The sequence below is a fragment of the Streptomyces violaceusniger Tu 4113 genome (assembly GCF_000147815.2).
GTDB lineage: Bacteria > Actinomycetota > Actinomycetes > Streptomycetales > Streptomycetaceae > Streptomyces > Streptomyces violaceusniger_A.
Genome location: NC_015957.1, coordinates 9569919 through 9685261, shown reverse-complemented (window position 1 = coordinate 9685261; position 115343 = coordinate 9569919). Strand labels below are relative to the sequence as shown.

The window sequence follows — 115343 nt, the reverse complement described above, 5'->3', positions numbered from 1 at the left end:
CCAGGGTTGAAAACCTGGGGGATGACCTGTGGTTAGGGGTGAAAGGCCAATCAAACTCCGTGATAGCTGGTTCTCCCCGAAATGCATTTAGGTGCAGCGTCGTGTGTTTCTTGCCGGAGGTAGAGCACTGGATAGGCGATGGGCCCTACCGGGTTACTGACCTTAGCCAAACTCCGAATGCCGGTAAGTGAGAGCGCGGCAGTGAGACTGTGGGGGATAAGCTCCATGGTCGAGAGGGAAACAGCCCAGAGCATCGACTAAGGCCCCTAAGCGTACGCTAAGTGGGAAAGGATGTGGAGTCGCAGAGACAACCAGGAGGTTGGCTTAGAAGCAGCCATCCTTGAAAGAGTGCGTAATAGCTCACTGGTCAAGTGATTCCGCGCCGACAATGTAGCGGGGCTCAAGCGTACCGCCGAAGTCGTGTCATTGCAGCATTACCCCCAACGGGGGCTGTGATGGGTAGGGGAGCGTCGTGTGCCGGGTGAAGCAGCCGTGTAAGCGAGTTGTGGATGGTTCACGAGTGAGAATGCAGGCATGAGTAGCGATACACACGTGAGAAACGTGTGCGCCGATTGACTAAGGGTTCCTGGGTCAAGCTGATCTGCCCAGGGTAAGTCGGGACCTAAGGCGAGGCCGACAGGCGTAGTCGATGGACAACCGGTTGATATTCCGGTACCCGCTTTGAAGCGTCAACGCCGAACCAGGCGATGCTAAGTCCGTGAAGCCGCCCCGGAGCCTTCGGGCAAAGGGGAGTGGCGGAGCCGACGAACCAGACCTGTACTAGGTGAGCGATGGGGTGACGCAGGAAGGTAGTCCAGCCCGGGCGGTGGTTGTCCCGGGGTAAGGGTGTAGCCCGAGGGGTAGGTAAATCCGTCCCTCACGTGGGTGAGACCCGATGCCGAGCCGATTGAGGCGAAGTGGATGATCCTATGCTGCCGAGAAAAGCCTCTAGCGAGTTTCATGGCGGCCCGTACCCTAAACCGACTCAGGTGGTCAGGTAGAGAATACCGAGGCGTTCGGGTGAACTATGGTTAAGGAACTCGGCAAAATGCCCCCGTAACTTCGGGAGAAGGGGGGCCATTGCTGGTGATCACCCTTGCGGTGTGAGCCGGTGGTGGCCGCAGAGACCAGCGAGAAGCGACTGTTTACTAAAAACACAGGTCCGTGCGAAGCCGTAAGGCGATGTATACGGACTGACGCCTGCCCGGTGCTGGAACGTTAAGGGGACCGGTTAGTCACATTTCGGTGTGGCGAAGCTGAGAACTTAAGCGCCAGTAAACGGCGGTGGTAACTATAACCATCCTAAGGTAGCGAAATTCCTTGTCGGGTAAGTTCCGACCTGCACGAATGGCGTAACGACTTCTCGACTGTCTCAACCATAGGCCCGGTGAAATTGCACTACGAGTAAAGATGCTCGTTTCGCGCAGCAGGACGGAAAGACCCCGGGACCTTTACTATAGCTTGATATTGGTGTTCGGTTCGGCTTGTGTAGGATAGGTGGGAGACTGTGAACCCTGGACGCCAGTTCAGGGGGAGTCATTGTTGAAATACCACTCTGGTCGTGCTGGATGTCTAACCTGGGTCCGTGATCCGGATCAGGGACAGTGTCTGGTGGGTAGTTTAACTGGGGCGGTTGCCTCCTAAAGGGTAACGGAGGCGCCCAAAGGTTCCCTCAGCCTGGTTGGCAATCAGGTGTTGAGTGTAAGTGCACAAGGGAGCTTGACTGTGAGACCGACGGGTCGAGCAGGGACGAAAGTCGGGACTAGTGATCCGGCGGTGGCTTGTGGAAGCGCCGTCGCTCAACGGATAAAAGGTACCCCGGGGATAACAGGCTGATCTTCCCCAAGAGTCCATATCGACGGGATGGTTTGGCACCTCGATGTCGGCTCGTCGCATCCTGGGGCTGGAGTCGGTCCCAAGGGTTGGGCTGTTCGCCCATTAAAGCGGTACGCGAGCTGGGTTTAGAACGTCGTGAGACAGTTCGGTCCCTATCCGCTGTGCGCGTAGGAGTCTTGAGAAGGGCTGTCCCTAGTACGAGAGGACCGGGACGGACGAACCTCTGGTGTGCCAGTTGTCCTGCCAAGGGCATGGCTGGTTGGCTACGTTCGGGAGGGATAACCGCTGAAAGCATCTAAGCGGGAAGCCTGCTTCGAGATGAGGACTCCCACCCACTTGATGGGTTAAGGCTCCCAGTAGACGACTGGGTTGATAGGCCAGATATGGAAGCCGGGTAACCGGTGGAGTTGACTGGTACTAATAGGCCGAGGGCTTGTCCTCAGGTGCTCGCGTCCACTGTGTTGGTTCTGAAGCAACGAACCGTATTGAACCCCCCTCTTGTTTGGGGTGTGGTTCCGGTTCAGCTTTATAGTGTTTCGGTGGTCATAGCGTTAGGGAAACGCCCGGTTACATTTCGAACCCGGAAGCTAAGCCTTTCAGCGCCGATGGTACTGCAGGGGGGACCCTGTGGGAGAGTAGGACGCCGCCGAACAATCTTTAGCCTCGGTCCCGAGCACTTAGTGCTCGGGACCGAGGCTTTTTTGCGTTCCCATTCGATCGGATGTTCCACCGGATCGAGTGAAAAGCCCTCAGGGTCCTGGCGTGGCGCGGTTGCCGGCACGCAGAGTTGTCAGTGAGCCGGGGTCCGACGGGTCCGTTGACGACCGGTCAGCAGGCCGCAGGCACGACGCCGAGCGGGCGGACGGGGGAGGGTGAGGGCCTGTGCGAGTGACGATCTGTGCGGTGAAGGGGCGTCGGGTGACGCCCCGTTCGTGCCCGCCTGTGAGGCCGTCAGTTCCCGGACGTCGAGGCGACGGTCGGCTGGTCCTTGCCATGGCCTTCCGCGGGGTCGCCCGGCATTCCCGCGGCGCGGGCGAGCTCGAGGTCGAGCGCCTCGCGCCGGATGCGCTGGTCCATGTAGAGAAGGGCCGTCACACCCGCGCTGATCGGAAAGGTGATGGTCGAGCTGATCACTCCGCCGACGCCGACCACGACCAGGAAGGTCCAGCCGGCGGAGACGGATTCACCGGACAGCCAGTCCATGGCGTTGTCCCCGCCGATGACCATGGCGATCAGGCTGGTGGGGATCTCGACGATGGCGCCGACGATGAAGACCAGGACGACGGCCAGCAGTTGGATGCCGAAGACGCGCCCCCACGCACCGCGCACCAGCTTGAAGGAGCGTCGCAGGGCCTTGATGATCCCCTGCTTCTCCAGCATCAGCGCGGGAGGGGCGAGGCTGAAGCGGACCCAGAGCCAGACGGCGACGCCGGCCGCGGCGAACCCGCCGAGAGAGGCGAGTGCGGCGCCCTCGCTGGGCACGCCCGCGAAGGCCAGCAGCAGACCCGGCGTCATACCGGCGGCGATGACGGCCACGGCGATGGTGGGGATCAGAAGGAGCAGCCCGCACAGCTGAAGGAGGTGCGGGCGGGCACCGCCCCATGCTTCCTTGGTGGACACGGACCGGCCCAGCACCGCCCGTGCGGTGACCACGGTCAGCAGGGCGGTGGTGACGATCGTTCCGAGGACGCCGAGCAGCAGGGTGACTCCGCTGTCCCCGAGCGAGGCGCCGACGGCGCGCATCGCCTGGCTGACGGTGGCGTCCGGATCGTCGAGGACGTTGCTCTCGTTGCCGCGGGCGTGGTTGAACCAGAGTCCCGTGGCGGCCGTGATCAGACCCTGGATGACGATCGAGACGATCAGCGAGATGCCGAGGACCGTGCGCCAGTGGGCGCGCACGATGGCCACCGCGCCGTTCAGGATCTCGCTGACGGCCAGCGGTCGCAGCGGAATGACACCGGGGCGGGGAGCGGGTGGCTGACGCGGGCCGGTGCCCCATCCGCTGCCCGGCGCGGGGGCGGGCGGCACCTGCGGTGGCGTGGGGCCTCGTCCCGGTGCGGTCCAGCGGCCGGGCGGCGGCTGGCGCCGGGCCCACTGGCCGCCCCAGGTGGGCTGCTCCGGGGCGGGCTGGTCGGCGGGCTCGTGCTGCTGCTGAGCGCCGCGGTCCGGTTCGTCGGAAGGGGACGATCCGGGCGGGGCCCAGCCCGGAGTGTCATTCATCGTCGCTCCGTAGGTTGTTCGTTGACCGGCCGCGGCGTCCGCGGCGGGCGTATGCCAGCCATCGTGCCACGGTGGGTTGCGCCTCGTGCCGGTCACTGGGGGCGGTCCGGCACTTCAATAGTCGGTGGCGCACAGGGCAGACTGGGCGGATGGCTGATCAGCATCCGGTGTCCCCGGAAGGCCCCATACCTCCCACCGCCTTGGCGCTGCGCTGGGAGGAGCCCCCGGAGGGGCCCGTACTGGTACTTCTCGACCAGACCCGGCTGCCCGCCGAAGAGGTCGAGCTGGTGTGCACCGATGTGCCGGCGCTGGTGGAGGCGATCCGCTCTCTCGCCGTGCGCGGCGCCCCGCTGCTCGGCCTCGCCGGGGCATACGGGATCGCGCTTGCCGCGGCCCGGGGTTTCGATGTGGACGAGGCCGCGGAATCGCTCGCCCATGCCCGTCCCACGGCCGTCAACCTCGGCTATGGCGTTCGCCGGTCCGTCGCCGCGTATCACGGCGCGATCCGGGACGACGCGGACGACGCTCAGGCCGCCGCGGCCGCCCTCGCCGAGGCCCGGGCCCTGCATCGGGAGGATGCCGAGGCCAGCGACCGCATGGCGGCCCATGGTCAAGCGCTCCTCGACGAGCTGCTGCCTGCCGGCGGTCATCGGATCCTCACTCACTGCAACACCGGCGCCCTGGTCTCCGGGGGTGAGGGGACCGCCCTCGCCGTGGTCAAGGCGGTGCACCGGGCGGGGCAGCTGCGGCGGCTCTGGGTGGACGAGACCCGGCCCCTGCTCCAGGGGGCGCGGTTGACCGGGTACGAGGCGGCGCGCGCCGGTATGGCGTACACGCTGCTCGCGGACAACGCGGCGGGCTCGCTGTTCGCGGCCGGTGAGGTCGACGCGGTGCTGATCGGGGCGGACCGAATCGCCGCGGACGGCTCGGTGGCCAACAAGGTGGGCAGCTATCCGCTCGCGGTGCTGGCCCGCTACCACCATGTGCCGTTCGTGGTGGTCGCCCCGACCACCACGGTGGACCCGGCCACTCCCGACGGCGCCTCGATCGAGGTCGAGCAGCGCCCTGGACATGAGGTGACAGACATCACAATTCCTTACGCCCCCATCACCGGGCACGAAGCGGGCACCGGAGTGCCGGTCGCTCCGCTGGGGACACAGGCCCACAATCCGGCTTTCGACGTCACCCCACCGGAGTTGGTGACGGCGATCGTGACCGAAGACGGTGTGATCTCTCCGGTCACAGCGGACGGTATCGCCGAGCTGTGGGCCAGGTCACGATCGGGTAATGGGATGATGTCGATATGAAGGGACGCGTCCTTGTCGTCGACGACGACACCGCACTGGCAGAGATGCTTGGCATCGTGCTGCGCGGCGAAGGCTTTGAACCGTCGTTTGTGTCGGACGGCGACAAGGCTCTTGCCGCCTTCCGCGAGACCAAGCCCGATCTGGTGCTGCTCGATCTGATGCTGCCCGGCCGGGACGGCATCGAGGTCTGCCGGCTGATCCGGGCCGAGTCGGGGGTGCCGATCGTCATGCTCACGGCCAAGAGCGACACGGTCGATGTGGTGGTCGGGCTCGAGTCCGGGGCGGATGACTACATCGTCAAGCCGTTCAAGCCGAAGGAGCTGGTGGCCCGGATACGGGCCCGGCTGAGGCGTTCCGAGGAGCCGGCGCCGGAGCAGCTGGCCATAGGCGATCTGGTGATCGACGTGGCGGGGCATTCGGTGAAGCGGGACGGCCAGTCGATAGCGCTGACCCCGCTGGAGTTCGATCTTCTGGTGGCGCTGGCCCGTAAGCCGTGGCAGGTGTTCACCCGTGAGGTGCTGCTGGAGCAGGTCTGGGGCTATCGGCATGCCGCCGACACCCGGCTGGTGAATGTGCATGTGCAGCGGCTGCGGTCGAAGGTCGAGAAGGACCCGGAGCGGCCGGAGATCGTGGTGACCGTCCGCGGTGTCGGCTACAAGGCCGGGCCAAGCTGAGATGACGGGTGGTACGGCGCCGCAGCCCGGAGGACCGGGAGGCGGGGCTCCGGAGGGTGCCCGGATGGGGCGGCCCGACCCGGCGGGTGAGATACCGCTGCTGCGCAGGTTGTGGAGCGGTGGGCATCTGCTGCCCGACGGGGCGTCCGGAGGGCCGGCCCATCCGGTGATCCGGCTGTTCGGACGGTGGGTGCGCCGTCCGCTGCTGCCCGCTGCCCGGCTGTGGCGGCGGAACATCCAGCTGCGGGTGGTCGCCACCACGCTGCTGATGTCGCTCGGTGTGGTGCTGCTGCTGGGCCTGGTGGTCATCGGGCAGGTGCGCAATGGTCTGCTGGACGCCAAGCGCCATGCGGCGCAGGGGCAGGCCGTCGGCGGGTTCGAGGTGGCCGAGCAGATGGCCGACCGTAAGAGCGATTCCCGTGGCCAGGACGGGCCGGGGGCCGGTGTCGAGGACTCCGGCGCCTGGCTGAACGCGCTGGTGGAGCAGCTCTCCAGCGGGGGCAAGGGCGCGTATTCGGTGGTGGCGCTCAGCTCCGACTCCGGTGAGACGCCGTATGTGGCCAGCCGGGGGCCGCGGGCCTCCGGCGATGTCCAGCCGGACAGCGTGCCCGCCGATCTGCGCCGGAGGGTGGACGAGGGCCGGACGGCGCCGTATGAGCGATACGGAAAGATCGCGCACGCGGGCTCCGGAGACGCCGAGCCCGCGCTGATCATCGGCAAGCGGCTGGACGACAACAACGGCGACGCCTACCAGCTCTACTACCTCTTCCCGTTCACCCAGGAGGAGAAGTCGCTGAGCCTGGTCAAGGGCACCCTGGCCACGGCCGGGGTGTTCGTGGTGGTGCTGCTCGGGGCCATCGCCTGGGTGGTGGTCCGGCAGGTCGTGACGCCCGTAAGGATGGCGGCGGGGATCTCCGAGCGGCTGGCGGCCGGTCTGCTCCAGGAGCGGATGAAGGTCACCGGTGAGGACGACATCGCCCGCCTGGGAGAGTCGTTCAACAAGATGGCGCAGAACCTCCAGCTCAAGATCCAGCAACTGGAGGAGCTCTCCCGGATGCAGCGCCGCTTCGTCTCCGATGTCTCCCATGAGCTGCGCACCCCGCTGACGACCGTGAGGATGGCGGCGGACGTCATTCACGAGGCGCGTGAGGACTTCGACCCGATCACCGCGCGCTCCGCCGAGCTGCTGTGGGGCCAGGTCGACCGCTTCGAGTCGCTGCTCAGCGATCTGCTGGAGATCAGCCGGTTCGACGCGGGCGCGGCCGCGCTGGAGGCCGAGCCGATCGATCTGCGCGATGTGGTGCACCGGGTGGTGGACGGGGCCGAGCCGCTCGCCGAGGCCAAGGGCACCCGGATCCTGGTGCGGGGCGCCGAGGCGCCGGTGATCGTGGAGGCGGACACCCGCCGTGTCGAGCGGGTGCTGCGCAATCTGGTGGTCAACGCCGTGGAGCACGGTGAGGGCCGCGATGTGGTCGTGCGGCTCGCGACGGCGGGCGGTGCGGTGGCCGTCGCAGTGCGGGACTACGGCGTCGGGCTCAAGCCCGGCGAGGCGACGCGGGTGTTCAACCGCTTCTGGCGGGCCGATCCGGCCCGTGCGCGCACCACCGGCGGTACCGGTCTCGGCCTGTCGATCGCGGTGGAGGACGCGCGGCTGCACGATGGCTGGCTGCAGGCGTGGGGTGAGCCCGGCGGGGGTTCGCAGTTCCGGCTGACGCTGCCGCGTACCGCGGGCGATGTGCTGCGCGGCTCGCCGCTCCCGCTGGAGCCCGAGGACTCCCGGCGCAACCGCCGTACGGATGACGCCGGGGCTCCGTTGCCCCCGGCGGAGCGGCTGGCGGCGGTGCCCGCGCAGCCGCGGTCCGCGCTGCCCGCCGAAGCCGCGGCGCCGTCGGCCGATCCCACGGCCCTGCCCGGCAATGGGTCGCGGGTGGTGCGTGGCGCCCCGGAGACGCCGTCCGACGGGTCGCGGGGCGGCAGGGCGCCGGCCGCCCGGCCGACGACATCGAACGAAGGGGAGGGCCGCCCTCGTGGGCGCTGACCATGCCGACCGTCGCCGCTTCCGCCGCCGTGGGCGCCGCCCGGACGGCCGGGCCCTGAGCACGCCGGCGCTGCTGGCCTGTGGCGCCCTGCTGCTGTCCGGCTGTGCCTCGATGCCCGACAGCGGCGATGTGCGGCGGGTGGACTCCTCACCGCGCTCCGACGTCGATTCGCAGGTCCGGGTGTACGGGGTGAGCCCGGGCAAGGGCGAGCAGCCCGCGGAGTTGGTCTCCGGCTTCCTGGAGGCCACGACGAGCGACGAGGAGAACTTCGGCACCGCGAAGGAGTATCTGACCAAGAGCGCGGTCAGGCGGTGGCAGCCGTTCGCGGCCACCACCGTGCTGGAGCAGGCTCCGGATGTGCGGGTGGAGACGGACCCGGGCGACCGGGACGGCAGCGGTAAGACGGTCGTGCTGTCGGGCAAGCGGATCGCCGTCGTGGACGAAACGCACGCCTACAAGCCCGATGCGCAGCCGTACGAGGAGCGCATCCATCTCACGCTGAGCGGTTCGGAGTGGCGGATCGACGGGCCGCCGCGGGGGCTGATCCTCGGTGAGTCCGACTTCCAGCGCATCTACCGCTCGGTCAACAAGTACTACTTCGCCGATCTGGGCCCGGATGCCGAGGAGTCGACGGCCGGGGACAACGTGCTGGTGGCCGATCCGGTCTATGTGCGGCGCCGTATCGATCCGGTGACCGCGACCGTCAAGGCGCTGCTGGGCGGTCCCACGGAGTGGCTGCAGCCGGTGGTCAGCAGCTCCTTCCCGCGCGGTTCGGCGCTCGGGCGGAGGGACGAGCGGCTGTCGCTGGACGACTCGAACACGCTGAAGGTCCGGCTGAGCGACCGGGCGGCGCAGGTCAGCGGGGCGCGGTGTGCCCGGATGGCGGCGCAGACGCTGTTCACGGTCCAGGATCTTGGTGAGGGATCGTCCGAGGCCAGCGGTGTGCGGCTGGAGCGGCAGAACGGTTCGGAGCTGTGTGCCCTCTCCAGTGACGCGGCGCGTGCCTACGCCCCGGACGGGGTCGAGGGCCATCCGCGCCACCAGTACTTCGTGAACTCCGATCATCGGATGGTCCGGCTGTCCGACGACGAGGACCGGCCGCAGCCGGTTCCGGGGCCGTTCGGCTCCGAGGACGCGGGTCTGGGCACGGTGGCGGTCTCCCGCGACGAGCGGGACGCGGCGGGGGTCACCGCCGACGGCCAGGCGCTGTACGTCACCCAGATGGCCCCAGGCGCCGAGCGCGGCAAGGTGCGGCTGCGCAGCCAGGGCGGCAGCGTGGAGCACGGTCTGACGGCGCCGAGCTGGGATGGGCTGGGCGGTCTGTGGGTGGCCGACCGCAATCCGCAGCGGCCGAGGCTGCTGCGGCTGCGGGGCGGCACCGGAGCGGCGGACGAGGTGGCGCTGCCGCGGCTGGACGGCGGCCGGATCACGGCGCTGCGGGTCTCCGCGGACGGTTCCAGGATCGCGATGCTGGTCAAGCGGTCCGGCCACACCACGCTGCGGCTCGGCCGGATCGAGCGGCGGGGCACCGAGGCCGCCCCGAAGCTGTCGGTGGGGGCGCTGCAGGCGGTCGCGCCGAAGCTGGAGGACGTGGACACCTTCTCCTGGGCGGGCGACAGCCGGCTGGTGGTCGCGGGCCGGGAGTCGGACGGGGTGCAGCAACTGCAGTATGTGGAGACGGACGGCTCCCCGGCGAACATTCCTGAGGTGCCGGGTCCGAACGGTGTGCAGTCGATCGGCGCCTCGGAGGACCAGACCCGGCCGCTGATCGCCGAGACCAGGGAGAACGGCATCGTGCGGCTGCTGCCGAACACCGACTGGAAGACCGTGGACCAGGACGGTTCGGCTCCGGTCTACCCCGGCTAGGCGGGGCCGTAGCGGCAGCTTCTAGGCCAGGACACCGGTCGGGGGTGGCTGGTTGTCCACATGTGCGCGGTTGTCCACAGGGGGTGGCGTGTGGGCTTGGCCCCCGGGACAGTGGTGTTCATGCGGGGCTGGTGGCAGGAGATCGCCGATCTGGCGCTGCCGGCCGACTGTGCCGGATGCGGTCGGCCGGGCGGTGCGTTGTGTGAGCGTTGTCGTGGAGCGCTGCGCGGGTCCGGGGCGCGCCGGGTGGAGCCGAGCCCGGTGCCGCCGGGGCTGCCGGTGGTCCATGCGGCGGTGGATTACGTGGACGAGGCGCGGGCGGTGCTGCTCGCACACAAGGAGCGCGGAGCGCTCCGGCTGGCGCGGCCCCTGGGCGAGGCGCTGGCGGGGGCGGTGCGGGCGGCCTGTCCCGGCCCGGGGTCCGGCGCAGGGCCTGGCCCAGAGCCCGGCTCAGGGCCCGGTGCGGGGTCCCGAAGAGGGTCGGGCGCGGGATTGGACCGGGTATCCGGGCCGAGACCGGGTACTGGATCGGGAACGCGTGCCGGGGCAAGACCCGGGTACGGATCCGGGGCGAGACCCCGCGGGGGTCCGCTGCTGCTGGTGCCGGTCCCATCGGCCCGGCGTGCGGTGGGCGCCCGGGGGCATGACCCGGCCCGGCGGATCGCGCTCGCCGCGGCGGGCGTGCTGCGCGGTGGCGGGCGCCCGGCGCGGGTCCCGGCGGTGCTGCGCCAGCGGCGCCGGGTGAGCGACCAGTCGGGGCTCGACGCACGGCAGCGGCGGGCGAATGTGACGGGGGCGCTGGGGGCGGTCCCCGGCAGCGGCCGGCTGCTGGCGGCAGGCCCGGTCGTCCTAGTGGACGATCTGATGACGACGGGGGCCTCGCTCGCGGAGGCGGCGCGGGCGGTGACGGCGGCCGGTGGGCTGGTCATCGGCGCGGCCGTGGTGGCGGCCGCACCCCTGACGCGTACCAACCGGAACTGAATACGAAGCCGCATCGTTGCAGGTGGTAACCGCGGCAAAGCACCTGATCGGAGGTACGCGCCGGTAGGGGGTGCCGACTTCTGACCGGTCGAGCTATGTTCGGTTGTGAGGAAAGGCGAGTGCTATGACTCGCTCATCCGCTTGGCGTGTTTTGCCTGCATTCTGGTGAGGCTTGGAACAAACGGGATTGAGATCCTCTCCGTGGGAAGGAGGACTGAAAGCGCCAAGCCGATGGCTCCGGAGGACGCCGGAGCCAAGTGCACAAGGGATGACGCTCCGATACTGACTGGAGCCACCCGGGAACGGAGTTCTGCGTGGACATCGTCGTCAAGGGCCGTAAAACTGAGGTGCCTGAGCGGTTCCGGAAGCACGTGGCCGAGAAGCTGAAGCTGGATAAGATCCAGAAGCTCGACGGCAAGGTGATCAGCCTCGACGTCGAGGTGTCCAAGGAGCACAACCCGCGGCAGTCCGACCGCGCCGACCGAGTGGAGATCACGCTCCGCTCGCGCGGCCCGGTGATCCGGGCGGAGGCCGCCGCGGCCGATCCGTACGCGGCGCTGGACCTGGCGGCCAGCAAGCTGGAAGCACGGATGCGCAAGCAGCACGACAAGCGCCATACGCGCCGTGGAAACGGTCGCATTCCGGCCAGCGACGTGGCTGTCACCGTGCCCAACGCGGCCCGTATCAACGGGCATGGGGACATCGCCCCCCAGCGCACGACGGAGACCGTCCCCACCACCCGGATGGGCCCCCTGGAAGTCCAGGGCGAGGGCCCCCTGGTGGTACGGGAGAAGACCCACGCCGCGGCTCCGATGAGCCTCGACCAGGCTCTCTACGAGATGGAGCTGGTCGGGCACGACTTCTATTTGTTCGTCGACTCCGACACCAACCAGCCCAGCGTCGTCTACCGGCGGCATGGTTATGACTACGGGGTGATTCATCTCCAGCCGGAGGCGTTCGTCGGAGAGGCACCCGGCGGCGCCGGTGGCGCACTCGGCGGCTGACCGAGAAATTCAGCCGAATCCAGCCTGACAAGTAAGTGGTGCCCCGGAGCGCCTGTGCGCCCCCCGGGGCACCGCCGTGCGACCAAGGTAGGAACATTCCGCCGTCCGGGCATGAAATCATGGCCGGGCGGCCAACCGGTGTATCGAATGCACCGGTTGACGCCAGACCGAGTGCACCCAGGGTGCGGACCGCAAGGGCCATGGCCTTCAGGGGGAGGAACGATGGCGGACAGCTTCGGGCCCGTGTCCGACGCCGGTGAAGACCATGGCGTCGGTCCGGACGGGGGCGAGCCGCGCGGCGAACCGCGCAAGGAGCCGATTCGGGTCCTCGTCGTGGACGACCACGCGCTCTTCCGGCGTGGATTGGAGATCGTCCTGGCCCAGGAGGAGGACATCCAGGTCGTCGGCGAGGCGGGGGACGGGGCCGAGGCCGTGGACAAGGCGGCGGATCTGCTGCCGGACATCGTCCTGATGGATGTGCGGATGCCCAAGCGCGGGGGGATCGAGGCCTGCACCGCCATCAAGGAGGTGGCACCCAGCGCCAAGATCATCATGCTGACGATCAGCGATGAGGAAGCCGATCTCTACGACGCGATCAAGGCGGGTGCCACGGGCTATCTGCTGAAGGAGATCTCGACCGACGAGGTCTCGACCGCCATCCGGGCGGTGGCGGACGGCCAGTCGCAGATCAGCCCGTCGATGGCGGCCAAGCTGCTGACCGAGTTCAAGTCGATGATCCAGCGCACCGATGAGCGGCGGCTGGTGCCCGCGCCCCGGCTCACCGACCGGGAGCTGGAGGTGCTCAAGCTGGTGGCGACCGGAATGAACAACCGGGATATCGCCAAGGAGCTGTTCATCAGCGAGAACACCGTGAAGAACCACGTTCGCAACATTCTGGAGAAATTGCAGCTGCACTCCAGGATGGAGGCCGTGGTCTATGCGATGCGGGAGAAGATCCTCGAGATCAGGTGAGGGATGAGCCGGAAGCTGGGGTGAGCCGGAGCCCTGGATGAGCCGGAGCCCCGGCCGAGCGTCCGCCGGGGCGGTTCAGGCGACGGCCGCCGCGAGCGGGGCGGCGAGCTCCGGGCGGTCGACGCGCTCGACCCGTACGGAGTCACAGCCCACCCATTCGGCCGCCTCCCGCAGCGCCTGCGCCATCGGGGCCACGGCCTTCGGCGACTCCAGGGACACCTGCCGGGCGACCAGGGTCTTCCCCTCCCGGGCCGGATCGACCCGGCCCAGCAGCCGCCCGCCCGACAGCAGCGGCATGGCGAAGTAGCCGTAGATCCGCTTGGGCCTGGGCACATACGCCTCCAGCCGATGGGTGAAGCCGAAGATCCGCTCGGTGCGCGCCCGGTCCCATATGAGCGAGTCGAAGGGCGAGAGCAGCGTGGTGCGGTGCCGGCCGCGCGGCAGGGCGGCCAGCGCCTCGGGGTCCGCCCAGGCCGGCTTGTCCCAGCCCTCGACCGTCACCGGCACCAGCCCGGAGTCCGCGATCACCTCGGCCACCTGCTCGCCCTTGAGCCGGTGGTAGTCGGCGATGTCCGCCCGGGTGCCCACGCCCAGGGACTGCCCGGCCAGCCGGACCAGCCGGCGCAGACACTCCCGGTCGTCCAGGTCGTCATGGAGCAGTGCGTCCGGCACGGCGCGCTCCGCCAGGTCGTACACCCGCTTCCAGCCGCGCCGCTCGACGCACACCACCTCGCCGAACATCAGCGCCCGCTCGACCGCGATCTTCGCCGCCGACCAGTCCCACCACGGCCCGCCGTTCTTGGCCCCGCCCAGCTCCGTCGCGGTCAGCGGGCCCTCCGCGCGCAACTGCTTGACCACCGTCTCGTACACCCCGTCCGGCAGCTCGTGGTGCCAGTGCGGACGCAGGCGGTAGGCGCGGCGCCGGAAGGCGAAGTGCGGCCATTCCTCGATCGGCAGCACACAGGCGGCATGCGACCAGTACTCGAAGGCGTGGGTGCCGCTCCAATAGGCCGACTCGACGGTCTTACGGCCGACCGCGCCCAGCCGTGCGTACGGAATCAGCTCATGCGAGCGGGCCAGCACCGAGATCGTGTCGAGCTGCACCGCGCCCAGATGGCGCAGCACGCCCCGCACCCCGCCACGCCGGTCGGGGGCGCCCAGCAGCCCCTGGGCGCGCAGCGCGATCCGGCGCGCCTCGTCGGCGGAGAGCGTGGCCTCGGGTGTGCGGTCCACGGCGGACCCGGTGGCGGCGTTCGTCATGCGCGCCACCGTAGTAGCACCCGGTGACAACGCCGCCCATGCCGCCGATCACCGTCCGCATCCGCCCGACGCCCCTGCTCCGCCGCCCCGGGCCGACGGCCCCTCACGGCCTCTCTCAGACCGCTGACGGCGCCGTGGACGCCCGGCCGGACGCCTCGGGAGCCTCCGGTGCGTTGGATGCCTCCGAGGCCCTGGCGGGCAGATACGGCGTCGTAGACGGCAGCCCCCAGTCGGAGGGCAGCAGCGCGCCCCGCCAGGCGTCCCGCCGGGTCCCCTGGTGGACGATCCGGGCGCGGTCCGTCCCCTCCATCCGGAAGCCCACTCCGAGGGCGACCGCCCGCGAGCCCTCGTTCCCGGCCTCGCTGCACCATTCCAGGCGCTCCACCCCGAGCCGGGTGAACGCCCACTCGATCACGGCCCGCGCCGCCTCGTCCGTATAGCCGCGCCGACGGTGCTCCCGTACCGTCCAGTAGCCCAGCTCGGCCTGGTGCTCGGGGGTGCGCAGATGGGTCAGCCGCACCAGGCCCATGGCGCCGACGAGGGTGCCGTCACTCTTGGTGACCACCGCGAAGTCGTAGGTCACGTCGTCGCGCCAGCTCTCCGGGCAGATCCGGCCGGTGAAGTCCTCCGCGTGCGCACGCTCGTACGGGGAGGGCACCGTGGTCCATCGCTGGATGTCCGGGTCCTGACAAGCTGCGAAGACCGCGTCCGTGTCGATGGGCCGGAAGGGGCGCAGGACCAGGCGCTCGGTGGTGAGGGTGACAGGCTCCATGCGTCCCGAGTCTGCGCCGCCGTCGTCACTCACCGCGAGCGGTTTCGGCGAATTGGAGGGCACCTGGGGGACCTCTCGAGCGTTCACACAGTGAGGTGACATCCGGTCCTCGTGGTGACGGACCTCCCGGCGTGCCGGGGTCTGTCTTACGATGGCCGTTGCGGCGGGGCCTGCGCCCCTTGACAATGCCGCGCCAGCGCACCCCGACCGTGCCAGGCCCGACCGGCAAGGAGCCAGCCTACGTGTCCGTCCTCAACAAGCTCATGCGTGCAGGCGAAGGAAAGATCCTGCGCAAACTGCACCGCATCGCGGACCAGGTCAATTCCATCGAAGAGGACTTCCTGTCCCTCTCCGACGCCGAGCTGCGCGCCCTCACCGACGAGTACAAGCAGCGATACGCCGACGGTGAGAGCCTCGACGACCTGATGCCCGAAGCGTTCGCCACGGTGCGCGAGGCGGCCAAGCGGGTGCTCGGCCAGCGTCACTACGACGTCCAGCTCATGGGCGGCGCGGCGCTGCACCTCGGGTATGTCGCCGAGATGAAGACCGGTGAGGGCAAGACCCTGGTCGGCACCCTCCCGGCGTATCTGAACGCGCTGTCGGGCAAGGGCGTCCACCTCATCACGGTCAACGACTACCTGGCCGAGCGCGACTCCGAGTGGATGGGCCGGGTGCACCAGTTCCTCGGCCTGGAGGTCGGCTGCATCCTCGCCAACATGACCCCGGCGCAGCGCCGCGAGCAGTACGCGTGCGACATCACCTACGGCACCAACAACGAATTCGGCTTCGACTATCTGCGCGACAACATGGCGTGGTCGCAGGACGAGCTGGTGCAGCGCGGCCACAACTACGCGATCGTCGACGAGGTCGACTCGATCCTGGTGGACGAGGCCCGTACGCCGCTGATCATCTCCGGCCCGGCCGACCAGGCCACCAAGTGGTACGGCGACTTCGCCAAGCTGGTCACCCGGCTCAGCAGGGGCCAGGCGGCCGAGCCGCAGAAGGGCGTGGAGGAGACCGGGGACTACGAGGTCGACGAGAAGAAGCGCACCGTCGGCATCCACGAGTCCGGTGTCACCAAGGTCGAGGACTGGCTGGGGATCGACAACCTCTACGAGTCGGTCAACACCCCGCTGGTCGGCTACCTCAACAACGCGATCAAGGCCAAGGAGCTCTTCAAGAAGGACAAGGACTACGTCGTCATGGACGGCGAAGTCATGATCGTCGACGAGCACACCGGCCGTATCCTCGCGGGCCGCCGCTACAACGAGGGCATGCACCAGGCCATCGAGGCGAAGGAAGCGGTGGAGATCAAGGACGAGAACCAGACGCTCGCCACGATCACCCTGCAGAACTTCTTCCGCCTCTACGACAAGCTCTCCGGCATGACCGGTACGGCGATGACCGAGGCCGCCGAGTTCCACCAGATCTACAAGCTCGGCGTGGTCCCGATCCCGACCCACCGCCCCCTCTCCCGCATCGACCAGTCCGACCTGATCTACCGCACCGAGGTCGCGAAGTTCGACGCGGTGGTCGACGACATCGCCGAGAAGCACACCAAGGGCCAGCCGGTCCTGGTCGGCACCACCTCCGTGGAGAAGTCCGAGTACCTCTCCCAGCAGCTCGCCAAGCGCGGGGTGCCGCATGAGGTGCTCAACGCCAAGCAGCACGACCGGGAGGCGACGATCGTCGCCCAGGCCGGCCGTAAGGGCGCCGTGACCGTGGCGACCAACATGGCGGGCCGCGGTACCGACATCAAGCTCGGTGGCAACCCCGACGACCTCGCCGAGGCCGAGCTGCGCCAGCGCGGTCTGGACCCGGTGGAGCACTCCGAGGAGTGGGCCGCCGCGCTGCCCGCCGCCCTGGAGAAGGCCGAGGCCGCGGTCAAGGCCGAGTTCGAAGAGGTCAAGGAGCTCGGCGGGCTGTATGTGCTGGGCACCGAGCGCCATGAGTCGCGCCGGATCGACAACCAGCTCCGCGGCCGCTCCGGCCGTCAGGGCGACCCCGGCGAGTCCCGCTTCTACCTCTCGCTCGGCGACGATCTGATGCGGCTGTTCAAGGCGCAGATGGTCGAGCGCGTCATGGCGATGGCGAACGTCCCGGACGACGTCCCGATCGAGAACAAGATGGTCACGCGGGCCATCGCCTCCGCCCAGTCGCAGGTCGAGCAGCAGAACTTCGAGACCCGTAAGAACGTCCTGAAGTACGACGAGGTCCTGAACCGGCAGCGTGAGGTCATCTACGGCGAGCGCCGCCGCGTCCTGGAGGGCGAGAACCTGCAGGACCAGGTCGGCCACTTCATGGACGACACCATCGAAGCCTATGTGCGGGCGGAGACGGTCGAGGGCTTCGCCGAGGAATGGGACATGGACCGGCTGTGGAGCGCCTTCAAGCAGCTCTACCCGGTCAGCGCGACCATCGAGGAGCTGGAGGAGGCGGCCGGCGACCGCGCCGGGATCACCGCCGAGTTCATCGAAGAGTCCATCAGGGACGACATCCACCAGCAGTACGAAGCGCGTGAGGAGCAGCTCGGCTCCGAGATCATGCGTGAGCTGGAGCGGCGGGTCGTGCTCTCCGTCCTGGACCGCAAGTGGCGCGAGCACCTCTACGAGATGGACTACCTCCAGGAGGGCATCGGGCTGCGCGCGATGGCCCAGAAGGACCCGCTGGTCGAGTACCAGCGCGAGGGCTTCGACATGTTCCAGGCCATGATGGAGGGCATCAAGGAGGAGTCCGTCGGCTATCTGTTCAACCTGGAGGTCCAGGTCGAGCAGCAGGTCGAGGAGGTTCCGGTCGAGGCGGCGGAGGAGAAGGTCGCCCTCGCGAAGGATGTGGAGGACGTGGTGCCGGCGGGCGCGCCCGCCGCGCCGGCCGCGGGCTCCTCGGGCCGCCCCGAGATCCGCGCCAAGGGCCTGGAGGCCCCGCAGCGGCCGGACCGGCTGCATTTCTCCGCCCCGACGGTGGACGGTGAGGGCGGCGTCGTCGAGGGCGACTTCCCCAACGGTGAGACGCCGCCGGCGCCTCGGTCGGAGGCGGATGGGATGACGCGGGCGGAGCGGCGTAAGGCGCAGAAGGGGCGGCGCCGCAAGAAGTAGTCCGGCGGGGCTTTGGTTTGACGGGCCGGGGTGCCGCGCGAGAGCGCGGCGCCCCGGCCCTTCGCGTTGTGGTTGTGGTTGTGGCCTATGGGGTGTCCGGCGGGTCTTTCCCCTACCCGCCCCTTCCCGCAACCGGGGCCCGGCCCCGGCCCCCGCCGGGGCTCCGCCCCAGGACCCCGGCCGGGGCTTCGCCCCAGACCCCGCTCCTCAAGCGCCGGAGGGGCTGGATTAGCCCCCCGCACCTTCCCGCAACCAGGGCTTGGTCCCGGCTCCGGGTCGGGGCTTCGCCCCTGGGCGCCGTTTCTCAAGCGCGGGAGGGGCTGGGGTTGGCTCCCCGCTCCTCCCTGAAACCGGGGCCTGGTCCCGGCTCCGGGTCGGGGCTCCGCCCCTGGGCGCCGTTCCTCAAGCGGCGGAGGGGCTGGATTGGCTCGCCGCCCCTGGACCACGGGGCCTGGGGCGAAGCCCCGGTTTCGGGAAGGCGCCCTGGGCACCGGGGTCTGGGACGGAGCCCCGCCATGCGGCCCAGCCGCATCGATGCTGCGGGAGGGGCGGGGAGGGGCGGGGCGGGGAGCAGCCTGCCGCAGGTGTCACGATCCGTCGGATACCGCCTGGGCGAGTGGGCCGAGGTCGATGGCGGCGCAGCGCCAGCGGGCGTCGGCGCCGAGCTCCAGCCGGAACGCGAGCGCGCTGAGCCGGTCTCCGGAGGCGATCCGGGCGAATGCCTCGATGACCCCGTGCCGGGGCTGGTACTCGCCACAGCGCCGTACGACGGGCGCTGTGGCACGTCCTGCGACGGGGCGCAGCGGGGCGCGCGGGGCGAGTTCGATCAGGCGGTCGTAGGCGGCCGGGAGGGCGTGCCCGAGGAGGGTGTGTACGGGGCGCTGACCGCTGAGGGTGAGTACCAGCCGGTTGGCGAACCAGTAGCGCGGCAACCGGTCCCGCTGCCGACACGCCGCTGCGGCTGCCGCACTGCGCGATACGGCCGCGGCGCGGGATGCGGTGGGGGTGTGGGGCGGGGTCGTGGCGGGCGGCGATACGGCCGCAGTGCGCGATACGGCGGCGGCACGGGTGACGGTGAGGGGCGTGGGCGTTGTGGGGGGTGTGGTGGTGGGCCGTGCGGCCAGGTCGTGCGATGCGGGGGTGCCGCTGGTCGCAGTTGTGGCGGTTGTGGCGGTTGTGGCGTGCGGGGTGGGTGGTGTGGGTGCGTCGTGCGGTGTGGGGGTGTCGTTGGTGGTGGTCGGGGTGGGGGGTGTGGCTGTCGTGGTGGGGGGTGCCGACGTTGTGGGGGTGGTGCGGGGACGGCGGGGGTCTTTGCGGCCTGGGGGGCCGCTTCGGCTCGGTCCGCTGCCGCCGCGTCGTCGTACGCCCTCCCCGGTCGCCGTGGCCCGATCCGTTGCCCGGACGCCCTCGCGCATGCTTCTCGCCCCGTTCTCTCCGGCCCGGCCGAATACCGGGCAGTAGCTTTCGTCGAAGAGTCTTCTACCGGGGGGGTTTCGGCCTCCGCAATGACGGCGGCCACTGGTCGCAGTCGACGCCGCGGTTCACCTATTCGGGGCATACGGGCCCTCATCGCCCCTGGTCGCCGGGTCGGGCCGGGCTTGTTCCGGGCTTTGTGCGGCGCCGTCGCACGCCGTCCCCCGAAAGGGGACCACCGGGCCTGTGAAGGAGGCTCGGGACCGGGGACGGGCGATCGTATGCTTGGGGGTTGGGGGGGCCTATTGGTCTCTGTTGACTTCCTCCTCCTCGTGAACGAGGGGGATTCCTACGGCTCGCGCCGTGGGGTTTTCTGCTTCACAGCCGACTGCCCGCCCGGAGTGCTCCGTTGAGGTCTTACACCGGCTCCACAGACTGTCACCGCCAGCCCGGCGGCCAGAAGGTTGCGTGCCGCGTTCACGTCCCGGTCATGGGTCGCGCCGCAGCCCTCGCACGTCCAGATGCGGACGTTCAACGGCATCCTCTGGGCGAGGGTGCCGCAGTTCGAACACAGCCGGGTCGAGGGGAAGAAGCGGTCCACGACCACCACATCCCGCCCGTACCAGGCTGCCTTGTACTCCAGCAGGGAACGGAACTCGCTCCAGCTCGCGTCCGAGATGGCTCGGGCGAGCGTGTGGTTCCTGACCATGTTGCGCACGGTCAGGTCCTCGACCACGAGCGTTTGGTTTTCACGCACGAGTCGGGTGGTCAGCTTGTGCAGCAGGTCACGGCGCCGGTCAGCGATCCGGGCGTGGATTCGGGCCGCCTTGCGGCGGGCCTTGGCCCGGTTGGCGCCCTCACCCCTGGCCTTACGGGAAAGCTCCCGCTGGGCCTTGGCCAACCGGGCACGGTCGGCCCGTTCGTGTCTCGGGTTGGTGATCTTCTCTCCGGTGGAGAGGGTCAGCAGATGGTCCAGGCCGACATCGATCCCGACCACCGCACCTGTGGGAGCGAGCGGCCGCACACCGGGGTCGTCACACAGCAAGGACACGAACCAGCGGCCCGCCGCATCCTGGGACACGGTCACCGTGGACGGCCTCGCCCCCTCGGGCAGGGGACGGGACCACACGATGTGAAGCGGCTGGTCCATCTTCGCCAGTGTCAGCTTCCCGTCGCGGAAGCGGAACCCACTGGTGGTGTACTCGGCGGACTTCCGCGACGTCTTGCGGGACTTGAACCGCGGATACTTGGCCCGTTTGGCGAAGAAGTTCGTGAACGCGCCCTGCAGGTGTCGCAGCGTCTGCTGCAACGGAACCGAGGACACCTCGTTCAGGTAGGCCAGTTCCCCGGTCTTCTTCCACGCGGTCAGCATCGCCGAGGTGGCGTTGTAGTTCACCCGCTCCTGCCTGGCCCATGCCTCAGTGCGGGCGGCGAGCGCGAGGTTGTAGACCTTGCGTACGCATCCGAACGTGCGCGACAGCTCGGCTGCCTGCACGTCGGTCGGGTGGAAGCGGTACTTGAACGCCCGCTTCACGCACGTCGTGGTCACGCTCACAAACTAACTGGCAGTGTGTGAATATCAAACCTGCGGATCAGAGCGCGGTCTTTCGCCCTGCCGGCGAAACCCCGCTCCTTGCCCTGCTCCGCAGGAGTCCGTTTCCTCCCCGGCCTGAAGGCCGGGGTTCCCACGGAGGAATCCCGATGAAAGCGGCAGACATGCGCGTCTACGTCCCCCTGACCCTCTCCGCTCTCGCCGAGGCGCACAAGGAGGGCCAACTGGGGCCGACGCCGTTGACGGCCTACGCGGTCACCCCCGCGCTCCGCGAGTGGTACGTGTCCGACGACATCGAGGAGCTGGAGTACGCGGCGCTGAGCCGGGCCGCTCAGGCGTCGCTGCGGCTGCTCGCCGTCGACCCCCGCGCGCCCCGCCGTCGGGTCGTGGTGGCCGTGGACGTGCCCGACGGGCAGGCGGTCGCCGATCCGGACCGGGGGCTGGACCAGTCCGCGCTGGGCGAGGTGCGGATCAGGACCGCCGTACCGCTGGCGAAGGCAGCCGCGGTGCATCTGGACGCGGATGACGCCGAGCAGGACATCGCCGCGGCCGCCGACGCGCTGGGCGCGGCGGACCTCGGTGACGACGACGCGCAGTTCACCGTGGACGGCGCCGAGGATCATGAGCTGCTCTGGTACGCCACCCAGGAGATCCCCAATCTCATCGAGTGATGCCCGCTGTCGGACCCGGCAGGTACGGTCGTGGAATGGGGAAGAACCACGTGACGCACCTCGTCTGGGACTGGAACGGCACGCTGCTCCACGACATCGACGCCGTGATCTCGGCGACGAACGCGTCGTTCGGGGAGGTCGGCCTGCCGCCGATCACCCTCGAGCGCTATCGCGACCTGTACTGCGTCCCCGTCCCGCGCTTCTATGAGCGGCTGATGGGGCGGCTGCCCACCGACGAGGAGTGGGCGGTCATGGACGAGGCGTTCCACCGGCACTATTGGGCGCTGGCCGAGAGCGCCGGGCTGGCGATCGGCGCCCGTCAACTGCTCGTCGAGTGGCAGGAGGCGGGGCTCACCCAGTCGCTGTGCTCACTGGCCCCGCATGAGCATCTGGTCCCGCTGGTGCGGACGCATGGCATCGAGCGCCATTTCATCCGGGTGGACGGCCGCGTCGGTGAGAGCAACACCGGCAAGGCCGAGCAGATGATGCGCCATATCACCGAGCTCGAAGGGGTGCCCCCGCAGCGGATGGTGGTGATCGGGGACGCCGCGGACGACGCGTTGGCGGCACGCCATGTGGGGGCGCGGGCCGTGCTCTACACGGGCGGTTCGCACAGCCGGGCCAGTCTGGAGGCGGCCGGGGTGCCGGTCGTGGACACGCTCGAGGATGCCGTACGGGAGGCCGAGCGCATGGCCGACGAGTAGGAGGCCGAGTAGGCCGGAGCGGCCCGTCCTGGGCTCCTCGGGACCCGTCCTGGGCTCCTCGGGGCCCGTCCTGGGCTCCTCGGGGCCCGTCCTGGGCTCCTCGGGGCCCGTCCTGGGCTCCTCGGGGCCCGTCCTGGGCTTCTCGGGGCCCGTCCTGGGCTTGCTCGGCGTCCGTCTCGGGCTCTTCACCACCTTGCGCGCCCCCTCTTGCCTCCATACGCCCCCCGCGTGGCCACGCCCCCACCACCCCCTCACACCACCGGCGCCTTCGTCCGCAGCACCGCCAGGAACTCCCGCATCCACGCCGGATGGTCCGGCCAGGCCCGTGAGGAGACCAGCGAGCCGTCGACCACGACCTCCGCGTCCTGGTACTCCGCACCCGCCGCCTGCATGTCCGGCTCCAGTGCCGGATACGCGGTGACCCGCCGCCCGCTCAGGCCGCCCACGGCCGCCGTCAGCAGGGGGCCGTGGCAGATCTGCGCCACCGGCTTGTCCGCGTCGAAGAACGCCTTGCAGATCTTGCGCAGCTCGGGGTCGTTGCGCAGATACTCCGGGGCCCGGCCGCCCGGGATCACGAGGGCTCCGTACTGACCTGGGTCGACCTCGGAGAATGCGAGGTCGGCGGGGAGTGTGTAGCCCGGCTTCTCGGTGTAGGTGTCGAAGCCCTCCTCGAAGTCATGGACCACGAGGCGCAGCGTCTTGCGGGTCGGGGCCGCGATATGGACCTCGTACCCCTCCTCGCGCAGCCGCTGGTAGGGGTAGAGCACCTCCAGCGATTCGGCCGCGTCGCCGGTCACCAGAAGGATCTTCGCAGTCATGCCATCCGTGCCACCCATGCCGCCCACCTCCACCTTCGCGTCCACGATTATCACCGTCTACCACCGTCCCGATCACGGTGCATCCGCGACGGCGCGTTGCCAAGAGGGCACGGCAGGGCACAGGAGGGCGCCGGAGGCCGCCAGAGAACATGGGCGGCACATCATCGGTTCGCGCGGGCCCGTGGTCGCTGTCCATTTCGTCAAACTTCAGGGCTCGGTTTTGTACACGAACGGCTCATGACGACCCCCTGGGGTGGAGCGATAGCCTTACTGCGTGATCAGCGCGATAGTCCGTGAGGGCAACGAGGCCCTCGCTCCGCGCCCGGAGCCCCACCGGCCCCGGGCCCGAGCCGCCGCTGACCCGTGGCGCGTGGGTTCTTGGTCACTTACGGCCCAGTACACCCCGGCCATTCCCCGATCCGGCATACCGTCGTCAACGACCGGATTTTTCGCGTCGCGGCGTCATGCCACCGCCATCGATGTCACGCAACGGCGCGCGACAGGAGCCAGAGGACATGCAGACCAAGCTGGACGAAGCCAAGGCCGAGTTGCTCGAACGGGCCGCCCGGGTCGCTGAGAACAGCCCTGCCGGGGGAAAACCGGTTCAGGGCCCAGGACCGGAGACCCTGACCGCATACCTCCAGCACTACTACCTGCACACGCCTCCGGAGGACCTCGCCGACCGCGACCCGGTCGACGTCTTCGGGGCGGCGCTCTCCCACTACCGGCTCGCCGAGGTGCGTCCGCAGGGCACGGCGAACGTCCGGGTGCACACCCCGACCGTCGAGGAGCACGGCTGGACCTGCAGCCACTCCGTGGTCGAGGTGGTCACCGACGACATGCCGTTCCTGGTCGACTCGGTCACCAATGAGCTCACCCGCCAGGGGCGCGGCATCCATGTCGTGATCCACCCGCAGGTGATCGTGCGCCGTGACATCACCGGCAAGCTGATCGAGCTGCTCGATGTCTCCCCGGACGGCCCGGCCAGGAAGAAGCTCCCGCATGACGCGGTCGTGGAGTCCTGGATCCATGTCGAGACCGACCGCGAGACCGACCGCGGCGATCTGAAGCAGATCACCGCCGATCTCCTGCGCGTCCTGTCCGATGTCCGCGAGGCGGTCGAGGACTGGGAGAAGATGCGCGAGTTCGCGCTGCGCCTCGCCGAGGGCCTGCCGGATGAGCCCAAGGCCGCCGAGGTCCGCGAGGAGGAGGTCGAGGAGGCCCGTGAGCTGCTGCGCTGGCTCGCCGACGACCACTTCACCTTCATCGGCTTCCGCGAGTACGAGCTGACGCAGGTCCCCACCGAGGCCGGTGGCGAGGAGGACGTGCTGACCGCGGTGCCCGGCACGGGCCTGGGCATCCTCCGCTCCGATCCGCAGCACAAGGACTCCGACGAGAGCACCCCCGTGGGCCCCGGGGGCCCGGGGTCGCCGTCCTTCAACCGGCTTCCGGCCGACGCCCGCGCCAAGGCGCGCGAGCGCAAGCTGCTGGTGCTGACCAAGGCCAACAGCCGCGCCACCGTCCACCGCCCCTCGTACCTTGACTACATCGGCGTGAAGAAGTTCGACGCCGAGGGCAATGTGATCGGCGAGCGCCGCTTCCTGGGGCTGTTCTCCTCCGCCGCGTACACCGAGTCGGTGCGCCGGGTCCCGGTCATCCGCCGCAAGGTCGTCGAGGTGCTCGCGGGCGCGGGCTTCGCGCCCAACAGCCACGACGGCCGGGATCTACTGCAGATCCTGGAGACGTACCCGCGCGATGAGCTGTTCCAGACCCCGGTCGACCAGCTCCGCTCGATCGTCACCAGCGTGCTCTACCTCCAGGAGCGCCGCCGGCTGCGGCTGTTCCTCCGCCAGGACGAGTACGGGCGCTACTACTCCGCGCTGGTCTATCTGCCGCGTGATCGTTTCACCACCGATGTGCGGCTGCGGCTGACCGACATCCTGCTGGAGGAGCTGAGCGGCCGCCCGCCGGTCGACTTCACCGCCCTGCACACCGAATCGGTGCTCTCGCGGCTGCACTTCGTGGTCCGCCTCCAGCCCGGCACCGAGCTGCCCGACCTCACCGACGCCGATGTGGAGCGGATCGAGAGCCGGCTGATCGAGGCCGCCCGCTCCTGGGCCGACGGCTTCGCCGAGGCGCTGGTCTCCGAGGCCGGCGAGGAGCGCGCGGCCGAGCTGCTGCGCCGCTATCAGCACGCCTTCCCCGAGGGGTACAAGGCGGACCACACCCCGCGCGGCGCCGTGGCCGACCTCCAGCACCTGGAGCGGCTGAAAGAGCGGGGCAAGGAATTCGGGCTCAGCCTCTACGAGCCGGTGGGCGCGGCCCATGCCGAGCGCCGCTTCAAGATCTACCGGGCCGGGGCCCAGATCTCGCTGTCCGCGGTGCTCCCGGTGCTCAACACCCTCGGCGTCGAGGTGGTCGACGAGCGCCCGTACGAGCTGCGCTGCTCGGACAAGACCACCGCCTGGGTCTACGACTTCGGGCTGCGGCTGCCCCTGCGCGAGGGCGAGGCGCTGGCCGACGACGCCCGTGAGCGCTTCCAGAACGCGTTCGCCGCGGTGTGGACCGGCCAGGCCGAGAGCGACAACTTCAACCAGCTCGTGCTGGGCGCGGGGCTGGACTGGCGGCAGGCGATGGTGCTGCGGGCCTACGCCAAGTATCTGCGGCAGGCCGGCTCCACCTTCAGCCAGTCGTACATGGAGGACACCCTCCGCAACAATGTGCACACCACCCGGCTGCTGGTCTCCCTCTTCGAGGCGCGGATGTCGCCGGAGCGGCAGCGGGCGGGCTTGGAGCTGACCGACGCCCTGCTGGAGGAGCTGGACGCGGCGCTGGACCAGGTGGCCTCGCTGGACGAGGACCGCATCCTGCGCTCGTTCCTCACCCTGATCAAGGCCACTCTGCGGACCAATCACTTCCAGAGCAACGGGGACGGTCGGCCGCACGACTATCTGTCGATCAAGCTGGACCCGCAGGCCGTGCCCGATCTGCCCGCGCCCCGCCCGGCGTATGAGATCTGGGTGTATTCGCCGCGGGTCGAGGGTGTGCATCTGCGGTTCGGCAAGGTCGCGCGCGGTGGCCTGCGCTGGTCCGACCGGCGTGAGGACTTCCGTACCGAGATCCTCGGCCTGGTCAAGGCGCAGATGGTGAAGAACACCGTCATCGTGCCGGTGGGCGCCAAGGGCGGCTTCGTCGGCAAGCGGCTGCCGGATCCGTCCGTCGACCGCGACGCCTGGATGGCCGAGGGCATCGCCTGCTACAAGACCTTCATCTCCGGTCTGCTCGACATCACCGACAACCTGGTCGCGGGCCAGGTCGAGCCGCCCAAGGACGTGGTCCGCCACGACGGGGACGACACTTATCTCGTCGTCGCCGCCGACAAGGGCACCGCGACCTTCTCCGACATCGCCAACGACGTGGCCCAGTCGTACGGCTTCTGGCTCGGGGACGCCTTCGCCTCCGGCGGCTCCGCCGGATACGACCACAAGGGCATGGGCATCACCGCCCGCGGCGCCTGGGAGTCGGTCAAGCGCCACTTCCGCGAGCTGGGCCATGACACCCAGACCCAGGACTTCACGGTCGTGGGCGTCGGCGACATGTCGGGTGACGTGTTCGGCAACGGGATGCTGCTGAGCGAGAACATCCGGCTGATCGCCGCGTTCGACCACCGGCACATCTTCCTGGACCCCAACCCGGACGCGGCCACCTCCTACGCCGAGCGCCGCCGCCTGTTCGAGCTGCCGCGCTCCTCGTGGGAGGACTACGACACCGAGCTGCTGTCGGCGGGCGGCGGCATCCACCCCCGTACGGCCAAGGCCATCCCGATCACCCCGCAGGTGCGGGCCGCGCTCGGCATCGAGAAGCGGGTCGCCAAGATGACCCCGGCCGATCTGATGAGGACGATCCTCAAGGCCCCGGTCGACCTGCTGTGGAACGGCGGCATCGGCACCTACGTCAAGGCGTCCACCGAATCCCACGGCGATGTCGGCGACAAGGCCAATGACGCCATCCGGGTGGACGGCCAGGATCTGCGGGTCAAGGTCGTCGGCGAGGGCGGCAACCTGGGCCTGACCCAGCTCGGCCGGATCGAGTTCGCCGCCAACGGCGGCCGGATCAACACCGACGCGATCGACAACAGCGCCGGTGTGGACACCTCCGACCACGAGGTGAACATCAAGATCCTGCTCAACGCCCTGGTCACCGAGGGCGACCTCACCCTCAAGCAGCGCAACAAGCTGCTCGCCGAGATGACCGACGAGGTCGGCGCGCTGGTGCTGCGCAACAACTACGCGCAGAACGTGGCCCTGGCCAACTCCGTCGTCCAGGCCCCCAGCCTGCTCCACGCCCACCAGCGGCTGATGCGCCGCCTGGGCCGGGAGGGACGGCTGGACCGGGCGCTGGAGTTCCTGCCCACCGACCGCCAGATCCGCGAGCGGCTCTCGGCCGGGCGCGGTCTGAGCCAGCCCGAGCTGGCCGTGCTGCTCGCCTACGTCAAGATCACGGTGGCCGACGAGCTGATCACCACCGGGCTGCCCGACGATCCGTATCTGCAGCGGCTGCTGCACGCCTACTTCCCGCAGGCGCTGCGGGAGCGGTTCCCCGAGTACATCGACGGCCATGCCCTGCGCCGCGAGATCATCACCACGGTGCTGGTCAACGACACGCTCAACACGGGCGGGACGACCTTCCTGCACCGGATGCGGGAGGAGAGCGGGGCCTCCACCGAGGAGGTCGTGCGCGCCCAGACCGCGGCCCGCGTGATCTTCGAGCTGAACCAGGTGTGGGACGAGGTCGAGGCGCTGGACACGGTCGTCGACGCCGACATCCAGACCAGGATGCGGCTGCACTCGCGGCGGCTGGTCGAGCGCGGCACCCGCTGGCTGCTCAACAACCGGCCGCAGCCGCTGGAGCTCGCCGAGACCATCGACTTCTTCGGCGAGCGGGTCGCCGCGGTCCGGGCGCAGATGCCCAAGCTGCTGCGCGGCTCCGACATCGAGTGGTACCAGCGGATCTACGACGAGATCACCGCGGCGGGCGTCCCGGAGGACCTGGCCACCCGGGTGGCGGGCTTCTCCTCGGCCTTCCCGACGCTGGACATCGTCGCCATCGCGGACCGCACCGGCAAGGAGCCGCTGGCGGTCGCCGAGGTCTACTACGACCTGGCCGACCGGCTGCGGATCAGCCAGCTCATGGACCGGATCATCGAGCTGCCGCGCGCCGACCGGTGGCAGTCCATGGCCCGGGTCTCCATCCGCGAGGACCTGTACGCGGCCCAGGCCGCCCTGACCTCCGATGTGCTGTCGGTGGGCAACGGCGGCTCCACGCCCGAGCAGCGCTTCAAGGCGTGGGAGGAGAAGAACGCCGCGATCCTGCAGCGTGCGCGCACCACGCTCGATGAGATCCAGTCGTCGGAGACCTTCGACCTGGCCAATCTGTCGGTCGCGATGCGGACGATGCGGACGCTGCTGCGCACGCATAGCTGACGCGGTCGAGGCGAACCGAGCCCTCAAAAAAGCATGACCGGCGCCCCTGGCGGACTTCATGTCCGCCGGGGGCGTTTGTCACCCGCTTGGGCGCTCGTCCAACGACCGAGCGGGCATACCGGGACGAACCCACCTAGCGTGGGTGGTCAGTGAGTGCTTCGCACCTCGATCCGCCGTCGCGTCCCGAGGAGCCTTATGCCCCGCTTCACCATCGTCATCGCCGCCTATCGCGTCCAGGGCTATCTGAGCGCCTGCCTGGATTCCGTGCTGACGCAGTCGTGTCAGGACGTGGAGGTGGTCGCCGTCGACGACTGCTCACCGGACCACTGCGGCGCGATCATCGACGCGTACGCGGCGTGCGACAGCCGGGTCGTGCCCGTGCACCAGCGGGTCAACTCCGGGCCGGGCCGGGCCCGTAACGCCGGTGTCGAGCGGGCCCGCGGGGACTATCTGCTCTTCCTGGACGGGGACGACACCCTCGCCCCGGGCACCCTCCAGGGCCTCGCCGACCGGCTCGCCCTCACCCATGACCCGGAGATCCTCTACTTCAACCATGTGCGCACCTACTGGTCGGAGCGCCGGGCCCCCAGCCTGTTCGGGGATCTGCTGGCCTCGGCGGGCACCGATGTCTTCTCCGTGGTCGAACGCCCGGAATTCCTGCGGCTGTTCGCGATGTCCTCCAATCGCGTCTACCACCGGGATTTCTACACCCGCCATGGCTTCGCGTTCAGCGAGGGCATTTACGAGGACGCCCTGCTCTCGTACAAGACGATGCTCACCGCGCGGCGAATAGCCTGTGTCGATCTGGTGGGCCTGGAATACCGGCAGCGGCGGGTCGGGGCCAGTACGGGAAGCCCCGGGGAGAAGCACTTCGTCATCTTCCAGCAGTACGCCCGGCTCTTCGACTTCCTCGACGACCACCCGAATCTGGACCCTTTGCGCCCGCTGCTCTTCGAACGGGCCGTCTCGCATTTCCTGTTCTGCCTGGACCGGACGTCCCGGGTGGCGACGGCGGACCGGCCGCGCTTCTTCGGACGGGCCGCCGCGTGGTACCGCCGCCGGCTGCCCGCCGGGTTCACCCCGCCGGTCGAGGGCCGGTGGCGCTTCGAGGCGCTGGCGTCCGGCTCCTTCCTCCGCTACCGGGAGCGGGAGCTGGCGGTACGGGCGGCGGCCGGGGCCCGCAAGCTGCGCCGGACCGTCCGGCCGCCGCTGGCCGCACGCGCCAAGCGGGGCCTGTACCGGCTGCACCGGCAGCGGCCGGTGGACCCCCAGTTGGCCGTCTACTCCGCGTACTGGGGCCGTGGGGTGCTGTGCAATCCGGGGGCGATCTACTACAAGGCGCGGGAGCTGGCACCGGAGATCCACGGGGTGTGGGCGGTCAAGCAGTCGGAGATCGAGTCCCTCCCGGAAGGCGTCGACTACGTCGTCACCGGCACCCGCGACTTCTACCGCGCCGTGGCCCGTGCGAAATACCTCATCAACAACGTCAACTTCCCCAACGAGGTGGTGAAACGGCCGGGCACGGTGCATCTGCAGACCTTCCACGGCACCCCGCTCAAATGCATGGGGCTGGATCAGCAGCGCTATCCGGCCGCCGCGGGGGGCATGAGTTTCGGCAATCTGCTCAAGCGCATCGACCGCTGGGACGTCGCCCTCTCCTCCAATCCGCACTCCAGCCAGATCTGGGAGCGGGTCTACCCCGCCGCGTACCGGCTGCTGGAATACGGATATCCGCGCAACGACGTCTTCTTCGCCGCGTCCGAGGACGACATCCGGCGGATCCGCGGGGAGCTGGGCATCCCGGCCGGGAACACCGCCCTCCTCTACGCGCCCACCCTCCGCGACTACCAGAAGGGGTTCACCCCCCGGCTGGACCTGGAGCGGCTCAGCCGCGAACTCGGCCCGCAGACCACGCTGCTGGTGCGGGCCCACTACTCCTACCGGCCGCAGCACCAACTGTCCCGGCTCCAGGAGGCCGGGCTGGTGATCGACGTCTCCGACCACCCGTCGGCCGAGCAGTTGTGCCTGGCGGCCGACGCGCTGATCACCGACTACTCGTCGATGATGTTCGACTACGCCCTGCTGGACCGCCCCATCGTGATCTACGCCGACGACTGGGACATCTACCGGTCCTCCCGCGGGGTCTACTTCGACCTCCTCTCGGAATCCCCCGGCGAGACCCCGGGAGCCGTCGCCCGCACCGAACGGGAACTGGCCGAGGTCTTCCGCGAGGGCCGCTGGTGCGATGCGGACGCGACCGCGCTGCGCACCGCCTTCCGGGCCCGCTTCTGCCGGTTCGACGACGGCCACGCGGCCGAACGGGTCGTACGGACCCTGATGCTGGGCCAGGACGACACGGCACTCCCCATCGCGCCCGCGCCGCGGACGCGGCCCCTGCCGGCCGGCGGCGACAGCGCCCCGGCGGGGCCGCGCGGCGGCGTCCTCACCGCCGACGTGACCCCGTCCCCCGCCCCCACGACCCCCGACCCCGACCCCGCCCCAGACCCCCGACCCCGACCCCGTCCCCCGACCCCGACCCCGACCCCGTCCCCCGACCCGTCGAGAGCCCGGAGTCAGGAGGCCGTCATGCCCGCTGTATCCCGACCTCGTGTCAGTGTGATCATCCCCGCCTACAACGCCCTGCCGGAGCTGACCCGCGCCGTCACCTCCGCGATGGACCAGACCCTGGGCCCGGACCGGGTCGAGATCATCGCGGTGGACGACGGTTCGACCGACGGCACCGGCGAGGAGCTGGAGCGGCTGGCCCGCATCTGCTCCGCGCTGCGCGTCATCCACCAGGAGAACTCCGGCTGTGCGGGCATACCCCGCAACACCGGACTGGACCACGCCCGGGGCGACTTCGTCTTCTTCCTCGACTCCGACGACTATCTGGGGCCGGACGCGCTGCGCCGCATGGTCGCCATGGCCGACGCCCACGGCACCGACATCGTGCTGGGCAAGATCGCCTCCGTGGGGGGGCGGGCCGTGCCCCGGGCCGTCTTCCAGCACAATCAGCCCCGTACCGACGTCTTCTCCTCCCACGCCTATCTGACCCTGGGCCCGTGGAAGCTGTTCCGCCGCTCCCTCATCGAGCGGCTGCACCTGCGCTTCCCGCCCTACCGCAACTGCGAGGACAAGCCGTTCACCGCCGCCGCCTACCTCAACGCCTCCGGCATCTCGGTGGTGGCCGACTACGACTGCTACTACGTCCGCTACCGCGAGAACCGCAACAACCTCACCCTCACCGCCGCCGATCTCGCCCACCGCATGGACGGCACCCGGCTGTGCTTCGAGACCGTGGCCCGCTATCTGGAACCGGGCCCGCGCCGGGACCAGATCATGCGCCGCCATGTGGAGTGGGAGCTGTGCGGTCCGCTGCGCGCCCTGCTGCCCCGCGAGAGCGAACAGGACGCGCGGGAGCGGTTCCTCCCGGAGTTCCGGCACTGGGCGAGGACGTGGGTGAGCGACGCCCTCTTCCAGCGGCTCGACGCCCCCGACCGGCTGCTGATCCAGCTGCTGCGCGCCGACCGCTTCGACGAGGTGCTGACCGTGGCCCGGAACGCGGGGCGGGACGGGCGGCGCGGCCATCTCGTCGACAAGGGCCGGGTCTACTGGCTCCATCCGTTCTTCCGGGACCATGCCGCCGCCGTCCCCGACGTCTGCTTCGACGTCACCGACCGGCTGCCGGTCCAGCACCACCTGGAGGCGGCGAGCTGGCACGGCGGGGCGCTGCGGCTGGCCGGCCACGCCTATATCGAGGACGTCGACGCCCTGGACCCGGCCACCGAGATCGTGCTGCGCAAGTACCGGGCCGACCGCCCCGAGGTGCGGGTGCCCACCACGCCGTGCCTGTCCGCCAACCCGCTGCCCGGGGAGGGGAGGCGGTACGAGATGGCGGGCTTCACCGCCGAGATCGACCCGGCCACCGCCGACGGCGGGGCCCCGCTGGAACGGGGCCTGTGGAACATCTACCTGGACGTCCGCGCCCAGGGCGTCAGCCGTACCGTGCGGTTCGGCAACCGCCGCGAGGGCGGTGAGGTCACCCATCCCTCCCGGCGCCGCGTCACCTCGTCCCAGGGGACGGAGGTGGTGGTGCCGTACTACACCCCGTACGGCAATCTCTCGCTCGACGTCGGCGAGATCGCCCATCCCCTCGACCCGCCCTGCCAGGTGCTCCGGACCCTCTGGCGCACCCGGAGCACCCTGCTGGTCGGCGGACGGCTGACCGAGGAGGCCGCGCGGGACGGCGCGACGCTGCTGCTGCGCGCCGAGGGGGGTACGGGCACGGTGCACGAGGTACCGGTGCGCTGTGAGCCCGGCGGGTCCACGTCCGTCTTCACCGCGCGGCTGCCGGTCGGCAGGCTGGGCACGGGCCGCTGGACGCTGACGCTGATCATGGACGGCCCCGGGGAGGACGCGCCGCGCCGCTCCGCGGTCGTGCCGTACTTCGACCGGCTGGACGCGACTCGCTGGCTGCGCTTCGGCTGCCGTCCGTACTACGCCAAGCCGGTGGCTCTGGGCCCGGCCCGGGCCCTCGGCCTGGAGGTGGCTCCGATCAAGGTCGCCACGGGGGTGCGGCGGCGGCTGCGGGGGTGAGCGTCGTCATGGTTCGTCACCACCGCAGCCGGGAGTTCATGGTGCGTCACCGCCGCAGCCGGTTGCGTACGGCGGCGAGCAGCCGGACCGGCGCCACCCGCAGCTCCAGCGTCACCTCGCCGCGCCCCATCAGCGGCTTGGCGTAGTACGGACGGCCGCGGCGCACCCAGCGGGCGCCGGGCAGCCGGGCGGGCGGCGGCACGGGCGCGGCGGGCGCGGGGTGCCCCGGGGCCTGGTCGCCCGGGCCGATGACGGCAAGCGTCACCGTCCACCGGCCGCGGCCCAGGTCCCGCACCGGCAGCCGGGCGGTGAAGGCGCCCGCCGGATGCCCCGCGGCGAACCGCACCGGATGGTCGAAGACCCGTCCGTCGGCGTGCTCGGCGCGCAGCCGCAGCAGCCGCCCGCGCGCCGGGGTGCCGGGCGGCAGCAGCCGTCCGGCGACGACCAGGGTGCCCTTGTCCGACGGATGCCATACGGCCTCGGTCACCTCGCAGGGCGCGCCGCGCGGGGCCGGGCCGATGTCGAGGGAGAGATTGCGGTACGGGCTGGTGAAGTACGGCGTGACCCGGGCGCGCAGCCCGGGCCCGGCGGCCACCACCCGGCGCGCGGTGCCGATGTCGAGGGTGTCGTCATGGCGGTTGCCGAACCGTACGGTGCGGCTGATGCCCTGGGCGCGGACGTCGAGGAAGACGTCCCAGACGCCGGGGCGCAGCGGTGCGCCGCCGTCGGCGGCGGCGATGTTCACATCGGCCGCGAACTCCGCGGGGTCGTCCTCCGCCGTGGCCACCGCCGGGATCCGCACCTCGTCACATGCCTCGCGGCGGCGCAGCACCAGCTCGGCGCGGTCCTCCTCGGGGTCGGTCTCCAGCCCGTCGATGGCCGCCCGGCCGCGCACCCGCAGGGTGCTGCGGCCGTGCCAGGCGGCGCCCGCGAGGTGGTGGCGGACCGGCAGCCGGTCGGTGACGTCGAAGCAGGCGTCGGGGATCTCGGCGTCGGGGTCGCGGAAGAACGGATGGAGCCAGTAGACGCTGCCCTTCTCGACGAGATGGCCGCACCGGGCGTCGCGTTTGGTGTTGCGCACGACGGACAGCAGATCCTCGAAGCGGCCGGTGCGCAGCAGATGGACCATCAGCCGCTCGGGGGCGGTGAGGGTGGGGAAGAGCGTGTCGGAGCAGTGGGCCTGCGCCCATCGGCGCAGTTCGGGCAGGAACCGCTCGCGGGCCTCGGTCTCGTCCTCGCGCGGCAGGGCGCGCAACGCCGGGCACAGCTCCCGCCGGATGTGGTGGAGCATGACGGTGTCGCGGGGGGTGCCGGGCCGGGTGTGCCGGGCGGCGGTCTCGAACAGCGGCCGCATGGCGTCGACGCGGTCGGCGAGACCGGCGGCGGTACGGCCCGGGCCCAGGTGGTAGCAGTCGTAGTCGGCGACGACGGAGATCCCGGAGGCGTTGAGATAGGCGGCCGCGGTGAAGGGCTTGCCCTCGCCGTGGTGGAGGTGGGCGGGGAAGCGCAGCCGGAGCCGTTCGATCAGGGAGCGGCGGAAGAGCTTGCAGGGCTCCAGGGTGGCGTAGGCGTGGGAGCTGTGGGCGTCGGTGCGCAGTTGGTTGTGGCGGAAGACCGCCTTGGGGACGCCGCGTCCGTCGGGGGAGACCATCTTGCCCAGGACCACGTCGGTGCCGTTCTGGTCGGCCATCGCGACCATGCGGCGCAGCGCGTCGGGTGCCAGCCGGGCGTCGGCGTCCAGGAAGAAGACGAAGTCGCCGCGGGCGCGGGCCAGTCCGGTGTTGCGGGGGCCGCCGGCGCCGCCGCGGCAGGGGTGGGGGTTGCGGACGACATGGAGCGAGGGGCAGTTGGCGGCGAGCCGGTCCAGCTCCTCCGCGGTGCCGTCGGCCGATCCGTCGTCGACGGCGATGATGTCGAGTCGGCTGAGCCCGAGGGTCTGCTCCATGGCGGAGGTGACGGCCCGGGTGATCCCGGGCATGGCGTCACGGGCGGGGACGATCACGCTGACACGGGGAGGCGGACCGGGGCGGTGATTGCGCGGCATGCTGGCTCCGGAGGGGGTGCGGGGGGCTCAGGAGGCGTGTGCGGGGGGCTCCTGGGGGCGGGGCCTGGGGTGGAAGCTCATGGTGAGGGCCTGGGGTGAGGTCCGGGTGTGGGATGTGCTGCTACCGGGTGACGTACATGTGGTGCGACGTACATGTGGGGTGGGGTACACGTGCGGTGACGTACACGTGCGGTGAGGTACATGTGGGGTGCTGTCGGATGACGGACCTGTGGGATGCCTTGTTATCGGATGGCGGACCAGCGTCCGGCGCCGGGGGTCGGGGCCGTGTGGAGGTCACGCAGCCGGACGACCGTCTCGCCCTTCTCGGCGAGCGCGTCGACGGCGTCGGTGAAGCGCTGGATGGAGGGTGGGGTGGTGGGGCCGAGCAGAAACTCCTTCACCTCGTGGCGGGCGGTGCGCAGCTCGTCGAGGCACGGGTCGAAGAGCGGGCGCAGGAGGTCCTGCATGGCTGATGCCCCGGGACCGAGCAGATAGGCCGCCCGGGCCACGACGTTCTGCCGCCGGAATTCCTCCTCGCCGAGCCCCGTCGGAACGGTGAGCGCGTACGGCTTGAGGGTGGCGAGGAAGTCGCCGACCATGTCGGAGAGATCGCCGATCAGCAGATCGGCCTGGTCGAAGCAGGAGTGGAGGGTGGGCAGGTCCCCCTCGATCACCTGGTGGAGCCAGGGCGGTGAGGCCGCCCAGTGGGCCTGGTGCCACTGCCGGCGCAGCCCCTCGGCCTCGGTGAGCAGGGCCGGATCGGGTGCGGCACGGTCCCGCGTCAGCATGGCCTCGTCGGCGTCCGCCCGGCGCAGCCGCGCGTCCAGCGCGGCGATGCGCTTGGTCAGTTCGGCGCGGCGGCGGGCGTCCTCGGTGCGCTGCGCCTCGGCGTCCTCGGGCGCCTCGCCGAGGGCGTCCGCGGTGCGCCGCTCGTTCGCGGCGTGGATCAGGGCGACGATGCGGCGGTGGGCGGCGCGGGCCTCGGGGGAGCGGTGGCCGGTGGGGGGATGCGGCCGGTAGAGCACCCGGAGGGGCCGTTCGCTGTCCAGCAGGGCTCGTACGATCGACTCGCCTGCCGCGCCCGGCTCGCCCGCAGTGCCCGGCTCGCCCGCCGCGCCGTCCCGGGTGGGCGCGTACAGCACGGTGGGCAGGGGTGCGGCGGGGTGGCCGGTTCGGTCCACGCGCAGTCCGTCGAGCTGGGGGCGGCCGATCTCCACGATGTCGGCGTCCTCGACGCCGACCGCGGCCTGGACATGGCGCCTGCGCCCCGCCTCGCCCGCGACCCACACCTGGTCGTAGACCTTGCTGTACGGATCGACGGCGGTGGCCTCGTCGCCGTCGCCGCCGGGGGCCAGGAAGACGTGCTGCATGGTGGGGATGCGCAGGAGGTGGATGTTCCGGCCGGTGTTGGCGGGGTAGAGCGCGACCCGCACCCCGCCCAGATCCAACTGCGACAGATGCGCGGCGCTCGGCACGCACAGCACCGGCAGCGGGGTCGGCTCCAGGGCCTCCAGCAGCTCCCGTTCGCGCACGATGACCAGGGACGGGGTGGGCAGCGCGGCCACCGGCCCCAGCCATCGGGTGAGCTGGTCGGCGCGGTCGCGCGGACCGGAGAAGTACAGCACCGTACGGGGGCGGCGATGGATCAGCCAGGCGTCGACCTCGGCCAGCACCTGGGCGGCGCCGGGCAGCCGGCGGATGGCCCGGACCAGGTACGGAACGAGCGCCACGACCGTGATCAGGCAGGCTCCGGCGGCCAGGGTGAGCGCCGCCACCACCCAGCGGGCGTCGCCGGTCATCAGCGACGCGGTCAGCCCGAGCAGGGCCGACAGCTCGTAGACCAGCATCCGTTGACCGGGCCATTCGGTGAGCCTGCGGGGCGGCCGGTCGCTGATGTCCAGCCGGCGCAGATCGATGTTGCGGGCCGCGACCGCGAGGGCGCGGCGCCGCCGGATCAGCGTGATGAGCGCGGCGTGCAGGGCCTGCCCGGCCAGCAGACACAGCACCAGCGTCATGGCCGCCGCCAGCCCGATGGGGCCGGTGACATGGAGTCGGCCGAGCAGCAGGAGCAGCAGGACGCAGCGGATCTCGAAGCGGGACGTGGCGCCCATGTGCAGCCGCCCCAGACGGGCCATCAGCCCCGGTTCGCTGCGATGCAGCAGCAGCTCACAGCCGCAGCCCGCCAGCCCCGCCGCGGCGAAGACGCCTTCGGCCCCGGTGAGCGCCGCCGCCGCCAGGGTCACCAGACACCCGGTCAGCGCGGCGAAGGCCACGAGACCGCGGGGGTTTTCGATACCGAGGCGGTTCATGACGCGTGCCCTTCGCGGCGGATGTGTCGTCCTGACTGCACACTGTAGGCGAATAGTCGTATTTATGCCTTTTGTTGTCATGCGGGGTGGATGAGGGTGAGAACGAGGGCGAGGGTAAGGGTGCGGAAGCGCGAGGGGATCTCCGCGCCGACGGCGATCGTGCTCCCGATGGCCGTCATGCTCGGGCTGGGGCTGTGGGGCCTGGACCGGGGCACGATGTGGCGCGATGAGTCCGCGACGTACCAGATGGCACGGCGGACCCTCCCTCAGATCCGCGACGCACTGGGCACCGTGGACGCCGTCCACGGGCTCTACTACCTCCTGATGCACCCGCTGCTGGCGCTGCACCCCTCCGAGGTGACCATGCGGCTGCCCTCGGTCCTGGCCGCCGTGGCCGCCACCGCCCTCGTGGCCGCCCTCGGCTGCCGCCTGGCCCGCCCCCGAGTGGGCCTGTGGGCCGGACTGCTCTACGCGGCCACACCCGTGGTCACCCACTACGCGCAGGAGGGCCGCTCCTACGCACTGGTCGCGGCGGGCGCGGCGTGGGCGACGTACCTGCTGGTGGGCGCGGCCGGACTCGCGGTGGGGGCGGCGACGGGGGGCGCCCGGGGGGCCGCGACGGGGGCGACACCGGGGGGCCCGACGGGGGCCACCACGGGGGGCGCCACGGCGGGCCGGTCCGCGCCGGGTCGGGGCGCGAGCCGGTCCGCGCCAGGTCGGGGGGCCGCCCGGGCGGGCTGGCCCGCGGCGGGGCCTGCCGGAGCACCCGGGCCCGCGGGCGGGGCTACCCGAGCGGCTGGGCCTGCGGGCGAGGCGGCGTCGGGCCCGGGGACCACCCCGGCAGACCGGCCCGCGCCGGGTCAGGCGCCCACGTCCGGGCCCGGGGCGGTGTCCCGAGCGGCCGGGCCTGCCGGAGCGCCCCACTGCTCGGGCGGGGCTGCCCGAACGACCGAGGACGCGGCCGGGCCTGACCGCTCGGCTGCCCCCGCCCGAGCGGTCGGGGAGGCGGGCGCGGCGGCGCCGGGTTCACGGGTCCGTTCGGCCGTACTGGTCCGTGGCGGCGTACCTCGTGTCGCGCTGGTCGCCTCGGCACCGGGCCCGGAGCGGGCGTCCCCTGGAGCGGGGTGGCGGTGGGCGGCGTACGGGGGTGTGGTGGCCGTGACCGCGCTGCTGCACGTCTTCGCTGTGCTCATGCTCGCCGCGCACGCCCTGACACTGCTTCTCTCGCGCGCCCCGCGCCGCGTGTGGTGGGGCTGGGGGAGCGCGGCGGCCGGGGCGGTGGCCGCGGTGGTGCCGCTGGCGGCGCTGGCGCGGCGGCAGAGCGCGCAGATCGCCTGGATCCGCCATCCGACGCCGGGTCGGCTGGGGGCGGTGGTCGAGGAGTTCGCGGGCCCCAGCGCGCTCGTCCTGGCCCTCAACCTCCTGCTGATCACGATCGCCCTGGTCCGCCCCCGGTGGCGGTCGCTGACCGCGGTGGCCCTGCCCCTCTTCTGCGTCCCGCCCGTCCTCCTCTTCGCGCTAGCCCTCCACCGCCCCTGCTTCCACGAGCGCTACCTCCTCTTCGCCCTCGCGGGCATCCCCCTGCTGGCGGCGTCGGGGGTGGACCGGCTGGTGGGGGTGAGGGTGGGCCGGTTGGCGCGGATGGTGGCCGCTCGGCGGGCCGGGGTGGGCGTGGACCGGTCAGCCGGGGCGATGGCGGACGGGCTGCCTGGGTCGGTGGCGGGCCGGTTGGCCCGGGCGGTGGCCGTTCGGCTGGCCAGGGCGATGGTGGGCAGGCGCCGCGCCGTGGTCACGGCGGCCGGGGTCCTCGCGGTCGTCGGCGTCTTCGTCTGGCAGCTCCCGCTGCACCAGCGGGAGCGGGAGCCGTTGAGCCGTCAGGACGACCTGGCGGCGCTGGCCGCCGCGGTGGGCAGGCTCACCCGGCCGGGCGAGCCGGTGCTGTACGACCCGCCAAAGGAACGGCGGATCGCGATCGCCTATCCACGCCCCCTCGCCGGGCTGCGCGACATCGCGCTGGGAACCCCCGGCCCCGCCTCCGGCACGCTCTACGGAGTCGACGTCGGCCCCGCCGAGCTGCTGCGGCGGCTCGGCGGGGCGCGGTCGGCATGGCTGATCGCGGCCGATGAGCCGGAGACACGCCGGGCGAAGGCGACTGTGCTGACCGGGCGCTTCCAACTGGCGTACTCGCTGTGCCTGCCCGGCATCCGGCTGGAGCACTATGTGCGGGCGGGGCCCGCGCGCTGAACCGAGCCCCCGGAGCGCCCCGAGGGCCCCGGGCGGCGGCGCATGTCACCGCTTACCGAGGACCTTCGGAGTTACGCATAGCGGCAGGTCAGCGGGCATGGACGTGCCCCGCCCCCGGTCGTGACCGGTCGGGTACGGGGCTGATCGGTGACGCTCTCTCACCGCGTGGTGCGCGGCACTCCAGTGAAGGGGCGGACCGGGGCGGGAGCCTCAAGCGCGTCCGCTCGGCGTGGGCACGTCTGCCCATCGGGGTCGGGGCCTGTCCGGTCGGGAGCGTCACCGTTCCCGCGCGGCTGGAGGCTACGGGGAAGCGTCGCCGGTCGCGCGGGCGTCATCAGCGGGTCAGCCGGTGTCCTGGCCGGTCCCGATGAGGTAGCCGCCGAGTCCGGCGGCCACGATGAACGTGGTCAGGACCAGCGGCCCGGCGAATCGCCCCAGCCACGCCACGATGCGCCGCCAGCAGGCGCCCCAGCATCCGGGGGCGCGGTGCGTGGCGGGCGCCTGGCTGGTGCTGTGGGCCGGGGACGACACAGCCGTGCCGTGTCCGTCCTGGGACCGTATGGGGTCTACGCGCCAGTGACGCTCAACGGTCACGAGGAACTGCCCATGATTCAGCCCGTGTTGCTGGGTGTGGAGGATGGACCAGCGCGCGACGGGACCGGGATCGCTGTCCACCCGCCCCGACGTGGCGGGGCACGTCATGCATTCGGCGAGATAGATCCCGTCCGGCGCTCCCTGGGCGCGTTCGGCGCTGAGCACCAGGTCCGAGCCTTTAAGGATGGTTCGCGTCACTGCCACGCTCCCGGCTCGAACCGACAGGGGCGCGTGGTGATCTCCCGGTAGGTGAAGTGCTCCGGGTTCGCCTTCAGGTGGCCGGATGCCCACGCGTGCGCGGCGGCCTGGTCCTCCTTGGGCTCTCCGGTCTCCTCGCACACCGCGCATTGCATGGCGAACGTGAGCGGTTCGGCGTCAGGCTCGGTGTCGGGGATGAGCTGGAACCCACGGAAGCGGTAGATGGCCCGGGTCATGCCCTCCCCTTTCCGGCGAGAGCACGCCCCTTGCTGTGGTGGGGGTGTCGCCTCAATAACACATCACAGTCGGTGACCTTGCTCAGGTCTCCGGACTTGCGCGCCGCTTCCTTCTCGCGATCCAGGCGGGCGCACTCTGCACAGTCCGCGCTCATGACACCCCTGCCGCACGTCGTGCCTCTTCCAGCCGACACGCTATGTCGCACGACTGGTCGGGCGTGCACGTCTGGCACTCGGCCCGGTGCATGAGGTACGCGGCTTGAAGTTGCTCAAGGTCAGCGGCGCGGGGGTGTTCGGAGACTTCGCGCTCAGGCACGGCTCACCTCTGCCGGGCGTGCCTGCCATTCCTTGCCACCGTGCTGGGCCCTGAGCATGAAGCATGGTCCGCCCCGGCCCATGTAGCTAGCCAGACGGTCGGTGGCCGTATCTCGTACCAGGGTCCCCACGTTCGGGTGATCGTGGCTACTCTTGCGCACGGCTTCCTGTCCTTTCTCTCATGTGTGCAGGTGGCCCGCGCCCCCGGACGTTCGCCCGTCGCGGGGGCACCCTTTTGGGCGCGCTGCATGTGTCCCACGAGCTTCGAGGCAGCCGACCCCTGAAAGAACCGCGAACGGGGAACCCCGCAAGCGACTTTGGGGAACCCCGCTGCGAGGAACCGGGGACTACCCTGGGGAGATCACCTCCGTCCCTGCTAGGTGGGCCGTGGACGAACGCGAGACGCAACGCGCTGGCTACCCGCTGACGATTCCTGACGCGCTCCTCGGGAGCGAGGCCATGCAGCGGGCATGCGCTACCCGCAATTTCCGGGAGATCTTCCGCCTCGTCAACAGGCGTACAGGCTCCAGCCATGCGGAAATTGCCGCCGCCATCGGCAAAATGACGAGTTCCCGCGTGAGCGACATCATCCGGGGTGTCCGTGGCGTACGCGGCCAACAAGTGATCGAACGTATTTCCGACGGCTTCGGCATTCCCGGCGAAATGCTCGGACTACCGAAACGGTCATGGGAGGGTTCCCCAAATGGCATGGATGGAACCACCAACATCGGCACTACCGTCGAGGCTGTGACTGATTCCCAGGCCAATGCGCGTACTCAGTACGTGCGGGAGAATCCCGGAAGCCTCGACCTATTGGCGGTGGCTGAACTCCGGCAACAAGTGCAAACCCTGGACGTGCGCTATGTCACTGAGCCGTCTACGGCTCTAATTGCCGAAATCGGGCAGCATTTAGGGCAACTCGCGTACTGGCATACTCACACGACCACGTATGCCGTGCGCCGAGATCTCTATGCCGTGCAGGCGGAAGCCTCCACGTTAATGGGGCAATTGGTCTGGGATGCTTCGGGGAGGACCGACCACGACACCCCTCGCGCCTACTTCGCTCAAGCTGCCGAGGCGGCACGCGAATTACGCGACCCCGTTGCCGAGGGCCTGGCCTTACTACGCACTTCTTTTGTTGCCCTATATGGCGAGAAGAGCCCGCGTACCGGTCTGGAAATTGCACAACGCTCCGCCGACACGGTTGAGAATACCAGCCATGTTCTTGCGGGACTGGCTGCGCTACACGCGGCCGAGGCTTACGCGATGTTGCAGCAACGCCGGGACTGCGAAAAAGCATTGAGAAACGCCGAATGGCATTTCAGTCAAGTGAGCGCCAACGATGCTGGCGTGTCGATGTTCTCTCCTGGACAGTTCGGGCGATTGACTGGGTCTTGCTTTCTTTTTCTAAACGAAACTACTCGCGCGCAGACAGTCCTAGAGGACACGACTAAAGAGTTGCGTGAGGGGTCGAAATCTCATGCTATCGCTCTGGGGAATCTGACTCTTGCGTATATTCGGCAAAGGAAGGTAGACGAAGCTGCGGGTACGCTAGGCCAAGCGATTGACGTTGTAGCACGCAACCGTGGTGGCGGCGGGCTGAACCTCATCTTTCAGGCAGGTCGTGAACTGCAACCTTGGCGAGCCGTACCGGTAGTGCATGAACTCAATGACCGGCTTCTGAATCTCATTGCATCCGCATAAGTAGAAAGAGGCATCGATGAATAGGGCGCAAGTTCAGCGTGCCAAACAAGCGGTCCGCGAAAGTGTCTGGGCTCTACTGGAGCCCACGCACGGGGACGTGACGGGCCGTATCCCTTCTTTCATCGGTGCGGACTCTGCCGCTGCCCGTCTCGCTGAACATCTTGCCTGGCAGGCTGCAAGCGTCATCAAGGCGGTTCCAGACAAAGCCCAGTTGCCTGTACGTGCTCGGGCGCTCCAAGAGGGCAAACGGATTTATATGGCATCGCCGAAGCTGGCGACGGAGAATCCTTTCTACCTCTTGGACCCTGAAAATCTCAGTATTCCGCCGATCGAAGCCGCCGAACGGCGAACAGCAGCAAAAGTCGCGCAGCCGGTAGGCATGCATGAGATGCCGGTCGTTGATTTGATTGTGTGTGGAAGTGTTGCCGTTAACTCAGAGGGTGTACGGCTGGGGAAAGGCGCCGGATACTCTGATATTGAAGTAGCCCTATTGCAGGAAGCTGGCCTCATCGGCCCGAACACGCTTATCGCGACTACGGTTCACCCTCTCCAAGTGGTGGAAGAAGTGCTACCCGAGTCCGAACACGATTTTCGGGTGGACATTATTGTCACTCCAGATGAAACTATCGATTGTCCACCCCACCCACGTCCGCCCGGAATCTTCTGGGAGCACCTTGCCCCTGACTCCATCGCCGCAATTCCCGCGCTGGCAAATCGCAAGCCAAGTAACCGGTGAGAGGCTGAAGCCCCCCGTACCTGCCATGGTGGGCGGGAACGGGGGGTTTCGATTGAAATGCGCGTCGGTGCTCACGTGCACCTTGACGTCACGTCGAAGGACAATGAATACAGTGCAAGGGGTGCGAGACTGCTTTGACCTGCTGCGTTACCGCCACTGTCGATCACTCCAGAACTACCCGTCTGGAGCATCGGGAAGGGGCGGGGTGGGGAAAGCTACGGCTCGCGACCAGCGAACCGCCACCGCGAGCCCTCACCCTCACCCCCGCAGCGAACCGCTCCCCGTGGCCTGCGCGCCAGGCGCCCGCCGCGCCGGAACGACCGCCCGCCGGGCAAGCGCGGCCGCGCCCGCCAGCCGCAGCAGCCCCGTACGGGGCACCCGCGTCGCACCGCGCGGCGAGCGGTAGGGCGCGTTCCAGCCGTAGGGGAACGACGCCTTGTCAGTGGTGATGATGTTGGTCGTCTCGTCGCACGCCAGAATCGCGATCAGCCACCGCCGCACCGCCCGGTGGAAGGCGGGGGTCAGCGGCCGCGGCGCCAGCAGCCAGTCGCGGCACTGGCCGCTCACCGCGGACCGGTAGGTCGTCTCGTCGTAGCGGTGCCAGGGCGACTCCGGGGTGATCGGGTGGAGCCCGTAGTCCATGGCGGTCAGCGGCGCGAGGGCGGTGCGCAGCGCGTTGTGGTCGGCGCCGGGGAGGAGTTCGCAGACGATCCAGGGCCGGTGGCGGCGGATCGTGTCGTACGACCCGCGCAACACGGCCGCTTCGAACGTCTCCACGTCGATCTTGATCAGATGCGGGGTGATGCCGCGTTCCCCGGTGAACGCGTCGACCGTCGTGACCGGCACCGTCACCGACTCGGTGTGCCGGCGGTGGGCCGGGTTGAGCGAGTTGGAGGATTCCGACTTGTGGGAGAAGTACAGCTCGGCGGTGCCCGGTTCGGCGGCCAGCGCGGTCTGCTGCACTTCGAAGCCGAGGCGGTTGCAGTCCCGGATCCGGCGGCACAGCGCGGCCGTCTCCGGGGTCGGCTCGAAGGCGATGGCCCGCGGCCCGCGCCCGCCGTTCCCGTACACCGCACCGATCAGCGCCGAGTACAGCCCGATGTGCGCGCCGATGTCGTACACCACGCTGCCCTGGGGCGCCTGCTGGGCCAGGGCTAGCAAGGTGGCCTGGGTGGTCGGCTCGTAGCCCGCGAGCCCGGCGCGCCGCAACTGCCGCTGCACGGCGGTCTGTTTGCGGCTGAGCACATTGAGCGCCCGCGGATACGGCCCGCCCGCCTCGAGGACGTCCGGGTTCAGGGGAAGGGTGATGGCGAGGGGCATGGCTGCCGCGTCTCCTGTCGGGTGACGGCCCGCTCCAGCGGGCTGGGGTGGGGGAAGTAGGCGTCGAGGAAGGGGCGGACCAGAGCCAGCTGGTCCTCGAGGTCGTGCTCGGAGGAGACCGTGTCGTTGAGGCAGAACGCCTGGCAGTGGCGCGCCCGCAGCAGTTTGGCCAGCCGGGCGCGGATGGTGGGCTGGGCCAGGTCGAAGTAGTCGTAGCGCAGTTGGGCGGGGACCGCGCGTCCGGTCAGGAAGGCGTAGTAGTGGTGGAGCGAGGACGGTACGGAGATGTCCGACGTGGACCGCACCCGGCTGGCCATGGTCGCGTCGACCGCGTCCGGGAACTCCTTCTCGATCTCGGCCAGGACGCTGGTGCGCAGGGCGTGCGGGGTGTGCTTCATCTTCTGGGTGATGGCCGGGCCGAACCGTTCCGCCAGCAGTGCCCGGTTGTTCTTGCCCGCCGCCGATACGGGGACGTCGCCGGGGCCCACGGGGGTCAGCGGGATCAGCGCGCGGGACGGGAAGAACTTGGAGACGCCGTTGGCCAGGAAGAAGTCCTGCGGGGTGACCGGTGAGCCGAGGAAGACGTCGTCGTTGAAGTAGAGGAAGTGCTCGGCGAGTCCGTCGATGTGGTGCAGCCGGGTCTCGATCGCGTGGGAGTTGAAGGTGGGCAGCACACTCGCGTCGTCGAAGATGTCGTGGTGGTCCACGACGGTGATCCCCGGGTGTGAGACGGCGAGCCAGTCGGGCACCTGACGGTCGGTCACCAGATAGATGTGGCGCACCCAGGGCGCGTACAGGTAGAGCGAGCGCAGGGAGTAGCGCAGCTCGTCGCGGTTGGCGTAGCGGGCGGCGTTGGCGGCCTGGGCGTGATAGCCCGCGCTTGCGAGGGCCGCCCGCCGCCGCTGCCACTGCGGATCCGAGCCGTCGACCCAGGTGTAGACGACGTCGATGGGGAAGCGGACCTCGTCCGGCAGCCGGGTGAGGAACTCCGGGCGGGTACGCACCAGCGGCCCCGGCTGCCAGCCGATGGCCGGGGCGAGCCGGGTGAACAACTGGTCGGGGGTGCGGACCGGCTCGCCCACCAGCGGCACCGAGGCGGTCGTACGGTTGAAGCGCGGCGCGATCAGCACCCGCTCCTCGCCCTGCCCGCCGGGCTCCCAGAACTCGATGTCGCAGCCGTGCGCCGAGCCGAGGACCAGCCGTCCGCCCGGCCCGGCGTGGAAGCGGGTGAAGCGGACCACGGGGGCGGCGGCCAGCCGCCGCCAGGCCCGTCGCGTACCGCCGAGCCGGGGCGGGGCCGCCGTCTCCCGGCCCCGACGCGGGGGCAGGGAGACATACCCGGCCTCCTCGGCGCACAGCGCCGACAGCGCCTTGACCACCTCCGCCCGCTGATCGGCCCGGACGCCCACGGCCGAGCCGACGTTGCTGTGGCAGCGGACCACGAAGTGGTCGATCCGCGCCCGGTCCAGCGCCTCGCACACCAGCCGCAGATTCTCTCCGCGCGCGAACAGCGGGGTGGGGGAGGGGGCCAGGGTCGCCACGAGGGCGCCCCGCCGGCTCGCGACCACCATCCGGCCGGACCCCGCCAGCAGTCCGGCCCGGCGCAGCCGCCGCCGCGCCCGGCGCAGCCGCAGCGCGCCGGAGGCTGCCGACAGCCCGCCGAGGCCCCGCATGGCCGCCCGGCGCAGCCCGGGGCCGGTCACGGCGACGACCGTGCGGCGCAGTGGCAGCGGGACCGTACGCCGGTATCCGCGCACCAGCGGCGGCGGGTCGGCGAGCCAGGGGCGGGGGCGGCGGGCGGTGCGGTGAGGGGCATCGTGCGTCCTGGGTCGGGGCGTCGGGACGGCGGGCGCGGCGGTTCCCGCGGCGGGTGGGGCGCGGGGCCGGTTGGGGGTGGCGGGGGCTAGTGGGGGCGGCTCCGGTGGGGGAGTGAGGGGGCGGGGGCGGAGACGGGCGCGTTGGCGGGAGCGGTGGCAGGAGTGGCGACCGGTGCGGCGGCCGGTGCGGCGGCCGGTGCGGCGCACACCACCCCGGCCCGCCGTGCCGCCCGGGGCTCGGCGGACCGGTCGGGACCGGCAGGACCGGCAGGACCGTCGGGAACGTTCGGAAGGGTGCGGACGGCGACGGCGACGGCGGCGGGGACGGGGCGGCGCTCGGCGAGCGGGACGACGGGCGGCAGCAGCGCGTGGCGCTCGCCGAGGAACACCCGGCGCACCACGCGTTCGGCCGCCCGACCGTCGTCGTACGGGCAGAAGCGGGCCCGGAACGCGGCGCGCAGCGCGGCCGAGCGCGGACCGCACCAGGCGCCGTCGGCGAAGAGGGCGATCAGCTCGTCCTCGGTGCGGGAGACCGGGCCGGGCGGGGCGGCGGTGATGTCGAAGTAGGCGCCACGGGCGGCGCGATAGGCGTCCCAGTCGTCGGCGTGGATGACGATGGGGCGGTCGAGGTTGGCGTAGTCGAACATGAGGGACGAGTAGTCGGTGAGCAGCGCGTCGGCCGCCAGGCACAGCTCCTCCACCCGCCCGTGCCCGGAGACGTCGAGCACCCGCCCGTGCCCCGGGACGTCGAGCGCCCGCCCGGTGGGGCTCGCCACGCCTGTGGCCGCGGCATGGAAGTAGTGCGTCCTGACCAGCAGGGTGAACCCGGGACCCAGCGCGCGGGCCACCCGCTCGACGTCCAGCCGCGGCGCATAACGGCGCTGGTAGTCGCGGTGGGTCGGCGCGTACAGCACGGCGACGGTACCGGCGGGGATGCCCAGCCGGGCGCGCAGCCGGGCCACCTCGTCCTCGGTGGCGTGCTGGAAGACGTCGTTGCGCGGGGCGCCGTAGGGGAGCGTGGTGTAGCCGGAGGGGTAGACCCGTTCCCAGACCAGGGTGGTGTGGCGGTTGGCGGAGAGGCTGTAGTCCCAGCGGTCCACCCGCTCCATCAGCTTGCCGAAGTCCATGCCGCGCGCGGCGGCCGGGCGGTCCCGCAGATCCAGGCCCATGTGCTTGAGCGGGGTGCCGTGGTGGGTCTGGAGATGGATCTGACCGGGCCGTTTGCGCATCCCCTGGGTGAAGTTGACGTTGTTGACGAGGAAGCGGGCGCGGGCCAGCGCCGTCCAGTACGCGGCCGAGCCGGGGTGCAGCCGCCGCACCCCGGGCGGCAGGGTGTGCGCGTACTCGGGGGTGGTGATCCAGGCGGTGCGCAGCCCCGGCGCCAGCTCGCGGACCTTCGCTTCGATGGCTGCCGGATGGCAGGCGTAGCCCCGGTGCCAGTACGCGGCGAAGACGGCGAGCCCGGGATCGACGGGGCGGCACCGCTGCACCCGGTAGTGCAGCCACAGCGCCGCCCGGCGGGCCCCCGCGTACGCCGTAAGGCCGCATTCGGCGGTGCGGCGGCGCAGCCGGTCGGCGCCGCGCAGCAGGTGGTACGCCCGGCGGGCGCCCAGCCGCAGCAGCAGGCCCCGCCACCGGGCGCGGCCGGGCGGGGTGGCCGCGCCGAGCGGCCGGTAGCGGCGGTGGTGCGCGCCCGCCCGGCGGAAGAACTCGGCCCGGGCCCGCACCGGCAGCCGCCCCGGCGCGGCGGCGATCACACCGAAGTGGTCGACCATCCGCTGGAACAGCGCCGGGCGCCAGTGGGCCAGCCCGGGCCGGGCGTCGAGAAACCGGAACACCCGGTCGTACTGCTCGAACACATCGAGGTGGCGACGGCTGGTGGTGCGCAGGATCCCGCCGCGCCGCCGCTGCCGGTAGTGCACGCACACCCGGTCCAGGACGGCGATGGACTCGGCGGTGAGCAGCACGGGGAAGGTCCAGGGGGTGTCCTCGTAGAAGCCGGGCGGAAAGGCGAAGCCCTCCTTACGGACGAAGTCCCGGCGGTACGCCTTGTTCCAGGCGACCATCAGCAGCCGCAGCAGCTCGGGCCGCTGGTCGAGCCGGAAGACCTGGCGGGCGCTTTCGGGATCTCCGTGCCGGAGCAGCTCGGCACGGACGTTCCGCACGGCCTCGCCCGTCCAGTCCACGCGCGCGTAGTCGAAGACCAGCACCTGCGGCTCGCCGGTCCGCGCCAGCCGGTCGGCGATGGCGCGCAGCGAGCCGGGGGCGAGGGTGTCATCGCCGTCGAGGAAGAGCAGATAGTCGCCGGTGGCCCGGCGGATCCCGGCGTTCCGGGCCCGGCCGAGCCCCGCGTTCTCCGGCAGGTGTACGGGCCGCACCCGGGGGTCGCACGCCGCCGCCTCGTCGATGATCGCGCCGCAGGCGTCCGGGGAGTGGTCGTCGACCGCGATCAGCTCAAGATCCGTGAAGTCCTGCTCCAGGACGGACCGCAGACAGTCGTTCAGATACGGCTGGACCTCGTATGCGGGCACGATGACGCTGAACCGGGGCACGGCGCATCCCATCGGTCGACGCGGCAATGATGATTTCTCACACCATCATCTGAACGCCCGCCGGATGGGGCGGCGACGTGGCGGACCGCCCCGCAAAAGCCCCCCGTACGGCCCAGCGCCCGACCGCTCCCGTAGGCGCGCCCAGCCCTAGGGCCCTTCCCGAACAGCGCCTTCCCGCCGCCCTCTACTCCCAGGACACGACTGTCCTGCCGGTTGACTATTCCACCGGGGAGAACTAGTTTCCACTCAGGAAACTAGTTCGGTTGAAGCGTGCGCAAGCTCCTGGAGGTACCCCATGTCCGACCGTGTGACCCCGCCCGCCGAGGCCGCCCGCGCACTGCGCGACATCGAGCGGCTCCGCGCCCAGGGCCGCGCCTCGCAGCAGGAATCCCGCTGGGTCAGCGTCGTGTTCGGCGTCGCGCTCTTCGCCGAACTGGCGGCACCCGACTTCTTCGGTGACGACGTGCGCTCCGGGATCTCCCTGGCGGTCACCGCACTGATCGTGGCGTACGCGGTGATGCTGCGAACCCCTCGCGGCGGCGCCCTCCTGGGTCGGCCCACCCGCGTGCGCAGGAGCGAGATCTCCCCGCGTTTCGCACGGCCGGCCCAACTGGCGATCGTCGCCGTCGTGCTGATCGGCTTCGTCGGCGCACCGTTCATGCCGGACCACCTGTTCCCGTACGCGGGGACGGTGGCGGGCGCCGTGCTCGGCGCCACCCTCATCATCTTCGGCCGCAGTCTGCAGCGAGGCCTGAACTCCCTGGCGATGCGCGGCGACGGTAAGGACGGCATGAACGGTATCGCCCATGGATCCCGCTGACTTCGACACCGCCCTGCTCGACCCGACGCGGCTGTCGATCGTGTCGCTGCTGGTGAGTGTGGAGTGGGCCGAGTTCGGATGGGTGCGCGAGACGGTGGGAATGTCGCCCTCCGCCCTCTCCAAGCAGGTCAGTACGCTCGAGGCCCGGGGCTATGTCGAGGTGAAGAAGGGCTACGTGGGCAAGCGCCCCCGAACCTGGCTCGCCCTCACCCCGACCGGACGGGCCGCACTCGAAAGACACGTGGCGGCGCTCCACCGCGTCGTGGAGGAGTCGCAACGGGCGGCCGCGGAGCGCCCCGACGCCTGACGGGCGTCCCGGCCACGGCCATCGGATCAGCCCTGGCCGGGCTGTTCACGGTCCGGACCGTCTCCACCGGTCGACCTGGACGGCCCGCCCGGCCGGCTGGCGATCGAGGCTGCCGGGCTCGCCCGCCTGAGCGAGCCCGGCAGCCGGGCGCCGTCATCCCCGCCGGATGTGCGGCCATGGAACTGAGATCCACGGAACTCAGATCTGGTTCAGGCCCCCGTCGACGTACAGGCTCGAACCGGTGATGAAGCTGCTCTGCCCGGAGGCGAGGAAGGTCACGGCGGCGGCGACCTCCTCCGGGCGCCCGAGTCGGCCCAGCGGCACCTGCGTAGCCAGTTGCTGCCTGAAGCCGGCGGCCTGCTCCGCGTCGGGCGCGAGCCCCGACAGGCCAGGGGTGTCGGTCGGGCCGGGCGTGATGGTGTTGACCCGGATGCCGCGTCCCTTGAGTTCGTTGGCCCAGGTCCGGGAGAACGATCGGGTGGCGGCCTTGGTCGCCGCGTACACGCCGAACGCCTCCATGCCGACGTCCACGTTGGTGGAGCCGTTCAAGATCACCGACGCACCGTCGTTGAGCAGCGGCAGCGCCTTTTGCACAGTGAACAGCGTGCCCCGGACGTTGATACCGAAGAGGGCGTCGAAGTGCTCCTCGGTGACCTGCTCGAGCGGCACGAACGCGGCGACGGAGGCATTCGCGAACAGTACGTCCAAGCCCTGCCCCCGGCCGCGGATCGTCTCGTAGAGCCGGTCCAGGTCGGCCAGGTTCGAGATGTCGCCGATCACCGCGGTAGCCGCTGATCCCATCACTTCGACGGCCGCGTCGAGTTCGGCCTTGCGCCGGCCGGTGATGAACACGTGTGCACCCTCGGCCGCCAGCCGTACGGCACTGGCCAGGCCGATTCCGGTGCTGCCCCCGGTGACGAGAGCAGTCTTACCCTCAAGCAGTCCCACGTGAATAACCTCCTCAGATTTCTGCATCGATCGACACAGAACTCGAACGGTAGCACTTCAGTATCGATCGCTACAGAAGGTAGACTGCGGGCGTGGAGACCAAGCAGAGCGGCCCGATCGGCCGCCCCAGAGGATTCGACGCCGACGAAGCTCTCGAGCGCGCCGTGCTGGTCTTCTGGGAGCACGGCTACGAGGGGGCCAGCCTGGCCGCTCTGACGGACGCGATGGGCATCTCCACCACCAGCATGTACGCGGCCTTCGGCAACAAGGAGGAACTGTTCCGCAAGGCCCTGGAGCGCTACACCGAAGGCCCGGGCGCATACCTGGCCCGGGCCATGGAGGAGCCGACCGCCCTCGGCGTCGCCACCGCGCTCCTGGCCGGCACCGTTCGAACCACCACCCGCCCGACCAGGCCCCACGGGTGCTTGGGCGTCCAGGGCGCCCTGGCCGCCAGCGACTCCGGGCGTGGCGTCCGTGACCTTCTGGCCGCCTGGCGCAACGACGGCTGCGCCTGCGTCCGGGAGCGGTTCCAGCGAGCCGTCGACGACGGCGACCTGCCCCCGGAGGCCGATCCGGGGCTACTGGCCCGCTACGTCACCACGTTGGCGTTCGGCATCGCCGTGCAGGCCGCGAGCGGTGTCGGCCGCGATGAACTCCAGGGGATGGCCGACGCGGCCCTGCGCAATTGGCCGCTCACCTGAGAAATGCCGTGGCGGGCCCTCGCGACCCTGTACCGGCCGACGCGGAGGCCGTCGAGCGCCACCCCCGCCCGCGCTGCGACGCCCGGTCCGACCCGACCCGACCCGGCTCGCCTACGCCGGAGCCCGCTCGGTGACGTCGTACGACGTCATTCGGCTACCGCTGATGTGCGTTCCGATACTCCCCGACGGCCTTCTTCTCGCCGTCGGATGCCCGGCCACTGGCGCGTCGGCCCGCGCGCGTGGGGCGTCCCAGGGCGACGCCCGCCAGGACCATGGCCAGGCCGCATATTTGCTGGGCGTCGGCGGGCGCTCTCACACCGTGCTGGTGTCGACTCGGTAGATGATCTTCCCGTCGAATTCGGCAAAGCCGAGCGACTTGTAGAAGGCGCGTGCTCCCGTGTTGTCCTGGTCGGTCATCCACTCGATGCGGCTGCACCCGGGGCGCGCGACGGCCAGGGCCCGTAGCTCGTTCATGAGCTGGGCGCCGACGCCTTGCCTGCGCAGGGTGTCGCGGACATAGAGCTCTTTGAGGAAGAGCGAGTGGGAGGAGCCCGCGGCCGGCCAGAGGAACGAGTAGGCGGCCAGCCCGGCGAGGGCACCCGTCTCGTCTTCGATGAGGAGTGCGGAGGCCATGGGCGGTGCGCCGAAGAGTGCTTCCTCCACCTGAGCCTGGCGCTCCGCGAGCGGCTGGATTTCGGTCGAGCCGTAGAAACGCTCGATTTCCTCGATCAGCTCGGCTACGGCAATGACGTCCCGCTTGTCAGCGGGGCGGATCGTCACGCTCATCGGCGTCTCCTGTCTGCTTCGCTCGCTTGCTCTCGATACGGACTTCCGCCGTGGCAGTACGGCCGGCTAAGGGGATGGAGCGGCTGATGCGGGCGCGTTCCAGCCGTGCTGCCGCAAGGAGTCCTGGATGTGCCGGATGAGATGTTCCAGGTCCGCGCAGTAGACGGAGGGGTTCCGGTAGCCGCGTCCGGCGCCGAAGCGATGTGGGAGGTACCCACCGCCGCACACCTCCACCAGCGGGCAGCTCTGACACTTCTCGGCCAGCGCTGACCTGCTGTCGTGTCGGTGCAGGAGCTTCGGATGGCGCATGGCGTCGTCGAAGGATGTGCTGAAGAGGTCGAGCCCCAGCCATGAGGCGCCCTCTTCGACGGAGCGCAGGGTGTCCACGCCTTCGATCGTGCCGTTGGATTCGATGACGATGCTGGTGGGCGGGGCCAGTCCGAGGGTTTCGACCGAGCCGCGTACGCCGGAGCTGAGCGCCACGATGTCCTCCAGCATCCGGACCGTGTGCTGGTATTCGGGCCGGGCGAGCCAGGCGTCGTAGACGCGGCTCATCCACAGGCCGTATTCGGGGACGCTCGGGTCGTCGCGATGCGGGGGATCGTCGTGCGTTCCGTGCGGCAGGTTGAAGTCGATCACCGGAGGCTCGAACGACGCCAGGTAGTCGTGGACCTCAACCGGGTCATTCGCCAGATCCACGACCGCGAGCAGCCCGGCGAACAGGTGGGGCCGGGAGCGCAGCAGCTCGATACCACGTAGGGCGGAGGCGGTGCTCGAGCGCCCGGTATGAGTCAATCGGTGGCGGTCGTTCGCGGCCGGTGGCCCGTCGAGGCTGATGCCCACGGCGACGCCGTATCGCTCGAAGAGATTCAGCCACGCCTCGGTCAGCAGCGTCCCGTTGGTCTGGAGCTCGAAGCGAACATCCGTGGTCGGCGGAATGGCCTCCAGCACGGTGCTCAGCAGGCCGGCCATGTGTTGCGGACCGGCCAGCAGCGGCTCACCGCCGTGCAGGACGACATGGACCTCCCGCATACCGTTCGCCGCCGCGTGCTCGCCGATTCGCTGCGCCGTGGCCCGTGCCACCTCCAGGCTCATCCGTGCGGGCAAATGCCGGGACGACTGATCCTTGGAGTTGAAGACGTAGCAGTAATCACAGTCGATGTTGCAGCGGTTGGCGACCTTGAGGATGAACGTGCGCAGTGGGGCGATGCCTTCGTACCGCGTCATCAAGCGGGCGTGCTCACAGCGGCCAGGGCCAGATGAGTGAAGCCGCGTGAGCGCCGTCGCCGGTGCGGTTCGTCGCGGTCTGCTCGGCCTCCAGCCGTTGCCGTACGCGGGCAGCCACCCGATCCAGGACCGCGTTGCTCTGGGCTACCGGGCTGAACGATGCGGTGCCATGGGGCGTGGGAACGGGCGTGGGCGATGGCATTCAACGCTCCTCGTGGTGGGGCGTGCCGGGTATCAGAACGGTGCGATGTCGGGTGAGGCGGCAGATCGGCTCAACGTAGCAGTCCCACCACCCACGGTGGCATAGGGAAATTGGCCACATGGCCGAGTCACCTCGCCCGGGACGCCAACAGGCGCTCGATCTCGTCGGCCTCGGCCCTCACGCCCAACCGCCGGTACACGGTGACAGCCTGTCGCAGCGACGGCTCGGCCTGGTCGGGCCGGTCGATCGCCCAGTCGCAGCGACCGATGCCTTCCAGCGCTCGGGCTTCTTCCAGGGGACAGCAGATGTCCCTGGCCAGACTCAGCGCCTGATCGAAGCGTTCGCGCCCGGCTGCTGGGTCACTGTGCGCAAGCATGAGCGCTCCCCAGTGATTGTGGATCTCGGCCTCAGCACACCGGTCGCCGAGGTCGCGCACGATCTCCAGGCCGCCCTGGAACGCCTCGACGGCGCTGTCCCGCTCACCGACCAGCCCATGGACCACGCCCAGCTCGCTGAGCGCGGCGGCTTCACCCCCGCGGCTGCCCAGGTCGCGGTACGTGCTCAGGGCTTCCTCCACCAACCGGGCCGCCTCGCCGACGTTCCCGGATACGCGTTCCCATACCCCGAGAAGGCGGATGCTGTTGGCCCGACCGAAGCGGTCGCCCAGCTCGGTGTAGTACGCCTGCGCCTGGGCGTGGTCCTCCCGCGCTCCGTCCAGATCCCCGGTGAGCCGCCGTACCAGGCCGAGCTCGTTGAGGGCGTATGCCTGGTGGACTCGGTCGTCGAGTGCCCGGTAGATGTCGAACGCCTCGCGATGTCGCCGGGCGGCCAGTTCGTACTCGCCCATGAGGCAGTGCACGACGCCCAGATCGCGCAGCGAATTCGCCTCACCGTATTGATCGTGCAGCTCACGGTAGATCGACAGGGCTTCTGTCTGTGCTTCCACAGAGGCGTCGAACTGGCTTGTCTGCCGACGCACCATGCCGAGGTCCGCGAGCGCGTTGGCCTGTCCGAACCGGTCCCCCACTTCGCGGTAGAGAGTAAGGGCCTCGGTCTGGGCTCGGGCAGCCGCCTCGGTGTCGGCCGTCAGATACCAGACGATGCCCGCCTGGTTCAGGGCGGCAGCCTTGCCCTGCTGATCGCCGACCGCTTCATACTCCGTCACCGCCTCGTTCAGGGCCTGGGTCGCCTCGGGATAAGCGGCCATGAAGCGCCGTACGACACCCAGCTCGGCGAGTGCCCCGGCCAGCGCCTGCCGGTCTCCGGCCCGCCGTGCGGCATCGGCGGCGGTTCGATGGAGGCCGACGGCCTGGTCCCAGGGACCGGCCTGCCGCAGGAAGGGAGCCATGGACGCGGCCAGGCGGATCACGAGCTCATGCAGGTCGAGGTTGTTCGCCCGCCGGATACACGCCAAGACGTTGGGCCGCTCGTTCTCGAGCCACTCCAAAGCTGCGGCGCGGGACTCCGTCGGCGGTGTCTCTACCCTTGACGTGTCGTCTTGGGGAGGAGCGGGTGCTCCGGCGCGAACGATGTGGTTGTTCGCACCAGCGAGAGCGGCCAGGTAGTAGGTGCAGACACGTGTGATGGTCTGGACATCATCCATACCGGCTCTTTCCCCATCGGTGAGACCGTGGGCATAGTCGCGTAAGAGGTCGTGTAGTCGGTATCGGTCACCTGGCTGCTCCTCAATCAGGTGATCGTCGTAGAGCGCATCGAGGTGACGGCGTGCCTCTGCTACCGAAACGGAGCCAAGAGCGGCCCCGGCATACGCATCGAGGTCCGTGCCGGGGTAGCGGCCAAGAGCCTGGAAAAAGCGCTGTCGCTCCTGCGGGAGGTCCCGGTAGGACAGGTCGAAGGTCGCGGTGACCGCACGCTCCCCGGCTCGCAGTTCACCCAGCCGGTCCCGCGCCGCCACCAACCGCCCCCGCAGGTCCTCGGCGCTCCAGGACGGATGGTGCCGCAGCCGTGCGGCCAGCAGCGACACGCCGAGCGGCAGATTTCCGCACATCCGCACGAGGGCCCCCACCACGGCCCGGTCGAGGGAGTCGGCGGGCCGCCCGCTGAGCCGTGTGAACAGATCGGCCGCGTGGTCAGGTGGCAGCGCCTCGACCGGCAGTACAACCTCCTCGTTCGCCGCCAGCCGCTTCCGGCTGGTCACCAGCACCAGACAGCCACCCCCGCCGGGAAGCAGGGGCTCCAACTGCCGGTAGGTTGCTGCGTTGTCGAGGATGAGCAGCGCCTTCTTGTCGGCCAGCCGACCGCGCCACATGGCGGCGCGAGCCTCCGTCACGGCACCGACGTCGTCGCCTACCGGAATCTGTTGTGTCGGCACCCCGGCCGCCGCCAGCAGGGAGGCCAGCGCCTCGGTCGCCTGTACCGGGCTCCGCCCGGAGGTGTGCCCGTTCAGGTTTACGAAGAGCTGTCCGTCCGGAAACCGCTCCGAGAGCACATGCCCGGCATGTACCGCGAAGGTGGTCTTCCCGACCCCCGGCATCCCGTCGACCACATGAACCGGCAGCGCCTCACCACTCTCCTGCCACATCTGCACCGACCGCACCAGAGCGTCCAATTCGGCGGTCCGGTTGGTGAAGGTCGCAGTGTCGCGCGGCAGTGACCGCAGGACCAAGGCGGCGCCCGGAGGCCCCGGCCCGTCCTCCGGCCTTGGCGACGGCTCGGCGATCGGTACGGGTGTCCGGGGCTCCGACAGCGCGGCCAGCAACGCGGTCCCCACGACCATCACCACGCCCAGCAGGATGAATGAGAACCACGCATGCTCCTGGAGCCACCCCAGCCAGCCGGGCCAGCGCGACTGATCCGACACCGCGTTCGTCACCAGCCCGATGAGCATCGTCGTCACCGCAACCCCGCCGGCAACGGCGGCAATCGCGATACCGCGTCGCAGCCTCATGCTGCGTGCTCCATCCCGGAGGTGGCGGGGCACTCCGCACCCGCTCCAGCGCGGTCGCCCTGCGAAAGCCCACCTAGAACCGACCTGACCACGAACGCAACCCCCGATTTCGACACCACAACCTTCCAAGCCGACCAGCCCTGGCGGACCTTGGTCAAGGTCGTCTCTGCGCCATCAGCCGCCTGTTTCGGCCTACTTACACAACTGATGTGATCCGCTCAGCACACCGCCCGCAGATCCTCCCCGGAGGCGGCGGCCGCGGGTTGCTCGGGTGCGGCTCGGCAGTCGCGGCAGCGGCCGCCGTTCGCGGAACGGAAGACGCGGTCGCAGCCGTCGCAGGTGCGCCAGGGGAGGACGGGCGGTGGGCTGGGCGGGGCGACCGGGGCGGGTACGGGGAGTGGGGGCTCGCTGAGGCGGAAGGCCAGGATGCGGGCCGGGCGGGTCAGCAGGCGATCGGGGAGGCGGGTGGTCAGCGCATTGGTGATCTGCGCGGGCCCTACCCCTGCGGTGAGCCATTGGCTGACGGCGGGCGCGAGTTCGGCGACGTCCCGGCGGGACAGGACCAGCCGGGGGTCGGCGATGCGCAGTGAGGTGAGGATGGCGACGGCCCGTTCGTCGCTCTCAGCGAGTGAGGGCGCGGTGTGGCTGGTGTCGGCAGGGGCTTCCGGCTGGGGCGTGTGTGCTGCTGTGCGCGCGGCGGGTGCCTTCTGGGACGCGCTCGGACGGGGCTTTCGGGGGCGCGGTGGGTTGGGCGTGCCATCGCCCGGTAGGTCGTAGAAGTAGGTCCGGGTGCGGATGACGCCCCCGGGTCCGCGTTCGCGTCGCCGCTCCAGGTAGCCGGCGGCCTCCAACTCCCTTAAGGCCCGCGAGATCAGGATCTCGCCCTCGGTGAAGTGCTCGCACAGTGCGGCGATGCTCACGGGGGTGCCGTCGGGGAGTGACGAGATGTACGCCGCGACGCCGATCGTGACGGCACTTCCGCGCCGCTGTGCGAGGGCGTTGGCGATCACGGTGAAATCGGCGGTGAGGCGGGTACGGACGTGGATCACGCCGGAGGTCGGAGCTCCGGCGTCGGCGCGCAGGCGCGCGTTAGACTGCGGCTCAGCCATCGGGAAGGGCCTTTGCTTCCTGATCGGTCAGGCCCTCGATCGGGATTGCCGTCCCGGCCGGGGGCCGTCGTCTGTTTGCGGTTGTGTTGCGGTGAACGTAACGACCGCCGTGCTTCCCTCGCAAGCTGGTCACTCGTACGGGTGACCAGCGGGAAGGGTGGGTGGGCGGGAAGTTCTTCACCCCGGTTCTTTGGGGGAGTTCGCGGCCCGCCGGACCCTCGCGTACGAGGGTCCGGCGGACCCTGAGTGACGACTTCGACCGGTTCCTGGCCGACTCAGGGACGGCGGTCGGTCTTCAGCTCGTCTGCCGGGCGGGGCCCGGGAGTCCTGCGGTGGCCACCGGCGACACTGAAAGGAAGCTCAGAGGCTGCCCAGCTTGGTTACAGCCCGACCGGGTTGAGGTAGGTGCCGGGGTGGGTGGCGCCGTCCTGCTTGAGGATCTGGCCGCCGAACGGCCACTTCAGGGTGAAGTGCTCCGTCTCGTTCGGCGGGGTGACCAAGAACTTCGCCGGAACGAACTTCTCCTTCTGCGGTGTGGACTCGGCCACCGGGAGGAGGTTGATGGTGAAGCCCGTCGTGTCCCCCTGCCCCAGGACCATCTTTTCGGGCTTCTCGGAGGAGCGCGCCAGCGACCAGGTGCCGTCGGTCTCCTGAGCGCCGACCATGTCAACACCGGCGAAGCCGGACAGCGTGCAGGTGCGCGTGCTCTGGTTGGTGAACCAGATGTACGCCTGGGTTTGCTTGTCGGTCTGGTCCATCTCCGGCCTCGCGTCATCCCCCATGGCGAAGCCGGCCTTCAGGTCGGCGGTGTGGCAGCGGGTCGGCTCGGCCTTGGCGGTGGCGGCCGAGGCCGGGATGGCCGTAGCGGCAGTCCCCGCGACGACGAGGGCCGCAAGGGCCACGGCGGTCAGCTTGCTCTTCATGAAGTTTTGGGTCCCCTCGAATACGAATCGGCGCGCGAAGTCAGTCGGCGCCTGCGCACCGGAAGATGTGCAGTGCCCGGGGGAGGTTCCGTGTGTCGAAGAGCCTATTTCAGACATCCAGACTCCCAAGTGTGGCCGCGCTGCGAGGACTTGTCCGGTGCGGGCCGTTGCGGCGTCTTGGGGTGGACACCGCAACGGCGACCAGGCAAAACGGGTACGTCAGAGGCGGCGGCCGGTCGTCAGTTCATCAACGAAGGCGGCCCAGGAGTCCGCCGGGAAGACCAGTACCGGACCGTCGGGATACTTGCTGTCACGGACGGGAACGACCCTGGCCATGTCGCCCACCTCGACGCAGTTGCCACCCGCCTGATTGCTGTAACTGCTCTTATGCCAGATGGCGCCGCCCAGGTCGAGGCTCGCCACCTCGACGCAGTCACCGCCTTCCTGATTGCTATAGCTGCTCTTGCGCCAGTACGCGCCGTTCAGGTCAAGGCCAGCCATCGGGGATCAGAGCCCGCGGCCGGTCGTCAGCTCATCGACGAAGCTGCCCCAGGAGTCCGCCGGGAAGACCAGCGCGGGGCCGTCGGGCCGCTTGCTGTCACGGACGGGGACGACGCCGGGTATGCCGTCGGCCACCTCCACGCAGTCGCCACCCGCCTGATTGCTGTAGCTGCTCTTGCGCCACGCGGCGCCGTTCAGATCGGGACGGGACACTCGCTCCACGGTGGTTGCCCTCCATCACGGATCGGATCATGTCGAGCGACATGAGCGGGGGCAGAGACGCCGCCCGCAGCCGATCGTAGGTCACCGAGTAACGCTTCACATCGCTTGGTTCCTCGACGAGTTGACCGAAGTCAGCCCCCTCTTTGTAGGCCACTTCGTCGCCATCCGGCAGGGTCAGCACGGTGAGGGACCCGCCCATTGCCTCATGCCCGCCCTGGTCGAATGGCAGGACCTGCACGGTGATGTGGCGTTTACCGGCTGCCTCCAGCAACCGGCACAACTGGGCTCGCATGACCGAATGGCCGCCGATCGGGCGCCGTAGCACCGCCTCGTCCAGGACGACCCATAGCTCGGGCCGGTCCGGGGAACGGAGCCGCTCCTGCCGTCCGAGGCGAGCGGTGACGCGCTCCCCCAACTGATGCTCCCCGCTGAGTAAGGGATCGAGGCTCAGCACGGCCCGCGCGTAGTCCTTGCTCTGCAACAGACCGGGCACCACATGCGCCGCGTACTGCCTGATGGACACCGCCCGCTCCGAGTAGGCCATGAACGCCCGCGACCAGTCCGGGAACGCCTCCCGATAGACGTACGGCCACATGTCGACGAGCAGGCTGTCCGCCTCCAGGACGGTGTCGAGCGTCCGCGCCAGCTCGAACGTCGGCTTCGCTCCCGAGGCGCGCTCGATCTGGGTGATCCGGGTGCTGACCACATGCGTCCTCTCGCCCAGCTCGGCCTGGGTCAGACCGGCGGCCGTGCGGAGTCTGCGGACCCGCGAGCCGAATAACGCCGCCATCGATGAGCGAGGATCAACTTCTCTGGCCAAAACATCACTTCCGTTCCTTACGGCCTGAAAGGTAAGGCGTCATGGCCTTTCGAGCGTAGACCCGCGCCACGATCCTTAAGCACGGAACGTCACGATGCGCACACGGTGCGAATCGTACGGACAATCGATCGGACGGAAATGGACAACACCGTGCTGAAGACGATCACGGCGCCGGAGCCCGAGCCCGAACTCCGGGAGCGCACCCAGCAGTTCCCCGCTACGCCGCGCGGGGCGCGGCTCGCGCGGCGGCTCGCGGTGCGGTGCATGGAGGAGTGGGGCTGTCCGCCCGCGTCGGACGCGTCCTGCACGGTGGCCCTGCTGGTGGCGGAGCTGGCCTCCAACGCCGTTCGGCACGGCCGGGTGCCCGGGCGGGACTTCCGTCTCCGCCTTGCCTGCGCGCCCTCGACGCGGACGATCCGTATCGAGGTCTCGGATGCCCGCGAGGACCGTCTCCCGGCCGTTCCGTCGACGCTGACGGCCGATGACGAGTCGGGTCGTGGCCTGCTCCTGGTGGATCTGCTGGCCACCCGATGGGGCACGACGCCTCGTATGCCCGTCGGTAAGACGGTGTGGGCGGAGTGTGGTGCGCCGTGATCCAGCAACAGACAGGGTGCTCGGCCGCAGGTCAACTCTTGTGCGCAAGAGCGCTGCTGCCGGTGTGGGAGTCGAGGCCGGACAGCAGCTCGGCGAGCCCGGGGTCGGCTTCGTAGTGCCGCTTCTGCAGCTCTGCGATCTTGGCGCCCAGTTCTGGGTGGGGGGTGTCGGAGATGTCGAAGCTCTCGAACTTTTCGATCAGCGGGAAGCCGATCCGTTCCGATGTCACGTGCACCGGGTGGATGAGGTACTCCCAGTACGCGTCCAGATCTTCCAGGGTGAACACCGCACTCCAGTCGAAGTCGCTGTTGTATTCGCGGCCGAAGATGAACGATTTCACCGCGGGGATGGCCCGGCCCTGGTCCTTGAGGCAGTCCAGCGCCTCGTCGATCTGCTGGGAGGTGATGCCTTCCCTGAGCTTCATGCGGATGCCGTGGTAGATCATCGGATTCTCCTTGCCGTGGTGGGTGAAGGTGGGTGGTCAGTGGAGGCCGAGGCGGCGGCGTTCGAGGGCGGTGGCGACGGCGTAGGCGCCGCCACCGGCGATGGTGAGGACCCAGTAGAGGCCGGGGGTGCCGAGGAAGAGCGCGGCGGTGGAGGTCAGCGCGAGCCAGACGCCGAGGCCGTAGTGCAGGACGTTGCGGCGTGCGGCGCCTTCGCTGACGTAGAGCAAGCCGACGATGAGGCCGGATCCGGTGGGCCAGAGCATGGACTGCAGGTCGGGCATCTCGACGGCGGACGACAGGCCGGTGATGGCGAGGAACAGGGCGGCGAAGCCGATGAGCCAGGATGCGCCGAGCAGTTTGCCGGACAGGAGGTCCGGCCCCGCGGCGCCGCGCTGGGCGCGCAGGGCGGCGCGGGTGGCTTGGATGGTGCCGGCCGTGAGTCCGGCGCCGAGGAGTGCCATGGGCAGCCAGGCGGGCAGATCGAGCAGCGGGCTGGTGCCCTTGGAGAGCGCGGCGGAGCCGTGCCCGAATACGTAGGCGAGTCCGAAGCCGATGTAGGCCGCGCGGTTGTCGACCTCGCCCGGTGAGCGCATCGCGGCGGCGGTGCTGGGGTCGGTGACCTGGGGGACGGTGATCGCGAGGGGCATGACGGAACCTCCGGGGCGGGGGCGGGGTTGACTGATGAGACGGACGGACCGGCAGAGGTGGCCGAGAGTCGGCACGTATGCGCCGTACGTGGTCCGGGAAGCTGCCCGGGTGCCGGGCTGAGTGGGTGGTGCGTGGCGGTGGGCCGCGAGATGCCGCGCGGCATCAGCGGGGCGGCCGCCGTGGTCAGAGGCGTGCGGGTGCAGAATGCGCCGGTCAGGCCCCCGGGACGAGGACGACCTTGCCGATGACGGTGCGGGACTCGGCGAGCGCCAGCGCCGATGCGGCGTCGTGCAGCGGGATCTCGGCGGCGATCCGCGGGGTGAGGACGCCGTCGGCCACCAGGCGCAGCACCTCGGTGAGGTCCTGGGTCAGTCGGCGCTGCCATTCCGTCCGGCGGCGCCGGCCCGCCCAGAAGTTGTAGAAGTGCGCGCTCCTGCCGTTGGGCAGCGAGTTCCACGCCGCGAGCTGCCCGAACAGCTTCAGCACCGGCAGTTGCGAGCTGCCCTCTTCGTTCTTCGTCGCGGCGGTGCCGTACGAGACCAGGGTGCCGCCCCGGCGCAGCAGCCGCCACGACTGCGCCACTCCGGGGCCGCCGACGTGGTCGAAGACCGCGTCGACGCCGTCCGGCGCGATCTCCCGGATCTGGTCGTACATGTCCGGGTCGTGGTAGTCGACCGGGATCGCGCCCAGTTCGCGCACGCTCGCGTGGTGCCGCGCCGAGGCCGTGCCGATCACCGTGATCCCGGCGTGCCGGGCCAACTGCACGAGGATGGAGCCGACACCGCCGTTGGCGCCCAGCACCACCACGGTTCCGTCGGCGCGCACCTTGGCCATCCGGTGCAGCATCTGCCAGGCGGTGATCCCGTTGACGACCACGGTCTCCGCGGTGGCCGCGTCCATGCCGTCCGGCACCGGCGTCAGTTCCGCGGCGTCGATCAGCAGATGACTGGCCCATGCGCCGACCTTGGTGACCGCGGCGAACCGGCGTCCGGTCAGCCCGGCGTCCACGCCGGGCCCCGTCGCGGTGACGGTGCCCACCACGTCGTACCCGGGCACGAAGGGGAACGGTGGCTGGTCGTAGTACTTGCCGCGGCGCATCTGCTGCTCGGCGAAGCTGACTCCGGTCGCGTCCATCCGCAGGAGGACCTGGCCCGTGTCCGGAGCGGGAAGGTCGCGGCTCCGGACCTCCAGGCCGCTCGGCTCGACCGCGCCGGGCAGGACGATCTCGGTGGCGCGGGTGGCGACCGGCGTGCTCATGGGGGGCTCCTTGAGGCTTCGACTGTGTGCTTACGGCAGTAAGGCTACGCATGTAAGTCGAGTGCGACAACAGGCTGCGACTGTAAACTTCACGCCGTAAGGTTACGGATCGAAGAGGACCGGCGCGGGCCTCGGTGTGGACCGGTCCCGAGGACGGGGTGAAGGCCCTCGAAGAGAAGATCGCCGACCTCGACGCCCTCGGCGAGGTCCGGTTTCATGGGCGCCCGAATGCCGAGGTGCTTGCTCCGCGGCCGGCCGTGCGACCGACGTGGTGCCGTGCGCGGACGGGCCCGCGTGGGCGGCGCTCTGTGGTGGCCTCTCGACGGCGACGGACTCAGGGTCGTCCTGCGCCGCCCCGGACGCCGTGCGGGTGGGGTGCTGTCGCGACGGCGCCCGTCGTCCCTGGCGGGTGCGTGGGTTGCCCCGAGGCGGTGATCAGGCGTTGCCCGGCGGCGGTGATCGGGCGTTGCCCGGCGGCGGTGATCAGGCGTTGCCCCGAGGCGGTGATCAGGCGTCTTTGAGGCAGGTGATTCTGGCGATGATGGAGTCGGCGATGCTCTCTTCGGACCAGGGGAAGGTGCGGATGACAGCACGCTGGTGCGCGAGGCCGTGCAGGCTGAGCCACAGTGTGACCGCGTCGAGCCCCGGGTCGCTGATGGCGCACTGGCCCGCGGCGGCGCAGTCCGTGAGTACGTCGACGAGTACCTGTATGGCCGTCGAGTCGAGGCTGACGAGGTCTTCCTCGGTCAGCGAGTTGTCACCCAGGGTCGGCATCCAGAGGCCGCCGAACATCGTGCGGTAGCGCTCGGGGTGGCTCTTCGCGAAAGCGAGGTAGGACCGGCAGACGGCATGGAGCTGCTCTCGTGGGTTGTCGCCGGCCTCCTCCGCGGCGGAGCGCAGGAGGGTTTCCAGTTCGGCGAATTCCCGCTGTACGACGGCCAGCATGATGGCCGGCTGGTCGGGGAAGTGCGGGTAGATCGACGGGGCGGCGATGCCCACCTTGCGGGCCACCGACCGCAGGGTGATGGCGTGTTCGTCGCCGGTCTCGTCGAGCAGTGCCGCGGCGGCGGAGACGATGTCCTCGCGCAGGCGGCTGCCCTCGCCGCGACGGTTGCGCGTGCGCGCCCGTTTCGGTGCGGCCGGGCCTGCCGCGCTGGTCTTCTCCACTCCGTAACCTTACACCCCGAAGTTTATTGGCGTGAACCTCTTGTCGCGCTCAACTTACAGTCGTAGCTTTACGCCCGTAAGTACATGTGTGGGCGATCGAGAAGAGGAAGACCTTGATGCTCCTGAAGGGCATCGGTGTCGCCGCACTCGGCACGACGGTGACGCTGGCCGTGCAGCCAGTGGCGGCGGATGAGGCGCGGCCAAGTGCCCGGACCTACCAGGACTGCCAGGGGGTGACCGTCGACAAGGACGCCCCCGTGATCAGCAGGGCCGGCGTGCTCATCAAGGCGCCTCTGACGACGGTCTGGCGTCTGCACACGGATATCGACAACTGGGCGAGTTGGATACCGGAGATCACCCCGGCGCGGAAGACGACGCCGGGGCCGCTGCGCCCGGGGTCGTCCTTCGAATGGTCACCGCAGAACATGAAGGTCAAGTCGACGGTCAAGACGGTCAGGCCGCTGCGGTGTACCGCATGGGGCGCGCCCGTGAACGGCATCACCGGTGTCCACCTGTTCACCTTCAAGCCGGTCAAGGGCGGCGTGCTCGCCACCACCGAGGAGTCTTGGGCAGGCACTCCCGTCGAAGCCGACATCCCCGGCAGTCAGAGCAGCCTCGACGCGGGCCTCAAGGACTGGATGCAACGGCTGAAGGACACCGCCGAGGCGCGGTCCGGCTGTCATTGACCGCAAAAGGGGCGGCCCGGCACCCAGGAGGGGTGCCGGGCCGCCCGCCGTTCCGGGGGGTGCGTTACTTCACCGCGCCCGCCATCACGCCCGCCACGAACTGCCGCTGGAAGGCGAAGAAGACGGCCAGCGGGATGATCATCGAGACGAAGGCGCCCGGGCCGAGGATGTCGATGTTGTTGCCGAACTGCCGGACCTGCTGCTGCAGGGCGACCGTGATCGGCGGGTTGCCGCTGTCCGCGAAGATCAGGGCGACCAGCATGTCGTTCCAGACCCACAGGAACTGGAAGATGCCCAGCGAGGCGATGGCCGGGCCGCCCAGCGGCATCACGACGCGCAGGAACAGGCGCAGTTCGCCCGCGCCGTCCAGGCGGGCCGCCTCCAGCAGTTCGCGGGGGATCTCCGCGAAGAAGTTCCGCAGCAGGAAGATCGCGAAGGGCAGACCGAAGGCGGTGTGGAAGAGGACCACGCCCGTGGTGGTCTGGAAGATGCCGATCTCGCCGAAGAGCTTGGCCACCGGGACCAGCGCGACCTGGACCGGGACGACCAGCAGGCCGACCACGATCAGGAACCACCAGTCGCGGCCGGGGAAGTCCATCCAGGCGAAGGCGTAACCGGCCAGGGCGCCGATCGCCACGACCAGCAGGGTCGCCGGGACGGTGATCGCGAGGGTGGTCCACAGCGAGTCGGTGATCTGCTGATTGCCCAGGATCTTGTCGTAGCCGCTGAAGGTGAGCTGTCCGGGGTCGGTGAAGACCTTCCACCAGCCCGAGAGGTCCACCTCGGCCGGGTCCCGCAGGGAGGACAGCAGCAGTCCGGCGGTCGGCATCAGCCACAGCAGGCCGACCAGGAGGAGGACGACTCGCATCACTCCGCCGCCGGCGCGGGCGGCGATCCGCGCGACCAGGGACTGCTTCGCCTGTACGACCGTGTCCGCGCTGGTCATCGGCGGCTCTCCCTTCGGATCCGGCGGATGTTGATGAACATGATGGGCAGCACGAGCAACAGCAGCAGTACGGCGATGGCGCTGCCGAGACCCTGGTTGACGTCGGTGCCGAAGGACGACTGGAAGAGCTGGAGCGCCAGCACATTGGCGTCGTCCTGCGAGGGGCCCGGCGCGATGATGTACACCAGGTCGAAGATCTTCATCACGTTGATCATCAGTGTGACGACGACGACCGAGAGCACCGGCGCCAGCATCGGCACCGTGATCCGCCGGAAGACCTGCCACTCGGTGGCGCCGTCCATCCGCGCGGCCTCCATCAGCTCACGCGGCACTCCCGCGAGCCCCGCCGCGATCAGCACCATCGCGAAACCGGCCCAGATCCAGACGTACGCCCCGATGATGGCCGGGGTGACGATGGACGGGCCGAGCCAGTCCACCCCGTTGTAGGGCTGCGCGAAGTTCCAGGCGGGCAGCCGCAGTTGGGCGCCCTCGGCCTTGGCCGGAAGGGTGTACGTACCGTCCGCCGCCGATGTCGTCCGGGCGACGACCTTGCCGTCCTTGACCGCCTCGATCTTGAGGCCGGCCATCGCCTTCTCGCCCTTGTCGATGGCGCCCTGCTCGCCCCCGCCGCCCCGGGTGAAGTCGAACCAGACGGTGCCGGTCACCTTCCCCGGCTCGGCCTTGGCGGCCTTGGCGTCCTGCGCCCCGCTGATGTCCCCGCGCTTGGCCGCGACCAGTGGCAGCGAGGCGGGGGTGCCGGCGCGGACGGTGTCCCGGGTGGTGAACGAGCCGCCCGACGCCTCGGTCAGCCCGGCGGTGGGACGCGGATGGGCGCCGGGGAACGGCGGCGACTCGCTGAAGGAGTCATGCACGCTCACCCACATGGCGTTGGCCACGCCCTTGTCCGGGTCCTGCTCGTAGACCAGCCGGAAGATGATGCCCGCCGCCAGCATCGAGATCGCCATCGGCATGAAGACGACCAGCTTGAAGGCAGTGGCCCAGCGCACCCGTTCGGTGAGCACGGCGAAGATCAGGCCCAGGGCGGTGGAGACGGTGGGGGCCAGGATCAGCCAGATGATGTTGTTCTTGATCGCCGTCTTGGTGGCGTCGTCGGAGAACATCTCCTGGTAGTTGTCCAGGCCGACGAAGCCATTGCCCGAGGCGTCGAAGAAGCTCCGGTAGACGGAGTAGCCGATCGGATAGACGACGAGCGCCCCGAGCAGCACCAGGGCGGGCAGCAGGAACACCGCCGCCAGCCAGGGGCGGGTGCCCATGACGCTCTTCCTCTTTTTGGCGCCCGGTCGCTGTGCCGGTGGGGCGGACGATGCCCGGCCAGGTGTGGCCGCGCCGTCCGCTGTCGCGGTCGACATGATGTGGTTCTCCCGGTCGAGTGGTCAGTTCTTGTACGCCTTGGCGGCATCCGCTTCCAACTGGCGCTGGATGCCTTCGACATTCCTCGGGTTCTTGAGGAAGTCCTGGAGCGCTTTCCATTCGCCCTGGGCCGGCTTGCCACCGAAGGAGGCGGGAGCCTGGTCGGACATGTCGAACCGGAAATCATTGCCCGCCGCGATCAGCGCTTGTGCGATCTTGCGCATCGAGGCATTGGGATAGGCGCTGAACTTGACGTTTTTGTTCGCCGAGATGAACCCGCCGGACTGGGCCCAGATCGTCCCGGCGTCCGGGGAGGCGAGGAAGGTGAGCAGCGCCTGCGCCGCCTTGCTGTTCGTCAGCGCCACGCCGACGTCGCCGCCGGTCACCACCGGTGCCTTGCCGCCCACCGCCGGGAACGGGAACACCTTCGCGTCCTGGTCCAGCTCCGCGCCCGCGTCGGCGACGTTGGCGGCGACGAAGTCGGCCTCGAAGACCATGCCCGCGTCCGGCTCCGCCTTGTTGCCGAACGCCTTGGTGACGGAGTCCGGGAACGCGGTCTGCAGCGCACCGCTCCGGCCCCCCGCGACCAGGCCCCTGGTGCCCCACAGCTCGGCGAGCGTCTCGAGCGCCTTCTTCACCGACGGATCGGTCCACTTGATCTTGTGCTGGGCGAGCTGGTCGTACTTCTCCGCGCCCGCCTGGGAGAGATAGACGTTCTCGAACCAGTCGGTGAGCGTCCAGCCGTCCTGGCCGCCGATCGCGACCGCGTCGGTGCCGGAGTCGGAGATGAGCTGGGCCTGGGCCAGGAATTCCTGCCAGGTCTTCGGCACCTTGGCGCCCGCGTAGTCGAACGCGGAGGTGTTGTACCAGAGCAGGGATTTGTTGCTGGTCTTGAAATACACCCCGTAGGGCTTGCCCTCGTACGAGCCGAGGTCCTGCCAGCCCTTGGCGTAATTCTTGGCCAGCTCGGCACTGGCTTCGGCGCCGAGCGGCTTGGCCCAGCCCTTCTGGGCGAACTCGCGCATCACGCCGACCTGCCCGACCATCGCGACATCCGGCGGGGCGCCACCCGCGACCTTCGAGCCGACGAAGCCCGCCATGTCGTCACCGCTGGGTACGAAGGAGACCTTGGCGCCGGTGCGTTTCTCGAACTCCTTCAGCACCTTGGTGAAGTTCTCCTGCTCGGTGCCCGTCCATACCGCGGTGACCTGGAGTTTCTGCCCCTTGAGGCTTGGCAGTTTCACGGTGTTCGGCGGCGGACCGCCGCTTACCGTGCCTCCGTCGTCACCGCCGCAGCCCGCGGCGGTGAGCATGAGTGCTCCCGCCGCCAGCAGGGCCACCGCAGCTCGTGTCGAACGCTTCGCAGGAAGCGATACGTGCATCCCCGTTTTCCCTCCGATGCCGACCGCCCCCGTGCGGCCGTGTCCCGTGCGAGTAGTCCTACGCCCGGTCACCGAACGTGGCAATACTGCGTCCGGCGTTCACTCACGGATCGTGACCGGGCCGTGATGAACGATCGGCGGAGAACGGGGCAGGTGGGTCAGGTGGGTCAGACGGGAGGTTGGGCAGAACGGACCGGAACGCCGGGTCAGGAGCGACGGGACCGCTCGGGAACGGTCAGGAAACGGGCAAGGCGTGGCCTGCGGCGGACAGCGGCGGGCGCGGGCGGGCAGAGGCGGACAGGGGCGGTCAGATCAGCGCGGGTGCGGTGGGCGCGTCCGCCGACTGCGCGGCGCGCTGCAGCGCACTGGCGAGAAGTGCGAGGTCGGTAGGGCCGTTGCCCAGCTCGCGCAGCGGCCGACGAGCGGGCGGATCGCCCATCCGACGCCACTCCAGCGGTACGACGGTGGGCCGCTGCGTGGCGGTGCGCGGTATCCGTCCGGTCACCCGGCCCGCCTGAAACGGGGTGCCCCCGGCGTCCTCCGGGCGGAACAGCCGCCCACGGCCCGGGGCCGGGTCGCCGCCCGGGGCGGCTGCGGCTGCGGGGGTGGATGTGACCGAGCGTGGCGATGCGGCGGGGGCCGTGTCGGGCCGCTCGGGACTCAGGGGCCGCGCGGGCTCCCCGGGGCGGTGCGTGCGGTGGGCGGGGGCCGTGGGGTGTGCGGGGTTCAGCGGGCGCGGGTCCAGGACGATCCGGAGCCCGGCCCGCTCGACGGCCACCGTGTCCGCCGTACGGTCCGGGCGGCCGGACGCCACGACCAGATGCACCCCGAGGCGGGCGCCGTCGCGGGCGATCGCCTCCAGGGCGCGGACGACCGAACCGGCCGCCGGGCGGCCGGGGCTGCCGAGGGCCGGGGCCACCAGCGCGTCGAAATCGTCGACGAGCACGACGAGACGGGGGAGGAAGGGACGCGGGCGGGCGGCTGCCGCCGCCGCGCTCGCGGTGCGCTGAGCGCGCAGATTGAGCGTGTGGAGGGTGTCGCTCGGTGGCGGGTCGATATCGCCGGGCGGGCGGGGCGCGACGACGCGGGCGGAACCGGGGCCGGGGGCGCCCGGGGCGTTGCTCGGGGTGCTTGGGGTGCCGCCCGGGTCGGCGGCGCCTCCGCCGCCGCCCTCGCCGTCGCCGTGGTGGGGCCGGGCGTGCCAGGCGGTGAAATCCAGCCGGTCCAGCAGCTCGGCGCGGCGCTTGAGCTCCGAGCTGAGCGCCTGCGCGAACTCCCGCATCCGCACCGGGTCGGTGGCCGCCAGATGCGTCGAGACATGCGGCAGGTCCGTGCACACCCGCAGCCCCTCGCCCGCTCCGGCCCCGGCCCCGGCTCCGTCGACGAGAATGAGCTCGAGGCGGTCCGGCCGTTCGGCGGCCGCGAGTGACGCGGCGAACGAGCGCAGCAACTCGGTCTTACCGGTGCCCGCCGTGCCGTCGATCAGCGCGTGCGGACCGTCGGCCGCCAGATCGACCGCGAGCGCGCCGCGCGGCCCGGCGCCGAGCACCGCCAGCGCCCGCCCGCCCGCCGGGACCTCGTCCGCCGCGGCCGCCCAACGGGCCAGCAGTGACGCGGGCGTGGCCCGCGCCAGGCCCAACTCGTCCAGCAGCCGCTCCTAGTCCTGCAGCTGAACGATCTGCGGGCCTTCGGAGCCGCCTAACGCGCCGCCCTGCGCGGAGGCGGCCGGGCGCAGGGGCGCGAGCGCCCGCGCGAACCGCTCTGCCCACGCCATCGACACCGCGTCCACTGTCACGGTCTTGTCGGCGCCGGTCGCGCCGGTGAGCCCGGCGACACCGGTGACCCCGGCGATGCCGGACGTGGCCCCGTCCCCGTCCCCGCCCCCGTGGACGATCTGCAGTCCTGTGGCCACATCGCCGCTCAGCACGGCCGCCACCCCGGAGGCCGCGAAGGCCGCGGACGCGGCACACGCGGCCTCATAGCTCATCGGCAACGGGGACGTGGGTGACGCGGCGGGCGCCTCGGTCAGACAGAGCAGATGGATCCCGGCCGCGGAGCCGGTCACCGCCAGCCGGGCAAGCGTGTCGTGCAGCGCGGCCGAGCCGGGGGCGCCGTCCACGACCACCATGGTGCGCGGCCCGACGTGGCGCGCCGCCGCGGACGCCGCGGCGGCGGGGGAGGCGCTCGCCCAGCCGGGGCCCAGCGGACCGTCCTCCAGCCGCCGGGTCAACTCGTCCGTACGGGCCGTGGCCTGCTCCCCGTCGTACGCGAGCAGCAACCGGCAGTCCTGCCCGCGCAACGGCTGGACCTGCGGCAGCCAGCCGAGCCACGACCACTCCGCGAGCCGCTCCTCGCCGCTGATCAGCACGATCTCCAGCGCGGCCGGAGAGTGCAGCGCCGCGAGTTGAGCCACGACGGACCGGGCGAGCCCCGCCACCCGCGCCCGCGGCCCCGCCAGCCCCAGCGAACCGCACTGCCGCAGATCGACGGTCACGGGCGCGGCGGCCAGCAGCCCGCCGTCCGCCGCCAGTTGGTCGGCCGAGCCGAGACGCACCGTGAGCGCGTCGGGGTGCCCCTGGGCGCGCTCCCACAACCGGGAGCCCGGCCCCAGCGCCGTCATCAACACGGTGGCCGGATCCGGCCACCGCCGCTGCAGCACCTCCGCCTCCGCAGCCGCCCGCTCCGCCGAGCCCCGCGCGCCCCCGTCCTGCCGCACCCCGCTCCGCTCGGCCGCCTTCCCGCCGGCCAACTGCCGCACCCAGGCCCCTATCCCCCGCCGCCGCGCCTGCGCCCCCGGCGCATCCAGCGCATAGGCCCCGGCATGCGTACGATCACCCACCCCCCGCCGCCCTGTGCCGCCGGCCCCGGAGCCTCCGGCCTGCGGCCGCCCGGCGTCGGCCGAGCGGTCGCCCGGGCCACGTCCGCCGCGCTGCCCGCTGTCGGCGGGAGCCCCGCCCTGGCCTGCGTGGCCGGGGTCGGCCGAGCTGTGGCCGCTGCGCGGTCCGGCGCCCGGCTGGCCGCCGGGGTAGGGGGTGCGCTGTCCGGGAGTGGCTGATGGGCCGTCGTACGGCGCTCCCTGGTAGCCCGCGTCGGCGGGCTGTCCGCCGGTGGCGGAGGGTCCCTGGTCGTACGGCTGCCCGCCGCGCCGAGTGGCGCCGTAACCCGCGCCCGGACCCGGCTGCCGCCCGGAGTCGGCGTCGCCGTCGTGGTGGCGGCTGTGGCCTGCGTCCGCGCCGCCGTAGGGCGAGCCGCCGGGACTCGGGTCGGCGGGCTGGTCGCCAGCGGACCAGGGCCGCTGGGGGCGTCGGCCGCGTCCGTCCGTGTCGCCGCGCCCTTGACCGTGCGACTGACTGCCGCTGCCGCCCGCGCCGGGCCGGTCCTGGTCGGCCCGCGTGGGCTGCCCCGCCGGGCCGCGTCCGGCGGCTCCCGGCCGGGGGATGCGCTCGCCGCGTCGGGTGCGGGTGGTGGACGGGTCGTCGTACGGCTGGTCGCCGGGGGCCGAGGGCCCCCTGCGGGCCCCGGCCGTCGCGGCGGCTCGTTTCGCCGTGTCCTTCGTCGCGCGGCCGCTCACTGCGCCGACCGGCGCCCGCGGCACCGTAAGGCGAGCCGCCCGGGCTTGCCGAGCCGCCGGTCGGCCAGTGGCCGCCCTGCCCGTCCTGGTCCTCGTGGCCGGACCCGCGACCGCCTGCGCCGCCACGCGGCTTGGCGGCGGCCCCCTCGCCGGGGTGCCATCCGTCGTTCCGGTGGCCTTGGGTGCTTGCCCCGCCCGGGGTTCCGGTGCCCGTGCCGCGCGTCCCGGTGGGCCCCGTGCCGGGGCCCCAGCCGTCGTCGTCCCGGTGGCCTTGGGCGCCCGCCCCGCTCCGGGTCCCGGCGCCCGTGCCGCGCGTCCCGGTGGGTCCCGTGCCGCGTGCTCCGGCGGCTCCCGTGCCCGGGCCCCAGCCCGCCTCGCCCCGGCGGGGGTCCCGGGGCCCGGTGCCCGCGCCCCCCTCGTACCGCCCGGGCGCGGAGTGAGGCTCGTCACCTGGCTGGGCTACTCGTGTCCAGCCGGTGCCGGGGTGCTGGCCGGGAGGTGTCCAGGTGCCCTCGGTGGAGTGGGTGGGGGCGGACTGGGGGGCGCCGGTCCAGGGGCCCTCCGCGTGGGTGGGGTGGTCCCCGGCGGGTGTGACGCGGAGGTGGCCCTCGCCGTCCGCGTGGACCGGAAGGCGCGAGGGGGCCGACGGGAACGCGGACGCCGCGGAGGGGACGCGCAGCCGCAGGGCGGACTCGCCGATCCGCAGCAGCGCCCCCGGCTCCAGCGGCACCGGATGGGTGCCCACGGGGACGCCGTCGGCGGCGGTGCCGTTGGTCGAGCCGAGGTCGGCGATGGTCACGCGGCCGTCCTCGGCGACGGTGACCGCGCAGTGCAGCCGGGAGACGTCGGGGTCGTCCAGCGGGACGTCCGCGTCGGCGGAGCGGCCGATGCGGACCTGGCCGCCGTGGAGCAGATGGACGCCGCCCGCGTCGGGCCCCGCGACCACGTCCAGATGGACCGTGGCGTCGGCCACGGCGCTCTCGGGGAGGCCGGGATAGCCGGGGTAGTGGCCGGAGTAGGGGTCGGCCGGGGCGTGCAGGGAGAGCACCGCGCCGTCCACCAGCGGCGGCTCGCCCAGCGCACAGCGCTGCGGGTCCAGCCGCTCGCCCCCCGCGTACAGCACCACCGCGCCGCCACCGCTGCCGCCCCCCGCTTCGTATCCGGCCGCGGCGACCGCGTCGGCGAGCCCGCCGGCCACCGAGGCGAGGGCCGTGCCGACAGGGGCGGTGACCAGGACGTCCACCGCGCCCATGAGGGCATGCGGCGCGGACGCGGGCGCAGGATGGTGGCCGGAACGGCCCGGGTGGGCGCTGCGCGGCCCGAGGACGGTCAGCCGAATCTGCATCGCCGTCAACGGTCCCTTCTGTCCGGGGGGCCGGGCAGGGGTGCCGACCCCCACCACCGCCCCCAGGCCCTTCGGCACGTACAGGTCCGTACGGGGTCGTACGGGTCACGGAGCGTGAGCCCCCCGGCGCTCGGCGCTTCCGTGCTGCCTGCATCCTCGCACCTGCCACCGACACTTCGCCCGCCGCCCGGCGCCACATGATCTTGATTGGTCGGCTAGTCGGCCGAAACTGGCTGATTGCGACCGGAACGGCCACCCTTGAGACGCCCGGCGGTGCCCAATCGAGCGGCGATCGAGCGGCCCGGACGCCATCGGCAACCATCTGCCCGGATCACACGTCTTCCCCGGCGCCGGACCCTCGTGTGGTGATCGGATAGGGCGCACCGTGCGTCGCCATTACAGTGGGGCGGACGAGCATCACATGCAGACCGTCAAGCAGAGCAGTAAGCAGCGCAGCAAGCAGACCATCGCAGACCACCGATGTAAGACCACGATCAGGGAGCGCATGACGTGCGGCCGGTAGGCAGCAAATACCTGCTCGAGGAGCCGCTCGGGCGCGGAGCCACGGGCACCGTATGGCGGGCAAGCCAGCGGGAGGCGGCGGGGGCCGAGGCCGCCGTGGCCGGGCAGCCCGGCGAGACCGTCGCGATCAAGGTCCTCAAGGAGGAGCTCGCGAACGACGCGGACATCGTCATGCGCTTTCTCCGCGAGCGCTCGGTGCTGCTGCGGCTCACCCACCCCAATATCGTCCGCACCCGTGACCTGGTGGTCGAGGGTGATCTGCTGGCCCTGGTCATGGACCTGATCGACGGCCCGGATCTGCACAAATACCTGCGCAGCAACGGCCCGTTCACCCCCGTCGCCGCATCCCTCCTCACCGCCCAGATCGCGGACGCGCTCGCCGCCAGCCACGCCGACGGCGTCGTGCACCGCGACCTCAAGCCCGCCAACGTGCTGCTCGCGGGCACCGGCGAGGGCCAGGAAATGCATCCGATGCTGACCGACTTCGGCATCGCGCGCCTGGCCGACTCGCCCGGCCTCACCCGCACCCAGGAGTTCGTCGGCACCCCCGCCTATGTGGCGCCGGAGTCCGCCGAGGGCCGTCCGCAGACCTCCGCCGTGGACATCTACGGCGCGGGCATCATGCTCTACGAGCTGGTCACCGGCCGTCCGCCGTTCGCCGGCAACACCGCCCTCGAGGTGCTCCACCGCCACCTCAGCGAGGAGCCGCGCCGCCCCTCGACCGTGCCCGAGCCGCTGTGGACCGTCATAGAGCGCTGTCTGCGCAAGCGCCCCGAGGAGCGCCCCAGCGCCGAGAGCCTGGCCCGTGCGCTGCGCGTGGTCGCCGCCGGTGTCGGGGTGCACGCCTCCGCCGCGCAGGCCGAGGCGGCGCTCGGCGTCGCCGCGCTGCTCGCCCCGGACCCGGCGCCCGCGCCGGTCCCGGACACCGCGCCCGCGGACTCGGCCGACCCGACCCAGGTGCTCCCGAACGCACCGGGGGGCACCCCCTCGTACGACCCGGCCGCGGCCACCAATGTGATGCCGACCACCGGGGCGAACGCCGACCCCACCCAGGTGCTGCCGACCGGCTCCGGACCGGCCGGAGGCGCCGATCCGACGCGCGCCATGCCGCCCGTGCCGCCGGGCCAGGACGATCCGCACCCCTGGCAGAACCAGCTGCGCGCGGCCCGCGACCGCAATGAGCAGACGCAGGTCCAGTACCTCGACCCGAGCCAGGACCCGCTGCGCCGCCGCCCGCACCGCGCCGCGCCCCAGCAGCCGTATCAGCAGCAGCAATACCAGCAGCCGCAGCAGTATCAGCAGCCCCAGCAGCCGCAGCCGCCTCAGCGCCAGCGGGGCCGTCAGCAGCCGCCGCCGTACGCCCAGCAGCAGCCGCAGCAGTACGCCCCGGCGCCGCACCACCCCCAGCAGCCCCAGCCGCAGCGCTACGCTCCGCCGCCGCAGCAGCCGGAGCCGCGCGGGGAGCCCCGGCAGCGCGGCTCCAGCCCCAACCGGATGAAGATCCCGGGTCTGGGGTGCCTCAAGGGCTGTCTGTTCGTGATCGTGGTCCTCATCGTCGGCTCCTGGCTGGTCTGGGAGCTGACCCCGCTCAAGGACTGGATCGCCGAGGGGCAGAGCTACTGGGACGCGGTCTCGGGCTGGGCCAAGGACGTCCAGAAGTGGATCGAGGACCTCGGCGGCCCCAGCAGCTGATCCGTCAGCGTCCCCGTTTCCGGTCCCGTCCCCGCCCCGGCTTTCCGGCCCGATCCTGGCCTTCCCACCTCCGACTCCGGCGATTTGTCGACATCCGAAGGGTGTTTTCCGCCGCAGAAGTGACAGTTGGCGTTGTCTGGTGCACCCAACGCGCCAGTAGCCGCGTAGCTTTGTCGCCAACGTGCCCCCCTTGTCGGAGGATTCGGAGCAGTCTTGTCACGGAAGATCGGCAGTCGGTACACCGCGCACCAGCTCCTGGGGCGCGGCAGCGCCGGCACGGTGTGGCTGGGCGAGGGACCCGAGGGCCCCGTCGCCATCAAGCTCCTGCGTGAGGATCTCTCCTCCGACCAGGAGCTCGTGGAGCGCTTCGTCCAGGAGCGCACCGTACTGCTCGGCCTCGACCACCCCCGGGTGGTCGGAGTGCGCGACCTGGTGGTCGACGGCAATGACCTCGCGCTGGTCATGGACCTGATCCGCGGGACGGATCTGCGCACCCGCCTCGACCGCGAGCGCCGGCTCGCCCCCGAGGCCGCCGTCGCCATCGCGGTGGACGTCGCCGACGCGCTGTCCGCCGCGCACGCCGCCGGGGTCGTCCACCGCGACGTCAAGCCGGAGAATGTGCTGCTGGACATGGGGGGCCCGCTCGGCCCCGGCGGTGCGCACCCCGCCCTGCTCACCGACTTCGGCATCGCCCGCCTGGTGGACGAGCCGACCCCGATCCGCGCCCAGCCGGCCCGCGACCGGGCCTCCTCCCAGGGCCGCTCGCCGAACCCGCGCAGCGTGATCGGCACCCCGGACTATCTCGCCCCCGAGATCGTCGAGGGGCTGCCGCCCCGGGCCAGCGTGGATGTGTACGCCCTCGCGACCGTCCTCTACGAGATGCTGGCCGGCTTCACGCCCTTCGGCGGCGGTCATCCGGGCGCGATCCTGCGCCGCCATGTGACCGAGACCGTGGCGCCGCTGCCCGGGATCCCCGACGAGCTGTGGCAGCTCCTCCTCCAGTGCCTGGCCAAGGCGCCCGCCTCCCGGCTGCGCGCCTCCGAGCTGGCCACCCGGCTGCGCGAGCTGCTGCCCAGTCTGGCCGGATATCCGCCGCTGGACATCGACGAGCCCGATGAGCAGCAGGAGGGCGAGCAGCGGGAGGGCGCGGAGGCAAAGACCCCGCACCGCGGCGTCTCCGTGTCCGCCGCAGGGCCCGCCCCTTCGCCCTCGCGGCGGCGCGGCGCGGTGCCGCTGGTCCCCGGCGCGGTGCCGGACTCCAGCCGCGAGACCCACACCAGCATGCGGGTGCCCAGCGCGGACGAGCTCGCGGGCGGCGCCCATGGCACCGCCCGCGCCCCCCGGGTGCACGGCCAGCGCCGGGCGGGCTCGGCCCGTAACCCCGCGGTCGCGGGCGCGCTGCGCCGCCGCCGGCTCAAGGTGGCCGCGATCACGCTGGCCGCCCTGGTCGCGGTGGGGCTCGGCGGCTGGCTGGTGGCGGGCGGCGACGACGGAGGCGATCAGCCCAAGGGCGGCGAGCACTCCGTCTCCCAGGACCCCGGTACGCCATGACCGGGGACGGTCAGTCTTCCGTAGCGGTTACGCTGGTCCCGTGGCAGTCGTCGATGTATCCGAAGAGCTGAAGTCCCTCTCCTCGACCATGGGGTCGATCGAGGCCGTCCTGGACCTCGACAAGATGAGGGCCGACATCGCCGTGCTCGAGGAGCAGGCGGCGGCCCCGTCCCTGTGGGACGACCCGGAGAACGCGCAGAAGGTCACCAGCAAGCTCTCCTATCTCCAGGGGCATCTGCGCCGGGCCGAGGAGCTGCGCGGCCGGATCGACGATCTCGAGGTGCTGTTCGAGCTCGCCGCCGACGAGGGCGACGCGGACGCCCGCGCCGAGGCCGAGTCCGAGCTGGAGGCCGTGCGCAAGGCGGTCGACGAGATGGAGGTGCGCACCCTCCTGTCCGGCGAGTACGACTCCCGTGAGGCGCTCGTGAACGTCCGCGCCGAGGCGGGCGGGGTGGACGCCGCCGACTTCGCCGAGCAGCTCCAGCGGATGTATCTGCGCTGGGCCGAGCGCCACGGCTACAAGACCCAGATCTACGAGACGTCGTACGCGGAGGAGGCCGGCATCAAGTCGACCACCTTCGCCGTGCAGATCCCGTACGCCTACGGGACGCTCTCCGTCGAGCAGGGCACCCATCGCCTGGTGCGGATCTCGCCGTTCGACAACCAGGGCCGCCGCCAGACCTCCTTCGCGGGTGTCGAGGTGCTGCCGGTCGTCGAGCAGACCGACCACATCGAGATCGACGAGTCCGAGCTGCGGGTGGATGTCTACCGCTCCTCGGGCCCCGGCGGCCAGGGCGTCAACACCACCGACTCCGCGGTGCGGTTGACCCACATCCCCACCGGCATCGTCGTCTCCTGTCAGAACGAGCGCTCGCAGATCCAGAACAAGGCGTCCGCGATGAACGTCCTCCAGGCCAAGCTGCTCGAGCGGCGCCGCCAGGAGGAGCAGGCCAAGATGGACGCGCTCAAGGGCGACGGCGGCAATTCCTGGGGCAACCAGATGCGTTCGTACGTCCTGCACCCGTACCAGATGGTCAAGGACCTGCGCACCGAGTTCGAGGTCGGCAATCCGCAGGCGGTGCTCGACGGTGAGATCGACGGCTTCCTGGAGGCCGGAATCCGCTGGCGCAAGCAGCAGGAGCAAGGGAAGTAACCTTCCCGCTGGACCCCCAACGGGCCCCGTACACCGCGGTTTTGGTCACAGTCCTGTACCCATGCATGCCGCATCCACTTCCATAGCGGACATCTCGCATGCAATGGCCTTGACGATGATCTGAAAACTGGGAAGGCTGACGCGCGGCATGCGTATGACTGGGGCGCGTGTGAACGGGAGCCGGCGGACCGCCTCAGAGGGATGGGGACCGCGGAGAATGCGACACCCCGAGCCGTTGCCCCGCGCATAGCTGCTCCATTGACGAGTACAGCTACTGGGGGTAGCAGGCAGATGACGAAGAAGACGCGGCTGCGCGTTGCGCGCATAGCTGCCGGTGCGGTGATCGCCGCCGGCGCATCGCTCACCGCCGCCGGCGCCGCCTCGGCCGTTGGTGTGGATGTCGGTATCGGCGGTGTGAACGTTTCCGCCAACGCGGACGAGAAGGGCCTGGATGTCGGTGTCGGCATCGGCAAGCCGACGGACGAGCCGACCGACGAGCCGACCTCGATCCCGACGGGCGAGCCGACCGACCCGCCCACCGACGAGCCGACCGACCCGCCGACGGACGACCCGACTCAGCCGCCGACCGGTGAGCCGACCGACCCGCCGACGGATGAGCCCACTCAGCCGCCGACGAGTGAGCCGACCGGCGCGCCCACCGACGAGCCGACCGCCTCGCCGAGCTCGCCCGGCCAGGGTGGCGGCAGCGGTGGTGGCGACGACAGCACCTGCACGGTGGACCTCGACAGCACCAACTGCGACGACAACACCGGCACCGACAACGTCGGCTCCAAGCCGGTGGAGCAGGGCAAGGCCAAGGAGCAGCTGGCCGAGACCGGTTCCTCCGAGACCACGTTCCTGCTGGTCGGCGCCGCTACGATGATCGCCGGCGGTATCGGCTTCCGCTTTGTGCCGCGTCTGGTGAACCGCAACAACGTCGCCTGATCGCGCGCTCTACGCACGGTAAGGGGCCCGGAGCTCTCCAGAGCTCCGGGCCCCTTGTGCGTTCAGAGGGTGTGCCACACCCGACGTACAGCCTGCGTAACGCTCCGTTACGCCGTTGCCATCTCATGCGCGAGCACGGCCACCGTGATGAGCGCCACCAGCAGCGCTATCAGCGCGGCCGGCGTCAGCCCACCGAAGATGCCGTCCTGCTGCAGGCGCTCCCTGCTGGCCCGGCAGACCGGGCAGCGGCCCTCGCTGACGGGGCTCGCGCAGTTGGCGCAGACGAGCCTGTCGTACGTCATGCGCTTTCTCCTCCCGCGCGGCGGTGCCGCAGTAGACACGGGACCAACGCCCAGCGAAAGAGGTTGGTTCCCCTTCCACTGTGCCAGCTTCCGTCCGGTTCGGCGCGCCCCGCACGATTCCGTGCCGCATCCGTACCGGTTTCGTGGCCGTTTCAGCCGCCACGACAGGCGGTTTGTCAACCGTTTGACCCCAATAGTGCAGTGAAGAAACCCACCCACGCCGGACGGCGGACTGCGCGCCCGCATGTGCTTCGCGTATGGTCACGCTCACCGACGGGAGCCGCTTCGGCTGCAGCCCGTACCGCTACCCAGGTCACCGTGGTGCTCCAGTGATCCGATTCGACAACGTAACCAAGACATACCCCAAGCAGAACCGTCCCGCACTTCGGGATGTCTCGCTTGAGATCGAGAAGGGCGAGTTCGTCTTCCTCGTGGGTTCCTCGGGGTCGGGAAAGTCCACTTTCCTCCGGCTGCTCCTCCGCGAGGAGCGCGCCAGCCATGGCGCGGTCCATGTGCTCGGCAAAGATCTCGCGCGGCTGTCCAACTGGAAGGTGCCGCAGATGCGCCGCCAGTTGGGGACCGTCTTCCAGGATTTCCGGCTGCTCCCCAACAAGACGGTCGGGGAGAATGTCGCCTTCGCGCTCGAGGTGATCGGCAAGCCGCGCACCGCCATTCGGAAAACCGTCCCCGAGGTGCTCGATCTGGTGGGACTGGGCGGTAAAGACGACCGTATGCCCGGCGAGCTCTCCGGTGGTGAACAGCAGCGGGTGGCCATCGCCCGCGCGTTCGTCAACCGTCCGATGCTGCTGATCGCCGACGAGCCGACGGGAAACCTGGACCCGCAGACGTCCGTCGGCATCATGAAGCTGCTGGACCGGATCAACCGGACCGGCACCACTGTCGTCATGGCGACACACGACCAGCAGATCGTGGACCAGATGCGCAAGCGCGTGATCGAACTTGAGAAGGGCCGCCTCGTCCGCGACCAGTCCCGCGGCGTCTACGGCTACCAGCACTGAAAGGACGCCATGCGCGCCCAGTTCGTCCTGTCGGAGATCGGCGTCGGTCTCCGCCGCAATCTCACGATGACCTTCGCGGTCATCGTCTCCGTCGCCCTCTCGCTCGCCCTGTTCGGCGGGTCCCTGCTCATGCGCGAGCAGGTGAGCACGATGAAGGGCTACTGGTACGACAAGGTCAACGTCTCGATCTTCCTCTGCAACAAGAACGACAAGGAGACCGCGGCCAACTGCGCCAAGGGCGCGGTCACCGAGGCCCAGAAGCAGGAGATCGAGTCCGAACTCAAGCAGATGAACATCGTCGAGTCGGTGCACTTCGAGACCAGTGAGGAGGCGTACAAGCACTACAAGGAGCAGTTCGGCGACTCGCCGCTGGCCGATTCCCTGACCCCGGACCAGATGCAGGAGTCCTTCCGTATCAAGCTGAAGGACCCCGAGCGCTATGACGTCATCTCCACGGCCTTCGCCGCCCGCCCCGGGGTGCAGGAGGTCCAGGACCAAAAGGCCCTGGTCGACGACCTGTTCAATCTGCTCAACGGCATGAACTTCGCGGCGCTCGGCGTGATGACGCTGATGCTGATCGTCGCTTTGATGCTGATCGTCAACACGGTGCGGGTGTCGGCGTTCAGCCGCCGCCGGGAGACCGGGATCATGCGATTGGTCGGCGCGTCCAGCTTCTATATCCAGATGCCGTTCATCATGGAGGCCGCCATCGCGGGGCTGCTGGGCGCGGGCTTCGCCTGTGTACTGCTGGTGAGCGGGCAGTACTTCCTGGTCAACAACTGGCTGGTGGACAAGATCGATGTGATCAACTTCATCGGCTGGGACGCGGTGCTCGCCAAGCTGCCGCTGGTGCTCGCGATTGGCCTGCTCATGCCCGCGTTCGCGGCGTTCTTCGCGTTGCGCAAGTACCTCAAGGTGTGACATTCGCCTACGGCGCCGTACCGGACAACCCCCGGTACGGCGCCTGTTGGTGCCCTACACTCACCGGCATGTCGGGCCCGTGTTTGTTCGTCCAGCCCCGCCGCATTCGCCGCGGGGCCGCCCTGACATTGGTCTTCGTGAGCGTGCTCGCCACCGGGGCGGCCGTCGGTTCCTGGGGCGCCGAGCCCGGACCGCGCCAGGACCCCCAGCCCGTCGGGATGCCCGCTCGTGGCTATGTCGGCGCGGTCGAGAGCGACCAGGTCAAGGCGGCCGCGGCCGCGGCCCAGGAGGACGGGAAGTCCGGTTCGAAGGCCGCCCGCGAGGTGGTCAGCCGCAGCGGAGACCGGTGGGGCGCGGTCTACAGCGCCCGTGAGTACGAGGGCTTCCGCCAGAAACTCGACGGTGCGTACGTCGGCGTCGGGATCTCCGCCCACCGGGACGCCCACGGGCGGATCGCGGTCGAGCGGGTCGAGCCCGGCAGCCCCGCCCAGAAGGCCGGGATCCGGGCCGATGACCGACTGCGCACGGTCGACGGCAAGAACGTGACCGGGCGGCCGGTCACCGAGGCCGTGGCCCTGCTGCGCGGCCCCGCCGACGGCTCCCCGGGCACCCGGGTGGAGCTCGGGCTACGGCGTGGCGGGCAGAAGTGGACGCAAGAGCTCCGCCGGGCCCGGCTGACCACCGACCCGGTGACCGTCGACCGGCTCAGCGGCTACGACGACCACAGACCCGGCGCCGTCCGGATCAAGGTCGACTCGTTCACCAAGGGCACCGGCGAGCGGATCCGGCGGGCGGTGCGCTCCATCCCCCGGGGCGACGGCATCCTGCTCGACCTGCGGGGCAACTCCGGCGGGCTGGTCTCCGAGGCCGTCACCGCCGCCTCCTCCCTCCTCGACGGTGGCCTGGTCGCCACCTATGACGTCCGTGGTGACCAGCGAGTTCTCGACGCGCGGCCGGGCGGCGACACCGACAGCCCGCTGGTGGTGCTGGTCGACGGCGGCACCATGAGCGCCGCCGAACTGCTCACCGGCGCCCTGCAGGACCGCGGCCGCGCCGTGGTCGTCGGCTCCCGCACCTTCGGCAAGGGCTCGGTGCAGATGCCCAGCGAACTGCCCGACGGCTCGGTCGCCGAACTCACCGTGGGCCACTACCGGACCCCGGCCGGCCGTAACGTCGACGGCGAGGGCATCGCCCCGGACCTGAGGGTCAAGGCCGACGACGGCCCGTCGGCCGAGGCGCGGGCGCGCACAGTATTGAGTGGCCTCGGGGGCGGGTCCTAGTGCGAGAATGGCCTGGCTATGGCTAAAGAGACGGGTCGCAAGCTGATCGCGCAGAACAAGAAGGCGCGGCACGACTATCACATCCTGGATACGTACGAGTGCGGTCTGGTGCTGACCGGGACCGAGGTGAAGTCGCTGCGCCAGGGGCGTGCCTCGCTCGTGGACGGCTTCGCCCAGCTCGACGGCGGCGAGGCATGGCTGCACAACGTGCACATCCCCGAGTACAGCCAGGGGACGTGGACCAACCACTCGGCGCGCCGCCGGCGGAAGCTGCTGCTGCACCGGGCGGAGATCGACAAGCTGATCGGCAAGACGCAGGAGACCGGGCACACCCTGGTGCCGCTGGCCCTGTACTTCAAGGACGGCCGGGCCAAGGTCGAGATCGCGCTGGCCAAGGGTAAGAAGGAGTACGACAAGCGCCAGACGCTCCGCGAGCGGCAGGACCGCCGGGAGTCCGATCGGGCGATCTCCGCGGTGCGGCGGCGGCAGCGGGCCTGACCAGCCGGGCGGGCCTGACCAGCTCAGCGGGCCTGACCGGCCCTGGGGCCTGACCGGCCCTGGGGCCTGACCAGCCGGGCACGCGCCCCGGGCGGCGGGAATGATGTAGCCCCGTCGCGCGTTGTTCACCTATGATGGCGCTTGTGCCCCTCCGAGGGCGCGGCACCACCTTTGAAAACACCACATGGGGATGATCGGTTTCGACAGCGGCTGTCGAAGCAGGAGAAGCGAGCCGAGGAAGCGGCAATGATCTCGTTAACCATATGTCGCAACCAATAATCGCCAACACCAAGCGCGATTCCTTCGCCCTCGCTGCCTAAGTAGCGACTTGCGAAGTGTCAGCCCGGGGCTGTTCCCGACCCGGATCCTGGCATCAGCTAGGGAACTAAACCACTAAGCCCGGTCACGGGGCGTAGTGGGAAATCAAACAGTGACTGAGCCCGTCGGAGACTTGTCCGCGTGATCTCCGGGGCCGAGAAAATCACAGCGGACTGCGCTCGGAGAAGTCCTGATTCCACACCGGTGGACGCGGGTTCGATTCCCGCCATCTCCACTCATCCCATGTACGACGAGGGCCCCGCCAGCCGGCGGGGCCCTCGTCGTGTTTCGGTGCTCATCGGTGCTCGGACGAGCCTGGCGATCGAGCGGCTTCTGAGAACAGGCTGATGACCCCGGTGGGGGCGTTGGCGCCGAAGATGAAGTCGATGGTGCGGTGGGCGGCGGCAGCCGCCTTATGGCTCCGGGGGAACATTCCGCTCTCGTAGTCGGTGAGGGCCCGCTCGATGTCGTCGGGGTGGGCTGCGATCGCCGTACCGAGTTCGGCGCCGTCGAGCATCGCGAGATTGGCTCCGTCTCCTCCGGGGACGGTCGCGTGTGCCGCGTCGCCGAGGAGTGTGACGCCGGGGGCCCGGTCCCAGCGGTGGTCGTCCGGCAGCTCGTAGATGCTGCGCAGGACGGGTGCGGACTCGCCGTCGGTGATCAAGGCCAGCAGCTCCGGTGCCCAGCCGTCGAACTCTGCCGCCACCCGTGCCTTCGCCGCCGGGGCGTCGGTGAAGTCGATCGCATCGAACCACTCCACAGGACGGTGCAGCACGACGTAGGTGTGGACGACGTCACCGGCTTCACGGTGGGCGAGGAATCCTTTGCCCGGGACCAGGGCGTACAGGGCGCCGTTCCCGACGAGGCCGGCCACGCGCGGGTGGGCCGTGTCGACGTCGTGAAGGCAGGTGTCGACGTAGCTCATGCCCGAGTACACCGGCCGCTCGTCCGACAGGAGCGCCCGGACCTTGGACCAGACCCCGTCGGCGCCCACGAGGACGTCGGACACGGCCGACGAGCCGTCCACGAACGACACCTGGTGTCGTCCGTCTCCGACGGGGGTCGCCGAGACGAGCTTCTTGTCCCATCGCACCGTGCCGGGCGGCAGTGATGCGAGCAGGATCCGACGGATGTCACCGCGCAGTGTTTCCGGCCGTGCCAGGGAGCCGTCGTCCGGCCGGTCGACGACGACGCGTCCCTGCTCGTCGACGACACGTCGTGCTCCGCCGCCTCGGTGGATGATCGAGCGGTACTCCTCGGTGAGCCCGGCCATCTCCAGGGCGAGCTGGCCGTCTTCTTCGTGGAGGTCGAGCTGTCCGCCCTGGGTGCGGACGCCTGCGGACTTCTCCGCCTCGTAGACGGTGGCGGGGATGTTGTGGAGGTGCAGGATCCGGGCGAGCGTGAGTCCGCCGAGGCCGGCGCCGATGATCGAGACCGAGGACGTCATGGTGATTCCGTTCGCGTTGGTTCGCCTTTCCAGCTACGACGAACATTGTTCTGGCGACGATCATTGTTCGTCAACAGGTATGGTGGCGTCGTGGCAGGACGACGGGCAACGCGTGACGCAATCTCCCGGGATCAGTGGGCGGCGCTGATCTCGGCCAAGAACGCCGCCTCGGAAACCGGAGCGCGCCGGGCCGCCGGCCGGGAGAAGACCCCCATCACATTGGAGCGCATCATCGACTCCGCTCTCCAGGCCGTCGAGGCGAGCGGCTTCGAGGACCTGACGATGCGCTCGGTCGCGACGCGGCTCGGGACCGGCCCCGCGTCGTTGTACGCGCACGTGCGCAACCGGGCGGAGCTCGGTGACCTGCTCATCGGCAGGCTGTGCTCCCAGGTCACCCTCCCCGCACCGGACCCCGCGTGCTGGCGGGACCAGTTCATGGACGTGTGCGCACAGCTCCGCGATCAGTTTCTGCGCTACCCCGGTATCGCGCAGGCCGCTCTCGCCGTGGTGCCCGCCGATCTGGCGACTCTGCGGGTCGGCGAGGGGATGCTCGCGATCCTGCTCGCCAGTGGCGCGCCCGCCCGACAGGCGGCCTGGGCCGGCGACGCGGCCTTCCTCTACATCACGGGCTACTGCCTGGAGGCATCCGCGGCCCGGCGGCAGAGTGAGGACGTCGACGGCCGGGTGATCGACCGCGCCGAGATCGAGGAGCGGCTTCGGATGCTGCCGCCCAACCTGTTCCCTCACACCGTCGCCCATGCGCGGGAGCTCACCTCAGGCACCGGACACGACCGGTTCACCTTCACCCTCACCCTGCTGCTGCAGGGGCTGGTCCCGCCACGGCCGTGAACGGTCTCAGGACATCGGTGCGGCGGTTTCGGCCACCGGGGCGGAGGCCGGGCAGCCGCCAAGCCGAGCCGTGACCGTCAGCTCCCCGACCGGGAGGTCTGCGGGGTTGAAGCGGACCGCTGGAACCTGGACGGCGAGGGACCGGTCGAACGTCGAGATTGGTACCAGGTGATCGCTGGGGCATTCGACCTTGAGACGGAAGCAGCCGCGCTGCTCGGGATCGGGAATGTAGCGGGTGGCGTGCCGGATCGCGTTGGTGGCCAGCTCTGAGGCGATTACGAGACCGCGCTCGACAATCACGTCTATGAGCCCGTTTATCGCTCCCTGACGGCCGTACGGTCTCCCGCTCATCGGCATCGAGTCGGTGTCCAAGCTGATCGGTCACGGAAACTCGGCCATCACGAGCGCGACCTACTCGCACGTGACGCAGGGCACGGATGCCCGCATGGCGGAGGCCGCCGAGGTCCTGACGGGCAACCGCTCGCGGAGCCATCTGCGGCGGTCAGCTGAGGGACACGACGTTACCGGCCGGTTCCCGTAGCTGAGGGGCCGGCCGTCGTGCTGTCTGCGGCTAACGCTTGCGGAAGGTGACGCGGAGCACCCCGCCGGCTGTCAGGGCCAAGGTCAAGGTCAGCGCAAGGCGGCGCGAACGCGGTTCCTCAGCACTTCGTCGCTGATGGTGTCCAGGCCCCGCCACGCGAAGCCGCTGACCTCCTCGGCCTGCAAGGTCACGTCGCTGCCAGTAGTGGTGCGGAACAGGTAGCGGAAGTCGAAGTGCTGGTGGTCGGGCTCGCCCTTGGCGTCGTTGGCCGGGATGGGGTGCACGTCGACGTGTACCGGGACGGGTGAGAGCGGGGCGATAGCAGCACTGATGCCGGTCTCCTCCGCCAGTTCCCGTAGGGCGGCGCCCATGAGGTCGGCGTCGTCGGCCTCCAGGTGGCCGCCGGGCAGTAGCCACTTGCCGAGCGCCAGATGCTTGATGAACAGGGCCTGCCCGTCGTCGTCGACCAGGACGGCCCCGGCAGTGGCGTGGCCCCGGAATTCCTTCCGGCTGGTGAGGTCGGCGCCGCCATTCAGCAGATCGAGAACGAGTGCGAGGGTCGTCTTCTCCTCGGGGTGGGCGCTGGTGTAGTCGCTGATGACGGCGCGGATCTGGTCGGCCGTGATGGTCACGGGTCTCCCTTAGCGGTTGTAGTAGTTGAGCCAGGTCGCGGCGATGGCCGCACGGTCCTCGGACGGCACCTCGTGCATGCCCGGGGCGAGGTCTCCCCGTGCCAGCATGCGGAGGGCGGCCAGTATCTCGGCCTGTACGAGGAAGATGAACGGGCCGACGCTGGCGCTGTGCAGAAAGTTGACGGCGTTGCCGTTGTTGAGCAGATAGAAGTAGTGGCCGGTGGCGAGGTAGCGGGTGATGCCGTCTCCGGCGGCGCTGCGGGTGTAGCTGTCCGGCAGTCCGTCCAGCTCCAGCTCGTCTTCGCTGCTGGTGACGGTGGCGACGTAGGCGCCGTTGCGGAGCTGCGGGAAGTCCTCGCCGCGCAGCGACAGGGAACCGGTCGCGCACAGGACCAGTCCGGCCTGGGTGAGGGCGTGGTCCCGATCGCGGGCGACGCCGAAGCCCTGGGAGAGGGCCTGGGCGCGCCGGACGGGGCTGACGTCGTACACGGTGACGTGGATGCCTTTGGCGTGCAGGAGGCGGGCGATGCTGGACCCGAGCTTCCCGAACCCGAGGACCAGGGCGGGGCGGCCGTGCAAGATGTCGCCTCTGCCCCGTAGCAGGGCTTCGGTGGAGAACACGACGGACTGGCCGACGAGGAAGTCCTCCGGGTCCTTGAGCGGTGAGCGGGCCACGGACACGACAGGGCAGGGCAGCTTGTCGATCTCGGCGTACCGGCGGTGCCCGTTCTCGGTGTCCTCGACCACGCCGAGAATCCGGCCGGAGAACTGGTAGTACAGGGCTTCCAGTGCGGGGGCGAAGTAGCCGCCCACGTCGAGCAGCAACACGTCATCGCCCGCCGCTCGCGTCTCGAGATACGTCACGGCGGAATCCGGGTCTGCGAACAGGTCCCGGGACAGTGCGTCGCAGGGGAAGGAGCGCTCGACCTCCCGGCGGGCGGTGGTGCTGATCGACTTCGGCTTGGGGAGTACGGCACGCAGGTCCGACAGACCGGCCACGGCCCGGACGAACGCTGGGCGCTCGGGCAGCAGATGCGTGACCAGGAAGGAAGCGGGCCGGTCGGGCAGCTGAAACCGCTGCACGATGCGGCCGAAGTAGGCATCCAGCCGGGCAAGGTCCGTGGTTTCCACGTGCATCTCCTTACGAAGGCAGGGACGTTCGGTGTTTCGGTCGCTCAGCGGTGGTCTTTGGCCGACAGGGTGACCGGGGACACGGTCGCGGGGGCAGTCGGCGGCATCAGGCGGATGCGGTGGCGTGGCGTGCGTCGGCGCGACGGGAGAGAACGGCGTGGTGGTGGAGGAGCGCGAGGGCGCACCGGACGAGGCGCTGGGTGTCCTGGTGCTGCGACTTCAGCCCGGCGCCGGGATCGGCGGAGAGCTTGCGCTCGGCCTCCTCGATGGCGTCGACGGGGGCTCCCGGGTCGTTCTGAGAGGAAGAGGGCCAGCGGTGCTGTCCAGGTCGGTGTTCGTCATGTGAACGACACTAAAGATGGCGGAAGTTGGGCCTCAAGGAAGTTCTACGAAGTTGCGGGATTTCATCCGAGGGCGTTGATCGCATCCGTGATGAGCGCCCGGGCGTCGTGGCCGAATATGGCCAGCTGCTGGAGCGCGGCGAATGCTTTCGCGTAGACGGTGATCTCTGCTTCGCTGGTGATGCTGATCTCCGCCGACAGCGTTTCGACCTGTACTCGGTCGTCGTCGAAGATCATGAACGTTTCGAGTGGCCACATGCTCCGAGCCACGGTGGACGGGATGACGCCGAAGGCCACGGACGGCAGCGACATGACCTCTAGGAGCGAACCGAGCTGCCCCGCCATCACGGCCGCGTCGCCGAAGCGATAGCGCAGGACCGTCTCCTCGACCAGAAGCACGAACCGGTGGTCGCCCTCGTAGATGACCCGAGATCGGTCCAGCCGGGCCGTCGCGGCCTCTGAGGCGTCGTTGGGCGTGCCCTGGAAGTCGCTGATGGTGCTCAGGAGTGCCTGGGCGTAGCCGTGCGTCTGGAGCAGGCCGGGGACGACGTTCGAGCAGTAGACTCGAAATAGATGCGTGCGCTGGTACAGCGGCACTGTGGACTCGTGGATGCGCCGGATGCCCGTACCGTGCAACCGCTTCCAGTCCACATACAGTTGATCGGCGTTGCGGGTCTGGGCGATCAGCTCGGCCACATGTTCCGGTGCGCCGCAGGCCTTTAGGTACGCCCGGATATCGGCGTCCTCGGGCAGCGTAACGGCGTTCTCCAGCCGGGACACCTTCGACTTGTGCCAGCCGCACAGGGCCGCCACTTCATACGCCTTGAGTCCTGCCGTTTTGCGCAGGTCAGTCAGACGGGCGGCGACAGCTTCGCGGGCCGCTTGGGCGGCGGACGACGGCGAGACGTTCATTTGAGCCAGGTGTCCTGTGCTGCGGCGGGTCAGACCTTGTACTCCTCGTGTGGGATGGCCCGCTCCCATACGGCTTCGAACGCGTCGCTGCACAGCTTGGCCACCCGAGGGTCCTCGGTGTACTGCGGCGCGGCTACGTCACCGCGGCCAGTGAAGACGTTGAAGCGCACGGCCCGCTGGTCGATGAGCCAGAAGTCGTTGCCGGGCACGGCAATGTCCGAGGCGCTCGCCCGGGGCAGCCACCGGACCAGCTCGCCCGCCGCGACGTTCGTGAACGTACCGCTGTGCTCGTACTTGATGTAGTCGGTCACCGGTTCGGACACGATGCGAGCTCGACGCATCACGACGCCGCGCCCCACCGTTTCCGCGACCAGGTCGAGCCACGGACGCCACCACGACGACCGGTCCCCCTCGTTCAGGCGGAAGCCGGCACCCCACCGGGCGAACGGCTCGCGCTCGTTCTCGACGTCGTAGACGTCGCGCATCTCCAGGTGCACGGCAGATTGCTGCGCACCCTTCAGCAGCTCAGCGAAGCTGGGAACGTTCTGCGGCATCGCACGCCTTCCTGATCAGCGGCACCATGCGGGCAGGAACCCGGATGACCGCCTCGGTGTCGGGCTTAGGGCTGTCCTTGGCGCACTCGGCCTGTGTCCCCTCGTCGGCCAGCCAGCCCTGGAGGATCAGTTCCGGTCCACCCTCGGTCGTCTCATCGACCCAAACGGCAGGGCAGTTGCCGTCACCGGTTTCCGGGTCGATGCCGATGAAACGTAGTGCCATGACTGCCTCCTGAGTCCAGAGAGTTGCGCCATGTTGCACGCTGACGCTCGTCGACCGGCGCGAGGCGGTCAAGAGCGCAGGGTAGATTTCCGGCCGCTCGGTCGATACTGCCAACGGCCGGCCCGTAGCGCAGTACCGGCAGGCGTCAACGACGCGCATGGCGCGCGTGCGGCCCGGACCACGTCCGTCCCCGGCGTGCACGTTGTGCGCCGCCCCCGGCGACTTCGGGCCCCATGACCGCGCCGTGCCGCGCTCGGGCCTGTGCTCAGGGTGTATCGCGGCCGCAAAGCCAACCCGCGAAGGACTTGAGCACGCGGTTGTGATCGTCGCAGGACAGACCCTCGCAGGTGCCGAAGCCCTCGACCTGGCCGACGCCGCGCCGGAAGAGCTGGCCTACCACCTGGGCGCGGTGAAGCGGAGTCTGTACAGCCTGCTCCAGCTCATCGCGCCGGTCGGCGTAGAGAGCGACCACTGATGATCAACAATAGGCCGGATCGGGACGAGCAGCCGAAGATGACCATGCGTGTCTACACCATGGCGCACAACGGGATCGTCACCGCGCGAAGAGCGATCGTGGCCGTCCTCGCAGGGGAGAAGAGTGACGCCTGCTCAATGGGGCAGGCGTGGCCGCCGTGCCAGTGCCCCCGACACCGCGACCACAACAACCCCCACCGCTTCAAGTGGTCCTGAGGCCGCCGTCCGCCTCATGTCCTGATGCTCATAGGCGGCCGGGGCTGGACTGTCCTGGGTCCTGGTCGTCTGCTTCCTTCGTGGCAGACGACGGGGGCGCCCCTGCCGGCCGTCAGCCGATGTCCAGGACCGCCTTGCCGTGGAGGCGGCGCTCCAGCAGGGCGGCGACGGCCTCCTCGGCCCGGTCCCAGCCGCCGCGCCAGGAGATACCGGGGTCGAGGTCGCCCGTCGCGACGCGCTCCGCGAGCCAGCCGAGGTCGGGGCCGATATCGGCGCCGTCCAGCAGGTAGAAGGTGACGATCGAGCGGTCGTGGCGGCCGTCGTTTCCGTAGAGGGCGCCGAAGGGGAAGGTCTCGGGCTGGCCCGTGACATGGCCGACGGAGACCAGGGTGCCGTGTGCGGCGAGTTTGTCGTACGCCGCCACCAACTGCGGTCCGCCAACGTTGTCGACCACTCCGTGCACCGGCTCGTCGATCTCCGTCGGGTCCGTGACCACTTGGTGGGCGCCCAGTGTCCGCAGGCCGTCGCCGTGGGCGGCCGGGTCGCCGGTGGAGGCGATGACATGGGCGCCGCCGAGCCGGGCGAGCTGGAGGGCGTAGCGGCCGACGCCGCCGGTGGCGCCCGTGACCAGGATGCGGCGGCCGAGGGTGTCGCCGATCCGGCGCAGGGCGCGCAGGGCGCTGCCGCCCGCGACCGGGATGGTGCTGATCGCGCCGGGGTCGGCACCGGTGGGCGGGACGCCGAGCATGGTGGTGTCCACCGCGCGCAGCTCCGCCCAGCCGCCGTCCGCGCCCAGGGTGACGACGGGGGTTCCGGCGGCCGGTCCGGAGCCGTCGGCGGCGGCGCGCTCGACCACCCCGGCGGCGTCCCAGCCCAGCACGGTGCCCTCGGGGGCCTCGGTCCGGTGGGCGACCTCGCCGTAGTTGAGGGAGGTGGCGGTCACCCGGACCAGCGCCTGGTGGGGGGCGGGTTCGGGGTCGGCGGCCTCGCCGAGGCGGAGGCCGGAGGGGGCGGAGTGGTCAACGAGCAGAGCGCGCATGGCGGTTCGCCTTTCGATGAAGGGTGACGATCACAGTTATGCCACTGAGTGGCAAAAGCGCGCAAGTGGCATCGTCGGTGGCGGCTACACTTTTCGCCGTGACTGCCGCTCCCAACTCCTCGCTGCGCGAACGCAAGAAGCGGCGCACCCGTCAGGCGCTGATAGACACCGCGCTGGAGCTGTTCACCCGGCGCGGCTTCGGCGGAGTGACGCTGGATGAGCTGTGCGAGGAGGTGGAGGTCTCCAAGCGCACCTTCTTCCGCACCTTCACCAGCAAGGAAGATGTCGCGATGGCCCCCGACCAGGACCTGTGGCGGGCCTTCCTGGAGGAGCTGGAGACCGCGGACCCGGGCACGCTGCCCGTGGTGGAGCTGGGACGGGACGCGCTGCTGGCCGCGCTGGAGCGGATGGACGACGAGGGCTGGGCCCGGCGGATGCTGCTCAGCCGGCGGCTGGCCGAGCGGACCCCCTCGATGGGCGCCCACGGTCTGCAGTTCTGCGAGGCCACCACGCAGGAGGCGCTGGAGATCCTGCACCGCCGGTTCGGCCTCGGGGGGCCGGGCGACCTGCGGCCGCGGCTGGCCGTGGACATGCTGATCGCCGCGTTCCGCGGGGCGCTGGCGAGCTGGGTGGCGCGGGCGGACGAGGCGGGCCGTACCGAGCCGCCCACCGCCGAGGAGCTGGCCGCCCGCCTCCGCGAGGCCGTCGCCGCCCTCCCCGGCAGCCTCGCCCTGACCACGTCCCGGTGACGCTCGGCGGCTGCGCCCGACCCTGTTGATGGCTGGCCGCCGCCTCGCGTCCCGCCGCTGGTTGAGCCGCCCTGCCCGGCTGGCCGCCCGGCCCCGCTGGCGCAGCGCCCGGCCCCGCTGGCGCAGCGCCCGGCCCCGCTGGCGCAGCGCCCGGCCCCGCTGGCGCAGCGCCCGGCCCCGCTGGCGCAGCGCCCGGCCCCGCTGGCGCAGCGCCCGGCCCCGCTGGCGCAGCGCTGGGCCCGGCTGACGGCCGCGCTCGGACCGGCTGATGTCAGCGGCTGCGCTCGCCCGGCTGATGGCGGCCACCGACAGGCGGCCGCATCCGGCCTGGTCGGCCGCGGCACCCGGCGGCCGCGCCCGGCCCGCTGCCGGGCGGCTCAACCAGCGGCAGCCATGCCCGGCGGCCGCGCCGCGCCCGGTTCGCTGACGGCCTGCCGCCGCGCCGTGCCGCGCCGATGGCCGGCCTTCAGGTGAAGGCGATGAGCAGGCCGACGCCGAGGAAGAGCGTGCCCGCCAGGGTCATGCCCACCGCCGGGCCCACCAACTGGCGCCGCATGTCCACCCGCGCCTTGTGCGAGCTGCTCGGGAGGTACACCACGCCCACTCTCCGGCCGTTCGCCAGCCCCATCCCGATGCCCTGGATCGCGGTCGTGAACTCCACCTCGTAGCCCTGGTGGTCGTGGAACCGGATGACCGGCGTCTGGGTCGTGCTCTCGCCCCGGCGGTCCACGATGTTGGCGACCACCAGCCCCTCCGTACGGAGCCCTTCGCGGCGCAGCCGTCGCACGAGCCGGGCGTCGCGGACGGCGCAGGCGTAGATCAGCAGGCCGACCGCGATACACAGCAGATCGGCTCCGGGCGTGGCCATCGATGAACCGCCTCTCGTCGTGTTCGAAGTCTTCGAAGTGTTCGAATCCCCTGCCTACCACAGGAGACGCGTTGATCCGGAGCTTCGGTTCCGCCCGCGCGCTCTGTCGCGAAATGACGGGGTGCGGGATCCTCCCGTGACATGAGCAGACCCCTGAAGCGTCGTGTGAGCGGCTGGATCTGGCCCCTCGTCATCGGACTCGCCTGCACCCTCACCTGGAGCTCGCCTGCCGGTGCGGACACCTCCCGCGCCGGGATCGGCGACGCCCTCGACACCATCCTCGCCGACCCCCTGCTGAAGGGCGGCGCGGCCGGGGTGGTGGTCGCCGACGCCGATTCAGGCGCCGCCCTCTACCGGCACCGGGCCGACGACCGGCTGATGCCCGCCTCCAACACCAAGCTGTTCACCTCGGCCGCCGCCATGGGGCTGCTCGGCCCCGACCACCGCTTCGGCACCGATGTGCTGACCGACGGCAGCCGCCACGGCCGTACGCTCCGGGGCGATCTGTATCTGCGCGGCACCGGCGATCCCACGATGCTCGCGGGGGACTACGACCGCTTGGCCAAGAGCGTCGCCGACGCGGGCATCACCAAGGTCACCGGGCGGCTGATCGCCGATGACACCCGCTTCGACGCGCAGCGGGTGGGCCGCTCCTGGGCGGCCGACGACGAGTCCTCGTACTACGCGGCGCAGATCTCCGCGCTGACGCTCGCCCCCGACACCGACTACGACGCGGGCAGCGTCATCGTGGAGGTCGCCCCGGGCGCGGCCGCCGGCGACCGGCCGAAGGTCACCGTCACGCCGCCGAACTCCTACGTACGGATCGACAACCGCGCGACCACCGGAAGCGGCAGCCTCACCGTCGAGCGCGGGCACGGCTCCAACACCATCACCGTCGGCGGCGCGATTCCGGCCGGGGCGGCGACCGCCAAGGAGTGGGTCAGCGTCTGGGAGCCCACCGGCTACGCCGCCTCGGTCTTCGCCGACGCCCTCCACCGGCACGGCGTCCGGGTGGCCGGGCCCACCCGCCTGGGCCGGGCCACTCCGGCGGACGCCCGGACGCTCGCCGCGCACCGCTCGATGCCGCTCAAGGAACTGCTGATCCCCTTCATGAAGCTGTCCAACAACATCCACGCCGAGGCGCTCACCAAGGCCATCGGCTATGCGACGGCCGGTCGCGGCACCTGGGACGCGGGGCTCGGCGCCATCGCCGACTGGCTGAAGAAACAGGGCGTGGACACCGGCGCGGTACGCCAGGTCGACGGTTCGGGGCTGTCCCGGATGGACAACATCGCGGCCGGGCGCCTCACCGAGCTGCTGCTGTCGGTGCGCGACGAGCCCTGGTACGCCGACTGGTACGCCTCGCTGCCGGTGGCCTGCGCCCCGGACCGGTTCGTGGGCGGCACGCTGCGGACGCGGATGTGCTCCACCCCGGCGGCCGGCAACGCACGCGGCAAGACCGGCTCCCTGACCGGTGCCTCCGCGCTCTCCGGCTATGTCACGGACGCGGACGGCAGGGAGCTGGTCTACAGCGTTGTTCTCAACAACTACCTCGCGGAGTCGGTGAAGAGCCTGGAGGACGCGATCGTGGTGACGCTCGCGAAGTCCGGCGAGGGCCATGCGGAGGCGGTGCGGCCCCGTGCCGTACGGGGCGCCACGGCCGCCACGGCCGACGCCGGACTCGAATGCGCCTGGGTCAAGCCCCGGCGCTGCTGAGCGTGTTCCCGGGTCAGCCCCGGCGCCGCTGAGCGCCGGCGCCAGGGCTACGGACAGGGCTACGGCATCGGCAGCGTCAGCACCGCCGTCCCCGCCGCCGCCTCGGCCGACGGGCCGCCGGCCACCTCCAGCCGCCAGGGCGCCGAGGTGCCGGTGGCCTCGGCGCGCAGCTCCACCCCGTCCCGGACCACGGTGAAGGTGCCGGCCGTCGTGCCGTCCGGGCGTGGCACCCGCACCGTGACCGGGCGGCCCGCGGCCGGTTCGTACACCCGCAGCGTGATCCCGTCCGCCCAGTCGGCGTCGGGGCGGTCGTCGACCGCCCCGAACGGGATCACCGCGCCGGGCCGGGCCAGCAGCGGGACGCTGAGGAAGCCGTGGGTCTCGCGCACCCAGCGCGGGCCGTGCACCGTCCGCCCGGTGGGCACATGCGTCCAGACGCCGTCGGGCACGTAGTAGCTCACCTCCCCCTCGTCGTCGAAGACCGGGGCGACCAGCAGATCTCCGCCGAGCATGTACTGCCGCTCCAGGCCCGCGCATCCCGGGTCGTCGGGGAACTCCAGGACCATGGCGCGCATCACCGGGACGCCCTCGGTGTGCGCCTGCCGTGCCGCCTCGTACAGATACGGCATCAGCCGCAGCTTCAGCCGGGTGAAGTGGCGCAGCACCTCGACCGATTCCTCGTCGAAGTGCCACGGCACCCGGTAGGAGGACGAGCCGTGCAGTCTGCTGTGCGAGGACAGCAGTCCGAAGGCGATCCACCGCTTGAACAGGGCCGGGTCCGGGGTGCCCTCGAAGCCGCCGATGTCATGGCTCCAGAAGCCGAAGCCGGAAAGACCCAGCGAGAGCCCGCCGCGCAGCGATTCGGCCATCGCCTCGTAGGTGGATTCGCAGTCGCCGCCCCAGTGCACCGGGAACCGCTGGCCGCCCGCCGTGGCCGAGCGCGCGAAGACCACCGCCTCGCGCTCACCGCGCCGCTCGCGCAGCGCCTCGTGGACGGTGCGGTTGTAGAGGTGGGTGTAGTAGTTGTGCATCCGCTCGGGGTCGGAGCCGTCCGCGTACACCACATCGGTGGGCACCCGCTCGCCGAAGTCGGTCTTGAAACAGTCCACACCCATGTCCAGCAGCGCGGTCAGCTTGGCCGCGTACCAGGCGCGGGCGTCGGGGTCGGTGAAGTCCACCAGCGCCATGCCCGGCTGCCACAGGTCCCACTGCCACACCGAGCCGTCCGGCCGCTTGAGCAGATGGCCGGCCGCCTTGCCCTCGGCGAAGAGCGGGGAGCGCTGGCCGATGTACGGATTGATCCAGACGCAGATCCGCAGGTCCCGTTCGCGCAGCCGGCGCAGCATGCCCTCCGGATCGGGGAAGACCCGCGGATCCCAGGTGAAGTCGCACCACTGGTACTCGCGCATCCAGAAGCAGTCGAAGTGGAAGACGGACAGCGGCAGTCCGCGCTCCGCCATGCCGTCGACGAAGCCGGTGACCGTCTCCTCGTCGTAGGAGGTGGTGAAGGAGGTGGACAGCCACAGCCCGAAGGACCACGCGGGCGGCAGCGCGGGGCGGCCGGTGAGCGCGGTGTAGCGGCGCAGGATCTCCTTGGGGGTGGGGCCGTGGATGACGTAGTACGTGAGCTCCTGGTCCTCGGCGCTGAACTGGATCCGGGAGACCGCCTCCGAGCCGACCTCGAAGGAGACCCGGCCGGGGTGGTCGACGAAGACGCCGTAGCCCGCGTCGGTGAGGAGGAACGGGACGTTCTTGTACGCCTGTTCGGTGGCGGTGCCGCCGTCGGCGTTCCAGATGTCGGTGGCCTGGCCGTTCCGCACCAGCGGGCCGAAGCGCTCGCCGAGGCCGTAGACGGAGGTGCCGACCCGCAGCGCGAGCCGTTCGCGCAGGTGGTGGTGGCCGTCGGGGGTCTCCATGATGCCCATGTCCTTGGCGCCGCTGCTGGTGAGCACGCGCCCGGCGGCCTCCAGGTCCATCCGCCAGGGTCCGGTGCGGGCGAAGCGCACCGAGAGCGCGCCCGAGGTGAGCCGGGCCTCCTCGGCGTCGCAGCTCACCTCGGCGTCGCACTCCTGGCGGGCGATCTCGAAGGACGGGCCGCGCTCCACCCCGCCGGCGAAGTGGGTGATGCGGATGGCGATGACATCGGGCATGGGGGAGGTGCAGGTCAGGGTGAGGGCGGGGCCCTTGAGCAGATCGCCGCGGTGGCGTACGGGATGGGTGGGGGCATGGACGGTGAGGGTGCCGGGGCCGGTCTCCACATCGAGCACCCCCTGGGGGTATGCGGCGCGGACGCCCTCGCGCAGTCTCCAGTAGCCGTCGCTGAACTTCATGCGGCCCTCCTCGTCATTTGACCGCGCCCATGGCGATGCCACGGGTCAGGGTCCGCTGGAAGATCAGGAAGAAGCAGAACGCGGGGAGCACCCCGAGCAGGGCGGCCGCGTTGGTCATGGTGGCGTCCATCAGCCGCTGGCCCTGGAGGACGCCGAGCGCCACCGAGACCGTCTGGTTGTCGTTGGAGATCAGCATCACCAGGGGCAGCAGGAACTCGTTCCAGGTCCAGATGAAGAAGAAGACCAGCAGCACCCCGAGGGTGGGGCGGCTGACCGGCACCACCACCCGCCACAGCACCTGCCACTTGTTGGCGCCGTCGATCCGTGCCGCCTCGATGACCTCCTTGGGGAAGGCGCCGAGCACGGAGGAGAGCAGATAGGTGCCGAAGGCCGACTGGATCACGGTGAAGACGATGATCACGCTCAGCCGGGTGTCGTACAGCCCCACCTGCTTGGACAGGTAGTAGACGGGATAGACCAGGGCCTCCTGCGGCAGCATGTTGGCCAGCACGAAGAAGGCCAGCACCCAGGGGCGGCCCTTGACCCGCCCGATGCCGATCGCATACGCGTTGAGCACCGACAGCAGCGCGGCGAGCACCGCCACCGAGCCGGAGATCAGCGCGGAGTTGAACAGCTTCCGGCCGAAGTCGACCCGCTGCCAGAAGTCCCGCAGCCCGTCCAGATGGATCCCTTCGGGCAGGCTCAGCGGGCCGTTCGCGGAGTACTCCGCGGGCGATTTCACCGCGTTGAGGGCCACCACGAGAAACGGCAGCACCATGAGTACGGCCGCCACGCTCAGCGCGGCCAGCACCGGAAAGCGGGCCGGGGCCTGGTGTCGCTTGAGGGCGTTCACCGCTACTGATCCTCCGCCCGGGTTTGCAGGCGCAAGGCCACCAGGGCCAGCGCCAGGATGATCACGGTGAGGGCGGTGGAGACCGCGGAACCGTAGCCGACCTGCGTCTTCTCGAAGAAGGACTGGAAGGAGAAGTACGAGGGGACATTGGTGGCCCCACCCGGCCCGCCCTTGGTGAGCACATACACCGCGCCGAAGACCTTGAGCGCCGCGATGGTGCACCACAGCAGCACGACGGAGATCTCCGGGCGGATCTGCGGCAGCGTCACATGCCAGAACCGCCGCCACCACGAGGCCCCGTCCAGCTCGGCCGCCTCGTGCAGGGACGGATCGGCGCGCTGCAGCCCCGCCATGAAGACCACCAGCGGAAAGCCGAGCTGGACCCACACCATCACGGCCATCACGCTGTAGAGCGCGAAGTCCGGGTCGCCCAGCCAGTCATGGCGCAGCGAGCCGAGGCCGACGGCGTCCAGCGCCTCGTTCAGAGCGCCGCCCTCCGGGGCGAGGATCCAGCTCCAGACGATCCCGGCCACCGCGATCGGCAGCACCTGCGGCAGATAGAAGCAGGCGCGCAGCACGCTCGCGGTGCGGGTGCCGATGTGCCCCGCGACGTAGTCGAAGAGCGCGGCGGCCAGCACCAGGCCCAGCGCGGTGGGGAGCACGGCCATCGCCACCACCATGGCCAGGCTGTGCCGGAAGGACTCCCAGAAGGCGGAGTCGTCCAGCAGGGCGCGGTAGTTGTCCAGCCCGGCCCACTTCGGGCTGCCCACCCCCTGCCAGTGGGTGAGGCTGATCCCGGTGTTCATCAGGAACGGGACGACGATGACGGCGAGGAAGGCGAGCGCGCCGGGGAGCAGGAACAGGGCGTACGGATACTCGCGGCGACGCCCTTGTACGGCGTGGCTGTCTTGTATGCCGTGGCTGTGGGTGCTCATCGGGCGCTCATCCCTTCGGCGCGCCCGCGTCGTACGCCTTCTTCAGCGCGTCCAGATACGCGTCGGGATCCGCGCTGCCGGTGATCAGCTTCTGGGTCTCGGAGACGAGGGTGTCGTAGAAGCCGGGGACCGGCCAGTCGGGGTAGAAGGCCAGGCCGTCGGCATCGGCGTAGGCGGTGAAGTCCTGGATCAGGCTCTTGGACTGGGGGTCGGTGATCGCCGACGGATCGGCGGCCACGGGCACTCCGCCGTGGTTGCCGAGGGTGTTCTGGATGCCCTTCTTCATCGTGATGTCGATGAAGTCGTAGGCGAGCTCCTTGTTCTTGGCGCCCTTGGGGACGACCCAGAGATTGCCGCCGGAGCCGAGGGTGAGATTGGAGCCGGGGAACGGGAAGGTGCCCCACTGGTCCTTCATCTCGGAGGTGAAGCGGCCGAACCACCAGCTCCCGGAGAAGAACATCGGATACTTCCCCGCGATGAAGGCCGCGCCCGCGTCCTCGGCCTTGGCGCCGCTCGAACTCTTGGCGATATAGCCCTTCTTCACCCAGTCCGCGAAGGTGGTGGCGCCATAGGTCCAGGCGGCGTCGTGGAAGTCCGGCTTGCCCTTGTACTGCTCGTAGGCGTCCACCCAGGAGCGGTCGGCCTTGGTGAGGGCGAGCTGGTAGACGTACTGGTGGGCGGGGTATTCGGCGCCCGCGCTGGCGAGCGGGGTGACGCCCTCGTCCTTGAAAGCCTCAAGGGCGGCGGTGAATTCGGCGAAGGTGGTCGGGACCTTGACGTGGTGCTTCTCGAAGAGGGTCTTGTTGTAGAAGACCATCGTGTACTCGGCGTAGTTGGGGATCCCGTACCAGTTGCCGGAGCCCATCACGCCCTGTGCGTCGTAGCGGCTGGTGGTGCGCACCCCGGGGCTGAGCGGCTTGTCCCAGCCGCGCTTGGTGACCTCGGGGGTGAGGTCGGTGAGCAGGCCCTGTTTGGAGAGCAGCCCGGTGGTGGCGTTGCCCTTGTTGTACTCCATGAGGTCCGGTGCGTCACCGGAGTTGAGGACCATCGAGGCGGTCTTCTGGATCTGTTCGAAGCCCTTCTCCTCGACCTTCACCGTGACGCCCGGATGGCTCTTCTTGAACTCCTCGATCGCCTGCTTCCAGGCGATGCCCATGGCGCTGTTGGGCGCCTCGTAGTGCCACAGCTTGAGCGACTTGCCGTCCCCGGCGTCGTCCCCGCTGTCCCCGCAACCCGCCATGACCAGGGCTCCTGCGAGCGCGGCCGCGATGACGGCCACCGTTCGTTTCGTCCGTTTCCGTGCCGTCAACATCCGCTGCCTCCGGGAGGGTGGGAAGGAATGGCGCACGTGCAACGTTCGTCGAAGCGCTTCGATGGGGAGAGGTATACGAGGGGTGGGAGGAATATGTCAATGGCGTTGACAAAACGGGCGCGAGCGGGCAGGGGTGTTGCGGCGCAACTGGGCGGGGACGTCCGCGTGTTCCGGCGATGTGGTCATGGCCGGCCCTCCGAGCCGTGTGCTTGCGGTACGGACCGTCACGGGGCCCGCAGACAACGCCGCCCCGACCAGGCGATGGCGAAGGCGAGGGTGGCCGCCGTCGCCGGGGTGAGGTAGGCCGATGTGGGGGCCAGGTGGTCCACCGTCCAGCCGCCCACCGCGGCGCCCGTGGAGATGCCGATGAGCAGACCGGTGTACACGGTGGTCATCCCCTCGTTGAGGCGGGCGGCCGGGAGCAGGCGGTGGACCAGGGTCATGCCGGTGATCATCGTGGGGGCCGTGGCCATGCCCGCCAGGAAGAGCAGCGGGGCGAGGGTGGCGAGGCTGTGGGCGGTCAGGAGGGGGAGGACGGCCAGGGCCATCGCGGCCACGCCCGCCACCAGGCGCCCTCCGGCCGTACCGCGCGGTGGCAGCGCGCCGAAGACCAGCCCGGCGGCGCAGGACCCGGCGGCCTGGAGGGCGAGGACGGTGCTGCTCGCCGTGGAGCCCCCGTGCGAGCCGACGGCGGCGACCGTCGCCACCTCCATCGAGCCGAAGACCGCGCCGGTCGCGAGGAAGGTCAACAGGACGACCCGCAGAGCGGGGGTGAGGAGCACGCGGCCCCGGGCGGCGTGCGGTTCCGGCGGCGGTTCGGTGCGGCGCTGGGCGGCGAACAGCAGCGTGCCGGTGAGCAGCAGTGCCGCCGCCGTGACCAGCCCCGCCTCGGGGAGGACCGCCGTGCACAGCACCATGGCCAGCGCGGGCCCGGCCATGAAGCAGACCTCGTCCACGACCTGCTCGAAGGAGGTGGCGGTGTGCCGGGCGGCCGGGTCGTCGCGGTGCAGCGCGGCCCAGCGGGCGCGGGTCATCGCGCCCAGGCTGGGCACGCCGGACGAGCCCGCAGCGCAGCAGAACAGCGCCCAGGCCGGGGCGCCGAAGTGGACGCACAGCACCATGGCGGTCGCCCCGGCGACGAAGACGACGACGGCGGGGACCGCGACGCTGGCCTGCCCGTACCGGTCGACCAGCCGCCCCAGCAGCGGCCCCGCGACCGCCGTCACCGCGACTCCGGTCGCCGAGACGGCGCCCGCGAGCGCGTACGAGTCCCGCACCGTGGCGATCATCAGCACCGTGGAGACGCCGAGCATCGAGCCCGGCAGCCGTCCGACGAAGGCCGCGAGCGTGAAGGCGAGCGCACCGGGGGCGGCGAAGAGCCGGCGGTACGGGGCGAGCGGCGACCGGCGGCGGCGCGGCGGGGCGGGGGCGGCGGCGCCGGGGCGGGAGGCGGGCCGGGAAGGATGCGGCACGACGGGCCGGGAGGCGGGACGGGAAGGACGCGGTACGACGGGCCGGGAGGCGAGGAAGAGGATCACCCCACCACGGTCCCGGGGCCGCCCGGGGCCGGTCCAACACCTGATCCGGGCCCATTCACGCATATCCGTTGTCAATGCCGAGCGGGTGAAGGATCGAGGATCGCGTCGGTCACCATGGTGCGCGTGAACCGGGACCTCGAACCGCGCCTGCTGCGCGCCTTCACCGCCGTCGCCGACGAACTGCACTTCACCCGCGCCGCCGCCCGCCTCTACGTCGCCCAGCAGGCACTCAGCCGCGACATCCGCCGCCTGGAGCGGGAGTTGGGCGCGGAGCTGTTCGTCCGCACCACCCGCCAGGTCGCCCTCACGGCCGTGGGCGAACGGCTGCTCCCGTACGCCCGGCGGGTGCTCCAGGCCCAGGACGACCTGGCGGCGGCCTTCAGCGGGGCCGAGCGCCGCCCGCTCCTGGTGGACGTGGGCGCCCCGGTGAGCACGGGGAACCAGGTGCTGACGGAGGCGCGGCACCGCCTCGGCCCCGACACCGAGCTGGTGGCCCGCTTCCACAGCGGCCTGGCCGGGGCCGCCGCCGAACTCCTCGCCGGCCGCCTCGACGTCTCCTTCGGCCGGGCCCACGGCCTCGACCCCGCCGTGCTCGCCCGGCTGGAACACCGCCTCATCCGCTACGAGCGCATCGCCGTGGTGCTGCGCGAGGACCACCCGCTGGCCCGGCTGGAGGAGATCCCGCTGTCCGCGCTCGCGGGCGAGACCCTGTACGCGGCGGCGGGCAACCCCACCACCACCGAGTGGACCGACCTGGCCGCGCAGCTCTTCGCGGGGCGCGGGATCGCGATGGCGGAGCCGTTCCCGGAGATCGAGGGGGACGAGGAGTTCATCCGGGTGGTGACCAAGCGCCGCTGGGCGGTGCTGGCCAGCGAGGTGTTCATCCATCTCCCCGGCACGGTGCTACGCCCCCTCACCGACCCGGTCCCGCTCTCCCCGGTCTCCCTGCTCTGGCGCCGCGACCTGCACCACCCCGGCCTGGACGCCCTCCACACGGCGGCCCGCACGCTCGCCACCACGTCCGACTGGCTCGCCCGCCCACCGGGCGCCTGGCTGCCACGCCCGGAGGCGGGCCGTGACGATCAGAGATTGAGGCGGTTGATGTAGACGCGCTTGCGCTGCGGAATCACCTGGTACCAGACGGGCATCGTCTCGACGCTGTACGCGCGCAGGCGACGGGGTTCGGGGTCGTCATCGAGGAGACCGTCCGGGCCGAGCCCTGGGCCGCGAGATCGGCCGGAGCACGAATACGCGCGAGCGCCGATCCTGAATATCTCATGCCGCAACTACAGAAATGGCCACCGGTGCGGTAAGGGTTTTTTACGCTCTCCAAAGCGTCGGGGTCATGTGCCGCGCACGGCCGCCGGTACCGTGCTACCGTTGATCTTAGTTGCAGTTGTGGTTCCCAAGACTTCAAGCGCGCTCGCTGTCCTGCTTGGCGAAGCGCTTTCGTATTTCCGGTGTTTATTTCCGGACGGGCAATCAACGCAGCGAAACGGAGCTCGCAAGGTGTGGGCTCCGGGCACTGCCCCGAAGGAGATATGACATGGCTAGTGGCACCGTGAAGTGGTTCAACGCGGAAAAGGGTTTCGGCTTCATCGAGCAGGACGGTGGCGGCGCCGACGTCTTCGCCCACTACTCGAATATCGCTGCCCAGGGCTTCCGCGAGCTGCAGGAAGGCCAGAAGGTGAACTTCGACGTCACGCAGGGCCAGAAGGGCCCGCAGGCCGAGAACATCGTTCCCGCCTGACGCATACGCGTAACAACGTAGCTGGGGCCCGCACCGTGGGTGCGGGCCCCAGCTCGTTGCTTTTCGGTCTCTCCCCCGTTCCCCGCAACGGCCGCACACGCGGCGTGCGGGCAGCCAGTTGCTCTTCTCTGCGGCGCTGTCGCTCCTGCTTCGGCGTGGAGGGTCGACATATTTCCGCCCCGCTTCGTTCCATCTCATTTCATCGGTTCGTCCTTGCGATTCTTTGTGCGCGGCTCATTGCCGCCGAGAATTCCTCGACGTACCGCATCGAGGAAGGTTCTCCATGAATCGCACAGCTCGCAGGAATGACCGCTATTCCCGCTCTGCCGGCTCTGCCGGCTCGTCCGGCTCAGGCCGCGGCGGCTACCGCTCCGGTGGGTCGAACCGCTCGGGCACGGGTCGTTCCGGGGGCTCCGGACGGCGTCCCGCGACACCGCAGGGAGAGTTCGCCCTGCCCGTCACCCACACTCCCGCCCTGCCCCCGGCCGAGACTTTCGCCGAGCTGGCCATGCCGTCGGCGCTGCTGGCGGCCCTCAGCGCGGAGGGCATGTCCGCCCCGTTCCCCATCCAGGCCGCCACGCTGCCGAACTCGCTGGCCGGACGCGATGTTCTCGGCCGCGGTCGCACCGGATCGGGCAAGACGCTGGCCTTCGGTCTGGCCCTGCTGGCCCGTACCGCCGGGCAGCGCGCCGAGCCCCGCCAGCCGCTGGCACTGGTCCTGGTCCCCACCCGGGAACTGGCCCAGCAGGTCACCGACGCCCTCACCCCCTACGCCCGGCCGCTCAAGCTGCGGCTGGCCACCGTCGTCGGCGGAATGTCGATCGGCCGCCAGTCCAGCGCACTGCGCGGCGGGGTCGAGGTGGTCGTCGCCACGCCGGGACGGCTCAAGGACCTCATCGGGCGCGGTGACTGCCGGCTGAACCGGGTCGACATCACCGTGCTGGACGAGGCCGACCAGATGGCCGACATGGGCTTCATGCCCCAGGTCACCGCGCTGCTCGACCAGGTTCGGCCCGAGGGGCAGCGGATGCTCTTCTCGGCCACCCTGGACCGCAACGTCGACCTCCTGGTCCGGCGCTACCTGACGGACCCGGTGGTCCATTCCGTCGATCCTTCGGCGGGCGCGGTCACGACGATGGAGCACCACGTGCTGCACGTCCACGGCGCCGACAAGCACGCCACCACCACCGAGATCGCCGCCCGCGAAGGCCGGTCGATCATGTTCCTGGACACCAAGCACGCCGTGGACAACCTCACCAAGCATCTGCTGAACAGCGGTGTCCGCGCCGCGGCCCTCCACGGTGGCAAGTCCCAGCCCCAGCGCACCCGCACCCTGGCCCAGTTCAAGACCGGCCATGTCACCGTCCTGGTGGCCACCAACGTCGCCGCCCGCGGCATCCACGTCGACAACCTCGATCTCGTCGTCAACGTCGACCCGCCCAGCGACCACAAGGACTACCTGCACCGCGGTGGCCGCACCGCGCGCGCAGGCGAGTCCGGCAGCGTCGTCACCTTGGTCCTGCCCAACCAGCGCCGCACCATGAACCGCCTGATGGCGGACGCGGGCATCACCCCGCAGTCCACCCAGGTCCGCTCGGGGGAAGCCGAACTGAGCCGCATCACCGGTGCGCAGGCACCCTCCGGGGTTCCCGTCACCATCGCCGCACCGGTCGTCGAGCGGCCCAAGCGCAGCGGCTCCTCCACCCGCGGCCGCCGCAGCCGCCCCGCCCAGGCCCGCCGTGCCGCCGGATCAGCCCGAACCGCGACACCGACTGCGCGACAGAACTCCTCGGCCCCGGCCGCCTAGGCCGGTCCCGGACGATCACGCTCGCCTTGCCGGGACTTCCCTGCAGGGCCTGCGTGGCATGAAACGCAGGTACGTAGGAGGCTCGTTCCGGTTCGGCACGTGAGGTGCCACGTCGGCCGGTGAAGACAGAGCGGAAAACGGCCCCAGCCGTTCCGACTCCTCAAGTACCTCAGCTACAAGTCGCCGCCACCGCCTCGGGCCAGCGGTGCGGTGATGGCTGCTCCCTGGTGGACGACGAGCACCATCCTGGACGACGAGCGCCATCTGCCACCGCGGCAACGGGGGGCCGCTCGGCGAGGCCGTTCTGCCTCGTCCCCACCACGCCGACGTTTTCCTCGTCATCGCCGGCACCTGCGCCCCCTGGCCGTGCTCCTCCTCCCTTCGGCCCAGCGGCTCGTCCTGCGGTGAGTCGTGTGGACGGGCGCGCTGGTCGGCATCGCCTTCCGCGCCCTCGGGGCCGGAGCTCCCCGCCGGCTGGATACCCCCTGCTACCTGGCTCTGGGCTGAGCACCGGTGCGCCACCTGCCCGGCTTCCTGCGCACCGGGGGAGCGGCCGTACTCGCCCAGATGGTGACCGGCGGTCTCCTGTGCAGCGTGGGCGCGGTGGTCCACGCCCTCCAGCGTCGCGCCCCTCACCTCGCTGGTTCGGCTTCCACGAGGTCTTCCACGCCCTGACCGTGGCAGCTTCACCGCGTACTACATCGGCATCTTCCCGCCGTCTGCCGACCACAGCGGGGCCCCGGCTCGTCGGCCACGTCCGTCCGATGTCCCGATGCCCGCCCGGCTCGGCCCGGTGCATCAGAGGCGCGGGGCCTCGGACGCTGCCCCGAGATCAGGGGACACCTCGACCGCGGTGCTCAGCCCGGTTGGCGTCAGGCTGATGGCGAAGAGCTCCGGCGACGACGATCGACGGAGCTCATCTGCTTGGCCGCTGTGGGTCAGGCTGTCCGACGCCGACTGAACGTCCCCGGGGCGCGGCGGCGGCCGTGCGCGGGCGCGGAAAAGGGGGTTTCGTTTCGTTCGTGCGCTCACACCTCGCTCGGGTCGGTTGGGCCGCCGGGCTCAGCTTGTGCCCGCCGAGCCGGTCTTCCATCCGGATGGCACTCTTCGGGGCGTGCATGAGGCAGAAGTCCACTGACTGGCTCTTGAGAAAAGCTGTCACGACGAGAGTAGACATGGCCGGGTGCGGGGGTTAGTGTTTCGTCGTACCCAAGAAGTCGAAGAGGGCACGGCAGAGATGAACTGCCGTGCGAGCAGGTCAGGCAGGATGCGGAACGGCAGTGGAGTGGCGGGGCCGGAAATGGTGGGTTCCTTCACTGGCTGCCGGGCCGAGCGGCCCCAGGGGCCGCATGCAGTACCCGCGATGCCCAGCAGTACAACCGAGTACCGAATGAGGTAAGGAGCAGACGCCATCAGGATCGCCCGGGCGAGGAAGAACACCGCTCGGGTACCGCAGGCCCCGGATTGGAAGGTGGTCCCCGGTCACGCATCCGCGATCCCCGCACTTCCGCCCTCCCAGGCGGACCTGCGGAACAAGAAGGCCGGCGCAGTCAGCCGGTAGATGGTGTTGAAAGCTCGGGGCCCGGGTGCCAGTACGGCACTCGGGCCCCTCGACGCGCCCCCGGAAGAAGAGGTCTATGCCCCCTCGCAGTTCCCGCCCCGTCGACAATTTCGACGACGACGACTACCCCGCCTACACCATGGGCCGGGCCGCCGAGATGATCGGCGCCGCCCCCGCCTTCCTCCGTGCCCTCGGCGAGCACCGCCTGATCACCCCACTGCGCTCCGAAGGCGGCCACCGCCGCTACTCCCGCTACCAGCTGCGCATCGCCGCCCGCGCCCGCGAACTCGTCGACGCAGGCACCCCCATCGACGCCGCCTGCCGCATCATCATCCTCGAAGACCAACTCGAAGAAGCCCAGCGCATCAACGAAGACCTGCGTACCCGTGGTGGCACCTCGTAACAGGTTTCGAGACTGACCTGCCCGAGCTGAGCACCGCTGCGGCCGCGACCTGACCCGCGACGGCGGACCTTACCCCGGCGGCCGGGCCTACACCGTGAACCAGGCCCGTCCGCCGCACCGAGGTTCAGGGAGGGCCTTGCGTCGCTTGGCCAACTCGCCACGCCCCAACCCATGGCCGACCGTCGGCGGCCCTGGGGGGCCGGGCAGGCTCCGGTGCTGCGGCCCGGGTGGCGTGCTGCGGGGCGAGGGGGGAAGGCCCTCGCGCCACGCCGGTCTACGCGCCACGCCGGTCTATCGGGTCGGCCACGGACAGCGGCTGTCGGCAGTGCCCCTTTCCGGTGCCTCTGACGGGGCACGACACGCTCCGCCGCGCTCCGGCGGGCTGCCGGCGCCGTGTAGATCGGCTCATCGGCCGGGAACGGGGCGGCTGCGGGATGACAGGTATGTGCGGGTGGTCCGGCCGACCGCTCATGCGATGCTCCGGCGGGGCGGCGGTGTATCGCGGACGGTACCGGGCGACACCTCGCGTCGCGTATGCGATGGCCACGACTCCACCGCATGAGGGAATCCTCAGGATCCGGGGACTCCGGGACCAGACCCCGGGGCCCGGCCCCAGCCCCCTGGAACCCCAGCACCCCGCGCCCCCGGAAAACCCCTCACCGCCCCCCGCCCCCGCAGGTGAGTGCAAGGTTTCGTCCGTGTCACCTGCCGCCACAGCGCGGTAATGCGCCGTCCCTACCGTCGGGCAGCGACACCGAGAACTGTGGAGGCGTGATGACTGCCCCGACCACCACCGCCGCACGCGAGGGGGGCCGCTGGATCGAGCAGTGGGACCCGGAGGACGAGACGTTCTGGAGGGAGAAGGGGGAGCGGATCGCCACCCGGAATCTGGTCTTCTCCATCCTCTCCGAGCACATCGGGTTCTCCATCTGGAGCCTGTGGTCGGTGATGGTGCTGTTCATGGGGCCGGAGTACGGCGTCGACGCGGCCGGGAAGTTCTTCCTGGTGGCCATGCCCACGCTGGTCGGCGGGATCCTGCGCGTCCCGTACACCTTCGCCGTCGCCCGGTTCGGTGGGCGCAACTGGACGATCATCAGCGCGGCGACGCTGCTCGTGCCCGCGGTCGCCGCCGCCGCGGTGATGGAGCCCGGGACCTCGTACACCACCTTCATGGTGGTCGCGGCGCTCACCGGTGTCGGCGGTGGCAACTTCGCCTCGTCCATGACCAACATCAACTCCTTCTACCCGCTGCGCAAGAAGGGCTGGGCGCTCGGGCTCAACGCGGGCGGCGGCAACATCGGCGTGCCCGTGATCCAGTTGATCGGGCTGCTGGTCATCGGCACCGCCGGGGCGGCCCATCCGCGGCTCGTGCTCGCCGTCTACATCCCGCTGATCGTGGTCGCGGCGGCGCTTTCGGCGCTGTTCATGGACAACCTGGCGCCGGTGCGCAACGACTCCGGGGCGGCCAAGGAGGCGGCGCGGGACGCCCATACCTGGATCATGTCGCTGCTCTACATCGGCACCTTCGGCTCGTTCATCGGCTACAGCTTCGCCTTCGGCCTGGTGCTGCAGAACCAGTTCGACCGCACCCCGCTGCAGGCCGCCTCGCTCACCTTCATCGGCCCGCTGCTCGGCTCGCTCATCCGCCCCGTCGGCGGGCGGCTCGCCGACACCCACGGCGGCGCGAAGATCACCCTGTGGAACTTCGCCGCCATGGCCGCGGCCACCCTCGTGGTCGTCTACGCCTCCGCGCAGAAGTCGCTGCCCGTCTTCCTCGCCGGCTTCATCGCCCTCTTCGTCCTCAGCGGGCTCGGCAACGGCGCCACCTTCAAGATGATCCCCGGCATCTTCCAGGCGAAGGCCCTCGCCCGCGGCCTCGCGGGCGAAGAGGCCGCGTCCTACGGGCGGCGGCTCTCAGGCGCGGCGATGGGGCTGATCGGGGCGGTCGGCGCGCTCGGCGGGCTCGGGATCAACCTCGTCTTCCGGGAGTCGTTCGCCCGCGCCCACTCCGGCACCCCCGCCTTCGTCTCCTTCCTCGCCTTCTACGCCGTATGCTCCGCGGTCACCTGGGCCGTATACCTCCGCCGCGCCCGCCCGGCCCCGGCGCCCGCCGCCGAGCCGGACACGGACACGCATGATCCGCGGCCGGAGCGGCAATCCGCTTACGCGGACGTCTGAGTGGCCCGGGGCGTACGGTCGACCGGGGAAGCCCCCGGCCCCCCGGCCCCCCGGCCCCCCGGCCCCGGCCGTACGCTCCGTTACAGGTGGGAAACCTCCGTGAACCGCCACCGTCACGGGACGGCGACAGGATGCCGAACGGAGGCGCCCATACGCGAGTGAATCGGGAGATCGGGACGAGAGCCATGCACCGAGAACAGACCGGACCCGCGGGCGACGAAGCACCCGTCGGCCCTCTCGCCGGATTCACCGTGGGGGTCACCGCGGCACGGCGCGCGGATGAGCTCGGCGCGCTGCTGCAGCGGCGCGGCGCGGCCGTGATGCACGCGCCGGCGCTGCGGATCGTGCCACTTGCCGACGACTCCGAACTCATGGCCGCCACCAAGCAGTTGATCGACCACGCCCCGCATGTCGTCATCGCCACCACCGCCATCGGCTTCCGCGGCTGGGTCGAGGCCGCCGACGGCTGGGGCCTGGGCGACGCGCTGCTCGACCGGCTGCGAGAGGTGCGGCTGCTGGCCCGCGGGCCCAAGGTGCGCGGGGCGATCCGGGCCGCCGGGCTCACCGAGGAGTGGTACCCGCCCTCCGAGTCGATGGCCGAGGTGCTCGACCGGCTGCTGGAGGAGGGCGTCGAGGGGCAGCGCATCGCCATCCAGTTGCACGGCGAGCCGCTGCCCGGCTTCGTCGAGTCGCTGCGCGCCGGGGGAGCGGAGGTGGTCGGGGTGCCGGTCTACCGCTGGATGCCACCGGAGGACATCGGACCCGTCGACCGACTGCTGGACGCCACGGTCGCCCGCGCCCTGGACGCCGTCACCTTCACCAGCGCCCCCGCCGCCGCGAGCCTGCTGGACCGGGCCGAACGGCGCGGCATGCGCGAGGAACTCCTCGACGCGCTCCGCCACGACGTGCTGGCGGCCTGCGTCGGCCCGGTCACCGCGCTCCCGCTGGAGGCCCACGACATACCCACCTCCCAGCCCGAACGGTTCCGCCTCGGCCCCCTCGTCCAACTGCTGACCACCGAACTCCCGGGCCGGGTCCGCCCGTTGCCGGTCGCCGGGCGGCGCCTGGAGATCCGGGGCCACGCGGTGGTCGTCGACGGCGCACTGCGCACCGTGCCACCTGCGGGGATGGCTCTGCTGCGCGCCCTGGCCCGCCGCCCCGGCTGGGTCGTGGCCCGCGCGGAACTCCTGCGCTCCCTGCCGGGCGCGGGCCGCGACGAACACGCGGTGGAGACGGCGATGGCCCGCCTGCGTACGGCCCTTGGCTCCCCCAAGCTCATCCAGACCGTGGTCAAACGCGGGTACAGGCTGGCGCTGGACCCTTCGGCCGAAACGAAGTACGCGGACGCGTAGCCGCCCGGACGCGGCGCCCTGTGCCACTGGGGTTCGTGGTGGGTGCCGGGTGCGGGGCCTCCGGTGCGGCGCCCTGGACCGTATATTTACGGCGCCGTTGGCCGGGGGCGTGGAGTGGGCCGGAGATTGGCGCCACAAATACACGTAAGCGTCCAGGACACCACCCCTGCGACCCCGCCCCCTCCCGCCGTCTCGCGGCTGCCCGCCGGTGGTGCGGGGCGCCGGTCCGGTCCACGTTCGGCCCGGGGGCCGGGTGTTGGGTGGGGGTGGGTGCGGCCCCGCTCCCTCTCGCGGTCTTGCGGCTGCCCGCCGGAGTGAATTCAGCCCCTCCGGCGTTTGAGGAGCGGGGTCCGGGGCGGAGCCCCGGCGGGGTGAGGGGGCGGAGCCCCCTCTTTCGGGAAGGGGCGGGGTGGGGGTTATCCGCCGGAGGGGGCGCCCACGGTCCGTACTTGGTGTTCGGCCGGGCCCAGGTCTTGGGCGGAGCCCTGTCCCGCGCGGCGGAGCCGCATGTTGATGCTGTGGGAAGGGGCGGGGTGGGGGCTGACCGCCGGAGGCCGCCCACGGTCCGTACTTGGTGTTCGGCCCCGGGGCCGGGTGCCGGGTGCGGCCCCGCACCCGGCATGGCACAGGCCCACCACGGCGGAGCCCCACGCAAAGCGTTCGCGAGGCGTTCGCCCGGCCTCGCCTCCGGAGGGGTTCCGGGTGACAGGCGGGGCGGGCACTCTGAAAGGTGACCGGATCGGGCCTTCCCCAAGGGGTGACAGGAACATGGCGGCGGCGTCGGGCTACGACCTGCGGTTCGACTCGGGACGGATCTGCCTGGACCTGGTGGCCACCGTCGGCGGCCGGCTCAGCGAGGCGCCCGTCGAGCGGCTCGGCGGCGTGGAGCCCCTCAGGGCCTGGCTGCTCGGCGCCGGTCTGGTGCCCGGCGGCACCCCGCTGGACGCCGTGGACCACCGCTGGCTCGTCCGCTTCCGGGCGGCCCGAGATCTGCTGCATCGCATCGTCCACACCGAAGTCGAGAGCCATGCCTCAAGTGCCGACCTGGAGCGGATGAACGCGTTGGCCGCCACCGCCCCGCCCGCTCTGCGCGCCGTACGGACCCCCGACGGCACCCTGGTCCGCGCCCTCGCCGGGAAGCCCGACTGCGGTGCGCTGCTCTCCCAGATCGCCCGGGACGCCGTGCAGTTGCTCACCGACCCGGTGGCGCGCGGGCAGTTGCGGCGCTGTGAGGGGGAGACCTGTTCGTTGCTCTACCTCGATACCTCGCGCGGCCGCCGGAGGCGCTGGTGTTCCAGCGAAATCTGCGGAAACCGCGAAAGAGTCGCCCGTCACCGCCGTCGGGTAAACCCAAGCTTCAGCAAAACATGAACCGGATTCAGACATGACGCAGGCCCCGGATGGGGGGACCGGGGCCTGCGGGGCGGATTTGGGGGGGAGCCCTTCCTGATGGCCGACACCCGCCCGGCGTCGGCCTTCTCGGACTCAAGTACGCATCGCACAGGGGGAGATGTTCAGCCCGGAATTGGGACGTACATCACCCGGTGGCCGATGAACGCCGAGCGTTTCCAGCCCGTACCCCCCTCGACCCGGCGGCTTGCGTACGCAAAGATGCCCTCGTGACCGAGAGGACGACACCGGACGACGCGCTCATGCGCGCGCTCTACGCGGAGCACGCGGGCCCGCTTCTCGCCTTCGTCCTGCGCCTGGTCGCGGGCGACCGGCAGCGGGCCGAGGACGTGGTCCAGGAGACCTTGCTCCGAGCCTGGCGCAACGCCGACCAACTCCGGCGCTCCGGCGGGTCGGTACGCCCCTGGCTGGTGACCGTGGCCCGCCGCATCGTCATCGACGGCCACCGTCAGCGCCGCGCACGTCCCCAGGAAGTGGACGCGGCACCGCTCCATGTGATGCCCGCCGCGGACGACATCGACCGCGCATTGCGCCAGATGACCATTTCCGACGCGTTGAATGACCTCACCGATGCACATAGAGCGGCCCTCGTGGAGACATACTTCAAGGGACGGACGGTGAGTGAGGCGGCCGAAGTGCTGGGCGTTCCCGCCGGGACGGTACGGTCCCGGGTCTTCTACGCGCTGCGCTCCCTGAAGCTCTCGCTCGAGGAACGGGGGGTTACGGCATGATGCCGGCAGCGGACGACCAGCAGCACACCGCGGTCGGCGCCTATGCGCTCGGAGTGCTCGACCCCGCGGACGCGGCGCGCTTCGAGGATCACCTCATCGGGTGCGAGCGGTGCGCCGCCGAGCTCGACGAGCTGATGGGCCTCCCGCCCCTGCTGGCCGAGTACGCCACCGCCGCCGACGGCACCGCGCTCCCGGATCCGTCGGTGGTCACCGCCCGCCCCGGGCCCGAACTGCTCGACCGGCTCATGGAAGACGTCACGGTCAGCCGCAAGGCATCCGGCAGAAGGCGGCTCTACCTCGTCGCCGCGGCCGCCGTCCTCATCGTCGGCGGCCCGCTCGCGGGAGCGGCGCTGACCGCGAGTTCCGACGACGGCGGGAAGACCCAGGCGGTGGCCTCCACCTCCCAGCAGGTGTACGACCAGGGCCAGAAGTTCGGCGCGGTGGACCCGGTCACCAAGGTGGACGCGTCCGTCTCGCTGCAGCAGAAGGGCTGGGGCACCTCCGTCGCCCTCAAGCTGGGCAACCTCAAGGGGCCGCGCACCTGCGACCTGGTGGCCATCGGCAAGGACGGCCACGAGGAGACCATCACCACCTGGGCCGTGCCCACATCGGGCTACGGCATCACGGACGGGGACGGCTCGCGCTGGAGCAAGGAGCCGCTCTACGCCCAGGGCGGCGCCGCCATGAACACCGTCGACATCGAGCGTTTCGAGGTCCGCACGCTGGACGGCCAGCGCCTGGCCGAGGTCAGGCTCTGAAAATCCCTCTCCCCAGGGGTGTACGGTTGACGGCTGCCCTTAAGAACACAGAAGGGGGCTTGGGTGGCCGCGCAGAATGCCACGCATGACGACCGGACGGCACCGCGGCGGGACGGCGGGGACGGGGTCCGGGATGGCGAGATCCGGATCGAGCAGACGCATCTGGACCGGGTGTACCACCGCCTCGAGGAGAAGATCCACGAGGCGGAGTTCCTCATGGACGACGCCGCCAAGCGAGGCCAGGTCGGTACGCCCGGGGCGCTCGCCGAACGGGATGCCCAGGTCTTCCGGGCCGGGGTCCACCTCAACCGGC

Annotated in this window: 91 protein-coding genes, 2 rRNA genes, 1 other RNA gene and 1 pseudogene (2 of these 95 cut by a window edge); 47 read left to right on the top strand and 48 right to left on the bottom strand. The window is 70.6% G+C overall.

Translation table 11 applies throughout. From position 1 onward, the window contains the following. Nucleotides 1–2277, top strand: a 23S ribosomal RNA gene (locus STRVI_RS39570); it begins 842 nt to the left of the window's first position. A gap of 94 nt (nucleotides 2278–2371) precedes the next feature. Continuing rightward, nucleotides 2372–2488, top strand: a 5S ribosomal RNA gene (gene rrf, locus STRVI_RS39565). Nucleotides 2489–2787: 299 nt separating this feature from the next. Here rrf and STRVI_RS39560 read toward each other — a convergent pair. Continuing rightward, nucleotides 2788–4056, bottom strand: coding sequence for a proline-rich domain-containing protein (locus STRVI_RS39560; RefSeq protein WP_014061183.1), 1269 nt, complete (start codon nucleotides 4054–4056; stop codon nucleotides 2788–2790). A gap of 149 nt (nucleotides 4057–4205) precedes the next feature. On the opposite strand from STRVI_RS39560, the gene mtnA reads away from it, so the two are divergent. The 7 genes from mtnA to STRVI_RS39525 all read left to right on the top strand — a co-directional run bounded on the left by mtnA (nucleotide 4206) and on the right by STRVI_RS39525 (nucleotide 12899). Continuing rightward, nucleotides 4206–5363 carry an S-methyl-5-thioribose-1-phosphate isomerase gene (gene mtnA, locus STRVI_RS39555; RefSeq protein WP_014061182.1) on the top strand — a complete coding sequence of 386 codons (1158 nt, stop codon included), beginning with the start codon at nucleotides 4206–4208 and terminating at the stop codon, nucleotides 5361–5363. After that, on the top strand, nucleotides 5360–6037 hold the full coding sequence (mtrA, locus tag STRVI_RS39550) for a two-component system response regulator MtrA (protein ID WP_014061181.1): 678 nt from the start codon (nucleotides 5360–5362) through the stop codon (nucleotides 6035–6037). The genes mtnA and mtrA overlap by 4 nt, the downstream gene beginning before the upstream one ends. A 64-nt stretch (nucleotides 6038–6101) precedes the next feature. After that, entirely contained in the window at nucleotides 6102–8075 is a 1974-nt protein-coding gene (gene mtrB, locus STRVI_RS39545) for an MtrAB system histidine kinase MtrB (protein WP_014061180.1), read from the top strand. After that, nucleotides 8065–9942 (top strand): LpqB family beta-propeller domain-containing protein, encoded by a 1878-nt coding sequence (locus STRVI_RS39540; protein WP_014061179.1) that lies wholly within the window; start codon nucleotides 8065–8067, stop codon nucleotides 9940–9942. Before mtrB ends, STRVI_RS39540 begins: the two co-directional genes overlap by 11 nt. Before the next feature lie 120 nt (nucleotides 9943–10062). After that, nucleotides 10063–10923 (top strand): ComF family protein, encoded by an 861-nt coding sequence (locus tag STRVI_RS49390; RefSeq protein ID WP_043241330.1) that lies wholly within the window; start codon nucleotides 10063–10065, stop codon nucleotides 10921–10923. A 314-nt stretch (nucleotides 10924–11237) separates the two neighbouring features. Continuing rightward, nucleotides 11238–11927, top strand: a complete 690-nt coding sequence (hpf, locus tag STRVI_RS39530; protein ID WP_014061177.1) for a ribosome hibernation-promoting factor, HPF/YfiA family — start codon at nucleotides 11238–11240, stop codon at nucleotides 11925–11927. A 222-nt stretch (nucleotides 11928–12149) separates the two neighbouring features. Continuing rightward, nucleotides 12150–12899 (top strand): response regulator, encoded by a 750-nt coding sequence (locus STRVI_RS39525; protein WP_014061176.1) that lies wholly within the window; start codon nucleotides 12150–12152, stop codon nucleotides 12897–12899. 75 nt (nucleotides 12900–12974) lie between these two features. Here STRVI_RS39525 and STRVI_RS39520 read toward each other — a convergent pair whose 3' ends face one another. After that, on the bottom strand, nucleotides 12975–14159 hold the full coding sequence (locus STRVI_RS39520; RefSeq protein ID WP_014061175.1) for a winged helix-turn-helix domain-containing protein: 1185 nt from the start codon (nucleotides 14157–14159) through the stop codon (nucleotides 12975–12977). A gap of 115 nt (nucleotides 14160–14274) precedes the next feature. Then, nucleotides 14275–14931 (bottom strand): GNAT family N-acetyltransferase, encoded by a 657-nt coding sequence (locus STRVI_RS39515; protein WP_078505567.1) that lies wholly within the window; start codon nucleotides 14929–14931, stop codon nucleotides 14275–14277. A gap of 242 nt (nucleotides 14932–15173) precedes the next feature. Between STRVI_RS39515 and secA the strand changes: the two genes are divergently transcribed. Then, nucleotides 15174–18026, top strand: a complete 2853-nt coding sequence (secA, locus tag STRVI_RS39510) for a preprotein translocase subunit SecA (protein WP_014061173.1) — start codon at nucleotides 15174–15176, stop codon at nucleotides 18024–18026. A 587-nt stretch (nucleotides 18027–18613) separates the two neighbouring features. On the opposite strand, the gene STRVI_RS39505 is transcribed toward secA, so the two are convergent. Both STRVI_RS39505 and STRVI_RS39500 read right to left on the bottom strand, forming a co-directional pair. Beyond that, on the bottom strand, nucleotides 18614–18958 hold the full coding sequence (locus tag STRVI_RS39505; RefSeq protein WP_043237288.1) for an Rv3235 family protein: 345 nt from the start codon (nucleotides 18956–18958) through the stop codon (nucleotides 18614–18616). Between the two features lie 830 nt (nucleotides 18959–19788). After that, complete coding sequence (locus STRVI_RS39500; protein WP_014061172.1) at nucleotides 19789–20994, bottom strand: RNA-guided endonuclease InsQ/TnpB family protein; 1206 nt, start codon at nucleotides 20992–20994, stop codon at nucleotides 19789–19791. A gap of 161 nt (nucleotides 20995–21155) precedes the next feature. Between STRVI_RS39500 and STRVI_RS39495 the strand changes: the two genes are divergently transcribed. After that, complete coding sequence (locus tag STRVI_RS39495) at nucleotides 21156–21662, top strand: DUF6912 family protein (protein WP_043237285.1); 507 nt, start codon at nucleotides 21156–21158, stop codon at nucleotides 21660–21662. A gap of 35 nt (nucleotides 21663–21697) precedes the next feature. After that, nucleotides 21698–22366: an HAD family hydrolase gene (locus STRVI_RS39490; RefSeq protein WP_014061170.1), complete on the top strand. Its 669-nt coding sequence runs from the start codon at nucleotides 21698–21700 to the stop codon at nucleotides 22364–22366. Nucleotides 22367–22617: 251 nt separating this feature from the next. Here the strand turns inward: STRVI_RS39490 and STRVI_RS39485 are convergent, their stop codons facing one another. Further along, nucleotides 22618–23184, bottom strand: coding sequence for a DJ-1/PfpI family protein (locus STRVI_RS39485; protein WP_043241320.1), 567 nt, complete (start codon nucleotides 23182–23184; stop codon nucleotides 22618–22620). A gap of 515 nt (nucleotides 23185–23699) precedes the next feature. Between STRVI_RS39485 and STRVI_RS39480 the strand changes: the two genes are divergently transcribed. Continuing rightward, nucleotides 23700–28667 (top strand): NAD-glutamate dehydrogenase, encoded by a 4968-nt coding sequence (locus STRVI_RS39480; RefSeq protein ID WP_014061168.1) that lies wholly within the window; start codon nucleotides 23700–23702, stop codon nucleotides 28665–28667. 195 nt (nucleotides 28668–28862) lie between these two features. Next, nucleotides 28863–33263 carry a CDP-glycerol glycerophosphotransferase family protein gene (locus STRVI_RS55240; protein WP_014061167.1) on the top strand — a complete coding sequence of 1467 codons (4401 nt, stop codon included), beginning with the start codon at nucleotides 28863–28865 and terminating at the stop codon, nucleotides 33261–33263. Between the two features lie 46 nt (nucleotides 33264–33309). Here STRVI_RS55240 and STRVI_RS39465 read toward each other — a convergent pair whose 3' ends face one another. Beyond that, nucleotides 33310–35307 (bottom strand): glycosyltransferase, encoded by a 1998-nt coding sequence (locus STRVI_RS39465; RefSeq protein WP_014061166.1) that lies wholly within the window; start codon nucleotides 35305–35307, stop codon nucleotides 33310–33312. Between the two features lie 242 nt (nucleotides 35308–35549). Then, nucleotides 35550–37616, bottom strand: a complete 2067-nt coding sequence (locus tag STRVI_RS39460; protein WP_014061165.1) for a hypothetical protein — start codon at nucleotides 37614–37616, stop codon at nucleotides 35550–35552. A gap of 168 nt (nucleotides 37617–37784) precedes the next feature. Between STRVI_RS39460 and STRVI_RS55235 the strand changes: the two genes are divergently transcribed. Further along, complete coding sequence (locus tag STRVI_RS55235; protein WP_251982997.1) at nucleotides 37785–39860, top strand: glycosyltransferase family 39 protein; 2076 nt, start codon at nucleotides 37785–37787, stop codon at nucleotides 39858–39860. A 342-nt stretch (nucleotides 39861–40202) separates the two neighbouring features. Here the strand turns inward: STRVI_RS55235 and STRVI_RS39450 are convergent, their stop codons facing one another. Both STRVI_RS39450 and STRVI_RS39445 read right to left on the bottom strand, forming a co-directional pair. After that, nucleotides 40203–40652: a hypothetical protein gene (locus STRVI_RS39450; RefSeq protein ID WP_014061163.1), complete on the bottom strand. Its 450-nt coding sequence runs from the start codon at nucleotides 40650–40652 to the stop codon at nucleotides 40203–40205. Further along, entirely contained in the window at nucleotides 40649–40888 is a 240-nt protein-coding gene (locus STRVI_RS39445) for a hypothetical protein (protein WP_014061162.1), read from the bottom strand. Before STRVI_RS39445 ends, STRVI_RS39450 begins: the two co-directional genes overlap by 4 nt. Before the next feature lie 702 nt (nucleotides 40889–41590). On the opposite strand from STRVI_RS39445, the gene STRVI_RS52270 reads away from it, so the two are divergent. Beyond that, entirely contained in the window at nucleotides 41591–42907 is a 1317-nt protein-coding gene (locus STRVI_RS52270; protein ID WP_150112957.1) for a transcriptional regulator, read from the top strand. 16 nt (nucleotides 42908–42923) lie between these two features. Beyond that, nucleotides 42924–43643, top strand: coding sequence for a 5-formyltetrahydrofolate cyclo-ligase (locus STRVI_RS49380; RefSeq protein WP_014061159.1), 720 nt, complete (start codon nucleotides 42924–42926; stop codon nucleotides 43641–43643). A gap of 258 nt (nucleotides 43644–43901) precedes the next feature. On the opposite strand, the gene STRVI_RS39440 is transcribed toward STRVI_RS49380, so the two are convergent. The 3 genes from STRVI_RS39440 to STRVI_RS39430 form a co-directional block, all read right to left on the bottom strand. After that, complete coding sequence (locus STRVI_RS39440; RefSeq protein WP_014061158.1) at nucleotides 43902–44963, bottom strand: FkbM family methyltransferase; 1062 nt, start codon at nucleotides 44961–44963, stop codon at nucleotides 43902–43904. Further along, a complete protein-coding gene (locus STRVI_RS39435) occupies nucleotides 44936–46720 on the bottom strand; it encodes a stealth family protein (protein WP_014061157.1) in 1785 nt (594 codons plus the stop codon). Before STRVI_RS39435 ends, STRVI_RS39440 begins: the two co-directional genes overlap by 28 nt. Nucleotides 46721–46866: 146 nt before the next feature. After that, entirely contained in the window at nucleotides 46867–49332 is a 2466-nt protein-coding gene (locus STRVI_RS39430; protein WP_078505885.1) for a bifunctional glycosyltransferase/CDP-glycerol:glycerophosphate glycerophosphotransferase, read from the bottom strand. A 295-nt stretch (nucleotides 49333–49627) separates the two neighbouring features. Between STRVI_RS39430 and STRVI_RS39425 the strand changes: the two genes are divergently transcribed. Continuing rightward, the gene (locus STRVI_RS39425) at nucleotides 49628–50152 is read left to right on the top strand and encodes a hypothetical protein (protein WP_014061155.1); all 525 of its coding nucleotides are present in this window, start codon (nucleotides 49628–49630) and stop codon (nucleotides 50150–50152) included. Beyond that, nucleotides 50139–50459, top strand: coding sequence for a winged helix-turn-helix domain-containing protein (locus STRVI_RS39420; protein ID WP_014061154.1), 321 nt, complete (start codon nucleotides 50139–50141; stop codon nucleotides 50457–50459). The genes STRVI_RS39425 and STRVI_RS39420 overlap by 14 nt, the downstream gene beginning before the upstream one ends. A gap of 198 nt (nucleotides 50460–50657) precedes the next feature. Here the strand turns inward: STRVI_RS39420 and STRVI_RS39415 are convergent, their stop codons facing one another. After that, on the bottom strand, nucleotides 50658–51407 hold the full coding sequence (locus tag STRVI_RS39415) for an SDR family oxidoreductase (RefSeq protein ID WP_014061153.1): 750 nt from the start codon (nucleotides 51405–51407) through the stop codon (nucleotides 50658–50660). Nucleotides 51408–51499: 92 nt separating this feature from the next. Here STRVI_RS39415 and STRVI_RS39410 point away from each other — a divergent pair, with 92 nt between their 5' ends. After that, nucleotides 51500–52108 carry a TetR/AcrR family transcriptional regulator gene (locus tag STRVI_RS39410; protein ID WP_014061152.1) on the top strand — a complete coding sequence of 203 codons (609 nt, stop codon included), beginning with the start codon at nucleotides 51500–51502 and terminating at the stop codon, nucleotides 52106–52108. A 312-nt stretch (nucleotides 52109–52420) separates the two neighbouring features. On the opposite strand, the gene haaN is transcribed toward STRVI_RS39410, so the two are convergent. The 9 genes from haaN to STRVI_RS39375 all read right to left on the bottom strand — a co-directional run bounded on the left by haaN (nucleotide 52421) and on the right by STRVI_RS39375 (nucleotide 60776). Continuing rightward, the gene (gene haaN / locus STRVI_RS39405) at nucleotides 52421–52894 is read right to left on the bottom strand and encodes a cyclophane-containing RiPP N-acetyltransferase HaaN (protein WP_014061151.1); all 474 of its coding nucleotides are present in this window, start codon (nucleotides 52892–52894) and stop codon (nucleotides 52421–52423) included. 66 nt (nucleotides 52895–52960) lie between these two features. Continuing rightward, nucleotides 52961–54121: an FxsB family cyclophane-forming radical SAM/SPASM peptide maturase gene (locus STRVI_RS39400; RefSeq protein ID WP_014061150.1), complete on the bottom strand. Its 1161-nt coding sequence runs from the start codon at nucleotides 54119–54121 to the stop codon at nucleotides 52961–52963. 13 nt (nucleotides 54122–54134) lie between these two features. Continuing rightward, nucleotides 54135–54323, bottom strand: coding sequence for a HaaA family cyclophane-containing RiPP peptide (gene haaA / locus STRVI_RS49375; protein WP_014061149.1), 189 nt, complete (start codon nucleotides 54321–54323; stop codon nucleotides 54135–54137). Nucleotides 54324–54450: 127 nt separating this feature from the next. After that, nucleotides 54451–57231 (bottom strand): cyclophane-containing RiPP biosynthesis TPR protein HaaT, encoded by a 2781-nt coding sequence (haaT, locus tag STRVI_RS39395; RefSeq protein ID WP_014061148.1) that lies wholly within the window; start codon nucleotides 57229–57231, stop codon nucleotides 54451–54453. A 218-nt stretch (nucleotides 57232–57449) separates the two neighbouring features. Then, nucleotides 57450–58340 (bottom strand): hypothetical protein, encoded by an 891-nt coding sequence (locus STRVI_RS39390; RefSeq protein ID WP_014061147.1) that lies wholly within the window; start codon nucleotides 58338–58340, stop codon nucleotides 57450–57452. Between the two features lie 380 nt (nucleotides 58341–58720). Then, nucleotides 58721–59263, bottom strand: a complete 543-nt coding sequence (locus STRVI_RS39385) for a DUF4232 domain-containing protein (protein WP_014061146.1) — start codon at nucleotides 59261–59263, stop codon at nucleotides 58721–58723. A gap of 219 nt (nucleotides 59264–59482) precedes the next feature. After that, entirely contained in the window at nucleotides 59483–59764 is a 282-nt protein-coding gene (locus tag STRVI_RS39380; protein ID WP_014061145.1) for a DUF397 domain-containing protein, read from the bottom strand. 6 nt (nucleotides 59765–59770) lie between these two features. Continuing rightward, on the bottom strand, nucleotides 59771–59899 hold the full coding sequence (locus STRVI_RS53170) for a DUF397 domain-containing protein (RefSeq protein ID WP_167543259.1): 129 nt from the start codon (nucleotides 59897–59899) through the stop codon (nucleotides 59771–59773). Further along, nucleotides 59862–60776: a helix-turn-helix domain-containing protein gene (locus STRVI_RS39375; RefSeq protein ID WP_014061144.1), complete on the bottom strand. Its 915-nt coding sequence runs from the start codon at nucleotides 60774–60776 to the stop codon at nucleotides 59862–59864. The genes STRVI_RS53170 and STRVI_RS39375 overlap by 38 nt, the downstream gene beginning before the upstream one ends. A gap of 168 nt (nucleotides 60777–60944) precedes the next feature. On the opposite strand from STRVI_RS39375, the gene STRVI_RS39370 reads away from it, so the two are divergent. After that, nucleotides 60945–61400 (top strand): ATP-binding protein, encoded by a 456-nt coding sequence (locus STRVI_RS39370; RefSeq protein WP_014061143.1) that lies wholly within the window; start codon nucleotides 60945–60947, stop codon nucleotides 61398–61400. 31 nt (nucleotides 61401–61431) lie between these two features. Here the strand turns inward: STRVI_RS39370 and STRVI_RS39365 are convergent, their stop codons facing one another. The 4 genes from STRVI_RS39365 to STRVI_RS39350 form a co-directional block, all read right to left on the bottom strand. Beyond that, nucleotides 61432–61845, bottom strand: a complete 414-nt coding sequence (locus tag STRVI_RS39365; RefSeq protein WP_014061142.1) for a Dabb family protein — start codon at nucleotides 61843–61845, stop codon at nucleotides 61432–61434. Nucleotides 61846–61881: 36 nt separating this feature from the next. Continuing rightward, on the bottom strand, nucleotides 61882–62493 hold the full coding sequence (locus tag STRVI_RS39360) for a hypothetical protein (protein ID WP_014061141.1): 612 nt from the start codon (nucleotides 62491–62493) through the stop codon (nucleotides 61882–61884). 214 nt (nucleotides 62494–62707) lie between these two features. Beyond that, entirely contained in the window at nucleotides 62708–63751 is a 1044-nt protein-coding gene (locus STRVI_RS39355; RefSeq protein ID WP_014061140.1) for a medium chain dehydrogenase/reductase family protein, read from the bottom strand. Between the two features lie 507 nt (nucleotides 63752–64258). After that, nucleotides 64259–64918, bottom strand: a complete 660-nt coding sequence (locus STRVI_RS39350) for a TetR/AcrR family transcriptional regulator (protein WP_014061139.1) — start codon at nucleotides 64916–64918, stop codon at nucleotides 64259–64261. A 116-nt stretch (nucleotides 64919–65034) separates the two neighbouring features. Here STRVI_RS39350 and STRVI_RS39345 point away from each other — a divergent pair, with 116 nt between their 5' ends. Next, nucleotides 65035–65604 carry an SRPBCC family protein gene (locus STRVI_RS39345; RefSeq protein WP_014061138.1) on the top strand — a complete coding sequence of 190 codons (570 nt, stop codon included), beginning with the start codon at nucleotides 65035–65037 and terminating at the stop codon, nucleotides 65602–65604. A gap of 64 nt (nucleotides 65605–65668) precedes the next feature. On the opposite strand, the gene STRVI_RS39340 is transcribed toward STRVI_RS39345, so the two are convergent. From STRVI_RS39340 to STRVI_RS55230, 6 genes are all read right to left on the bottom strand, one after another. After that, nucleotides 65669–66550, bottom strand: a complete 882-nt coding sequence (locus tag STRVI_RS39340) for a carbohydrate ABC transporter permease (RefSeq protein WP_014061137.1) — start codon at nucleotides 66548–66550, stop codon at nucleotides 65669–65671. Then, a complete protein-coding gene (locus STRVI_RS39335) occupies nucleotides 66547–67920 on the bottom strand; it encodes a carbohydrate ABC transporter permease (RefSeq protein ID WP_043237280.1) in 1374 nt (457 codons plus the stop codon). Before STRVI_RS39335 ends, STRVI_RS39340 begins: the two co-directional genes overlap by 4 nt. A gap of 24 nt (nucleotides 67921–67944) precedes the next feature. Then, entirely contained in the window at nucleotides 67945–69303 is a 1359-nt protein-coding gene (locus STRVI_RS39330) for an ABC transporter substrate-binding protein (protein ID WP_014061135.1), read from the bottom strand. 307 nt (nucleotides 69304–69610) lie between these two features. Then, entirely contained in the window at nucleotides 69611–70852 is a 1242-nt protein-coding gene (locus STRVI_RS56570; protein ID WP_435532641.1) for an FtsK/SpoIIIE domain-containing protein, read from the bottom strand. A 108-nt stretch (nucleotides 70853–70960) separates the two neighbouring features. Further along, on the bottom strand, nucleotides 70961–72142 hold the full coding sequence (locus STRVI_RS56565; protein WP_435532600.1) for a hypothetical protein: 1182 nt from the start codon (nucleotides 72140–72142) through the stop codon (nucleotides 70961–70963). After that, the gene (locus STRVI_RS55230) at nucleotides 72135–74219 is read right to left on the bottom strand and encodes an FHA domain-containing protein (RefSeq protein ID WP_078505561.1); all 2085 of its coding nucleotides are present in this window, start codon (nucleotides 74217–74219) and stop codon (nucleotides 72135–72137) included. The genes STRVI_RS56565 and STRVI_RS55230 overlap by 8 nt, the downstream gene beginning before the upstream one ends. 510 nt (nucleotides 74220–74729) lie before the next feature. Here STRVI_RS55230 and STRVI_RS39315 point away from each other — a divergent pair. From STRVI_RS39315 to STRVI_RS39300, 4 genes are all read left to right on the top strand, one after another. After that, nucleotides 74730–76433 carry a serine/threonine-protein kinase gene (locus STRVI_RS39315; protein WP_014061132.1) on the top strand — a complete coding sequence of 568 codons (1704 nt, stop codon included), beginning with the start codon at nucleotides 74730–74732 and terminating at the stop codon, nucleotides 76431–76433. Between the two features lie 213 nt (nucleotides 76434–76646). Next, nucleotides 76647–77984: a serine/threonine-protein kinase gene (locus STRVI_RS39310; RefSeq protein ID WP_014061131.1), complete on the top strand. Its 1338-nt coding sequence runs from the start codon at nucleotides 76647–76649 to the stop codon at nucleotides 77982–77984. Nucleotides 77985–78024: 40 nt separating this feature from the next. After that, nucleotides 78025–79137: a peptide chain release factor 2 gene (gene prfB, locus STRVI_RS39305; RefSeq protein WP_014061130.1), complete on the top strand. Its 1113-nt coding sequence runs from the start codon at nucleotides 78025–78027 to the stop codon at nucleotides 79135–79137. 291 nt (nucleotides 79138–79428) lie between these two features. Then, complete coding sequence (locus tag STRVI_RS39300; protein ID WP_014061129.1) at nucleotides 79429–80082, top strand: LPXTG cell wall anchor domain-containing protein; 654 nt, start codon at nucleotides 79429–79431, stop codon at nucleotides 80080–80082. A 107-nt stretch (nucleotides 80083–80189) separates the two neighbouring features. On the opposite strand, the gene STRVI_RS39295 is transcribed toward STRVI_RS39300, so the two are convergent. Next, nucleotides 80190–80384, bottom strand: coding sequence for a hypothetical protein (locus STRVI_RS39295; protein WP_014061128.1), 195 nt, complete (start codon nucleotides 80382–80384; stop codon nucleotides 80190–80192). A 329-nt stretch (nucleotides 80385–80713) separates the two neighbouring features. Here STRVI_RS39295 and ftsE point away from each other — a divergent pair, with 329 nt between their 5' ends. The 5 genes from ftsE (at nucleotide 80714) to ssrA (ending at nucleotide 84658) form a co-directional block, all read left to right on the top strand. Beyond that, a complete protein-coding gene (gene ftsE / locus STRVI_RS39290) occupies nucleotides 80714–81403 on the top strand; it encodes a cell division ATP-binding protein FtsE (protein ID WP_043237274.1) in 690 nt (229 codons plus the stop codon). 9 nt (nucleotides 81404–81412) lie between these two features. Continuing rightward, nucleotides 81413–82324: a permease-like cell division protein FtsX gene (gene ftsX / locus STRVI_RS39285; protein ID WP_014061126.1), complete on the top strand. Its 912-nt coding sequence runs from the start codon at nucleotides 81413–81415 to the stop codon at nucleotides 82322–82324. Nucleotides 82325–82392: 68 nt separating this feature from the next. Next, nucleotides 82393–83604: a S41 family peptidase gene (locus tag STRVI_RS39280; protein WP_063644327.1), complete on the top strand. Its 1212-nt coding sequence runs from the start codon at nucleotides 82393–82395 to the stop codon at nucleotides 83602–83604. 18 nt (nucleotides 83605–83622) lie between these two features. Then, complete coding sequence (smpB, locus tag STRVI_RS39275; RefSeq protein ID WP_014061124.1) at nucleotides 83623–84102, top strand: SsrA-binding protein SmpB; 480 nt, start codon at nucleotides 83623–83625, stop codon at nucleotides 84100–84102. Between the two features lie 186 nt (nucleotides 84103–84288). Then, nucleotides 84289–84658, top strand: a transfer-messenger RNA (tmRNA) gene (gene ssrA / locus STRVI_RS47190). A gap of 57 nt (nucleotides 84659–84715) precedes the next feature. Here the strand turns inward: ssrA and STRVI_RS39270 are convergent. Beyond that, nucleotides 84716–85867 carry an FAD-dependent oxidoreductase gene (locus tag STRVI_RS39270; protein ID WP_014061123.1) on the bottom strand — a complete coding sequence of 384 codons (1152 nt, stop codon included), beginning with the start codon at nucleotides 85865–85867 and terminating at the stop codon, nucleotides 84716–84718. 90 nt (nucleotides 85868–85957) lie between these two features. On the opposite strand from STRVI_RS39270, the gene STRVI_RS39265 reads away from it, so the two are divergent. Then, the gene (locus tag STRVI_RS39265) at nucleotides 85958–86716 is read left to right on the top strand and encodes a TetR/AcrR family transcriptional regulator (protein WP_014061122.1); all 759 of its coding nucleotides are present in this window, start codon (nucleotides 85958–85960) and stop codon (nucleotides 86714–86716) included. 6 nt (nucleotides 86717–86722) lie between these two features. Here the strand turns inward: STRVI_RS39265 and STRVI_RS39260 are convergent, their stop codons facing one another. The 3 genes from STRVI_RS39260 to STRVI_RS39250 all read right to left on the bottom strand — a co-directional run bounded on the left by STRVI_RS39260 (nucleotide 86723) and on the right by STRVI_RS39250 (nucleotide 89020). Continuing rightward, complete coding sequence (locus tag STRVI_RS39260) at nucleotides 86723–87088, bottom strand: hypothetical protein (protein WP_150112956.1); 366 nt, start codon at nucleotides 87086–87088, stop codon at nucleotides 86723–86725. A gap of 258 nt (nucleotides 87089–87346) precedes the next feature. Then, on the bottom strand, nucleotides 87347–87889 hold the full coding sequence (locus tag STRVI_RS39255; RefSeq protein WP_014061120.1) for an NUDIX hydrolase: 543 nt from the start codon (nucleotides 87887–87889) through the stop codon (nucleotides 87347–87349). Nucleotides 87890–87898: 9 nt separating this feature from the next. Further along, nucleotides 87899–89020, bottom strand: a complete 1122-nt coding sequence (locus STRVI_RS39250) for an adenosylhomocysteinase (RefSeq protein ID WP_014061119.1) — start codon at nucleotides 89018–89020, stop codon at nucleotides 87899–87901. Nucleotides 89021–89144: 124 nt separating this feature from the next. Between STRVI_RS39250 and STRVI_RS39245 the strand changes: the two genes are divergently transcribed. Then, entirely contained in the window at nucleotides 89145–89366 is a 222-nt protein-coding gene (locus STRVI_RS39245; RefSeq protein ID WP_014061118.1) for a hypothetical protein, read from the top strand. 58 nt (nucleotides 89367–89424) lie between these two features. On the opposite strand, the gene STRVI_RS39240 is transcribed toward STRVI_RS39245, so the two are convergent. From STRVI_RS39240 to STRVI_RS39230, 3 genes are read right to left on the bottom strand one after another with little or no spacing between them, the layout of a single operon-like run. Continuing rightward, nucleotides 89425–90273 (bottom strand): helix-turn-helix domain-containing protein, encoded by an 849-nt coding sequence (locus tag STRVI_RS39240; RefSeq protein WP_014061117.1) that lies wholly within the window; start codon nucleotides 90271–90273, stop codon nucleotides 89425–89427. A 29-nt stretch (nucleotides 90274–90302) separates the two neighbouring features. Beyond that, on the bottom strand, nucleotides 90303–90827 hold the full coding sequence (locus tag STRVI_RS39235) for a DUF6879 family protein (protein ID WP_014061116.1): 525 nt from the start codon (nucleotides 90825–90827) through the stop codon (nucleotides 90303–90305). Then, nucleotides 90799–91122 carry a hypothetical protein gene (locus tag STRVI_RS39230; RefSeq protein WP_353477067.1) on the bottom strand — a complete coding sequence of 108 codons (324 nt, stop codon included), beginning with the start codon at nucleotides 91120–91122 and terminating at the stop codon, nucleotides 90799–90801. The genes STRVI_RS39235 and STRVI_RS39230 overlap by 29 nt, the downstream gene beginning before the upstream one ends. Before the next feature lie 247 nt (nucleotides 91123–91369). Between STRVI_RS39230 and STRVI_RS55225 the strand changes: the two genes are divergently transcribed. Further along, a complete protein-coding gene (locus STRVI_RS55225) occupies nucleotides 91370–91525 on the top strand; it encodes a hypothetical protein (protein WP_014061114.1) in 156 nt (51 codons plus the stop codon). Nucleotides 91526–91852: 327 nt separating this feature from the next. Here the strand turns inward: STRVI_RS55225 and STRVI_RS39220 are convergent, their stop codons facing one another. After that, entirely contained in the window at nucleotides 91853–92779 is a 927-nt protein-coding gene (locus tag STRVI_RS39220; protein WP_014061112.1) for a zinc-binding dehydrogenase, read from the bottom strand. Between the two features lie 98 nt (nucleotides 92780–92877). Here STRVI_RS39220 and STRVI_RS39215 point away from each other — a divergent pair, with 98 nt between their 5' ends. Continuing rightward, on the top strand, nucleotides 92878–93528 hold the full coding sequence (locus STRVI_RS39215) for a TetR/AcrR family transcriptional regulator (RefSeq protein ID WP_043237263.1): 651 nt from the start codon (nucleotides 92878–92880) through the stop codon (nucleotides 93526–93528). Nucleotides 93529–93994: 466 nt separating this feature from the next. Here the strand turns inward: STRVI_RS39215 and STRVI_RS39210 are convergent, their stop codons facing one another. Then, nucleotides 93995–94396 (bottom strand): DUF3592 domain-containing protein, encoded by a 402-nt coding sequence (locus tag STRVI_RS39210; RefSeq protein WP_014061110.1) that lies wholly within the window; start codon nucleotides 94394–94396, stop codon nucleotides 93995–93997. A gap of 141 nt (nucleotides 94397–94537) precedes the next feature. Between STRVI_RS39210 and dacB the strand changes: the two genes are divergently transcribed. Then, complete coding sequence (gene dacB, locus STRVI_RS39205; RefSeq protein ID WP_014061109.1) at nucleotides 94538–96112, top strand: D-alanyl-D-alanine carboxypeptidase/D-alanyl-D-alanine endopeptidase; 1575 nt, start codon at nucleotides 94538–94540, stop codon at nucleotides 96110–96112. A 59-nt stretch (nucleotides 96113–96171) separates the two neighbouring features. On the opposite strand, the gene yicI is transcribed toward dacB, so the two are convergent. The 5 genes from yicI to STRVI_RS39180 form a co-directional block, all read right to left on the bottom strand. Further along, complete coding sequence (gene yicI, locus STRVI_RS39200) at nucleotides 96172–98442, bottom strand: alpha-xylosidase (protein ID WP_014061108.1); 2271 nt, start codon at nucleotides 98440–98442, stop codon at nucleotides 96172–96174. Nucleotides 98443–98455: 13 nt separating this feature from the next. Next, nucleotides 98456–99220, bottom strand: coding sequence for a carbohydrate ABC transporter permease (locus STRVI_RS39195; RefSeq protein WP_050994104.1), 765 nt, complete (start codon nucleotides 99218–99220; stop codon nucleotides 98456–98458). Between the two features lie 77 nt (nucleotides 99221–99297). Further along, complete coding sequence (locus tag STRVI_RS39190) at nucleotides 99298–100230, bottom strand: carbohydrate ABC transporter permease (protein WP_014061106.1); 933 nt, start codon at nucleotides 100228–100230, stop codon at nucleotides 99298–99300. A gap of 7 nt (nucleotides 100231–100237) precedes the next feature. Further along, complete coding sequence (locus STRVI_RS39185) at nucleotides 100238–101542, bottom strand: extracellular solute-binding protein (RefSeq protein WP_014061105.1); 1305 nt, start codon at nucleotides 101540–101542, stop codon at nucleotides 100238–100240. A 224-nt stretch (nucleotides 101543–101766) separates the two neighbouring features. Beyond that, a complete protein-coding gene (locus STRVI_RS39180) occupies nucleotides 101767–103080 on the bottom strand; it encodes an MFS transporter (RefSeq protein ID WP_014061104.1) in 1314 nt (437 codons plus the stop codon). Between the two features lie 114 nt (nucleotides 103081–103194). Between STRVI_RS39180 and STRVI_RS39175 the strand changes: the two genes are divergently transcribed. From STRVI_RS39175 to STRVI_RS39130, 11 genes and pseudogenes are all read left to right on the top strand, one after another. After that, nucleotides 103195–104187 carry a LysR family transcriptional regulator gene (locus tag STRVI_RS39175; RefSeq protein ID WP_014061103.1) on the top strand — a complete coding sequence of 331 codons (993 nt, stop codon included), beginning with the start codon at nucleotides 103195–103197 and terminating at the stop codon, nucleotides 104185–104187. A 439-nt stretch (nucleotides 104188–104626) separates the two neighbouring features. Further along, nucleotides 104627–104830 (top strand): cold-shock protein, encoded by a 204-nt coding sequence (locus STRVI_RS39170; RefSeq protein ID WP_014061102.1) that lies wholly within the window; start codon nucleotides 104627–104629, stop codon nucleotides 104828–104830. Nucleotides 104831–105113: 283 nt separating this feature from the next. Then, nucleotides 105114–106637 carry a DEAD/DEAH box helicase gene (locus tag STRVI_RS39165; RefSeq protein ID WP_014061101.1) on the top strand — a complete coding sequence of 508 codons (1524 nt, stop codon included), beginning with the start codon at nucleotides 105114–105116 and terminating at the stop codon, nucleotides 106635–106637. Between the two features lie 253 nt (nucleotides 106638–106890). Then, a pseudogene (locus STRVI_RS56560) lies at nucleotides 106891–107346 on the top strand (hemolysin III family protein); the annotation flags it as partial. Nucleotides 107347–108274: 928 nt separating this feature from the next. Next, on the top strand, nucleotides 108275–108601 hold the full coding sequence (locus tag STRVI_RS39160) for a MerR family transcriptional regulator (RefSeq protein WP_014061100.1): 327 nt from the start codon (nucleotides 108275–108277) through the stop codon (nucleotides 108599–108601). Nucleotides 108602–109375: 774 nt separating this feature from the next. Further along, complete coding sequence (locus STRVI_RS39155) at nucleotides 109376–110779, top strand: nitrate/nitrite transporter (RefSeq protein WP_014061099.1); 1404 nt, start codon at nucleotides 109376–109378, stop codon at nucleotides 110777–110779. Between the two features lie 185 nt (nucleotides 110780–110964). Beyond that, complete coding sequence (locus STRVI_RS39150; RefSeq protein ID WP_014061098.1) at nucleotides 110965–112131, top strand: uroporphyrinogen-III synthase; 1167 nt, start codon at nucleotides 110965–110967, stop codon at nucleotides 112129–112131. Nucleotides 112132–112899: 768 nt separating this feature from the next. After that, nucleotides 112900–113502, top strand: coding sequence for a CGNR zinc finger domain-containing protein (locus STRVI_RS39145; RefSeq protein WP_014061097.1), 603 nt, complete (start codon nucleotides 112900–112902; stop codon nucleotides 113500–113502). Nucleotides 113503–113750: 248 nt separating this feature from the next. Then, nucleotides 113751–114272 (top strand): sigma-70 family RNA polymerase sigma factor, encoded by a 522-nt coding sequence (locus tag STRVI_RS39140; protein ID WP_043237259.1) that lies wholly within the window; start codon nucleotides 113751–113753, stop codon nucleotides 114270–114272. Beyond that, nucleotides 114269–115030, top strand: coding sequence for an anti-sigma factor family protein (locus STRVI_RS39135; RefSeq protein WP_014061095.1), 762 nt, complete (start codon nucleotides 114269–114271; stop codon nucleotides 115028–115030). The genes STRVI_RS39140 and STRVI_RS39135 overlap by 4 nt, the downstream gene beginning before the upstream one ends. A gap of 63 nt (nucleotides 115031–115093) precedes the next feature. Beyond that, nucleotides 115094–115343 carry the beginning of a HelD family protein gene (locus STRVI_RS39130; RefSeq protein ID WP_014061094.1) on the top strand. The gene runs 2291 nt beyond the window's last position, so the window shows 250 of its 2541 coding nt (coding positions 1–250); it begins with the start codon at nucleotides 115094–115096; the stop codon falls past the right edge of the window.

Excerpts from the sequence above, each read along its gene's own strand:
- STRVI_RS39560 (WP_014061183.1), bottom strand. The coding sequence starts at position 4,056 with ATGAATGACACTCCGGGCTGGGCCCCGCCCGGATCGTCCCCTTCCGAC.
- mtnA (WP_014061182.1), top strand. The coding sequence starts at position 4,206 with ATGGCTGATCAGCATCCGGTGTCCCCGGAAGGCCCCATACCTCCCACC.
- mtrA (WP_014061181.1), top strand. The coding sequence starts at position 5,360 with ATGAAGGGACGCGTCCTTGTCGTCGACGACGACACCGCACTGGCAGAG.
- mtrB (WP_014061180.1), top strand. The coding sequence starts at position 6,102 with ATGGGGCGGCCCGACCCGGCGGGTGAGATACCGCTGCTGCGCAGGTTG.
- STRVI_RS49390 (WP_043241330.1), top strand. The coding sequence starts at position 10,063 with ATGCGGGGCTGGTGGCAGGAGATCGCCGATCTGGCGCTGCCGGCCGAC.
- STRVI_RS39525 (WP_014061176.1), top strand. The coding sequence starts at position 12,150 with ATGGCGGACAGCTTCGGGCCCGTGTCCGACGCCGGTGAAGACCATGGC.
- STRVI_RS39520 (WP_014061175.1), bottom strand. The coding sequence starts at position 14,159 with ATGACGAACGCCGCCACCGGGTCCGCCGTGGACCGCACACCCGAGGCC.
- STRVI_RS39515 (WP_078505567.1), bottom strand. The coding sequence starts at position 14,931 with ATGGAGCCTGTCACCCTCACCACCGAGCGCCTGGTCCTGCGCCCCTTC.
- STRVI_RS39495 (WP_043237285.1), top strand. The coding sequence starts at position 21,156 with ATGCGCGTCTACGTCCCCCTGACCCTCTCCGCTCTCGCCGAGGCGCAC.
- STRVI_RS39490 (WP_014061170.1), top strand. The coding sequence starts at position 21,698 with ATGGGGAAGAACCACGTGACGCACCTCGTCTGGGACTGGAACGGCACG.
- STRVI_RS39485 (WP_043241320.1), bottom strand. The coding sequence starts at position 23,184 with ATGACTGCGAAGATCCTTCTGGTGACCGGCGACGCGGCCGAATCGCTG.
- STRVI_RS39480 (WP_014061168.1), top strand. The coding sequence starts at position 23,700 with ATGCAGACCAAGCTGGACGAAGCCAAGGCCGAGTTGCTCGAACGGGCC.
- STRVI_RS55240 (WP_014061167.1), top strand. The coding sequence starts at position 28,863 with ATGCCCCGCTTCACCATCGTCATCGCCGCCTATCGCGTCCAGGGCTAT.
- STRVI_RS39465 (WP_014061166.1), bottom strand. The coding sequence starts at position 35,307 with ATGCCGCGCAATCACCGCCCCGGTCCGCCTCCCCGTGTCAGCGTGATC.
- STRVI_RS39460 (WP_014061165.1), bottom strand. The coding sequence starts at position 37,616 with ATGAACCGCCTCGGTATCGAAAACCCCCGCGGTCTCGTGGCCTTCGCC.
- STRVI_RS55235 (WP_251982997.1), top strand. The coding sequence starts at position 37,785 with ATGGCCGTCATGCTCGGGCTGGGGCTGTGGGGCCTGGACCGGGGCACG.
- STRVI_RS39445 (WP_014061162.1), bottom strand. The coding sequence starts at position 40,888 with ATGACCCGGGCCATCTACCGCTTCCGTGGGTTCCAGCTCATCCCCGAC.
- STRVI_RS49380 (WP_014061159.1), top strand. The coding sequence starts at position 42,924 with ATGAATAGGGCGCAAGTTCAGCGTGCCAAACAAGCGGTCCGCGAAAGT.
- STRVI_RS39440 (WP_014061158.1), bottom strand. The coding sequence starts at position 44,963 with ATGCCCCTCGCCATCACCCTTCCCCTGAACCCGGACGTCCTCGAGGCG.
- STRVI_RS39425 (WP_014061155.1), top strand. The coding sequence starts at position 49,628 with ATGTCCGACCGTGTGACCCCGCCCGCCGAGGCCGCCCGCGCACTGCGC.
- STRVI_RS39420 (WP_014061154.1), top strand. The coding sequence starts at position 50,139 with ATGGATCCCGCTGACTTCGACACCGCCCTGCTCGACCCGACGCGGCTG.
- haaN (WP_014061151.1), bottom strand. The coding sequence starts at position 52,894 with ATGAGCGTGACGATCCGCCCCGCTGACAAGCGGGACGTCATTGCCGTA.
- STRVI_RS39400 (WP_014061150.1), bottom strand. The coding sequence starts at position 54,121 with ATGACGCGGTACGAAGGCATCGCCCCACTGCGCACGTTCATCCTCAAG.
- haaA (WP_014061149.1), bottom strand. The coding sequence starts at position 54,323 with ATGCCATCGCCCACGCCCGTTCCCACGCCCCATGGCACCGCATCGTTC.
- haaT (WP_014061148.1), bottom strand. The coding sequence starts at position 57,231 with ATGAGGCTGCGACGCGGTATCGCGATTGCCGCCGTTGCCGGCGGGGTT.
- STRVI_RS39390 (WP_014061147.1), bottom strand. The coding sequence starts at position 58,340 with ATGGCTGAGCCGCAGTCTAACGCGCGCCTGCGCGCCGACGCCGGAGCT.
- STRVI_RS39385 (WP_014061146.1), bottom strand. The coding sequence starts at position 59,263 with ATGAAGAGCAAGCTGACCGCCGTGGCCCTTGCGGCCCTCGTCGTCGCG.
- STRVI_RS39380 (WP_014061145.1), bottom strand. The coding sequence starts at position 59,764 with ATGGCTGGCCTTGACCTGAACGGCGCGTACTGGCGCAAGAGCAGCTAT.
- STRVI_RS39375 (WP_014061144.1), bottom strand. The coding sequence starts at position 60,776 with ATGGCGGCGTTATTCGGCTCGCGGGTCCGCAGACTCCGCACGGCCGCC.
- STRVI_RS39370 (WP_014061143.1), top strand. The coding sequence starts at position 60,945 with ATGGACAACACCGTGCTGAAGACGATCACGGCGCCGGAGCCCGAGCCC.
- STRVI_RS39365 (WP_014061142.1), bottom strand. The coding sequence starts at position 61,845 with ATGATCTACCACGGCATCCGCATGAAGCTCAGGGAAGGCATCACCTCC.
- STRVI_RS39360 (WP_014061141.1), bottom strand. The coding sequence starts at position 62,493 with ATGCCCCTCGCGATCACCGTCCCCCAGGTCACCGACCCCAGCACCGCC.
- STRVI_RS39355 (WP_014061140.1), bottom strand. The coding sequence starts at position 63,751 with ATGAGCACGCCGGTCGCCACCCGCGCCACCGAGATCGTCCTGCCCGGC.
- STRVI_RS39345 (WP_014061138.1), top strand. The coding sequence starts at position 65,035 with ATGCTCCTGAAGGGCATCGGTGTCGCCGCACTCGGCACGACGGTGACG.
- STRVI_RS39340 (WP_014061137.1), bottom strand. The coding sequence starts at position 66,550 with ATGACCAGCGCGGACACGGTCGTACAGGCGAAGCAGTCCCTGGTCGCG.
- STRVI_RS39335 (WP_043237280.1), bottom strand. The coding sequence starts at position 67,920 with ATGTCGACCGCGACAGCGGACGGCGCGGCCACACCTGGCCGGGCATCG.
- STRVI_RS39330 (WP_014061135.1), bottom strand. The coding sequence starts at position 69,303 with ATGCACGTATCGCTTCCTGCGAAGCGTTCGACACGAGCTGCGGTGGCC.
- STRVI_RS55230 (WP_078505561.1), bottom strand. The coding sequence starts at position 74,219 with ATGCAGATTCGGCTGACCGTCCTCGGGCCGCGCAGCGCCCACCCGGGC.
- STRVI_RS39300 (WP_014061129.1), top strand. The coding sequence starts at position 79,429 with ATGACGAAGAAGACGCGGCTGCGCGTTGCGCGCATAGCTGCCGGTGCG.
- STRVI_RS39295 (WP_014061128.1), bottom strand. The coding sequence starts at position 80,384 with ATGACGTACGACAGGCTCGTCTGCGCCAACTGCGCGAGCCCCGTCAGC.
- ftsX (WP_014061126.1), top strand. The coding sequence starts at position 81,413 with ATGCGCGCCCAGTTCGTCCTGTCGGAGATCGGCGTCGGTCTCCGCCGC.
- STRVI_RS39280 (WP_063644327.1), top strand. The coding sequence starts at position 82,393 with ATGTCGGGCCCGTGTTTGTTCGTCCAGCCCCGCCGCATTCGCCGCGGG.
- smpB (WP_014061124.1), top strand. The coding sequence starts at position 83,623 with ATGGCTAAAGAGACGGGTCGCAAGCTGATCGCGCAGAACAAGAAGGCG.
- STRVI_RS39270 (WP_014061123.1), bottom strand. The coding sequence starts at position 85,867 with ATGACGTCCTCGGTCTCGATCATCGGCGCCGGCCTCGGCGGACTCACG.
- STRVI_RS39240 (WP_014061117.1), bottom strand. The coding sequence starts at position 90,273 with ATGAACGTCTCGCCGTCGTCCGCCGCCCAAGCGGCCCGCGAAGCTGTC.
- STRVI_RS39235 (WP_014061116.1), bottom strand. The coding sequence starts at position 90,827 with ATGCCGCAGAACGTTCCCAGCTTCGCTGAGCTGCTGAAGGGTGCGCAG.
- STRVI_RS39220 (WP_014061112.1), bottom strand. The coding sequence starts at position 92,779 with ATGCGCGCTCTGCTCGTTGACCACTCCGCCCCCTCCGGCCTCCGCCTC.
- STRVI_RS39210 (WP_014061110.1), bottom strand. The coding sequence starts at position 94,396 with ATGGCCACGCCCGGAGCCGATCTGCTGTGTATCGCGGTCGGCCTGCTG.
- dacB (WP_014061109.1), top strand. The coding sequence starts at position 94,538 with ATGAGCAGACCCCTGAAGCGTCGTGTGAGCGGCTGGATCTGGCCCCTC.
- yicI (WP_014061108.1), bottom strand. The coding sequence starts at position 98,442 with ATGAAGTTCAGCGACGGCTACTGGAGACTGCGCGAGGGCGTCCGCGCC.
- STRVI_RS39195 (WP_050994104.1), bottom strand. The coding sequence starts at position 99,220 with ATGGTGCTGCCGTTTCTCGTGGTGGCCCTCAACGCGGTGAAATCGCCC.
- STRVI_RS39190 (WP_014061106.1), bottom strand. The coding sequence starts at position 100,230 with ATGAGCACCCACAGCCACGGCATACAAGACAGCCACGCCGTACAAGGG.
- STRVI_RS39185 (WP_014061105.1), bottom strand. The coding sequence starts at position 101,542 with ATGTTGACGGCACGGAAACGGACGAAACGAACGGTGGCCGTCATCGCG.
- STRVI_RS39175 (WP_014061103.1), top strand. The coding sequence starts at position 103,195 with ATGGTGCGCGTGAACCGGGACCTCGAACCGCGCCTGCTGCGCGCCTTC.
- STRVI_RS39170 (WP_014061102.1), top strand. The coding sequence starts at position 104,627 with ATGGCTAGTGGCACCGTGAAGTGGTTCAACGCGGAAAAGGGTTTCGGC.
- STRVI_RS39165 (WP_014061101.1), top strand. The coding sequence starts at position 105,114 with ATGAATCGCACAGCTCGCAGGAATGACCGCTATTCCCGCTCTGCCGGC.
- STRVI_RS39160 (WP_014061100.1), top strand. The coding sequence starts at position 108,275 with ATGCCCCCTCGCAGTTCCCGCCCCGTCGACAATTTCGACGACGACGAC.
- STRVI_RS39155 (WP_014061099.1), top strand. The coding sequence starts at position 109,376 with ATGACTGCCCCGACCACCACCGCCGCACGCGAGGGGGGCCGCTGGATC.
- STRVI_RS39150 (WP_014061098.1), top strand. The coding sequence starts at position 110,965 with ATGCACCGAGAACAGACCGGACCCGCGGGCGACGAAGCACCCGTCGGC.
- STRVI_RS39145 (WP_014061097.1), top strand. The coding sequence starts at position 112,900 with ATGGCGGCGGCGTCGGGCTACGACCTGCGGTTCGACTCGGGACGGATC.
- STRVI_RS39135 (WP_014061095.1), top strand. The coding sequence starts at position 114,269 with ATGATGCCGGCAGCGGACGACCAGCAGCACACCGCGGTCGGCGCCTAT.